Origin of the sequence: Gordonia amarae NBRC 15530 (genome assembly GCF_000241345.1) — a bacterium.
Classification (GTDB): Bacteria; Actinomycetota; Actinomycetes; order Mycobacteriales; family Mycobacteriaceae; genus Gordonia; species Gordonia amarae.
In genome coordinates this window covers 1-115,343 of sequence record NZ_BAED01000020.1, presented here as the reverse complement: position 1 = coordinate 115,343, position 115,343 = coordinate 1, and the positions used below count along the sequence as shown (strand labels likewise).

The 115,343-nt window shown below is 67.1% G+C and carries 92 protein-coding genes and 1 pseudogene (1 of these 93 running past the window's edge); 44 read left to right on the top strand and 49 right to left on the bottom strand.

Annotated elements, in window-relative coordinates:
- The 9 genes from GOAMR_RS05505 to GOAMR_RS05465 form a co-directional block, all read right to left on the bottom strand.
- A protein-coding gene (locus GOAMR_RS05505; protein WP_005183839.1) for a hydroxyquinol 1,2-dioxygenase crosses the window boundary here: on the bottom strand, positions 1-941 show its 5' portion. It extends 4 nt beyond the left edge of the window; 941 of the gene's 945 nt are visible here — the first part of the coding sequence; the start codon lies at positions 939-941; the stop codon falls past the left edge of the window.
- Positions 938-1,999 (bottom strand): maleylacetate reductase, encoded by a 1,062-nt coding sequence (locus tag GOAMR_RS05500; protein ID WP_040514462.1) that lies wholly within the window; start codon positions 1,997-1,999, stop codon positions 938-940. Before GOAMR_RS05500 ends, GOAMR_RS05505 begins: the two co-directional genes overlap by 4 nt.
- Positions 2,000-2,004: 5 nt before the next feature.
- Positions 2,005-2,712 (bottom strand): alpha/beta fold hydrolase, encoded by a 708-nt coding sequence (locus tag GOAMR_RS05495; RefSeq protein ID WP_005183835.1) that lies wholly within the window; start codon positions 2,710-2,712, stop codon positions 2,005-2,007.
- 1 nt (position 2,713) lies between these two features.
- Positions 2,714-3,490: an SDR family NAD(P)-dependent oxidoreductase gene (locus tag GOAMR_RS05490; RefSeq protein WP_005183832.1), complete on the bottom strand. Its 777-nt coding sequence runs from the start codon at positions 3,488-3,490 to the stop codon at positions 2,714-2,716.
- Between the two features lie 23 nt (positions 3,491-3,513).
- Positions 3,514-4,674 carry a CaiB/BaiF CoA transferase family protein gene (locus GOAMR_RS05485; RefSeq protein WP_005183829.1) on the bottom strand — a complete coding sequence of 387 codons (1,161 nt, stop codon included), beginning with the start codon at positions 4,672-4,674 and terminating at the stop codon, positions 3,514-3,516.
- 5 nt (positions 4,675-4,679) lie between these two features.
- A complete protein-coding gene (locus tag GOAMR_RS05480) occupies positions 4,680-5,888 on the bottom strand; it encodes an FAD-dependent oxidoreductase (protein ID WP_005183826.1) in 1,209 nt (402 codons plus the stop codon).
- Between the two features lie 137 nt (positions 5,889-6,025).
- Positions 6,026-6,865, bottom strand: coding sequence for an HTD2 family dehydratase (locus GOAMR_RS05475; protein WP_005183823.1), 840 nt, complete (start codon positions 6,863-6,865; stop codon positions 6,026-6,028).
- A 9-nt stretch (positions 6,866-6,874) separates the two neighbouring features.
- Positions 6,875-8,263, bottom strand: a complete 1,389-nt coding sequence (locus tag GOAMR_RS05470; protein WP_005183820.1) for an MmgE/PrpD family protein — start codon at positions 8,261-8,263, stop codon at positions 6,875-6,877.
- A gap of 6 nt (positions 8,264-8,269) precedes the next feature.
- Positions 8,270-9,445, bottom strand: coding sequence for a cytochrome P450 (locus tag GOAMR_RS05465; RefSeq protein ID WP_005183818.1), 1,176 nt, complete (start codon positions 9,443-9,445; stop codon positions 8,270-8,272).
- Positions 9,446-9,778: 333 nt separating this feature from the next.
- Between GOAMR_RS05465 and GOAMR_RS05460 the strand changes: the two genes are divergently transcribed.
- From GOAMR_RS05460 to GOAMR_RS05390, 16 genes and pseudogenes are all read left to right on the top strand, one after another.
- A complete protein-coding gene (locus GOAMR_RS05460) occupies positions 9,779-10,984 on the top strand; it encodes an acyl-CoA dehydrogenase family protein (RefSeq protein ID WP_005183816.1) in 1,206 nt (401 codons plus the stop codon).
- Positions 10,985-11,033: 49 nt separating this feature from the next.
- Positions 11,034-11,549, top strand: a complete 516-nt coding sequence (locus GOAMR_RS05455) for a flavin reductase family protein (RefSeq protein WP_005183813.1) — start codon at positions 11,034-11,036, stop codon at positions 11,547-11,549.
- Between the two features lie 70 nt (positions 11,550-11,619).
- Positions 11,620-12,828 (top strand): acyl-CoA dehydrogenase family protein, encoded by a 1,209-nt coding sequence (locus tag GOAMR_RS05450; RefSeq protein ID WP_005183811.1) that lies wholly within the window; start codon positions 11,620-11,622, stop codon positions 12,826-12,828.
- A gap of 14 nt (positions 12,829-12,842) precedes the next feature.
- Positions 12,843-13,148 (top strand): antibiotic biosynthesis monooxygenase family protein, encoded by a 306-nt coding sequence (locus GOAMR_RS24450; protein WP_040514513.1) that lies wholly within the window; start codon positions 12,843-12,845, stop codon positions 13,146-13,148.
- 72 nt (positions 13,149-13,220) lie between these two features.
- Complete coding sequence (locus GOAMR_RS23505) at positions 13,221-13,790, top strand: MarR family winged helix-turn-helix transcriptional regulator (RefSeq protein WP_005183801.1); 570 nt, start codon at positions 13,221-13,223, stop codon at positions 13,788-13,790.
- Between the two features lie 138 nt (positions 13,791-13,928).
- Positions 13,929-15,398 (top strand): annotated as a pseudogene (locus GOAMR_RS05435) (aldehyde dehydrogenase); the annotation flags it as partial.
- Positions 15,399-15,431: 33 nt separating this feature from the next.
- Entirely contained in the window at positions 15,432-15,854 is a 423-nt protein-coding gene (locus tag GOAMR_RS25870; RefSeq protein WP_373278770.1) for a nuclear transport factor 2 family protein, read from the top strand.
- 72 nt (positions 15,855-15,926) lie between these two features.
- Positions 15,927-16,937: a fumarylacetoacetate hydrolase family protein gene (locus GOAMR_RS05430; RefSeq protein WP_005183796.1), complete on the top strand. Its 1,011-nt coding sequence runs from the start codon at positions 15,927-15,929 to the stop codon at positions 16,935-16,937.
- Positions 16,937-18,145 carry a VOC family protein gene (locus GOAMR_RS05425; RefSeq protein WP_005183786.1) on the top strand — a complete coding sequence of 403 codons (1,209 nt, stop codon included), beginning with the start codon at positions 16,937-16,939 and terminating at the stop codon, positions 18,143-18,145. Before GOAMR_RS05430 ends, GOAMR_RS05425 begins: the two co-directional genes overlap by 1 nt.
- Before the next feature lie 104 nt (positions 18,146-18,249).
- Positions 18,250-19,182 (top strand): LysR family transcriptional regulator, encoded by a 933-nt coding sequence (locus tag GOAMR_RS05420; protein WP_005183783.1) that lies wholly within the window; start codon positions 18,250-18,252, stop codon positions 19,180-19,182.
- 328 nt (positions 19,183-19,510) lie between these two features.
- The gene (locus GOAMR_RS05415; protein WP_005183778.1) at positions 19,511-20,176 is read left to right on the top strand and encodes a VOC family protein; all 666 of its coding nucleotides are present in this window, start codon (positions 19,511-19,513) and stop codon (positions 20,174-20,176) included.
- A complete protein-coding gene (locus tag GOAMR_RS05410) occupies positions 20,173-20,487 on the top strand; it encodes a YciI family protein (protein ID WP_005183772.1) in 315 nt (104 codons plus the stop codon). Before GOAMR_RS05415 ends, GOAMR_RS05410 begins: the two co-directional genes overlap by 4 nt.
- 43 nt (positions 20,488-20,530) lie before the next feature.
- Complete coding sequence (locus tag GOAMR_RS05405) at positions 20,531-21,769, top strand: acyl-CoA dehydrogenase family protein (RefSeq protein WP_005183762.1); 1,239 nt, start codon at positions 20,531-20,533, stop codon at positions 21,767-21,769.
- A gap of 33 nt (positions 21,770-21,802) precedes the next feature.
- Positions 21,803-22,585, top strand: coding sequence for an SDR family oxidoreductase (locus GOAMR_RS05400; protein WP_005183760.1), 783 nt, complete (start codon positions 21,803-21,805; stop codon positions 22,583-22,585).
- 31 nt (positions 22,586-22,616) lie between these two features.
- Positions 22,617-23,312, top strand: coding sequence for an alpha/beta fold hydrolase (locus tag GOAMR_RS05395; protein WP_005183754.1), 696 nt, complete (start codon positions 22,617-22,619; stop codon positions 23,310-23,312).
- Positions 23,309-23,956 carry a polysaccharide deacetylase family protein gene (locus GOAMR_RS05390; RefSeq protein WP_005183752.1) on the top strand — a complete coding sequence of 216 codons (648 nt, stop codon included), beginning with the start codon at positions 23,309-23,311 and terminating at the stop codon, positions 23,954-23,956. The genes GOAMR_RS05395 and GOAMR_RS05390 overlap by 4 nt, the downstream gene beginning before the upstream one ends.
- A 44-nt stretch (positions 23,957-24,000) precedes the next feature.
- Here GOAMR_RS05390 and GOAMR_RS05385 read toward each other — a convergent pair whose 3' ends face one another.
- On the bottom strand, positions 24,001-24,822 hold the full coding sequence (locus GOAMR_RS05385) for an SGNH/GDSL hydrolase family protein (RefSeq protein WP_005183748.1): 822 nt from the start codon (positions 24,820-24,822) through the stop codon (positions 24,001-24,003).
- 191 nt (positions 24,823-25,013) lie between these two features.
- Here GOAMR_RS05385 and GOAMR_RS05380 point away from each other — a divergent pair, with 191 nt between their 5' ends.
- Entirely contained in the window at positions 25,014-25,892 is an 879-nt protein-coding gene (locus GOAMR_RS05380) for a TIGR03619 family F420-dependent LLM class oxidoreductase (protein WP_005183745.1), read from the top strand.
- On the opposite strand, the gene GOAMR_RS05375 is transcribed toward GOAMR_RS05380, so the two are convergent.
- Both GOAMR_RS05375 and GOAMR_RS05370 read right to left on the bottom strand, forming a co-directional pair.
- The gene (locus tag GOAMR_RS05375; RefSeq protein WP_005183742.1) at positions 25,882-27,339 is read right to left on the bottom strand and encodes a phytoene desaturase family protein; all 1,458 of its coding nucleotides are present in this window, start codon (positions 27,337-27,339) and stop codon (positions 25,882-25,884) included. The two genes, GOAMR_RS05380 and GOAMR_RS05375, sit on opposite strands and share 11 nt — an antisense overlap.
- On the bottom strand, positions 27,336-27,932 hold the full coding sequence (locus GOAMR_RS05370) for a TetR/AcrR family transcriptional regulator (protein ID WP_005183735.1): 597 nt from the start codon (positions 27,930-27,932) through the stop codon (positions 27,336-27,338). The genes GOAMR_RS05375 and GOAMR_RS05370 overlap by 4 nt, the downstream gene beginning before the upstream one ends.
- A 93-nt stretch (positions 27,933-28,025) precedes the next feature.
- On the opposite strand from GOAMR_RS05370, the gene GOAMR_RS05365 reads away from it, so the two are divergent.
- Positions 28,026-29,054, top strand: coding sequence for a hypothetical protein (locus GOAMR_RS05365; RefSeq protein ID WP_244427269.1), 1,029 nt, complete (start codon positions 28,026-28,028; stop codon positions 29,052-29,054).
- A gap of 22 nt (positions 29,055-29,076) precedes the next feature.
- Here GOAMR_RS05365 and GOAMR_RS05360 read toward each other — a convergent pair whose 3' ends face one another.
- Both GOAMR_RS05360 and GOAMR_RS05355 read right to left on the bottom strand, forming a co-directional pair.
- Positions 29,077-29,568: a GtrA family protein gene (locus GOAMR_RS05360; RefSeq protein WP_005183728.1), complete on the bottom strand. Its 492-nt coding sequence runs from the start codon at positions 29,566-29,568 to the stop codon at positions 29,077-29,079.
- A 23-nt stretch (positions 29,569-29,591) separates the two neighbouring features.
- On the bottom strand, positions 29,592-30,422 hold the full coding sequence (locus tag GOAMR_RS05355) for an aldo/keto reductase (protein ID WP_040514459.1): 831 nt from the start codon (positions 30,420-30,422) through the stop codon (positions 29,592-29,594).
- A gap of 63 nt (positions 30,423-30,485) precedes the next feature.
- On the opposite strand from GOAMR_RS05355, the gene GOAMR_RS05350 reads away from it, so the two are divergent.
- From GOAMR_RS05350 to GOAMR_RS05285, 14 genes are all read left to right on the top strand, one after another.
- Entirely contained in the window at positions 30,486-31,730 is a 1,245-nt protein-coding gene (locus GOAMR_RS05350; RefSeq protein WP_083836858.1) for an alpha/beta hydrolase family protein, read from the top strand.
- A 225-nt stretch (positions 31,731-31,955) separates the two neighbouring features.
- Positions 31,956-32,651: a hypothetical protein gene (locus GOAMR_RS05345; protein WP_005183725.1), complete on the top strand. Its 696-nt coding sequence runs from the start codon at positions 31,956-31,958 to the stop codon at positions 32,649-32,651.
- Positions 32,652-32,847: 196 nt separating this feature from the next.
- Positions 32,848-33,549, top strand: coding sequence for a DUF6529 family protein (locus GOAMR_RS05340; RefSeq protein ID WP_005183724.1), 702 nt, complete (start codon positions 32,848-32,850; stop codon positions 33,547-33,549).
- Positions 33,550-33,564: 15 nt separating this feature from the next.
- Positions 33,565-34,077: a QcrA and Rieske domain-containing protein gene (locus tag GOAMR_RS05335; protein WP_005183722.1), complete on the top strand. Its 513-nt coding sequence runs from the start codon at positions 33,565-33,567 to the stop codon at positions 34,075-34,077.
- 159 nt (positions 34,078-34,236) lie between these two features.
- Positions 34,237-35,661: a decaprenylphosphoryl-beta-D-ribose oxidase gene (gene dprE1 / locus GOAMR_RS05330; RefSeq protein ID WP_005183721.1), complete on the top strand. Its 1,425-nt coding sequence runs from the start codon at positions 34,237-34,239 to the stop codon at positions 35,659-35,661.
- A gap of 163 nt (positions 35,662-35,824) precedes the next feature.
- Positions 35,825-36,586 carry a decaprenylphospho-beta-D-erythro-pentofuranosid-2-ulose 2-reductase gene (gene dprE2 / locus GOAMR_RS05325; RefSeq protein ID WP_005183719.1) on the top strand — a complete coding sequence of 254 codons (762 nt, stop codon included), beginning with the start codon at positions 35,825-35,827 and terminating at the stop codon, positions 36,584-36,586.
- A gap of 226 nt (positions 36,587-36,812) precedes the next feature.
- Entirely contained in the window at positions 36,813-38,786 is a 1,974-nt protein-coding gene (locus GOAMR_RS05320; protein ID WP_005183717.1) for a galactan 5-O-arabinofuranosyltransferase, read from the top strand.
- A 191-nt stretch (positions 38,787-38,977) separates the two neighbouring features.
- On the top strand, positions 38,978-39,724 hold the full coding sequence (locus GOAMR_RS05315) for an MBL fold metallo-hydrolase (protein ID WP_050942608.1): 747 nt from the start codon (positions 38,978-38,980) through the stop codon (positions 39,722-39,724).
- A 16-nt stretch (positions 39,725-39,740) separates the two neighbouring features.
- The gene (aroQ, locus tag GOAMR_RS05310) at positions 39,741-40,199 is read left to right on the top strand and encodes a type II 3-dehydroquinate dehydratase (RefSeq protein WP_005183713.1); all 459 of its coding nucleotides are present in this window, start codon (positions 39,741-39,743) and stop codon (positions 40,197-40,199) included.
- 127 nt (positions 40,200-40,326) lie between these two features.
- Positions 40,327-43,842: an arabinosyltransferase domain-containing protein gene (locus GOAMR_RS05305; protein WP_040514456.1), complete on the top strand. Its 3,516-nt coding sequence runs from the start codon at positions 40,327-40,329 to the stop codon at positions 43,840-43,842.
- A gap of 68 nt (positions 43,843-43,910) precedes the next feature.
- Positions 43,911-47,279 (top strand): arabinosyltransferase domain-containing protein, encoded by a 3,369-nt coding sequence (locus GOAMR_RS05300; RefSeq protein WP_005183704.1) that lies wholly within the window; start codon positions 43,911-43,913, stop codon positions 47,277-47,279.
- Positions 47,269-50,640, top strand: coding sequence for an arabinosyltransferase domain-containing protein (locus GOAMR_RS05295; protein WP_005183702.1), 3,372 nt, complete (start codon positions 47,269-47,271; stop codon positions 50,638-50,640). The genes GOAMR_RS05300 and GOAMR_RS05295 overlap by 11 nt, the downstream gene beginning before the upstream one ends.
- A 417-nt stretch (positions 50,641-51,057) precedes the next feature.
- Positions 51,058-54,351: an arabinosyltransferase domain-containing protein gene (locus GOAMR_RS05290; RefSeq protein ID WP_005183700.1), complete on the top strand. Its 3,294-nt coding sequence runs from the start codon at positions 51,058-51,060 to the stop codon at positions 54,349-54,351.
- A 64-nt stretch (positions 54,352-54,415) separates the two neighbouring features.
- Positions 54,416-57,787 carry an arabinosyltransferase domain-containing protein gene (locus GOAMR_RS05285; protein WP_005183696.1) on the top strand — a complete coding sequence of 1,124 codons (3,372 nt, stop codon included), beginning with the start codon at positions 54,416-54,418 and terminating at the stop codon, positions 57,785-57,787.
- A gap of 151 nt (positions 57,788-57,938) precedes the next feature.
- On the opposite strand, the gene GOAMR_RS05280 is transcribed toward GOAMR_RS05285, so the two are convergent.
- The 4 genes from GOAMR_RS05280 to GOAMR_RS05265 form a co-directional block, all read right to left on the bottom strand.
- Positions 57,939-58,430, bottom strand: coding sequence for an SRPBCC family protein (locus GOAMR_RS05280; protein ID WP_005183694.1), 492 nt, complete (start codon positions 58,428-58,430; stop codon positions 57,939-57,941).
- Between the two features lie 2 nt (positions 58,431-58,432).
- On the bottom strand, positions 58,433-58,777 hold the full coding sequence (locus GOAMR_RS05275) for an ArsR/SmtB family transcription factor (protein ID WP_005183691.1): 345 nt from the start codon (positions 58,775-58,777) through the stop codon (positions 58,433-58,435).
- A gap of 444 nt (positions 58,778-59,221) precedes the next feature.
- Positions 59,222-60,292: an alcohol dehydrogenase catalytic domain-containing protein gene (locus tag GOAMR_RS05270; protein WP_005183688.1), complete on the bottom strand. Its 1,071-nt coding sequence runs from the start codon at positions 60,290-60,292 to the stop codon at positions 59,222-59,224.
- The gene (locus GOAMR_RS05265) at positions 60,289-60,816 is read right to left on the bottom strand and encodes a nuclear transport factor 2 family protein (RefSeq protein WP_005183684.1); all 528 of its coding nucleotides are present in this window, start codon (positions 60,814-60,816) and stop codon (positions 60,289-60,291) included. Before GOAMR_RS05265 ends, GOAMR_RS05270 begins: the two co-directional genes overlap by 4 nt.
- A 208-nt stretch (positions 60,817-61,024) precedes the next feature.
- Between GOAMR_RS05265 and GOAMR_RS05260 the strand changes: the two genes are divergently transcribed.
- Positions 61,025-62,050 carry an NAD-dependent epimerase/dehydratase family protein gene (locus GOAMR_RS05260; RefSeq protein WP_040514452.1) on the top strand — a complete coding sequence of 342 codons (1,026 nt, stop codon included), beginning with the start codon at positions 61,025-61,027 and terminating at the stop codon, positions 62,048-62,050.
- Positions 62,051-62,061: 11 nt separating this feature from the next.
- A complete protein-coding gene (locus GOAMR_RS05255) occupies positions 62,062-62,628 on the top strand; it encodes a TetR/AcrR family transcriptional regulator (protein WP_005183680.1) in 567 nt (188 codons plus the stop codon).
- 450 nt (positions 62,629-63,078) lie between these two features.
- Here the strand turns inward: GOAMR_RS05255 and GOAMR_RS05250 are convergent, their stop codons facing one another.
- The 14 genes from GOAMR_RS05250 to GOAMR_RS05185 all read right to left on the bottom strand — a co-directional run bounded on the left by GOAMR_RS05250 (position 63,079) and on the right by GOAMR_RS05185 (position 87,560).
- Positions 63,079-64,626, bottom strand: coding sequence for an acyl-CoA carboxylase subunit beta (locus GOAMR_RS05250; protein WP_005183678.1), 1,548 nt, complete (start codon positions 64,624-64,626; stop codon positions 63,079-63,081).
- Positions 64,627-64,755: 129 nt separating this feature from the next.
- Positions 64,756-70,149, bottom strand: a complete 5,394-nt coding sequence (gene pks13, locus GOAMR_RS05245) for a polyketide synthase Pks13 (protein ID WP_005183676.1) — start codon at positions 70,147-70,149, stop codon at positions 64,756-64,758.
- Between the two features lie 196 nt (positions 70,150-70,345).
- Positions 70,346-72,247, bottom strand: a complete 1,902-nt coding sequence (gene fadD32 / locus GOAMR_RS05240; RefSeq protein WP_005183668.1) for a long-chain-fatty-acid--AMP ligase FadD32 — start codon at positions 72,245-72,247, stop codon at positions 70,346-70,348.
- A gap of 300 nt (positions 72,248-72,547) precedes the next feature.
- On the bottom strand, positions 72,548-73,570 hold the full coding sequence (locus GOAMR_RS05235) for an LLM class F420-dependent oxidoreductase (protein WP_040514451.1): 1,023 nt from the start codon (positions 73,568-73,570) through the stop codon (positions 72,548-72,550).
- A gap of 178 nt (positions 73,571-73,748) precedes the next feature.
- Positions 73,749-74,735 carry a cutinase family protein gene (locus GOAMR_RS05230; RefSeq protein WP_005183661.1) on the bottom strand — a complete coding sequence of 329 codons (987 nt, stop codon included), beginning with the start codon at positions 74,733-74,735 and terminating at the stop codon, positions 73,749-73,751.
- A gap of 11 nt (positions 74,736-74,746) precedes the next feature.
- Positions 74,747-75,382, bottom strand: a complete 636-nt coding sequence (locus GOAMR_RS05225; protein ID WP_005183658.1) for a DUF732 domain-containing protein — start codon at positions 75,380-75,382, stop codon at positions 74,747-74,749.
- A gap of 239 nt (positions 75,383-75,621) precedes the next feature.
- A complete protein-coding gene (locus GOAMR_RS05220) occupies positions 75,622-77,238 on the bottom strand; it encodes an alpha/beta hydrolase-fold protein (protein WP_005183657.1) in 1,617 nt (538 codons plus the stop codon).
- A 470-nt stretch (positions 77,239-77,708) separates the two neighbouring features.
- Positions 77,709-78,749 (bottom strand): alpha/beta hydrolase, encoded by a 1,041-nt coding sequence (locus GOAMR_RS05215; protein ID WP_005183656.1) that lies wholly within the window; start codon positions 78,747-78,749, stop codon positions 77,709-77,711.
- Positions 78,750-79,083: 334 nt separating this feature from the next.
- On the bottom strand, positions 79,084-81,117 hold the full coding sequence (locus tag GOAMR_RS05210; RefSeq protein ID WP_005183655.1) for an arabinofuranosyltransferase AftB family protein: 2,034 nt from the start codon (positions 81,115-81,117) through the stop codon (positions 79,084-79,086).
- Positions 81,107-82,078 carry a decaprenyl-phosphate phosphoribosyltransferase gene (locus GOAMR_RS05205; RefSeq protein ID WP_005183654.1) on the bottom strand — a complete coding sequence of 324 codons (972 nt, stop codon included), beginning with the start codon at positions 82,076-82,078 and terminating at the stop codon, positions 81,107-81,109. The genes GOAMR_RS05210 and GOAMR_RS05205 overlap by 11 nt, the downstream gene beginning before the upstream one ends.
- A 91-nt stretch (positions 82,079-82,169) precedes the next feature.
- The gene (locus GOAMR_RS05200) at positions 82,170-82,766 is read right to left on the bottom strand and encodes a phosphatase PAP2 family protein (RefSeq protein WP_005183653.1); all 597 of its coding nucleotides are present in this window, start codon (positions 82,764-82,766) and stop codon (positions 82,170-82,172) included.
- Positions 82,747-84,639 carry a glycosyltransferase gene (locus tag GOAMR_RS05195; RefSeq protein ID WP_005183652.1) on the bottom strand — a complete coding sequence of 631 codons (1,893 nt, stop codon included), beginning with the start codon at positions 84,637-84,639 and terminating at the stop codon, positions 82,747-82,749. Before GOAMR_RS05195 ends, GOAMR_RS05200 begins: the two co-directional genes overlap by 20 nt.
- Positions 84,636-85,835 carry a UDP-galactopyranose mutase gene (gene glf / locus GOAMR_RS05190; protein WP_005183651.1) on the bottom strand — a complete coding sequence of 400 codons (1,200 nt, stop codon included), beginning with the start codon at positions 85,833-85,835 and terminating at the stop codon, positions 84,636-84,638. The genes GOAMR_RS05195 and glf overlap by 4 nt, the downstream gene beginning before the upstream one ends.
- Before the next feature lie 189 nt (positions 85,836-86,024).
- Positions 86,025-87,560: a SpoIID/LytB domain-containing protein gene (locus tag GOAMR_RS05185; protein WP_005183642.1), complete on the bottom strand. Its 1,536-nt coding sequence runs from the start codon at positions 87,558-87,560 to the stop codon at positions 86,025-86,027.
- Between the two features lie 308 nt (positions 87,561-87,868).
- On the opposite strand from GOAMR_RS05185, the gene GOAMR_RS05180 reads away from it, so the two are divergent.
- Positions 87,869-89,452, top strand: coding sequence for a peptidoglycan recognition protein family protein (locus GOAMR_RS05180; RefSeq protein ID WP_005183640.1), 1,584 nt, complete (start codon positions 87,869-87,871; stop codon positions 89,450-89,452).
- A 99-nt stretch (positions 89,453-89,551) separates the two neighbouring features.
- On the opposite strand, the gene GOAMR_RS05175 is transcribed toward GOAMR_RS05180, so the two are convergent.
- Both GOAMR_RS05175 and GOAMR_RS05170 read right to left on the bottom strand, forming a co-directional pair.
- Positions 89,552-89,920, bottom strand: coding sequence for a hypothetical protein (locus tag GOAMR_RS05175; RefSeq protein WP_138943603.1), 369 nt, complete (start codon positions 89,918-89,920; stop codon positions 89,552-89,554).
- Positions 89,921-90,203: 283 nt separating this feature from the next.
- Positions 90,204-90,566, bottom strand: a complete 363-nt coding sequence (locus GOAMR_RS05170; protein ID WP_005183637.1) for a hypothetical protein — start codon at positions 90,564-90,566, stop codon at positions 90,204-90,206.
- Positions 90,567-90,960: 394 nt separating this feature from the next.
- Here GOAMR_RS05170 and GOAMR_RS05165 point away from each other — a divergent pair, with 394 nt between their 5' ends.
- Positions 90,961-91,482: a hypothetical protein gene (locus GOAMR_RS05165; protein WP_138943602.1), complete on the top strand. Its 522-nt coding sequence runs from the start codon at positions 90,961-90,963 to the stop codon at positions 91,480-91,482.
- A 69-nt stretch (positions 91,483-91,551) separates the two neighbouring features.
- Here the strand turns inward: GOAMR_RS05165 and GOAMR_RS05160 are convergent, their stop codons facing one another.
- From GOAMR_RS05160 to GOAMR_RS05125, 9 genes are all read right to left on the bottom strand, one after another.
- Positions 91,552-94,749: a type I restriction endonuclease subunit R gene (locus GOAMR_RS05160; RefSeq protein WP_005183628.1), complete on the bottom strand. Its 3,198-nt coding sequence runs from the start codon at positions 94,747-94,749 to the stop codon at positions 91,552-91,554.
- 193 nt (positions 94,750-94,942) lie between these two features.
- Positions 94,943-95,944 carry an Rpn family recombination-promoting nuclease/putative transposase gene (locus GOAMR_RS05155; protein WP_005183625.1) on the bottom strand — a complete coding sequence of 334 codons (1,002 nt, stop codon included), beginning with the start codon at positions 95,942-95,944 and terminating at the stop codon, positions 94,943-94,945.
- 82 nt (positions 95,945-96,026) lie between these two features.
- Positions 96,027-96,446, bottom strand: coding sequence for a hypothetical protein (locus GOAMR_RS05150; RefSeq protein WP_005183622.1), 420 nt, complete (start codon positions 96,444-96,446; stop codon positions 96,027-96,029).
- 143 nt (positions 96,447-96,589) lie between these two features.
- Positions 96,590-97,027, bottom strand: coding sequence for a hypothetical protein (locus GOAMR_RS05145; protein WP_005183619.1), 438 nt, complete (start codon positions 97,025-97,027; stop codon positions 96,590-96,592).
- Between the two features lie 560 nt (positions 97,028-97,587).
- Positions 97,588-97,758, bottom strand: coding sequence for a hypothetical protein (locus tag GOAMR_RS25045; protein ID WP_170319113.1), 171 nt, complete (start codon positions 97,756-97,758; stop codon positions 97,588-97,590).
- Between the two features lie 203 nt (positions 97,759-97,961).
- Positions 97,962-99,665, bottom strand: a complete 1,704-nt coding sequence (locus GOAMR_RS05140) for a DUF262 domain-containing protein (RefSeq protein WP_005183617.1) — start codon at positions 99,663-99,665, stop codon at positions 97,962-97,964.
- Positions 99,666-99,911: 246 nt separating this feature from the next.
- Entirely contained in the window at positions 99,912-101,084 is a 1,173-nt protein-coding gene (locus GOAMR_RS05135) for a restriction endonuclease subunit S (RefSeq protein WP_005183614.1), read from the bottom strand.
- Entirely contained in the window at positions 101,077-102,702 is a 1,626-nt protein-coding gene (locus tag GOAMR_RS05130) for a class I SAM-dependent DNA methyltransferase (RefSeq protein ID WP_005183612.1), read from the bottom strand. Before GOAMR_RS05130 ends, GOAMR_RS05135 begins: the two co-directional genes overlap by 8 nt.
- Before the next feature lie 123 nt (positions 102,703-102,825).
- A complete protein-coding gene (locus GOAMR_RS05125; RefSeq protein ID WP_050942596.1) occupies positions 102,826-104,730 on the bottom strand; it encodes a helix-turn-helix domain-containing protein in 1,905 nt (634 codons plus the stop codon).
- A gap of 374 nt (positions 104,731-105,104) precedes the next feature.
- On the opposite strand from GOAMR_RS05125, the gene GOAMR_RS05120 reads away from it, so the two are divergent.
- Both GOAMR_RS05120 and GOAMR_RS05115 read left to right on the top strand, forming a co-directional pair.
- Positions 105,105-105,518, top strand: a complete 414-nt coding sequence (locus tag GOAMR_RS05120; RefSeq protein WP_005183608.1) for a hypothetical protein — start codon at positions 105,105-105,107, stop codon at positions 105,516-105,518.
- 29 nt (positions 105,519-105,547) lie between these two features.
- Entirely contained in the window at positions 105,548-106,036 is a 489-nt protein-coding gene (locus GOAMR_RS05115; RefSeq protein WP_005183605.1) for an MmpS family transport accessory protein, read from the top strand.
- Between the two features lie 133 nt (positions 106,037-106,169).
- Here the strand turns inward: GOAMR_RS05115 and GOAMR_RS05110 are convergent, their stop codons facing one another.
- Complete coding sequence (locus tag GOAMR_RS05110) at positions 106,170-107,240, bottom strand: acyl-CoA dehydrogenase family protein (protein WP_005183603.1); 1,071 nt, start codon at positions 107,238-107,240, stop codon at positions 106,170-106,172.
- Between the two features lie 107 nt (positions 107,241-107,347).
- Here GOAMR_RS05110 and GOAMR_RS05105 point away from each other — a divergent pair, with 107 nt between their 5' ends.
- Positions 107,348-107,767 carry a VOC family protein gene (locus tag GOAMR_RS05105; protein WP_005183601.1) on the top strand — a complete coding sequence of 140 codons (420 nt, stop codon included), beginning with the start codon at positions 107,348-107,350 and terminating at the stop codon, positions 107,765-107,767.
- Here GOAMR_RS05105 and GOAMR_RS05100 read toward each other — a convergent pair.
- The 3 genes from GOAMR_RS05100 to GOAMR_RS05090 all read right to left on the bottom strand — a co-directional run bounded on the left by GOAMR_RS05100 (position 107,749) and on the right by GOAMR_RS05090 (position 109,846).
- The gene (locus GOAMR_RS05100; RefSeq protein WP_005183599.1) at positions 107,749-108,429 is read right to left on the bottom strand and encodes a helix-turn-helix domain-containing protein; all 681 of its coding nucleotides are present in this window, start codon (positions 108,427-108,429) and stop codon (positions 107,749-107,751) included. The genes GOAMR_RS05105 and GOAMR_RS05100 overlap by 19 nt on opposite strands.
- A 2-nt stretch (positions 108,430-108,431) precedes the next feature.
- Positions 108,432-109,313, bottom strand: coding sequence for a siderophore-interacting protein (locus GOAMR_RS05095; RefSeq protein ID WP_040514496.1), 882 nt, complete (start codon positions 109,311-109,313; stop codon positions 108,432-108,434).
- 113 nt (positions 109,314-109,426) lie between these two features.
- Positions 109,427-109,846, bottom strand: coding sequence for a hypothetical protein (locus tag GOAMR_RS05090; protein ID WP_005183593.1), 420 nt, complete (start codon positions 109,844-109,846; stop codon positions 109,427-109,429).
- A gap of 268 nt (positions 109,847-110,114) precedes the next feature.
- Between GOAMR_RS05090 and GOAMR_RS05085 the strand changes: the two genes are divergently transcribed.
- From GOAMR_RS05085 to GOAMR_RS05070, 4 genes are all read left to right on the top strand, one after another.
- Positions 110,115-110,420, top strand: a complete 306-nt coding sequence (locus tag GOAMR_RS05085) for a hypothetical protein (RefSeq protein WP_005183591.1) — start codon at positions 110,115-110,117, stop codon at positions 110,418-110,420.
- Positions 110,421-110,460: 40 nt separating this feature from the next.
- Positions 110,461-110,961 (top strand): MmpS family transport accessory protein, encoded by a 501-nt coding sequence (locus GOAMR_RS05080; protein WP_005183588.1) that lies wholly within the window; start codon positions 110,461-110,463, stop codon positions 110,959-110,961.
- Between the two features lie 95 nt (positions 110,962-111,056).
- Complete coding sequence (locus tag GOAMR_RS05075) at positions 111,057-111,368, top strand: hypothetical protein (protein ID WP_005183585.1); 312 nt, start codon at positions 111,057-111,059, stop codon at positions 111,366-111,368.
- 94 nt (positions 111,369-111,462) lie between these two features.
- Positions 111,463-111,840 (top strand): FliH/SctL family protein, encoded by a 378-nt coding sequence (locus GOAMR_RS05070; RefSeq protein WP_138943601.1) that lies wholly within the window; start codon positions 111,463-111,465, stop codon positions 111,838-111,840.
- A gap of 22 nt (positions 111,841-111,862) precedes the next feature.
- Here GOAMR_RS05070 and GOAMR_RS05065 read toward each other — a convergent pair whose 3' ends face one another.
- Together GOAMR_RS05065 and GOAMR_RS05060 are read right to left on the bottom strand one after the other, a co-directional pair.
- Positions 111,863-112,702 carry an HAD family hydrolase gene (locus GOAMR_RS05065; RefSeq protein WP_005183579.1) on the bottom strand — a complete coding sequence of 280 codons (840 nt, stop codon included), beginning with the start codon at positions 112,700-112,702 and terminating at the stop codon, positions 111,863-111,865.
- Positions 112,699-113,463 carry a lysophospholipid acyltransferase family protein gene (locus GOAMR_RS05060; RefSeq protein WP_005183577.1) on the bottom strand — a complete coding sequence of 255 codons (765 nt, stop codon included), beginning with the start codon at positions 113,461-113,463 and terminating at the stop codon, positions 112,699-112,701. The genes GOAMR_RS05065 and GOAMR_RS05060 overlap by 4 nt, the downstream gene beginning before the upstream one ends.
- A 203-nt stretch (positions 113,464-113,666) precedes the next feature.
- Here GOAMR_RS05060 and GOAMR_RS05055 point away from each other — a divergent pair, with 203 nt between their 5' ends.
- A complete protein-coding gene (locus GOAMR_RS05055; protein ID WP_005183564.1) occupies positions 113,667-115,322 on the top strand; it encodes a Rieske 2Fe-2S domain-containing protein in 1,656 nt (551 codons plus the stop codon).
- Positions 115,323-115,343 lie beyond the last annotated feature (21 nt).

Genomic DNA, 115,343 nt, shown 5'->3' with positions numbered 1-115,343 from the left:
GTGCTCGCCGGGGCCAGGACGATGTCGAAGCGGGTGCGGCTCCACGGGCCGTCGAGGACTCGGCCGTCGGGGGTCGGGGTGCCCGCCGGTTGCGGCCCGAACTCCTTGATGAGAGAGTCCTTGACCCCGAACACGGTGTCCTTCTTGCCGATCGGATCTCCGGTCGGGAAGATGTGGGTCACCAGGGTGCGGGCGCCGGGGTGGCTGACCATGAAGTGCAGGTGGCTCGCGCGCATCGGGCTACGGCCGACGGCGGCGAGCATCTTGCCCACCGGGCCGTCGTCGGGAATGGGGTACGGGGTGGGCGTGAGACCCCAGAACCGGAATTCGCCGTTGCTGTCGGCGATCAGCCGACCGCGCGCGGTGCGGCTCTGGGCGTCGCGCTGCACGTCGTACAGGCCGTCCTCGTCGGCCTCCCACACCTCGATGACCGAGCCGGGCAATGGTTTTCCGTCGGTGTCGGTGACGGAGCCCTCGACCCAGCAGGGTTCGCCGGGCGCCCCGAACGCGATATCGCCGCCGAGTTCGACGTCGGCGGCGTCCTCGACGAAGAAGGGCCCGAAAACCGTTGCCTCGGTGGCGCCTTTGTACGCGACGTTGTTGACGTTGATGGTCTGCATCGACGCCCCGAGGGCATCGCTGAGCAAGACGAACTCCTGCCGCACATCGTCGGTGATGTGTCCTGCGGCGGTGAGGAATTCGATTCCCTTGCCCCACTCCTCCTCGGTGAGCCGCACGTCGCGGATGAACGCGTGCAGATGCTTGGTCAACGAGACCATGATCTCCCGCAGGCGTGGATTCTCGCAGGCACCGAAGCTCGCGACGACGTTGTCGACGAGCCTCTGCTCGATCCGCTCCTGCGCGGGGGTCACGTCACGGTGCCCGCTTGCGGCCGTATCGACCTGCGCCGAACCGGGATTCACGAAGGTTCCGGTACTCATGTCGGGTCCTCTCCTGCCCATGCCTTCCGCAACAGGGCGGTGATGTTCTCTTCCGTGGCCGGTACCGGATTGCTCACCGGTGCGGCCGCGAGGATCGGGGCGACGGCATCGTCGATCCCGGACTCGGGCATGCCGAGCTCGGCGAGGGAACCGACGACACCGAGGTCGCGGCGCAGCTCGAACAGGCCGGTGGCGGGGTCCGGTTTCCCCAGAGCCTGGGAGATCCGTTGCGCGGCATCGGCGGCGGCGGGTGCGTTGAGGGCGGTGACATAGGCCAGGACGATGGCGTGCGTCTCCGAATGGGACAGCCCGTACGCGCCGCCGAGCACATGACAGATCTTGTGGTGCAGGCCCGAACCCGCGGAGGCGAAGGCGACGGCGGCGAGGTAGGCGCCGTACAGCGTCTGTTCCCGCGCCGCGAGGTCGTCGGGGTCGGCGCCGAGGGCGCGCAGCCCCGGTATCAGGGCCCGCAGACCCTCGGTGCCCAGTGCCTTGTTGATCGGGTCGGCCCGCGGCGCCCAGAAACCGTCCACCGCGTGGGCGACGGCGTTGAGCCCGGATGCGACGGCCAGCTGCCCTGGCAGTGACCGGGACAGCGTCGCGTCGTAGACGACGACCTTGGGCAGTACATGTGGGTCGCTACCGGTGACCTTGCGGTTGTTCTCGGTCTGGCCCCACACGTCGGTGGCCTCCGAACCGGCGAAGGTGGTCGGGACCGCGATCACGGGCAGATGAAGGTCGCGGGCGATGATCTTGGCCAGCCCGACGGCCGAGCCGCCGCCGATGCTGACAACCGCGTCCGCACCGGACTCGGTCGCGACACTCACCGCCGCCCGGGCGTTGCCGGCCGGAACGTGCTGGACGATGTCGGAGATCCGGGCCACCACGGCGACCTTGCCGACGACGGCGTCGGCGATCTCGGCTGCGAAGGCGTCGGCGATCAGCAGGATCCGCGACGCCCCGGCCCCAAAGCCCTCGGCGGCGAGCCGAACGTTGTCGGCGGCCTGTCCGGAGCCGAACAGGATCCGCTGGCCGAGCGTGGTGTGATCGAACCGCATGCCGGTCACCGTGCAGCCGAACGGGATTCGGCCCGGTCGAGCCACGCCGTGAGCGCGGCGGCGACCGCGGCGGGATCTTCGAGCGGCGAGAAGTGGCCCGCACCGTCGACGGACACGAGTTCGGCGCCCGCGATCCCAGCGGCGAGTTCGGCGCCGAGTTCGGGTGGGATGATCGTGTCGGCGCTGCCGACGAGTATCACGGTGGGCACATCGATCGTGTCCAGTTCGGCGCGGCGGTCACGACGGTCGAGAACGGCCAGCTGTTGATCCCGCAGCACGTCGGCGCCGAGGGTGCGGACCATGGAGCCGGCGGTCTCGACGACGTCCGGCCGGTGCGGTGCCACGGCGCCGGACACCAGGTCGGCGGCCTGCTCGAACCCACCGGAGCCGATCATGTCGATCAGGCCCAGCGAGTTCTGCCGCTTGTCCTCGGGTGCGGCGATCGCGGAGGTGTTGACCAGTGCGAGTCCCCGCACCCGGCCGGTGCCGCGCAACGCGATATCGAGACTGACGTAGCCGCCCATCGAGATACCGGCCAGATAGAACTCGCGGGGGGCACGGGCCAGGATGTCGTCGGCCATGTCGGCGATCGACGCTCCGTTGCCACGGAGCACGTGCGCCCGCACACCGTCGCCGAGACGGTCGATCACCGGTTGCCACAGCCGTTCGTCCGCGCCGAGGGCGGGAACGAATACCACAGGAATGCTTGACATCTCAGACCTCCGCACCGTCGACAGCGAGAATCGTACCGGTGGTGAAACCGGCATCCTCGGACACCAGATAGGACACGGCCGCCGCCACCTCGGTGCCGGTGCCGGTGCGGCCGGCGGGCAGCGAGTCGAGCGTGGCCTGCCGCGCCTGCGGCGACTGGGCCTCGAAGATGTCGCGCACCCGGCCGACCGTCGGCAGGATCAGGCCCGGCGCAACCGAATTCACGGTGATACCGGTGCGGGCGAGGTCCTTGGCGAGCTGTTTGGTGAACCCGTTCAGCGCGGCCTTCGACGCGGCGTACGGCAGTCGCGCACCGACCGTGCCCGACGGCCCGAACTTGCCGTTGGCCACCGCCGACGAGAAGTTGACGATCCGTCCGTACCCGTTTCGCTGCATCAATGCGACAGCCTCACGGGCACACAGGAATGCGCTGGTGAGATTGTTGTCGAGGACTTTGCGCCAGATGTCGCCTGACAGGTCGGCGAGCGACCGGACCTGATCCGAGCCGCTGCCGCCCGCGACGTTGACGAGAGCGTCGAGACGCCCGAAGCCTTCATCGATCCGTGCGAACGCCGCGATCACGGCGTCCTCGTCGGTGAGGTCGGCGGCGAGGGTGAGCGTCCGCGCGCCCGCCGCCTCCGCGTCGACGCTGGTCTTCTCCAGCCGGTCGGCCTGGATGTCGAGCAGGGCGACATCGAAGCCGTCGGCGGCCAGCCGGATGGCGATCTCGGCGCCCAGGCCCTGGGCAGCGCCGGTGACCGCGGCTACTCGTCGAGTCATCACTGTGTCCTCGTTTCGCGTGTTCACGATGCCGCCGTCGCCGCTTCGGAGCGCAGACCCAGCTCGGCCAGGATAGCCTCGGTGTGCTCACCGACCTCCGGGATCGCGCCCATGAGCGGTTCCGTGCCCGCGAAGGTGACCGGCGGTATCAGACCGCGCAGTTCACCGGCAGGGGAATCGTAGGTGCGCCAACGGTTCCGGGCTTCGAGCTGCGGATGATCGGCAAGCTCCCCCATGTCGCGGAGCATGGCGTTGGCGATGCCGGCGGCCTCCAGTTCATCGGCGACCTGCCCTGAGGTGCGGTCGGCGAACACCCGCTCGATCTCGGCGCGCAGTTCGTCGGCGTTCTCCACCCGTAACGAATTACGCACGAAGCGCGGGTCTGCGGCGAGATCGGGGTTGCCGAGGATCTTGTCGCAGAACGTTGCCCATTCGCGTTCGTTCTGCAGGCCGAGGAACACCAGTCCCTCGCCGCAGGTGAACGGACCGTACGGGTAGATCGAGGCGTGCCGGGCGCCGGTGCGGTCGGGTGCGCTGCCGCCGTACATGGCGTAGTTGAGCGGGTAGCCCATCCACTCGGCGAGCGCCTCCAGCATCGCGACCTCGATGGTGGCGCCGGTGCCGGTCTGCCCGCGTTCGATGATCGCGGTGAGGATGCCGGTGTAGGCGTACATGCCCGAGGCGATGTCGGCGATCGAGATGCCCACCTTGGACGGCTCGTCGGGGGTGCCGGTGATCGAGACCAGGCCGGCCTCGCACTGTACGAGCAGGTCGTACGCCTTCTTCTGGGTGTACGGTCCGCCCGCGCCGTAGCCGGAGATGGACACGTGAATGAGCCCGGGATTGATCTCGCGCAGCGCGTCGGCGCCCAGGCCGAGCCGTTCGGCGGCGCCGGGGGCCAGGTTCTGGATGAACACATCGGCGGTCTCGGCGAGCGCCTTGACCGCGGCAAACCCCTCCTCGGATTTGAGGTCGAGGGCGATGGATTCCTTGCCCCGGTTCAGCCAGACGAAATGGCTGGCCATGCCCTTGACCGTTTCGTCGTAGCCGCGGGCGAAGTCACCGACCCCGGGCCGCTCGACCTTGATGACGCGGGCGCCGAGATCGGCGAGCTGACGGGTGGCGAACGGCGCGGCGACGGCCTGTTCGAGGGCGACGACGGTGATTCCCCGCAATGGTGTCATGGCACTCACCACGCCCCGATAAGGGACGGTGTCTCAAGTGTTTTCGTGAAGGAGAGGACCTCGCGCGCGAGGTCGGGATCGCTGCCCATACGTCGGAAAACCTCCAGGTTCCGGTCACGTTCCGACGGGTCGTCGGAGTGGAAGATCAGTGTCTTGTTGGCCACGGCCCGCGGGCTGGCCTTGTCCAGGAAGGCGGCCCTGCGCAATTCGGCATACTGGTCGAGAATGCTCTCGTCGGCGTCCCCGGCGATGACGGCCCCAATCGCCTCATTGAGCACGTAGCTGTCGAACAGGCCCATCGTGAGGCCCAGTCCCCCAGAGGGATTGGTGATGTGCGCGGCGTCGCCGGCCAGGAGAACCCGGTCGGCGCGGAAGCTGGACGCCGCCCGCTGGTGCATGCGATATGGTGCCGTCGCGACGATCTCACACCTGGCGGCCACATCCTCGCCGAAGACGTGAGCGAGCATGCCGGGAAGGCGCTCGCCGACCGTCTCCTCGGGCAGCGCGGCGTCCTCCATCCAGGTGTACCGCCACAGCCCGTGCTCGCCCGAGTTGTCGATCTTGACAATGATCGCCCCGCGAGGGCCGTCGAGGTAGAAGGTGGTCTGCGACCAGCCCTCCCGGTTGTCCGGGAAGCGGAGGTTGGTGGCGACGAAGCGTTCGGGCCAGGTCATGCCGTCGAACTCGACGGGCAGGGCCTTGCGGACCGCGGACTGCGCGCCGTCGGCACCGATCAGCCACTGCGCGTGCAAGGTATGCTCGCCGGCGTCGGACCACACCGTGACATCGACGCCGCCGTCGTCCTGCGAGACACCGGTGACCTTGTGCCCGAACAGGACCCGGGCGTTGTCGTACCGTTCCAGGTGCTGCAGGGCGATCTCGGCGAGCCGGTGCTGACCGAGATGTAGATTGAACGGGTACTTCACGTGCCCTTCGAGGCATTGCAGGCCGTAGGCGACGATCTCGCCGGTCTCCCGGACGCGATACTCGTAGTCCTGCTTGGTGAATCCGGCCGCCAGAGCGTCCTCGAGCACACCGAGTCGTTCCAGGCCTTCCAGGACGGACCAGTGGTAGAGCGGTGCCCGCGGAGCGCTCGGGATCTCCGGGAATCGCTCCACCACGGTCACCCGGACTCCCTGCCGGGCGAGTCCGAGCGCGTTGAGGAGGCCTGTCGGCCCGGCGCCGGCGACGATGACCTGTTGATCGTCTGCCACGAGTTCACTCTCCTATCAATGTAATACAGGCCACATCGTGGCCACGGATTCACCATCCCGCACTACCGCGCCGGGCGCCAATAACCGTCGTTCGGTGTGGTCATGCTCGGCGCGCATCGACTCGGCGGGCGCGGCGTTCACATCCCGGTCAAGGTACTGACCGCGCAGACCGATCCGGCGGCGCTGCGGGCCTCCGCGCCGGCGTCCAGGCCGTCGGTGCCCGGGACGACGGTGAATGTCTGCGGCCGGGTCATCGGCGACACCAGCCGGTATCCGAAGGTCTTGCCCACCAGGTCGATACCCTCGCGGCGATAGTGCTCGCCCATCATCAGCGCCAGCAACGGGCCGTGGATGACCAGACCGTCGTAGCCCTCGGAGCGGCAGAAGTCGACGTCGTAATGGATGCGGTGGGCGTTGTAGGTGAGCGCCGAGAACCGGAACAGCATCCGCTCGTCGACGGCCAGGTCGAGGGTGGGTCCGCCCGGCGGTGCGGGCGGGGTGGGCGGTGTGGGCAAGGCATTGGAACCGCCTGCCCGGTAGACGATGTCCTGTTCCTCGTGGATGACGAGTTCATCGTCCTGGAAGATCTGCTGGGCAACCGTGGTGAAGGTCAGCAGACCGGTGCGCCCCTGCTTGTCGACGGACTTCTTGACCGAGGTCACCTTGGTGGCGGGGGCGCCGATCTTGAGCAGCCCGTAGGTGGTGACGCGGCCACCGGCGAACATCCGGCGACGGCCCTCCCCGGGCGGCGCCGGGATGCCGACCACGGGATGGCCGTCGTAACCGAGGTCGCGTTCGGGGCTGCGTTCGAGCAGGTACATCCAGTGCCACAGGGGTGCGATGGTGTCACCGGCACCGAACGGCACCTCGATGTCGAGCATCGCGGCGAGGGATTCGGCGGGTTCAGCTGCGATGATCTCGGTCCGCTCGATCTGGTCCGGGGTGGTGCTGGTGGTGGCGTCTTCGGTGGTGGTCATGAGCTTCCTTCAGTTGGTGCCGAGTGCGTGCAGAAGTTCGGTGAGATCGCTTGCGTTGTCGAGATTCTCGACGGCGGTGACGAGCCGCTGCGCCCTGCCGTCACCGAGTGGGCCGAGCAGGGACGTGGCCTTGGCGACGACCTCGGCGTGCGTCATCGGGTTCTTCGCCGAACCCTTGGCGTCGGTGGGGTCGCCGGCCTCCAGGACGATGACCTCACCGTCGGTGAGGGTGAACTCCAGTCGCGGACCGTCGAGCAGACCGATACCGGGTTCGACCTCGAGGGACACCTTGGCCATGGCCCCGCGGATGCGCGGCTCAGCGAGCCGCAGCGGCTCGTACTCGTCGAGACCCAGCCGCCCGCCGCACAGGGCCAGTGCCAGCGCGTACGGGAGGCTGAACTGGGCGTCGAACACCGTCTCGATCCGCTCGACCGACAGCATGTTGTACGCGGTCTCGCCGAGCGCGACCCTGACGGACCGCACATCCTCGGCGGTGAGCGACCGCCGCGTGAGCAGCGCCATCACCACATCGACCGCGGAATGCGAACCACGGCAACAGGCGTACGGCTTGAGGTAGGAGCTGGCGACGTTGAGGTCGGTGCCGAGGTTCTCCACGGCCCGTTCGGGATAACCGGTCCCGCCGTTGTAGGTGGCGATGATACCTCCCCACTCGGCCTCGAAAAGCCTGCTCGGGCCAGTGATTCCGGCGCGGGCGAGGACCGCGGCGTCGACGCCTGTCTCGCAGGCCTTTCCGGGGTGCAGGCGTTTAGTCATCGCCCCGTCATCCTTGAACGCCCAGATGCCACCGGTGAAGGAACCCGCGATGCCGAGGGCGTCGGTGAACCGATCAGCGTCGAGGCCAAGGCATTTCGCGGCGGCAGCAGCGGCGCTCAGGCTGCCCATCGTGCCGGTCGTGTGCCAGCCGCGGTCGGTGTGCGCACCGAACCCGCCGAGTGCGGCGAGGGCACGAAAGCCGATGTCGTAGCCGGCGATGGTGGCGGTGATCAGTTCCCGCCCGGAGGCACCCACCACCTCGGCGGCGGCGATCGCGGCGGGCAGGACGGTCACACCGGCATGCCCGGAACCGCCGCCGTCGTCGAAATCGCGGGCATGTGCCGAGGTTCCGTTCGCCAGTGCCGCCTGCGCGGGGTTGAGCCGGAACCCGGTTCCCCACACCAGACTTCCGCTGGCGGAGTCCTGAATGCCGGTGAGCGCGCGGATGACCCGGCCGGCCTCGGGCGTGGCGGCGCCGTACATCGCGACCGCGAGCGTGTCGAGGATGTGGTCCTTGATACCGGCGACATCCTCGGCCGGCAGATCATCGAAGGTAACCCGCGACCAGTGCGCGGCAAGGGATTGCGTGAGTGTGGGGTTCTCCCGGACGGGACTCTGGGACATGCTGGTTCAGCCCCGCAGGTTGAGCGTGAGCTTGTCGATCAGCCAGCGGCCCCCGGCCTGCCCGACACTCGTCTCGGACTCCACGATCGTCGCCTCCGGGTAGCGGCGGGCCAGCATCCCGACGACCTCCGCGATCTCGGCCGTCGCGAGGGCCTGCCCGAGGCAGTTGTGCGGGCCGGAACTGAACGTCAGCGGCACATTGCGTTCCCGGTCGAGATCGAAGACATCCGGGTTCTCGAAACGTTCGGGGTCGCGATTGGCCGACCACACCGCGATGTGGACATCACTGCCGGCCGGGATCGTCACCTCACCCACCTCGATGTCCTCGGTGGCGATCTTGCTGATCATGCCGGTCCGCGGGTACAGGCGCAGTACCTCGGTGACGGCGTCCGGGATCAGCCCGGGGTCGGCGACGATGCGCTGCCACGCCTCCGGTTCCCGCAACAGCGCCCAGACCACCAGCGACGCCTGGTGGGCGGTATTGACCGAGCTGGCCTCCAGCATCGAGGTCGCCTCAGTGACCACCTCCTCCTCGGTGAGCTTGCCCTCGTCGCCCTGCTGGATCAGGTACGACAGCATGTCCTCGCCGAGACCCGCGGCCCGTTTGCGGGCGATCAGGTCGTCGAGATACTCCCACTGCTCGACGTAGGCGCCCCGGACGGTGTCGGCGACGGTGCGGTCGCGGGTGAGCAGCGACAGCGTGCGCTCGGAGATCGACTGCACCTTGGGCGCGTCCGACATCGGCGCACCGGCCAGATAGCAGTAGACCATCGACGGGATGCGCCGGGCGACGGTGTCGTGGACGTCGATCGGCGCGGTGTCGTCGAGTTCGTCGGCGATCTCGTCGATGATGCCCCGCAGCACATCCTGGATCTTCTTCACCCGCGCCGGCCCCATCCAGCGAGCCAGCGGGGAGCGCAGGTGCAGATGCGGCTTGCCCTCGATCATGATGATGCTGCGCTCACGGAAGTCGTGGACCGGGCCGTCGGTGATGCCGATCTCCTCCATCAGCCTCAGGGCGGAGTTTCGGAACCGTTTGTCGCGCAGTACCTTTCCAGCGGTCTCGTAATCGGTGACAGCGTAGCCGTAGTCGCCGGAGACAATGGATTGTCCGTGGAAGGCGCCGCCGGAATGCTGATCGGTGTCCGGGGCGAACGGATCGAAGATGGTGGGGGCGCTCATCACGGGGAGCTCCTTCGTCGTTGCGATCGGGCGTGGGATGTCCGGCCCGTGGTTCCCGTCCATCGTGAGCCGGGTCACGTCGCGACGACAAACATCGTTTTGTTCATTGCTCCATGCGCGAGGTGAATACCCCGTGCACCCCGCGTTTCCCGCCGCGGAAAAAAGCATTCGATGCAGAAAACGCATCGACCCGGTCACTTTCGCGGCATTGCCGGGACCGAGCCGCGCGCCCATGCTGAATCCATCGCCGATGTGACAGCGGTCACCCGATCCGACCAGGAACTCCCGACCGCACCGGCTCTCCCACCCACGCCGAAAACCCCAGGGGCAGCAATGACCGTCACCACCACCCGCACCGAGAGGCCTGTCGCGGCCGCCGACACGGATCCGGCCGGCACGGACCTCACCGCCCGCGCCACCGAACTGATCCCGCTGATCCGGGAGTACGCCGCGCAGGGCACCGAGGCGCGTCGCGTCGCCCCCGAGGTCATCGCCGCCATCGATGAGATCGGGATGTTCCACGCGATGGTGCCCACCCGCCTCGGCGGCGCCGGCGTCTGTCTGCGCACCGCTGTCGATGCGACCAGCGAGATCGCCCGCGGCGACGGCTCCACCGGCTGGGTTGCCGCCCTCATGATGATGGGCACCGCGTTCTCGGCCACCTGGTCGGCCCCCTGTCAGGACGACATCTTCGGTGTCGGCGCCCGGCCGAAGATCTGCGGCGTGTTCTCCCCCGGCGACAAGCCGGCAAAAGTTCCCGGCGGATACCGGGTCAGCGGCCAATGGCCCTACGCCTCAGGTTCTTTCGCGGCCGACTGGGCGTCGATCACCATCGAGCTGGAGGACGGGGCACTGGCCATGGGCCAGATCCCGCGCGAGGCCTTCACCATCGCGCCCACCTGGTTCGTCGCCGGGATGGAGGGCACCGGCAGCGACACGATCGTGGTGAAAGACCACTTCCTGCCCGAGTACCGGCTGCAGCGGGTCTCCGACATGTTCGAGGCCGAGTTCGCCACGCCGTACACCGACGACGCGATCGCCAACATCCCGTTCAACGCGGCCGCCTCGGTGATCCTGGTGGCCCCGCAGCTCGGACTCGGCAGGCACGCCCTGGAACTCACCCGCGCGCACCTGCCGTCGAAACCCGTCGCGTACAGCATCTACGGTGAGGCCAGGCAATCGCCCACGCACCAGGTGAGCGTGGCGAAGGCGGCCACGAACCTGCACATCGCCGAGCTGCTCGTCGGGCAGATCTGCGACGAGATCGACTCGGCGTCGGTGACCGGGGAGCGCCTGGACCTGGAGACGAAGGCCCGCATCCGCAACGACTGCGGCACCGCTGTCGAACTCGTCAATGACGCGATCGCACAACTGCTGACCGCCAACGGCGCCGGATCGTTCGCCGACGCCAATGTGCTGAACCAGATCTGGCGTGATTCGGAGACCGGTGCCCGCCACGCGCTGGTCACGCCCGACATCGGCCGCGAAACCTACGGGCGCGTCCTGCTCGGCAACCTCCAACCCACCATCGTCCTCTGAAAGCCCCGTCTTTCTGAAAGCCCCGTCCTGCGAAGGAGACGAGCAGCCCATGAGCAGCCCAGCCCCCCAGACCCCCGCGGTGTCCGACCCGGCGCACTATCGCAAGGCGCTCGGCCACGTTCCCACCAGCGTGTCGATCATCACCGCGACGGGCCGCGGCGGCCCGATCGGGATGACGATCGGGTCGTTCACCTCGGTCTCGCTCACGCCGCCGCTCATCGCCTTCTTCATCGACAAGGGCTCTTCCACCTGGCCGCTCATGTACGAATCCGACCGCTTCGGGGTCAACGTGCTCGGGCACCGGCACAGCGAACTGTGCCGCACCTTCTCCCGCCCCGTCGCCGACCGGTTCGAGGGAGTCGACTGGCAGCCATCGCCGCACGGCATCCCCCTGCTCGACGAGGCGATCGTCGCCCTCGAATGCACCCGCGTGAAGGTCGACGTGATCGGAGATCACTACCAGGTCGTCGGCCGGGTCGAATCGCTGGAAGTGCGGGCGGCCGACCCGCCACTAGTGTTCGTGCAGGGCGGATTCCTCGACCTGACCCCGCCCACCGTCCCCTGACCGACCATCCGGCACACAGACATTCCCCCTGAACCTATCCAGAATCCAACCCACGCAAAGGAAGTCGACAATGACCACCACGCTGACCCCGCCCGCAACCACCCTGCCCGGACTGGATCCCGAGATCGTCGCCCGCGCAACCGCACTGGTCCCGCTGATCCGCGAACACGCCACCGAAGGCGCCGAGAACCGGAAGATCTCCCCCGAAGTTGTCGCCGCCCTCGATGAGTCCGAACTCCTCCGGATCTTCCTGCCCGCGCGGCTCGGCGGCCTGGACGTGTCGATGCACACCGCGCTGGAGACCATCGCCGAGGTCGCCCGTGGCGACGGTGCCACCGCCTGGGTGCTGACGCTGTTGTCCTCGGGCACCGCCTTCGGCGCCACCTGGAACGATCAGGCACAGGAGGAGATCTGGGGCGCCGACCCGCGCGCCAAGCTGTCCGGCACCTTCCAGCCCACCCCCGACGTCAAGCGCGTCGACGGCGGCTACGTGATCAGCGGCCGCTGGCCGTACTCGTCGGGTTCCTTCGCCGCCACCTGGGCCTCCCTCGGCATGCTCGTCGAGGTCGACGACCCCACCGAGAACCCCGTCGCCCTCGCCCACATCCCCGCCTCGGACTTCACCATCGAGGACTCGTGGTACGTGACCGGTATGAAGGGCACCGGCAGCGACACCATCGTCGTCGACAACGCCTTCGTCCCCGACCACCGCATCCAGCGCCTGACCGGGATGTTCGCGGGCGACTTCGCCACCTCGCACAAGGAGGACCGGATCGCCCGCGTGCCGTTCGGTTCGGTGGCCGCGCTGATCCTGGCCGCCCCGCAACTGGGTCTGGCCCGGCACGCCCTCGAGATCGTCCGGCAGTCGATCGTGGGCAAGCCGATCCTGTACACCAAGTACACGCAGGGCCGCCTGTCGCCGACGCACCAGCTCGCCGTCGCCGACGCCGCCACCAAAATCAACCTCGCCGGCCTGCTGCTCGCCCAGTCCGCCGACGACGTCGACCGCGTCGTCGAGGCAGGCGTGCCGTTCGACCTGGAGGACAAAGCACGCATCCGCAACAACACCGGCGTCATCGCCGAACTGTGCAAGGACGCGATCAACCTGCTGCTCACGGCTGCCGGTTCGGGTTCGTTCGCCGAGGCCAACGTGCTCAGCCGGATCTGGCGCGACTCGGAGACCGCCGCCCGGCACGCCCTGGTCACCTCCGCCCTCGGCCGCGAGGCCTACGGCGCGGTGCTGCTCGGCGATCCCGAGCCGGCCCTGACCTCGCTGTGAGCCCCGACCTCGCTGTGAGCGCCGTTCAGGAGCTGGCTCAGCTCACCATCGTCCCCGGCTCGGCGGGCGAGTTCGAGGCGGCCTTCGGCAAGGTGCTGCCGGCACTGCGCTCCGCATCGGGTTGTCTGGGCGCCGAACTGCTGCGCAGCGTCGACGTTCCCGACACGTACGTGCTGCGTGTCGACTGGGCACGGCTGGAGGACCACACCGAACACTTCCCCGCCTCCGAGGCCGGGCAGCAGGTGTTCGAGGTGCTGAAGTCCTATTGCGCCGGACCTCCGCACGTCATCCACGTGGCCACCGCCGGCGTCAACGGCTAGGCGGCAACACCCCAGTCAGGGCCCCCGGGTTCATCCAGAACCCGGGGGCCTTGACTGCTAGCGTCAGTCGACATGGCCAACGACGGTGACGTGGCGGGGAGCCCACCGGACGAGGAATACAGCCCGGACGGCCCGGGCTGCACTCAATCGCATCGGGATACCGCACAACAGGACGAGGTGGACCGCGCCGACGAGAATGCACCCGGCGCGGAGCCGCCCCTGGACCGCGAACAGGCGATCGCCTCGATCATCCAGTCGATCTTCTTCCTGGCCCGCAAGATCCAGCGGATCAACCTCGGTGATCGGGCGATGTACCTGAGCAATGTGGAGAGCCTGATACTGCGGCATATCGACGTCAATCCCGGCATCGTTCCCGGCAAGATCAGCGCCGATCTGGATCTGCGCAGCGGAAACACGAGCACAGCGTTGCGGTCGCTGGAGGCCAAAGGCCTGATCACCAAGGATGTCGGTGAAACCGACCGCCGCCGTTCCCATTTCCGGCTCACCGAGGCGGCTCACGCCGAGGTCGCCGAGGTCCGCAGTATCTGGGCGGAAACCCTGGGACCCCTCATCGGACCCGATGCCGACCTCGACGCGGTCCTGCTTGTCCTGGGCCGGCTCGACGCCGGGCTGACGGACTGACCCGGCAGGACGGGTCCAACCATGCCGGTCGATGCAAACGGTGCATCGACCCGGCGAACTTCTGCGCATTGTCGGGAGGGCTGTACACGCCGAATGTAGAAGGTGACCCGAATCACCTTCTACCGCAGGAGCTACACCATGCCTCTCACCACCCGGCAACCCGGCGGCCTGGACCGCAGGCGCTTCTACATCGGTGGCCGGTGGGTGGATTCGGTGAGCGACCGGGTTCACAAGCAGACCGAGGCCGCTACCGGCAAGGTGATCGGCACCGCCTCGCTGGGCGGTGAGGCCGACATCGACGCCGCCGTCCGGGCCGCCCGGTGGGCCTTCGACAACGGCCCCTGGGGCCGCACCACCCCGGCCGAACGGGCAGCGGTCCTGCACCGCTTCGCCGACAGCCTCGAACGCCGCGCCGCGGGCACCTCCACCCTCGTCAGCCGCGAGAACGGCATGCCGATCGGCTTCTCCGAGCAGGTCAACGGCGGGGTGCCCGCCTTCCTGGTCCGGATGTACGCCGATATGGTGGCCGGCCTCGACCTAGAGGTGGCCCAGCCCAGCGGCGCCGGGTCGACCCTGGTGCGCCGCGAACCGCTCGGTGTGGTCGGCGCCATCGTGCCGTGGAACTTCCCGCAGGCACTCGCCGCCTTCAAATTCGCGCCCGCGCTGGCCGCCGGCAACACCGTGGTCCTGAAACCGTCACCCGAAACCGCGCTCGACGCATACATTTTCGCTGATGCCGCCGCCGAGGCCGGACTGCCCGAGGGCGTATTCAACGTCGTCCTGGGTGATCGGGACGCCGGCGCCGCGCTGGTGTCGCATCCGCTGGTGGACAAGATCGCCTTCACCGGTTCGACGGAGGCCGGGCGCGCGATCGGCGCCGAATGCGGCCGCCTGATCCGCCCCGTCACCCTCGAACTCGGCGGCAAGTCGCCGGGCCTGTTCCTCGAGGACGCCGACCTGGACACCTTCCTGGCCGCCCTCGACGGGGCGTCGTTCCTCAACAACAGCCAGACCTGCACCACGCAGTCGCGCATCCTCGTCGACCGGTCCCGCTACGCCGAAGTGGTCGACGCGCTCGCCGACTACGCCGATTCGCACTTCACCATCGGCGATCCGCTCGACCCGGCGGTGACGCTGGGTCCGATGGCGAGCGCCGGACATCACCACCGGGTGCACGGATACATCAAGGCGGCCAAGAAGACCCAAGCGCGTCTGGTGGCCGGTGGGCGCCGGCCCAAAGATCTGCCGGACGGATACTTCCTGGAACCGACCGTGTTCGCCGACGTCGCCCCCGGCGACAGGCTGGCCCGGGAAGAGGTCTTCGGCCCGGTTATCGCGGTGACGCCCTTCGACGACGAGGCCGACGCGATCCGCCTGGCGAACGAGACGAACTTCGGTCTCGCCGCGGTCGTCTACAGCTCCGACGAGGACCACGCCCTGCGGGTGGCCCAGCAAATCCGTTCCGGCACAGTGGGACTCAACTACTACCTGCTCGACCTCGGGGCGCCGTTCGGCGGTTACAAGGAATCGGGTATCGGGCGTGAACTCGGCGGCGAGTTGGGGCTGGAGCCTTACCTGCAGTACAAGTCGATCTACGCCTCGGCCAAGTACCTCACCCCCGCTGCGGCGGAATCGGCTCCGGTGCAACAGGACAGCGCGGCGGTGCCCAGCCCCGCCGACACCGCCCCGAGCAATGCGGCCGACGTCGTCGAGGCGTACTTCGCGTGCGTCACCGCCGGCAACTCGGAGGCGCTGGCCGACCTGTTCGCCGACGACGCGGTGCTGCAGAACGCCGCCGGCACCCTGTACGGCGCCGCGGCGATCGCGCGGATGTACCGCACGGGCGTCACACCCGGAGCGATGCGGCCGAGTCCGCGCCGCATGGTCGTCGACGGCAACCACGTCAGCGTCGAAATCGACCTGGACGCGGGCGGCTCCACGGTGACGCTGGCCGACTTCTTCACCGTCGTCGACGGCAAGATCAGCCGGTTGGCCATCTACAGCCTGACCCTGACCGACGGCAAGCTCTTCGACAAGGTCGGTAAGGATCCGGGCAATCAGTAGCCCTCGCGCACAACATCTTCCGCGCATCTGAGCAATCGGCACAGATACCCTTCCAGCACAGAGGAGAAATCCATGAAGATCGCAGTATTCGGACCTGACCGCCGTGTCGGCATCATCGAGAACGACTCGGTGATCGACGCCAACGGCGCCTACGCCAAGTACCTCGCCGACACCGGCGCCGTCCGTGCGCAGGAGCACGCCGACGCCTTCGTCCCGGCCGGCCTCAACAGCTTCATCGAGGAGGGCGCCGCAGCCCTGGCCGCGTCCCGCACCGCCGTCGAGCACGTCACCGGTGAGTCCACCGGCAGCACTACCGGCGTGCACGGCCGGCAGATCGTCTTCGCTCTCGGCCAGACCCGGCTGCATCCACCGATCGAGGGTCCGTCACGGATCTTCGCGGCGCTGGCGAACTTCTCGGCGCACATGCAGGCCGCGGCCAAGAACACCACCGACGCCGCCACCGTGGAGACCATCAACAAACTGCAGGCCGGCGGCCCGAAGTACTTCATGAAGGATGCTCGCGCCGCGTCCACCGACGGTGATCCGGTCCGCTACCCGGCCCGCACCACCCTGATGGATTACGAGGCCGAGGTGGCCGTGGTGATCGGCAAGCAGGTCCGCGACGTCGCCGCCGGGGACTTCACCCCGGTCATCTACGGCTACACCCTGGCCAACGACTGGTCGATCCGCAGCAACGTCTCCTTCGGCCCGGACTTCCAGTACTCCAAGAACTTCGACACCGGCACCGGCCTGGGCCCGTGGATCGTCGTCGACGAATCCATCGACCCCCTCGATATCCCGGTGGGCCTCAAGGTCAACGGCGAGGTCCGCCAGGACGGCAACACCGACCAGATGGTGCACGATTGGGGCGCGTTCGGTGCCCACCTGTCCCGGGATCTGACTCTGTACCCGGGCGACATGATCCTCTCGGGTACCCCGAAAGGCACCGCCGTCGACTCGTCCAAGCGCGAACCCGACGGGACCTTCCTCGATGATTCGGCCTTCCTGAAGCCGGGTGACGTCGTCGAGGTGTTCTCCCCTCTGCTGGGCACCCTGACCAACGAGATCGTGAAGGCCGACTGATGACCGCGCAGACGCTGCACGACGTCGGCGGCATCCTGTACGAGCGGCCCTTCAAGATCCGCCGGCTCAACCACTTCGGTATCTCGGTGCACGACACCGGTGCTGCCCTGACGTTCTACCGGGATCTGCTCGGTTTCAAACTCGCCGACGTGATCGACACCGCCGTCACCGATCCCGGCCCTTGGCACGAGGGCCTGCCCGACACCAATGTGTACTTCCTGCGGCACAATTCCGACCATCACACGTTCGTGCTGATGCCGCGTCCGTGGATCGAGCACATGGAACCCCCGGCCCGGCCCGACATCACCGTCAACCAGGTCACCTGGCAGGTGTCCACGCTCCGGGAGGTCGTGCAGGCCCGGTTGTGGCTGCAGGAGCAGGGACGCAAGATCGACCGGTACGGCCGCGACCCCGGGTCCAACTGGCACACCTATTTCCCCGATCCGACCGGGCACACCAACGAGTTGGAGTACGGCATCGAGCAGGTGGGCTGGGACGGGCGCAGCAAGCCACAGGCGATGTGGCCGTGGGTGCAAGAGCATCCCGAATTGCCCGCCGGTTCGGAGGGTACCGAGCTGGCCGCGGCGATCGCCGACGGCATCGATCTCGCCTCCGGGTTCCGCTGGCTCGACAAGTCAGAGAAGAAGTACGACGTCGGCGGGGTGCTGCTGGGCCGCCCCTTCGTCCCGGTACGACTCGGGCCGGTGAGCCTGTTCGTGGACGACCTCGACGCCGCCGAACGCTTCTACACCCAGACCCTCGGCATGACCAAGTCCGAGGAGACCGTCGTCGCAGGCCACCGCGCGCTTTTTCTGCGGGTGAACACCGAGCATCACAGCCTGGCGCTGCTGCCGCTCGAGGCCCGCGAGACACTCGGCCTGTCTGACGAGAGCACCCTGTGCAGCTTCGGTATTCAGCTCGGCTCGTACGCCCAGTTGCGCGATTCGCGGGCGTTCCTGGAGTCGCACGGGGTCAAGCTCATCGACCTGCCGCAGGAACTGCATCCCGGCATCGACTATGTGGTGCACGCCGTCGACCCGGCCGGGCATGTCATGGCGCTGTACTACTCGATGGAGCAGGTGGGCTGGGACGGCCGGGTGCGCCCCGCCGACCAGCGCCGGAAGGTGCAGACCGGCACCTGGCCGGAGGCCCTCGAACCGATGTCCGACACCTACGCCGGCGAGACGTTCTGGGGGCCGATCGGCTGACGATCGCCGTACCGGTCACGGGTCTGACAATTTTTCTCTGAAAACAGAGATTTCTTGCCTCAGACCCGTGACACGGGTCACTACGGCCTCTATCGTGGACAGGCATGGAGGTACGTGAACTTCAGTGGTTCCTAGCCCTCGCGAAGAGTCAGAGCATGACCAACACCGCGACGGAACTGCACATCAGCCAGCCCACCCTGTCGCGAGCCCTCGGCCGGGTCGAGCGCAAGCTCGGCGTCAAGCTCTTCGACCGCAACCAGAACCGCCTCCGGCTCAACAAGTACGGCGAGATCTTCCAGTCCCACGTCATCAAGGCGATCAAGGAACTCGAGGACTGCGAGGAGGAGATCCGCACCCTTGTCGACCCGGAGAGCGGGGTGGTCTCCCTCGGCTTCCTGCATTCGTTCGGCGGCTGGCTGATCCCCACCCTCATGGACCGCTACCGCGCGAAGGCACCCAACACCACGTTCGAGCTCGAGGGCGGACCCGCCAACACCATCGTGGAGGCCGTCCGCTCCGGACGTATCGACATCGGCTTCGTCGCCCCCGAACCCACCACCGACGATCTGGTGTGGGTTCCGCTCGGCAAGGAACGGCTCTGCCTGGAGGTGCCCGAGACCGACGAGTGGGCCGACCGCACCGAGGTGTCGATCGCCGAGATCGCCGAACGCCCGATGGTGGCCCTCGGCACCGAGTACGGCCTGCGGCAGACGGTGGACCGGCTGTTCGAGGCGGCCGGCCTCAAACCCCAGATCACCATGGAGGCAACCGAACTATCGACGCTGCGCGCGCTGGTCAGGCACAGCGCGGGTATCGCCATCGTTCCCGTCGCCCCCGACGAGCATCTGATCCCCACCAGACGCATCGTGATCAGTGATCCGGGCGCGTTCCGCCCCTACGGCGCCGTGGTGCGTCGTTCGGGACCGCACGGCAATGCCGCCCGCCAGGTTCTCCGATTTGTCGCCGAGACATCGGATTTCGGGGCCGGACGGGACCCCGGCACTGCCACCCCACGCACCCTGAGCAAGGCCGTCTGAAGTCCGGTCCGTCGTTTGGGCGCGGGATTCTCCTGCACCGTAATGTTTTTCATCGCCGGCCGGTACGTGTGCCACACGTACCGGCCGGCTCTTTCCGTGCGGCTCGCGCGGATGCCCGCGCGCCGGGAAGATCATGCACGCCACGCATCACCGGGCATACATTCCCGATATCGACTCGGCCTCACACCGGAAGCATGATGGTGTGGTGGGTCACACCAGACCCCACCCGCCCGCCGGAAATGACAGGATGCGCCGCCCGGCGCCCCCACCACCGCGCACTCACCTCACCCCGATTCCTCACAGCACCCTGCGATCTGGAGATGATCCGATGACAATCACCGACTCCGAGACCGGCCGCCCCGTCTCCCGGCTGCGCCGCCTGCACCACAGCGCCTTCCCCATCGCCGACTCCGAGGCGACCCGGCAGTTCATGGAAGATCTGCTCGGCATCCCGCTGGTGGCCACCTGGAGTGAGCAGGTCGGCGGCCTCGACCTGCCCGAGGACGCCGAGCCCATCCCGATGCCGACGGAATGGCTGATCACCAAGCCGGGCACCACGATGACGCACACGTTCTACGAACTCGCCGACAAGTCCGCGGTCGCGTTCTTCCAGATCGACACACCCGACTTTCTCATCGGGCACACCAACATCTTCCAGCACATCGCCCTGGAGACCGATCAGGCCGGCCAGGACGCCGTACATCAGCGACTGCTCGACGCCGGTGTCGAGCACGTGATCATCGATCACGGCTACGTCAAGTCGCTGTACGTGCTCTCGCCCGACGGCCTGCAGTTCGAGGTCTGCGTCGACCCCGAGGACGTCGAGGAGATCGCGGAGAAAGCCCGCGTCAACGCCCGCCCGGACCTGGACCGGTGGGTGGCCGGCGATCACTCCCCCAACCACGACTGGGAGGTGCGGACCGGACCCCAGGTGTTCCCCGGCAAGGCCCTCTACAAGGTCACTCCGCGCCCGGTCCCCGGTGATCAGGCATGACCTTCCTCCTCGTCAACACACTGCGCGCCGATGCCTCCGGCGACGCCCGCACCGAGTTCCGTGACGCCCACATCGCACACGTCCAGCGCAACGTCGAATCCGGGCTGGTCACCTCGCTGAGTCGGCTGTTCGATACCGACGGCACCACCCTCATCGGCGGACACTTCCTTCTCGACACCGATTCGGCCGCTGCGGCCCAGGCCTTCTATGAGCAGGATCCCTATGTTCGAGAAGGGATCTGGGAATCCACCCTGATGGCCAAGGCCGAGATCGTCACCCCCGGAGCCCCTCCACCGCCCGCGGTCTCGTAGCACCGCGCCAGCAGCCACCTCCGCTTTCCCCGACAGGACCACCATGACCACCATTTCGGAGTCGGCACCGGCCGTCGCAACCGACGAGCCCACCGCCGGCGAACTGATCCAGCGCGCAAAAGACCTGATTCCCTTGCTGATCGAGAATCAGGACCGCACCGAGCAGGCCACCCGCTGCTCACCCGAGGTGCACGAGGCCATCCGCGCGGCCGGCCTGTACCGCACCCTCATCCCCCGCCGCTACGGCGGCTACGAGCAGGACATCACGACGTTCACCGAGATCGTCAAGCAGCTCGCCCGCGGTTGCCCGTCGACGGCCTGGGGATTCTGCCTGGCCGCCCGGCACGTGGTGCAGGCCGCCACCATCTTTCCCGAACACGTGCAGGACCAGGTCCTGTCCGCCGAGTTCCGCGCCGCCGAGGTGGCCGCCCCGACCTTGCGTATCCGCAAGGTGGAGGGTGGCTGGAGCCTCACCGGCACCGCCCAGTTCGCCTCCGGAATACCGTATTCCACCTATTACATGGGGCAGGCGCTGCCCGTCGAGAGCGAGGACGGTCCGCCTGTCGGGCCACCCTCCCTGTTCATCGCACCTCCCGGCACCTGGGAGATGGTGGACGACTGGGGCTGGACCCTCGGCCTGCGCGGAAGTGGTTCCAACAGCATCAAATTCGACGGTGCGGTGATCCCCGACGACTACGTCGTTCCCAACACCCTCGCCATTGATTTCCCTGTGGGCCAGGGGATGCCGGGCCTCCGGCTGCACGACAACCCGATCTACACCGGACGCACCGTCGGCCCGATCACCCTCGACATGGCGGCGTTGATGACCGGCATGGCCCTCGGCGCCCTCGACGAGTACGAGACGCTGCTGGCCACCAAACGCACCATGCGGCCGCCGCAGATCATCCGTGCCGAAGACCCCGACTATCAGCGACTGTACGGGCGGGCATTCTCGAAACTGTTCGCGGCCGAAGCCCTGATCCGCCAAGGCGGGGAGCACCACCAGCAGGCGTGCCGCGACCAGGCCGACGGCAGCCAGGAGTTCACCGCCCTGATCGACCTGGAGACATCGGCGTTGGCGGGTGAGGCGTTCACCCTGGCCTGGGATGCGGTGCAGGAGATCATCCTTCCCGGCGCCGGTACCGGTGCCATCGGCGACGGCTCGCGGATCCAGCGGATCTGGCGGGACATGTCGACGGCGCGCACCCACGTGTACGTCGTGCAGATCGACCTGTACCACCGGGACATCGGGCAACTGAGGCTGCTACCGCAGGCCGACTGAATGCCTGAATCAGACGACACGATAGGTAGCTGAATGGATCTCGGTATCAGTGGGCGCTGGGCGATCGTCTGCGCGTCCAGCTCGGGACTGGGCCTGGCCTGCGCGGAGGCGCTGGCGGCGGAGGGCGTGAACGTCGTTCTCAACGGGCGGGACGGCGACCGGCTCGCCGCCGCCGCCGATCGCATCCGGCAGACGGGGGCGTCGGGGACGGTGATCCAGGTGCAGGCAGACCTCCTCTCCCCCGCCGCCACCGACGCGCTGCTCGCGGCGTGCCCGGAACCGGACATCGTGGTCACCAACAATGCCGGCCCACGCCCAGCCCGGCTGCGGGACGTGACGGCGCAGGACTGGCAGCGCGGTATCGAAGGAAATCTGCTCAACCATCTGCGGCTGATCGACCGGGTCACCGACGACATGTGTGAGCGGAAGTTCGGCCGGATCGTCAACATCACCTCGGCGATGGTCACGGCACCGAAACCGATCATGGCGGTGTCGTCGGCGGTCCGGACCGGACTGACCTCGGTGGTGAAGGCCCTGTCGATGGAGTTGGCGCCGTACAACGTCACCATCAACAATGTGCTCCCCGAACGTGTCGACACCGGCCGGATGAAACAGATCTCCGAACTGGAGGCCGAACGGCAGGGCATCAGCTACGAGGAGGCCCGCGCGTTCGTCGCCTCCGACATCGCAGCCCGGCGGTTCGGCCGCCCGGAGGAGGTCGGTGCGGCCTGTGCCTTCCTGTGCGGCAGCCTGTCCGGGTACATCTCCGGACAGAATCTGCACGTCGACGGCGGCACTCATCCATCGTTGTTCTGAGAATAATTGAAAGACAAGGATTTTCGTTGTCATGGCGGTATTCGGGCTGCTACACGGCGCCTTTGAAGGGGCCTGGTGCTGGGACCTTCTCATCCCCGAACTGAACAAGCTGGGGCACTGGGCAATCGCCGTCGATCTGCCCATCGATGACGTGACTGCGTCGTGGGACGATCACGTCGACTCCGCGCTCGGCACGTTCGGTGATCCGGGGACGGTCGTCGTCGCGCATTCGAGGTCGGGCCGGATGGTCCCGCGGCTCCTGGAACGCGGTGGGTACCGGAACCTGATCCTGCTGGCGGCGGCGATTCCCGGCGGCCTGCTGCCCCCGCCGTATGTGAGCACACCGCGCCCGCGATCGGGCGGGCCGACCGCCGGAGGTCCACCGGCCGACGAGTTGGGACGATCGGTGCTGACCCGGGCGGGTGCAGAGCAAGTATTCGCCGGATGTTCACCGGAGATCGTCGACAGGGCCGTCGGATTGCTTCGGCCCCAGCACGAATTGCCCAGTCCGTCCGACACGATCTGGCCACCGGTCAACGTGTCGTACGTGTTCGGCGAGGACGACGCGGTGGTGGACCCGGCGTGGATGCGCGCCGCGGCTGCCGAACGGCTCGGTGTCACCGCGATTGAACTGCCCGGCGGCCATTCGCTGTTCCTGTCGCATCAGCGCGAGCTGGCGCAGTGTTTCGATGCGATCGTCGCCACCATCCCTGAGGAGACCGCATGACCGGCAGACTCACGCTGACCTTCGACAACGGCCCCACACCCGGTGTCACCGAGGGCGTTCTGGACGCCTTGCGCGAGCGTGACCTGCCGGCCACGTTCTTTGTGGTCGGCTCGTGGCTCGACTCACCCGGCATCCGAGAACTCGCCGAAAGGGTTCATGCCGAAGGCCATTGGCTGGGCAACCACACTTACACCCATGGGGTGCCGCTCGGGAGACGCGGCGATCGCGCCGTGGAAGTCGGCGAGATTGCGCTCACCCAGGAATCGCTCGGCGACCTCGCCCATCCCGACAAATTCTTCCGCCCCAACGGTGCGGGCAGCGTCGGGCACCACCTGCTGAGCCAGGACGCGGCGGACTATCTGGCCGAGAACGGTTTCACCGTCGTGATGTGGGACCTGTATGTCCGCGATCCACACGAACCCGACCTCTGGGCTGACCGGGCGCTGGCGCGGCTCGACGAGCGCGAATGGAATGTGCTGGTCACCCACGACGTGCCGACCGGCGCTATGGATCACCTGCCGCGCTTCCTCGACACCGTGCTCGACGCCGGGATCGAGATCGTCCAGGAGCTACCCGAACACGCAACACCACTGCTCCGCGGTCAACCCACAGCAGCCCTCAACGACATCGTCACCACCGCCTAGCGCACCAGGCCCATGCCAAGGCAACAACCTGTTTGGCCGCGAAACTACCGCGTGCCGGCGATGTACAGGGAGCGGACCACGTAGTCGGCGAAGACGGTGCGGCCGAGGCGCAGGTGGACGCCGTCTCGGGCCCAGAAGCCGGGGTAGAAGGTGAAGGCGCGGTCCCAGTGGTTGATGTCGAGGTTGGCGTACTGGACGTCGGCGATGATCAGTTCGCGGCGCATGACGGCCATGTATTTGTCGAGGAACGCGTGGTTCATGTAGCGCGGCGATGAGGACTGGACGATGGTGCGCGGGGTGATCCAGTCGACGCGGGAGCGGGAGCCCACGGCGTTCATGACCTGGTCGATGCGGCTACGGAGCTGGGTGGCGTCGCCTTTGGTGGCGGCGGCGTCGTTGGTGCCGATCTGCACGATGTAGCAGTTGACGCCCTGGCCGCGCATCCAGCGGATCACCTGGATCGCGTTACCGCGGTAGCCGACGGTGTAGTTGCCGGGTTGGGTGACCGAGCGACCGGAGGCGGCGCTGAACAGGAACGGCTTGCCGGTCTTGCGGAGGTTGTCCTTGAGGCGCTGCATGCTGCCACCGCCACCGCGCCACGATCCGGCGCTCAGGCTGGCGCCGACGAGCCCGACCTTGCGGCAGTCGTTGAGGGTGCGAGGTGCACCGAAACCGGTGGAGCCGAGCGAGCCGGTGCTCGAGCCAGCATTGGAGGAGCCGAGTTCGCTGGAGCCGGTGACGAGGGCGTCGCTGGAGCCGGAGGAGACGACGTCGCTGGAGCCGGTGGGTGCGGCGGCGGCGATTCCCGGGGCGGGCACGGCGAGGGCGGCCAGCATGGACACGGCGACGATCGACTTCTTCAACACAACCTGGACCCTTTCACGGTGAGCCATAGGACGCCGATCGGCGCGCATGAAGTGAGGTTCGACTGGCTAATCTATCCGTCGATACCTGAGCGTTACCAACGGGAACCCCAAGCGTGACGCACGCCACACCAAGTTTCCCGCCAAACTTCTCAACCCTGGCGGGAAAACTAGAACGTGTTCTAGTATCGGGTATGCGATTCACCTTCGCCGAAGCGATGACCGATCCCGCCTATTACGCCCCGCTCGCCCAGGCCGCCGAGCAGGCCGGATTCGCCGGGTTCACCATCCCCGACTCCCTCGCCTACCCCGAGGAGTCCGACGCCAAGTATCCGTACACCGAGGACGGCAACCGCGAGTTCCTCGAGGACAAGGCCTTCATCGAGACGTTCATCATCGCCGCGTCGCTCGGGGCGGTCACCTCCACGATCCGCTTCACCCCGTTCGTGCTGAAGCTGCCCGTACGCCCGCCGGCCCTGGTCGCCAAGCAGGCGGCGTCGGTGGCGTACCTGACCGGCAACCGGCTCGCCCTCGGCGTGGGCACCAGCCCGTGGCCGGAGGACTACGACATCATGGGCGTCGACTTCCGCCGCCGCGGCAAGCGGATGGACGAATGCATGGACATCATCCGCGGCCTCACCACCGGCGACTACTTCGAGTTCCACGGCGAGTTCTACGACATCCCCAAGATCAAGATGACACCCGCACCCACACAGCCGATCCCGCTGCTCGTCGGCGGGCACGCCGACGCCGCGCTGCGCCGGGCGGTGGTCCGCGGCGACGGCTGGATGCACGGCGGTGGTCCGGGCGAGGAACTCGACGCGCTGCTGGAGAAGATCGCCGACATCCGCAAGGCGGAGGGAAAACTCAACGACCCGTTCGAGATTCACGTCATCTCCCTCGACGCCTACACCGTCGACGGGGTGAAACGCCTGGAGGACAAGGGCATCACCGACGTCATCGTCGGTTTCCGCGTCCCCTACATCAAGGGCCCCGACACCGAGCCGCTGCAGAAGAAGATCGACCACCTGAACTGGTACGCCGACAACGTCATCGCCAAGGTCAACGGATAGCCGCAAGCGCCATGTGGGCGGCACGGTAGCCGCACATGCCGTGCACTCCCCCACCCGGCGGCGTCGAGGACGAGCACAGATAGACACCGGGGACGCCCGTCGCGTACGGGTTCGGGGACAGCCGGGGGCGGGCCAGAAGCTGCCGCAGATCGTTGGCCCCGCCGCCGATGTCGCCGCCGGCGTTGTTGGGGTTGAAGCGTTCGAAGGCGGCCGGGCCGACGGACTCGACGTCAACGATGCGGTCGCGGAAGCCGGGGGCGAAGCGTTCGATCCGGCCGAGTACAACGTCGGTGACATCGCCCGGATAGCCGTGCGGCACATGGCAGTAGGCCATGATGTTCCTCCCCGAACCGCAGGATCCACCATTCGTTGACGGAGGATCCTTCGATTCGGGGTGGATCCGCAGGCGGGTCGGGTCGGCGACGTACTGCTGGGTGAGGAGGGTGAAGGGGCGCGCCGGCAGGCGGCCGGCGGCGCAGGCCGATTCGGCGGCGGCTATCTCCTCGGCGGCGCCGCCCAGATGGACCGTGCCCGCCCGTCCGCATTCGGCTGCCCGCCACGGGATGTCGCCGTCGACGACGACGCGTACGGCGAAGGCGGCGGGGCCGCGACGGAACCGCAGCCAGGAGCGGCGGATCCGGGACGGCACCCGGTCTCCGAGAATGCCGAGCGCGGCACGCGGCGCGACATCGAGCAGCACGATGTCGGCGTCGAGCCGGCTGAAATCAGTGACCGTGACCCCGGTTTCGACGCGGCCACCGTGCGCGGTCAGCTCCGCGACGAGGGCGTCGGCGATGGCCCGCGAACCGCCGACCGCGACCGGCCAGCCGTTGCGGTGGCCCGCGGCGATGAGCGCCAGCCCGGGCGCCGACGAACCGGGCCGGTCGAGGCGGGTGGTGGCGTGCGCCGCGATCCCCGCGAACAGGCCGCGGGTGCGGTCCTCGCGAAAGGCCCGGGCCAGCACTGTCGCCGGGACGAGGGCACGAATACCGAAGCGGGCCAGCGTGATCGGATGACCGGGGATGCGCAGCATCGGGCCGAGCACGTCGTCGTAGAGCACACCGCCGTCTCCGAATGGACCGGACAGCGCGCGCCAGCGATCACCGTCGGTGCCCAATCCTGCTGCCGTGCTGTCGATATCGCGCCTCAGCACGGCGGCGGTGCCGTCGTCGAAGGGGTGGGCGCAGTCGATCTCGGGCCACGCCCAGCGCAGACCGTGGCGCTCCAGCCCGGCGAACGCGGGCGATCCGGCGCCGAGCGGATGTACCGACGAGCAGTGGTCATGGACCATGCCGTTGCGTACGAAACTTCTGGTGCCGCCGCCGATCTCGTCGGCCGCCTCCAGCACCGTCACGTCGAGACCGGCGCGGGCCAGCACCACCGCCCCGGCCAGACCGTTCGGGCCGGAGCCCACGACGACGGCCGTCGACGGCGCGCCGGCCGTCACCGCGCCCCGGAGCTGAGGTGCGAGTGCCGCGTCCAGAGCGGGATCGTGATGTCGTCGATGATCGCCGCGACCCGCAGATCGCCGATCGTCCCGCGGACCACGATGTCGTTGCGCGCCAGATCCAACGGCACGGTGAGAACGTCGGCGGTCAGGTCGCCGGGGCCGAGTTCACCGCGCGTGCGGGCGCGGGCCGCGATGTCGGCGACAAGTCCGGACGCCCGGGTGAGCAGAAGCCTGTCGATGGGGTCGGCGTTGTCGGCGTCAGCGGCGGCGAGCAGGCCGAGCATTGTGCGCCGCTTGTCGGGGGCGAAGATCGTGGTGACCCCGTTCAGCAGGACAAACAGGTCGGCGCGGAGGTTCCCGGCATCGGCGGCCAGCGCCGCGACCGACTCCACCGACGCCGCGGCGATCGCGGCCAGCACCATCTCGAACTTCGTCGGCCAGCGGCGGTAGAGCACCGGTTTGCTGGTGCCCGCCCGAGCTGCAAACCCTTCGACGGTCGCGGCGTCGTAGCCGACGGCGGCCGTCTCGTCGAGTATCGCCTGGTGCAGTGCGCGTTCCAGATCGGCACCGCGCCTTCGCGTCGGGGGCATCACGCCTCACTTTCGGTCGTCGGCTTGTGCTTTACATCCTTACTCACTAACCTCCCGAAAATAAGATACGTTCCGTACCCAAAGGGGAATCAGATGTCTACCGCGACCGAACCACCGGCCACCACGTCGACTGACAGCGCACCGGCCGACACGCCACCTCCGGCGAAAACCGTTCCTGAGAGGAAGAAGGTCGTGGGCGTCGTCGTCGGCCTGACCCTGCTGCTCGGGATCATGCTCTGCGCCTTCGCGCTGCCCGCCATCCACACCGGCGCACACGGCATCACGCTCGGCGTGGCCGGACCGCAGGACGCCGTCGACAAGGTCCGCGCGCTCGACGGTTTCGACGTCCGCGAGTACTCGAGCGCCGACGAAGCCCGCACGGCCATCGAACAGCGAAAGATCTACGGCGCGCTCATCGTCGGTGACGACAACATCGAGATCATGACCGCGAGCGCCGCAAGTGCGCAGGCCGCGCAAGTCATCGGGCAGGCCGGCCCGCCGCTGGCCCTCAGGATGAAGAAGGGATGGACGATCACCGACGTCCGGCCCTTCCCCGCCGACGACCCGCGCGGCGCAGGCCTGTCCGGCGGCGCACTACCACTTGCCCTCGGCGGCTGGATCGCGGCGATCCTCATCATGCAGCTCATCGCCACCACCCGGAACCGGCTGCTCGCGGTGTTCGCGTTCGCCGTGGTCGGCGGGCTGGCCCTCACCGCGATCATCCAGTTCGGTTTCGGCACCCTCGACGGCAACTACCTGCTGACCTCGCTGGCCGCCATGCTCGGCATCTCCGCCACCGCGATGGGTGTGCTCGGCCTGCGCGAACTCCTCGGCGGCGTCGGCATCGGCATCGCCGCGGTCCTGCTGATCCTGCTCGGCAACCCGCTGTCGGGACTGTCCAGCGCCCCCGAGATGCTGCCCAGCCCGTGGGGACAGATCGGGCAGTTGCTGCCGCCCGGTGCGACCGGGGCGCTGCTGCGCGGCGTCGGGCTGTTCGACGGCCACGGCACCACCCACGCGCTGGTCGTGCTGATCTGCTGGCTTGTCGTCGGGCTCGGGTTCTACTTCCTCGGCCTGCGCCGGGCCGCCGCGAAGGCAGGCTCCCCGGCACCCGCGGCCTGAACCGGCGGTGCCAGCGCGGCGGTCAGCGGATCTTGAAGATCACCGCCCGCTGCACCACGAAGTTGATGACCGTCGCGGTGCCCTGCGCGATGCCGTAGGCGAGCAGCGAATAGATGAACGTGTGCGACCACAGATGCATCAGCAGTGCGTACAGGCCGACCTGCACCAGGAACGTCACCAGGTACAGGGACATCACCGCGATGAACCGGGCGGTGCTCGGCTCGGCCCGGAAGGTCCAGCGCCGGTTGATCAGGTAGGCGGTGGTGGTGCCGAGGATGAAGCCGAAGGCCTTGGCCAGCCACGGCGGGAACCCCACCGCCCCCTGCAGCAGATAGGTGAGACCGAAGTCGAGTACGCCCGACCCGGCTCCGGTGACGACGAACCGGACGAGCTGCGTTTTCAGGTCGACATCGGTTGAGGCTTCCTCGTCGTCGATCGGGAGTTCGATCGGCATCGGCGCGTGGCGCGTCGAGAAGTCCTCGTGGTGGCGCTCGCCGGGCTCGGGGTGTGACACGACGACAACCCTAGCGCCTGGAGTCAGAACTCTTCGTCGATGTCGGAGTCGCGGGCGGCCTGCTCACCGCGGTCGAGTGCGGCGAGGGTGGCCAGGTCGTCGGAGTCGAGTTCGAAATCGAACAGGTCGGCGTTCTCGATCTGCCTGCCCTCGTGCGACGACTTGGGGACCACGCCGATGCCGTGTGTGACAGCCCATTTGAGAGCGATCTGGGTGGGCGACTTTCCGTACTTGCGTGCCAGCGTGATGATCGACGGGTCGCTGAGCAAGCCTTCCTTGCTTCCCGTCGGATGCCACGCCTGCGTATGAATGCCCTTGTCGGTCATGAACTCCCGCAGCTCTTTACGCTGCACGGCGGGCGAACACTGGATCTGATTGAGGGCGGGCCAGCGGCCCGTCTCGTCATAGAGCATCTGCAGGTGATGCCGTTTGAAATTGGAGACACCCGCAACCCGCACATAACCCTCGTCGACCAGTGTCAGCAGCGCCTTCCACGATTCGACCGTTTTGCCGAGCGACGGGCACGGCCAATGGATCAGATAGATGTCGAGATGGTCGACGCCGAGCCTGCGGCCGCTCTCCTTGGCCGCGTTGATGGCCTCGTCGAAACCCTGATCACCACCGGCGAGTTTGGTTTGGATCACAATGTCGTTGCGGGACACCGCCGACGCGGTGATACCCATTCCGACGCTGAGTTCGTTGCTATATCTCGTGGCCGTGTCGACGAGGCGATAACCGCTGCGCAGCGCCGTCGACACCGCCCGGATACAGGGGCGCCCCAACATGGGAGAGGTCCCGAGCCCGACCAATGGGATCGAATACCCGTTGTTGAGTGCAACTGTCGGTATGTCCACTTTGGTAACGATACGGTGCACTCGCTGTATACGCGGTGCAACTCGCGCTATAGGGTCGATCAGATGAATGGCACGCGCGTTTTGCCCCGGCGACCACGACCGATCGGCCGCCGCCGGCGAACCGGACTGGCCACCGGAGCGTGCACAGTGATCGCCGCGCTGACACTGGGTCTCGGCGGTGGCATGGCCACCGCCGACGCCCCCCGGTACCGCAGCTGGTCGGGCATGGACACCCGCGGCTACGCGGGAGCGATCCCCGCCACGGCGGGCACCGTCATCCGTTCCGTCGATCTCGACAAACGTCTTTGGGTTCCTGATACCGCACGCGCGCAACGCTTCCTGTACTCGACGCGGGACGTGCACGGGACAATGGCCACCAGCACCGCCGCCGTGTTCCTCCCGGGCGGTACCGCCCCGAAGGGCGGCTGGCCGGTGATCGCGTGGGCACACGGCACCACCGGACTCGGTGACGACTGCTCGCCGTCGACGCATTCGCGCAGCCCGCGCGACTCGGCGTACCTGGCGCACTGGCTGAAGCAGGGTTACGCGATCGTCTCCACCGACTACGTCGGCCTGGGCACACCCGGACTGATGAGCTACCTCAACGGCACCACCGAGGCCCACTCCATTGTCGACTCCGTCAAAGCCGTTCGGCAGCTCGGCCTGCCGCTGGCGCGGAAGTGGGCGATCGTCGGGCAGTCCCAGGGCGCGGGTGCGGCACTGTCCGGCGCCCGGTACGCGACGGCGTTCTCGGCGGGCAGCGGCCTCGACTACCGCGGCGTGGTGGCCACCGGCACCCCCGCCAACATCGAGCTGATCATCGGAATGGGCGGGCCGAGCTTCCCGCCGGTCACGCTGCCCGCCGCACTCAACGCCTACGCCGCATACATCTTCGCCGGATTCGCCGACGCCCGACCCGACCTCGACGTCAAAGGGCTGTTCACGGCACAGGGCCGGAAGGTCCTCGAGCAGGCCACCCGGCTCTGCTACGACGACATGGCCGCCGTGGTCGACGGCGTCAACCTGAGCACCATGTTCCGTAAACCGGTGTCGAGCCTGCCGAACGCCCGGGTCGCGCTCAACAAGTACATGGGCACCCCGTACTCCGGCTACGACCGGCCGATCTTCCTCGGGCAGGGCCTGCTCGACGAAGACGTGCCCGCGCCGTCGGCGCTGTCGCTGTACGCACAGATGAAGGCGAACAACCAGCCCGTCGAACTGCACGTCTACCCGGACAAGGACCACTCGGGAACCGTGCTCACCTCGCTGAAGGACTCCACCCCGTTCGTGGCGCGCATTCTGCGGTGAGCCGCGTCCCGGGCCACGAGTAGCCGGCCACACGAATCGGGTAGTACGGCCGGGTAGGTCGAGTAGTCGACTACGCTGCCGGGCCGCATCGCACAAACCTACGCTGACCAGATCGGGGCAAAACCCAGCCCACGCCACCGATCGGAGTCCGTCATGGCATCATCGTCCCTCGTGCGGCGCCCCTGTGGTTGCCATGAGCACGCGCTGTCGTGAGCAGGCGTCGCTATGAGTAAGCGCGGACCTCTGTTCACCATCGCCGCCGTCGCGCTCCTCGGTCTCATCCTGATCGCAGTCAACGTGTTCAACGGCAACGACGACAACTCCACGCCCACCGCGTCGACGAAGAGCACGAGCGCCGATCGGTCGGGTACGGCGCCGTCCGGTGACAAGACCGGAGCCGGCGCGACCGGAAACGATGACACCCGAAACGACGGCGGTCCGGCCGGGGATCTTTTCCCGTCCAAGGGGAAGTACGTGGGAACGCTGCCGCCCGAGCCGAGCGGCACCATGACCCTGTCGGTCACCGTCGACGGCGACAAGGCACTCGCGTATGCATGCGACGGCGACACCGTCGAATCGTGGCTGAGCGGGTCGGCGAAAGACGGAAAACTCGACCTCACAGGAAAGAACAACGCGCGGATGACCGGAACCCTCGACGGTACCGACGTCGTAGGAGTGCTCAACCTCGGCCAGAAGCGGTGGAATTACACCGTCGGCCAGGTGCGCTCCCCCGCCGGCCTGTACGTGGAGAAGAGCAACGGCGAGGTCACCGCCTGGATCGTCGACGCCGCCGGTTCGGTCACCGGTGTGAAACTCCTGGCCGACGGAAGTACCACCGCCGCACCCGACATCCCGCTGCGCGACGGCAAGCTCACCGACCCGTCGGTGATCCAGGTGACAAGTCCCGACGATGTATCCTGACCAGCCCCCGCGTCGCGGCATGCCCCCCGTTCCACGCCCCGGCATGCCCTCCGCCCCACGCCCCGACATGCCCTCCGCCCCACCCGCACAGCGGGCCGGTCAGCGGCCGCCACCCGGGTACCCGCCCACCCAGCACGCCGCGCCCCCTCCGCAGGCACGCCCTCCGCAGGGACCGGCTCAGCGGACCGACCGGATCATGCGACCGCAGCAGCCCCCGGCCGCACCGCCCTACCCGCCCACCCAGTACGCCGGCCAGGGCGCGTTCGGCGGTCCGACCCGGCAGGCCGTGTTTCCCAATCATCCGGGGTCACAAGCAGATCCGGGGTCACAAGCAGATCCGGGTGGACACCCGGCTCCGCCCCCCGCCGACACCCCGTCGGCCGCCGCTGTGTTCGTTCCGCTACTGGTGGGCGCCGCGGTCAGCACCGGCCTCGGCGTGTTCGCGAAAGTTCATGACCCGCAGTTCTTTTCGGTGAACGTGGCCGGGTTCTCCAGCCCGGTGTCGGTGAAGGCGTGGATAGCCACCCTGGCCGCGGCCCTCGCGCTGACACAGCTCCTGTCGGCCGCCGCGATGTACGGCAAACTCGGAGCCCCCAAACCCGCCCTGGGCATCGTCCATGTGTGGACCGGACGGCTCGCCGTACTGGTGTCGGTGCCGGTGGCGGTGCACTGCCTATACGCACTCGGCTACGCCGACCACGAAACCCGGGTGATGGTGCATTCGATCCTCGGCTGCTTCCTGTACGGCGTGTTCGTCGCCAAAATGCTGCTCCTCACCCGGAAATCCACGCCGTCGTGGGCGGTTCCGCTCTTCGGCGGCGTGCTGCTCGCGGCGTTCGTCGGCATCTGGTCCACCTCGTCGCTGTGGTTCTTCCAGAACGCCGGCTTCGTCCTCTGACCGGAAAGGACTCCAATGATCCCCAGCCCGGATCCATGTCAGGACTGCGCTCGCAGGCCGGGCACCACCCGCCGCGCCGTCCTGATCGGCGGCGTCGCACTGACCGCCGCGGCATGCGCCACCTACGGCGACAAACCCTCCGACCCGGCACCCGCACCGCGGGCCCCGCAGGACACCGGAGCCGACGAGACCACCGGCAACGTCGATGACGGGGGCGGGGGCGGCAGCGACGATGGGGGCGGGGCCGCGGCGAACGCCGTCGCCAAGACCTCCGACGTGCCCGTCGGCGGCGGCATCATCGTCGGCGACACCGTGCTGACCCAGCCCACCTCGGGAAGGTTCGTCGCCCTGTCCACCACCTGCACCCACGCCGGCTGCAAGGTGTCCCAGGTGAGCGGCGGGACCATCAATTGCCCCTGCCACGGCAGCAAATTCGGCCTGGACGGCTCAGTGAAGCAGGGCCCGGCGTCGAGCCCCCTGGAATCGAAGTCGGTGCGCGCCGAGGGCGACTCCCTGGTCCTGGGCTGATCCCGTGCACACTGTCGGTCGATATAGCGGTTCGCAAGGACATATGGCCGTCGGAGTCCCCGTATCGCCCGTTTTCGGGTGAGACGGGCGCCACCATCGCCGCAGGTCACACCGTCAAGATGCCAAATCCTCAGGATGGCAGGAGTAGTCTGTGCCCCGATGTCTACAGAAGAGCTACTGCCGATCGAGACCCGGAAACTGGTGGGGTGGTCGCGCACCACCCCGATCACCGGGCACGTTTTGTCCACGCCGTACCCCGAGGTCATCGCCGAGGCCGTCGCCCGAGTCGCCGACGACAACGCCGACAAACCCGACTACCTCAAGCGTGGAGTCATCGCCCGAGGCCTGGGCCGCTCGTACAACGAGTCCGGCCAGAACAGTGGCGGCCTGACCATCGACATGACACCGCTGCAGCGGATCTACGCCATCGACCCGGACACCGCGACCGTCGAGGTCGACGCCGGAGTCAGCCTCGACACCCTCATGCAGGCGGCCCTGCCGTACGGACTGTGGGTCCCGGTGCTCCCCGGCACCCGGCAGGTCACCGTCGGCGGCGCCATCGCCCACGACATCCACGGCAAGAACCACCACAGCCAGGGCAGCTTCGGCAACCACATCGTCGAACTGCAGCTGCTGGTGGCCGACGGCCGCATCCTCACCCTCACCCCCGACGGCTCCGGCGACGACCCCGATGCGTCGCTGTTCTGGGCCACCATCGGCGGGATCGGGCTCACCGGCATCGTGCTGCGGGCCACGATCGCGATGAAGCGCACCGAAAGCGCGTACTTCATCGCCGACACCGCGCAGACGGGTTCGCTGCAGGAGACGCTCGACCTGCACCTGTCGGACGGATTCGAGGACGGCTACGAATACGCATCCGGCTGGTTCGACACGATCAGCGCACCGCCGAAGCTCGGTCGCGGCACGTTCAGCCGCGGCAACCTCGCCCGTGTCGACGAGCTGCCGGCGAAGTATCAGAAGGATCCGCTGAGCTTCAACAACAAGCCGCTGGTGACCTTCCCCGACATCTTCCCGCGCGGCCTGGCCAACAAACTGAGCTTCTCCGCGGTCGGCGAGGTGTACTACCGGATCGGGCCGCCGAGCGAGGGCAAGGTCAAAAATCTCGCGCAGTTCTATCACATGCTCGACGTGTTCGGGGACTGGAACAACGCGTACGGACGTGGCGGCGGCTTCTGCCAGTACCAGTTCATCGTGCCCACGGGCAACGAGGACGAATTCACCCGGACCATCGAGCACATCCAGGCGTCGGGACATGTCAGCTTCCTCAACGTGATCAAGCTGTTCGGCGACGGCAACAAGGCGCCGCTGAGCTTCCCGTTCAAGGGCTGGAACGTGTGCCTGGACTTCCCCGTCAAGCGGGGCCTGGCCGAATTCCTCACTGACCTCGACCAGCGCGTCATGGCGATGGGCGGACGGCTGTACACGGCGAAGGATTCGCGGACCTCGGCGGAGAGCTTCCACAAGATGTACCCGCGGATCGACGAGTGGATCTCGGTGCGCCGGCGCATCGACCCCAACCGTGTGTTCATGTCCGACATGGGCCGGCGCCTCGAACTGGCCTGACACCATGACAACCCCGCCCCTCCGCCGGTTGAGGTGCGACGAGCCGCTAGGCGAGGAGCCTCGAAACCTCGTGAGATGACATTGTCGTCTCACCGGGTTTCGAGGCTCGTCGCTAGCGCTCCTCACACCTCAACCGGCAACGGACTGAAAGAGAGCAAGTCACATGTTCAACGCCGTCGGCGTTCCCCAATCGATCCTGGTCCTGGGCGGCAGCTCGGAGATCGGGCTGGCCATCACCGAGGAGTACCTGAAGAAAGGGCCGATGCGGGTGGTGCTGGCCACCGTCCCCGGCGACCCGACCGGTGACGCGGCCGTCGAGCAGATGAAGTCCGCCGGCGCGTCGTCGGTCGAGCGCATCGACTTCGACGCCCGCGCCCCCGAAACGCATCCCGAGGTCATCGACAAGGCGTTCGCCGGTGGCGACGTCGATGTGTCGATCGTCGCGTTCGGCATCCAGGGCGACGACGAGCAGGCGTGGCAGGACCACAAGCTGGCCGTCGCCGAGGCCGACATCAACTACACCGCCGCGGTGTCGGTGGGTGTGCTGCTGGGCCAGAAGCTGCGCGCGCAGGGGTTCGGGCAGATCATCGCGATGAGCTCGGTGGCCGGTGAGCGGGTGCGCCGTTCCAACTTCGTGTACGGCTCCACCAAGGCCGGCCTCGACGGCTTCTACCTGGGCCTGGGCGAGGCGCTGCGCGAGTTCGGCATCCGGGTTCTCGTAGTGCGTCCGGGCATGGTCCGCACCCGGCTGTCGGCGCACGTCGCCGAGGCCCCGCTCACCATGAACAAGGACGAGGTGGGCAAGCTGGTGGTGGCCGCCGCCGACAAGGGCAAGGAAATCGTGTGGGCGCCCGCCCCGTTCCGGCTCATCATGTCGGTGTTGCGGCACGTGCCGCGGCCGATCTTCCGCAAGCTGCCGGTGTAGCACTCCTCCGCCGGTCGAGCCCCTCCACCGGTCGAGCCCCTCCGCCGGTTGAACCCTCCGCCGAGTGAGCCCTCCGCCGAGTGAGCCCTCCGCCGGTTGAGGTGCGAGCCCCGCGAGCCTCGAAACCTGGTGAGATGACAATGTCGTCTCACCAGGCTTCGAGGCTCGTCGCTTGCGCTCCTCGCACCTCAACCAGCGTAGGGGGGCGCCTGCTACAAAGAAGGACGTGACCGCTACAGCCACCGATGCCCCCGCACCCACCGACGCCCGCCGACCGTCGCCCGTGTCGGCGCCGGTGGCGCTGGTGGTGGCCGTCGTGGTCGGCGGGCTGGTGTCCTTTGCCGGCCTCGAGGTGATCGGCGCCGTCGACTGGCCCGCCTACAACTCGTCCAATGTGGCGCGGTCGCTGACGACGCTCGGGCAGGTCCTCTCGATCGCGTTCCTGGTGGTGGCGGCCCTGCTGTACCGGTACGGGCGGTCGGCGATCGGGCAGCTGCTGGCGTCGACGATCGGGGTCGCGGGCCTGGTCACCGTCACGCTGGGGATGCCGCTGGGCGCCACCAAGCTGTACCTGTTCGGGCTGAGCGTCGACCAGCAGTTCCGCACCGAGTATCTGACGCGGCTCACCGATTCGCCGCGGCTGTCGGACATGACGTACGCCGACCTGCCGCCCTACTATCCGGCGGGCTGGTTCTGGTGGGGGGGCCGCTTCGCCGCCGCCCGTGGCCTCGACGGCTGGGAGGCCTACAAGCCGTGGGCGATCATCTCGATGGCCGTCGCCGCGGCGATCGCGGTGGTGCTGTGGAACCGGATGGTGGGCACCGACAAGGGTTCGGCGGTCGCGCTGGCGGTGACGGTGGCAACGCTGATGTACGCCTCGCCCGAGCCGTACTCGGCGGTGCTGATCCTGCTGGGCACTCCGCTGCTGGTGACGATGCTGTACGCGCTGCGCGGCCGGTCCCGGCTGGCCGGCGGAGTGGTGGGCGAGCTGCGCGCCGGGACCAGTTGGGCGGCCGTGCTGGCCTCCGGGCTGTTCCTGGGTGTGTGCGCGATGTTCTACACGCTGTACGCCGGACTGTTCGCATTCGTCGCCTGCCTGATGGCGCTGTATCTGGCGGTGTCGGCCTGGTTTGCCGCCAGCAACAGCTCCCGGCCCGACGCCGAGGTGCGGGCCGCGCGCATGCGGGTCGTCGGTGCCGTCGGGGTGCGGCTGGTGGCGATGGCCGCGGTGTCAGGGATCGTGGCGCTGACGGTGTGGGCGCCGTACCTGCTCGACCGGGTGTCGGGCGAGGCCGCCGGCACCGGAACGGCGACCCACTACCTGCCCGAACGCGGGTCGTGGCTGCCGATGCCGATGTTCCACTGGTCGCTGGTGGGCGCTCTGACCATGGCCGGTTTCCTGTGGCTGGTGCTGCGGTTCTCCCAGCGCACCCTGGCGATGGCGCTGGGTATCGCCGTGGTGGCGGTGTACCTGTTCTGCCTGCTGTCGATGGCGGCGACCGCCGCCGGCACCACCCTGCTGGCGTTCCGCCTCGAACCGGTGCTGATCGCGATCCTTTCCGCCGCAGGTATTTTCGCGGCGGCCGAGCTCGGGTCGTGGGCGGTGCGGCAGTTCGGTGATGTGCGCACCGTCGTCGGTGTGCTCGGCGTGGCCGCGGCCATCACTGTGGCGCAAGGTATCCCGGGACATCTGTCGACCGATATCACCGTCGCCTACACCGACACCGACGGCAACGGGGTACGCGCCGACAAACGCCCCGCCGGCGCCGAATCGTACTTCCCGCAGCTCAACACGCTCATCGCCGAACAGACCGGGATGCCCGCCCGCGACACGATCGTGCTGACCGCCGACTACGGATTCCTGTCGGTGTACCCGTACCGCGGTTTCCAGGGCCTCACCTCGCACTACGCGAATCCGTTGGCGGACTTCGACAAACGCGCCGCCACCATCGCCGACTGGGCGACCGCGGCCACCTCGGCCGAGCTGATCGCCAAGCTCGACAAGTCGCCGTGGCCGGCACCGCGGGTGTTCCTGTTCCGGCACGGCGACGACGGACCCACGCTGCGGCTGGCCAAGGACGTCTACCCGAACGACCCGAATGTCGAGCGGTATACGGTCACCTTCAACCAGGCGGCCTTCGCCGACAAGAGTTTCCGCACCACCACCGTCGGACCGTTTGTGCTCGTCGTCCGGAAGTGATCACCGTGTCGCCCACCCCGTCGGTTGAGGCGCGAGGTCGCCCAGCGACCGAGCCTCGAAACCCCGTGAGACGACAATGTCAGCTTGCGAGGTTTCGAGGCTCATCGCCTAGCGGCTCTTCGCACCTCAACCGGCGGAGGGGGCGTTTTGGAGCAACAATCAGTGAGGAGATAACCGTGGAAGAGCTGACCATGTCCCGGGTCGACGCGGGGTCGTCGACCGCCTACCTCGTCGACGCCGGAGTGGTGAATTGGGTTCTGCTGCAAGAGGGTACCGACCTGACCCTCATCGACGGCGGGTATCCGGGCCAGGCCGACAAGGTGGTCGAGTCGATCGAGCGGATCGGGCGGCGGCCCGAGGATATTCGCGGCGCGCTGCTCACCCACGCCCACGTCGACCACCTCGGCGGGCTGGTGAAACTGCAGCAGCGCTACGGATTCGACGTGTACATGGATCCGGTCGAGGTGGCCCACGCCCGCCGCGACTACCTGCAGCAGGCCAACGCGGCCACCCTGGCGAGCATCCCGCTGCGCAACCTGCCGCTGGTGCTGCGGTGGATGAGCAAGGTGCTGCCGCTGGGCGTGCTCAGCCGCAAGGGCCTGCAGGGGCTGGCATTCGGCGAGACCGGTCCGCTCGACCTCCCTGGCCGTCCGGAACCCGTTGCCGCGCACGGACATACCGACGGCCACAGCGCCTACCTGGTGGCCTCCGGTCAGGCGCTGGTCTCCGGCGACGCCCTCGTCAGCGGCCACGACGTCTCCCGTATCACCGGACCGCAGTGCCTGCACGGCGCATTCCAGCACGACGCCGCCGCCAACCGGCGCGCCGTCGAACACTTCACCACCCTCGACGCCGACACCCTGCTCCCCGGCCACGGCCCGTTCTATCAGGGCAGCGTCGCCGAAGCAGCGGAGCGGGCGCTCACCCTCAAGAACTGATGGTTATCTAGTCACCATGACTGAGACCCCTGATTCGCCTCGCCTGCCGATCCTGCTGCTCAACGGGCCCAACCTGAACACGCTGGGGATGCGGCAGCCGGAGGTGTACGGCACCGACACCCTCGCCGACGTCGTCGAGCTCGCCGAACGCGCCGCCGCCGAACTGGGCTTCGGGGTGCGGGCGCTGCAGACCAACCACGAGGGCGAGATGATCGACGCGATCCACGAGGCGGTCGGCAAGATCAGCGGCATCGTCATCAACCCGGCCGGCTGGACGCACACCTCGGTGGCGCTGGCCGACGCCCTGGTGATCCCCGATGTGCCGATCATGGAGGTGCACATCAGCAATGTGCACAAGCGGGAGAAGTTCCGGCAACACTCCTATGTGTCGCCGATCGCGTCGGGCGTCGTCGCCGGATACGGCATCCGCGGCTACGAGTTCGCGGTGAGGAGACTGGCCGAGCTGGTGAGCTGACGGTGACACTGTCATCTCGCCGGGTTTCGAGACTAATCGGCCAGCGCCTCTTCGCACCTCAACCAGCGGGGGCCAGGTCAGCGGGGCTGACCGGGGAGTAGGGAGCCAGCGACTACGATCACTGTTTGTGCCAGCGCCGACAGTTCGACGAGCAAAGCTCCTCGCCATCGTCACCGGACTCCTCGGCTTCGTGCTCGCACTCGCCACCCCGCTGATGCCGGTGAAGCAGACCAGCGCGGAGATCCACTGGCCGTCGGCGACCGGTCCGGTGACGTCGGTGTCGGCGCCGCTGACCGCCTATGTGCCGATCACGATGTCGGCGACCATCCCGTGTGCGGTGATCGATCACCTCGGGCCCGACGGCACCGTGTTGCTGTCGACGACCCCGAAGGATGCGGAGAAGTCGGCACAGCGCGGCCTGACGGTGCGTAAGACGGGCAGCAGCAACGGGACGTCGATCGAGGTCGTGATCCGCAACGTGCCGATCGTCGCGGCCGCCGTGGCCGATATGCGCGCCCAGGACTGCCGCGCCATCACCGTGCGGGCCACCGCCGACGAGGTGAGCGCCGAGTTCGTCGGCATGAACGGCCCCGACGGCAAACCGCTGGCCGGCACCACCGCCACCCGCGTCTCCCCCACCTATCCGGCCGACGAGCGCCCGCAGGTGACCGGCCTGTTCACCGATCTGACCGGCAGTGTCGCCGACCTGGCCTATGCTCCGCTCAACGGGGTCACGATGACCCGCGCCCTGGATCAGGCCGCCCCCACCGCCGACGACGCCGACGACCTGACCCGGCTCGACGCGCACGTCGTCATCGACTCCCGCTACTCCACCTCGCCCACCCTGCTGAAGCTGCTGGTGCTGCTCATCGGCATCGTCCTCACGCTTGTCTCCCTCGGCGCGCTGGCCACCCTCGACGCCACCGACGGCCGCGGGCACCGGCGGATCTTCCCCGCCCGCTGGTGGCGGCTGCATCCGCGCGACTATGTGGTGATCGGGGCGCTGCTGGTGTGGCACATGATCGGCCCCAACACCTCCGACGACGGTTATCTGCTCACCATGTCGCGGGTGGCGCAGGACAGCGACTACACGGCCAACTATTTCCGCTGGTACGGGGCGCCCGAGGCACCGTTCGGCTGGTACTACGAGGTGTTCGGCTGGCTCAGCAAGATCTCGGTGGCCAGCCCGTGGATGCGGCTGCCCGCACTGGCCTGCGGGATCATCGTGTGGCTGATCGTCAGCCACGAGATCCTGCCGCGCCTGGGCCGGGCCGCGCTGACCCGCCCGGTGGTCGGGTGGACGGCCGCGTTCGTGTTCCTGGCCTCGTGGTTCCCGTTCAACAACGGTCTGCGGCCCGAACCGATCATCTGCCTGGGCGCGCTGCTCACCTGGTGTTCGGTGGAGCGGGCCATCGCCACCGGGCGATTGCTGCCCGCGGCGCTGGCCTGCCTGTTCGGGGCGTTCAGCCTGGCCGCCGGGCCGACCGGTCTGCTGGCGGTGGCGGCGATGATCGCCGGGGCGCGGCCGATCATCACCGCGCTCGTCAAACGGGCCCGTGTCATCACCGGCAGCCCGCAGCCCGACGGCACCGCGGCGGCCGACGCGGACGGCCCGGACACCGAACCCGACGGCAAGGCGACCGGCCGGACGAGCCTGCCCGCCTTCCCCAAACCGGCCGACCTGTGGTCGTACGCGTCGCTGCTCGCACCGATCCTGGCCGCCGGCACGTTCGTGCTGTTCGTGGTGTTCTCCGACCTGACGCTGCGCTCGTTCACCGACTCGTCCACGATGAAGACCGCGCTCGGCCCGTCGATGCACTGGTACGACGAGATCAGCCGCTACACCGCCTTGTTCTCGTATTCGGCCGACGGTTCGCTGGCCCGCCGGTTCGCGGTGCTGGCGATGATCCTGGGGCTGATCGTGTCGGCGGGGGTGCTGATCCGTAAGAACCGGATCCCCGGCACGGCGCTGGGACCGTCGCGGCGCATCGTCGGGATCACCTTCGCGTCGCTGGTGTTCCTGATGTTCACCCCCACCAAGTGGACGCATCACTTCGGGGTGTTCGCCGGGCTGGGCGCGGCGCTGGCGGCGATCGCGGCGATCGCGGCGAGCCATTCGGCGATGCATTCGCGCCGCAACCGCACCCTGTTCGCGGCGTTGGTGCTGTTCGTCGGCGGTTTCTCGTTCGCCTCCCCCAACTCGTACTACTACTACTCGTCGTGGGGTATGCCGTGGGGCTGGGCGCAGACCAAACTCGGCCCGGTGATGCTGCACGAGGCGTTCCTGTACGCGGCGCTGGTGCTGCTGCTGGTCGCGCTGTGGTTCCACTTCCGCGAACCGTTCGTCGGCGTCGACACCCCGCGGCGCCCGCACACCGACGCACCCGAACCCGGCCGGGCCGCGCTGGCCGTGCGGCGGGTGTGGCGTTCGGTGGCAGGCGCCCCGCTTGCCTATCTGGCGCTGGCGATCGTCGTGTTCGAGCTGCTCACCGCTGTGTTCACCGGCATCAACCAGAGCCGGTCATTCTCGGTGCCGCAGTCCAACCTGGCCGCGCTCACCGGCAAGCAGTGCGCGATGGCCGACAAGATCTGGGTGGAAACCGACCCCAACCGGGACATGCTCAAGCCTGTCGACACCACGCTGGAGAACCCCCTCGCGGGCGGTCCCGCGCGCCCGGGTACCGACGCGAGTTACGGGTTCACCCCCGACGGGGTGCCCGAGGAACTGTATTCGGTGGCCTCGTCGGGTTCGCTCGGCGTGCTGGCCGGCAACGCGCAGGCATCCCCCGACGTGCTGCGGTCCAATCCGGGCGGCACCGGCGGCGGGCTCCTCGACACCCCCGGTGTCAACGGCAGCCATACCGCGCTGCCGTTCGGGCTCGACCCTGCCACCACCCCGGTACTGGGCAGCTACTCGGAGACCGATCAGGTTCCGGCCCGCCTCACCACCGGCTGGTACAAGCTTCCCGACGGCTGGCGGGACCGGCCGCTGCTGACGATGTCGGTGGCCGGTGCGTTCGACACACCCGAGGTGATGCTCGAATACTCGACCACCCCGATCACCCCCGGCATCCGCGATGACACCCTCGTCAAGGCCGGCGAGACCACCCTGATCGATCCGGGGCCGCGGCCGTCGTGGCGCAACCTGCGCTACGAGACCGACGACCTGCCCGCCGGCATCACCGCGGTGCGCGTGCACGTCGTCGACGACAACCTGTCCGACGGCCGGTTCGTGGCGCTCACGCCGCCGCGGGTGCCGCAGATGTCGACGCTGCAGCAGATCGTCGGCGACAAGGATCCGGTGCATCTGGACTGGACGTCGGGGCTGGCGTTCCCGTGCCAGCGGCCGTTCACCCATCACGCGGGGGTCGCGGAGATCCCGCAGTGGCGGATCAAGCCGGGCGCCGACCTGGCGGCCGCGGTGTCGGCGTGGCAGAACGCGTTCGGCGGCGGTCCGCTCGGCTGGCTGGAGGTGTCGCAGGAGGCGACGGCGCTGGCCACCTACCTGCCGGGCGACATCGGCCGCGACTGGGGCGCGCTGGAGCGGTACACCCCGTACGACGGGGTGACGCAGCAGGCGGAGATCACCAAGCGGACCGTCACCCGCAGCGGGCTGTGGAGCCCGGCGCCCATGCGGTACTGACGACCCGATCACAGCGGTGCACACCATGCGGCATTGAGCATCGTTGATGTGGCATACGATCAGTCATCGTGTCCACCAGCGTTACGTCCGCCGACCCGGCAGTGTCCCGGCTGCGGCTGATCGCCCTGGTGGCCGGTCTGATCGGCATCGTGGCGTGCGCCCTGACGCCGCTGCTGCCGGTCACCACCACAGAGGCGGCGGTCACCTGGCCGCACGGGCAGAAGCTCGGCCAGAATCCCTCGGTGTCGGCGCCGCTGATCGCGCAGACCCCGCGCACGCTGGACGCCCGCATCCCGTGTGCGCTGCTGGCCGCCGCGCCCGCCACCACGCAGGCGCCGGGCATCCGGGAGACCGCCGGGACCACCGTCACCCGGCCCACGATCGTGCTGTCGACGATGCCCGCCGACGCCCCGAACGCCAAGGGTTCCGGGCTGTTCGTGGTGGCCGCCAAAGACACGGTCACCGTCACCTTCCGCAACAACGTCGCAGCCCGCGCCTCGCGCGCCGACCTGGCACGTTGCAAGGTGTTGCGGATCTGGTCGGCACCCACCGGGCCGGGCGCGCAGTTCGTCGGCGCCGGCCCCGCGACCACCCTCGAACCCGACAAACGGCCCAAGGTCAACGGCATCTACAGCGACCTGGGCACCCGGCAGGTACTCGGGGCCACAGGCCTGCGGGTGAGTGTGGCGGTCGACAACCGGTACGAGAACTCGCCGTCGGTCCTCAAACTGCTGGTGATGGTCGTCGCCGTGCTCGCGGTGCTCGTCGCGTTGTGGGCGTTGTGGGCGCTCGACCGGCACGAACTCGGCGCCCTCGGGTCACGGCCGTCGCTGCGTCGGCTGGTGGCGATGCGGCCCACCGATGCGCTGGTCACCGCGACGCTGCTGGTGTGGACGTTCCTGGGCGCCGGATCGCCGGACGACGGCTACATCCTCAACATGGGCCGCACCGCCGGCAACTTCGGCTACCTGGCCGACTACTACCGCTTCTACGGCATCCCCGAGGCGCCGTTCGACTGGTACTACGCCTTCCTCGGGCACTGGTCGTCGGTGTCGACGTCGCTGCTGTGGATGCATGTGCCGCAGCTCGTCGCCGGTCTGGTGTCGTGGTTCGTGCTGTCGCGGGTGCTGCTGCCCCGGCTGGGATCGGCGATCACCGGCTGGGCGCTGTGGGCGGCGGCGCTGACGTTCACCGCGTTCTGGCTGCCGTTCGCGTCGGGGCTGCGCAGCGAAACCGTCATCGTGCTGGGTTCGCTGCTCACCTGGTGGGCGGCCGAGTCGGCGATCACCACCAGGCGGATGCTGCCCGCCGCACTGGCCGCGCTGACGGCCGGGCTGACGCTGGGTGTGGCGCCGCACGGGGTGATCGGGGTGGCGATCCTGCTGGTGGCCGCGCGCCCGATGCTGCACGTGCTGCTCGCCCGGCGCGACCGGAGCTCCCGGTGGCTGTCGGCGGTGAGCCTGGCCGCACCGCTCGCCGCGGCGGGTGCGCTCGTGGTGGTGGTGATGTTCCGGCAGCAGACCCTGGCCACGATCTACGAGACGGTCAAGGTCCGGTGGAGCGTCGGCCCGGTCATCCCCTGGTACCAGGACTTCATGCGGTACTACTTCGTGACGGTGGCCACCGACGACGCCGCGCTCGCCCGCCGCGTACCGCTGTTGCTGTTACTGGCATGCGTCGTGGTGACTGTCGCGGTGCTGTTGCGCCGCAGCCGGATTCAGGGGCTGGAGAGCGGCCCGGTGTGGCGGCTGATCGGCGGCGTGGGTGTGACGCTGGTGCTGCTGACGTTCACCCCCACCAAATGGACCATCCAGTTCGGGGTGCTTGCCGGGCTCGGCACGGCGCTCGCGGCCACCGCCACCGTCGCAGTGGTGACGGCGGCGCGCAGTTCCACCCGCAACTTGACGGTGTTCATCTCCGGGCTGCTGTTCGCGATGGCGGCCGCGCTCGCCGGCTACAACGCGTGGACCTACGTCTACGACTTCGACATCGCGTGGTTCGACCGGGCACCCCGGATCCTCGGCGTCGACCTGTCGGTGATCGCGCTGGTGCTGGCGGTACTCACCGCCGCGCTGGCCGCGTGGCAGCATCTGCGCCAGGACTATGTGGCGCACAAGGGCATCGCGCACGCCGACGACCAGCCCGGCAGCGGACCCGAACACGCCGATGCGTCCGGTGACCGGCGGCGGCTGCTCGCGGCGTCGTCGCCGATCGCGGTGGTCGCCGCGCTCATCGTGCTCGCCGACGTGGTGGTGTTCGCCAAGGCCGCCATCACCCGCGCCCCCGCGCCGACCGTGCTGTCGGAGCATCTGAACGCGCTGGGCGGCAACAGTTGTGGGCTCGCCGACAAGGTCCTCGTCGAGACCGACCCGAACGAGGGCATGCTGACGCCGGCCGGCGGACTGTCGGCGACGGCGGCGCTGTCGGGTGCGCGGCCGGTCGGATTCACCCCCGACGGGATCCCCGACGACCTGTATCCCGACGGCGAGGTGCGGCGCCCGGGACGGATGAACGTGGACTACACCGTCGCCAAGGCGTTCATCGTCAGCGGCGGTCTGGGCGCGGGCACCACCGGCGGTACCGGACCGAAGACCGTCAACGGATCGACTGCCGCGCTGCCGTTCGGGCTCGACCCGGCGCGCACCCCGGTGCTGGGCAGTTCCGGTTATCGCGGCGAGGCGCGGCTGACCACCGGCTGGTACGAGCTGCCGGCACAGCGCTCGGTGTCGCCGCTGCTCGTGTTCGCCACCGCCGGTGCGGTGTCCACCGTCGACGCCTACGGGGTGCGCAATTTCGGGCAGAAACTGGTGGTGCAGTTCGGCAAGGCTGTATCAGGTGGACACTTCGAGAAGTCGGGTGAGGAGGTGACGCCGATCGATCCGGGTCCGCAGATCATGAACCGGCCGTGGCGCAACCTCCGGATCCCGATGTCGGCGGTGCCCGCCGACGCGACGGTGATGCGATTGTCGTTGCTGGACAACAACCTCGGGCCGAAACAGTTCATCGCGATCACCCCACCGCGGGCCCCGCACCTGCGGACCCTGCAGCAGGTGGTCGGCGAGGACACCCCCACCCTCATCGATTTCAGTGCGGCGGCGCACTTCCCGTGCCAGCGGCCGATGCAGGTGCGGCACGGGGTGGCCGACGTGCCGCGCTGGCGGATCCTGCCCGACTACATCGTCGCCAACTCGCAGTCCAAGACGTGGGAGCGCGGTACCGACGGCGGCCTGCTCGGCATCTCGCAGGCCACCACACAGGCGCAGGCCGTACCCACCTATCTCAAAGACGACTGGGTGCGCGATTGGGGTGCGCTGGAACGGCTGATCCCGTTCGCGCCCGCACCGGGCGCGGCCCGGGTCCGCGCCACCGACATCACACAGTGGGGCTGGTCGCGGACCAGTTCAATCAGGCTGGAGCCGCACACCGATGACGACTGACGCCGCCCCCGAGACCGCTTCCACAGCGCCCGACCGCACCCGCCTATGGCGGATCATCGCTGTGGTCGCCGGCCTGATCGGCGCGCTCCTGGCGATCGCGATGCCGCTGCTGCCGGTGAAACAGACCACCGCCGAACTGAACTGGCCGCAGCGCGATACCGTCGGCAATGTGACGGCGCCGCTGGCGTCGTTCGTGCCGATCGACATGAACCTGACGGTGCCGTGTGCGCTGGCCGCGCGACTGCCCCGCGAGGGTGGCGTGCTGGTGTCGACGATGCCGTCGAAAGGTCAATCCGCCTCGGCGCGTGGACTGTTCGTCCGGGCCACGGCCGACGCGATCACCGTGACCGACCGCGACCTGGTGTTGCTCAGTGCCGATCGTCGTGCCGCGCAGTCGAATCCGGACTGCCGTATCGAGTTCTCCGCCGACGGCACCCGCACCACGGCGAAGTTCGCCGGCCTCACCTCGACGGGTACCGCCGACGACGACGATCCGCGCACCGAGTTCACCCTCGACGACCAGCAGATGCGCCCGCAGATCGTCGGCGTGTACACCGCGCTGCCCGCCGGAACCCCGCGCGACGGGCTGTCGCTGCACGCCACCGTCGACACCCGCTACGTCTCCTCCCCGACCACGCTCAAGTTTGTCGCCATCGTCCTCGGGGTGCTGCTGACACTGTTGTCGCTGGTGGCGCTGCACATGCTCGACAAACAGGACGGCCGCCGCCACCGGCGCTTCCTCCCGGCGGGCTGGTTCACCATCCGCCCGCCCGACGTGGTGGTGGCCGCGATCCTGGCCTTCTGGTGGATCGCGGGCGCCAATACCTCCGACGACGGCTACAACTTCGTCGTCGGCCGCATCACCGCCGACGCCGGGTACGCCGACAACTACTTCCGCTACTTCGGGGTGCCGCAGGACCCGTTCGGGTGGCATTTCCAGGTGATCTCCTGGATGTCGCAGCTCTCGGTGGCCGGGCCGTGGATGCGGCTGCCCGCGTTCGCGCTCGGGCTGCTCGGCTGGTGGCTGATCAGCCGTGAGGTGATCCCACGGCTTGGCCGCACGGTGCGGCATTCGTCGCCGGCGGTGTGGTCGGCGGCATTCGTGTTCCTGGCGATGTGGCTTCCGTACAACAACGGTCTGCGGCCCGAGCCGGCCGAGGCCGTCGGTGCGCTGCTCACCTGGTGCTGTGTGGAACGGGCCATCGCCACCCGCAGGCTGCTGCCGTACGCGGTGGGTGTGGTCACCGCCGCGTTCACCCTGGCGCTGGCCCCGGGCGGGCTGATGGCGGTGGCGGCGCTGCTGGCCGGTATCCGCCCGGTCGTGAAGACCATCGTGGTGCGGCTCGACCCGCGCGAGCGGTGGCTGTCGCCGGCCGCGATGCTCGCCCCCGTCCTCGCCGCGGGCACCGCGGTGCTGTTCCAGGTCTTCGCCGACCAGCCGCTCGGGGTGCTGCTGGAGGGCAACAAGGTGGCCACCGACGTCGGTCCGACGATGGAATGGTGGCAGGAACCGGTCCGCTACTACTGGCTCGACCTGCCCACCGCCGACGGCACCCTCGCCCGCCGGTTCGGGGTGCTCGCGATGATCCTGTGCCTGGTCGTCGTCCTGCTGCGGCTGCTGCGCCGCGAACACCCCAACGGTATCGCCCGCGCCCCCATCTGGCGGCTGGTGGCGGTCACCCTCGGCACCATGTTCCTGATCTCGTTCACCCCCACCAAGTGGACGCACCACTTCGGTGTGTACGCCGGGATCGCCGGGGCGCTCGCCGCGGTGGCCGGTGCGATGATGTCGCCGGCGATCCTGCGGTCGCGGCGCAACCGGACGTTCTTCGCCTCGGCGGTGCTGGTGATCACCGGGATCTCGTTCGCCGGTCCGAACGGCTACTGGTTTGTCGGCAGTTACGGTGTGCCGTGGTGGGATCGGGCGCCGCGGCTGGCCGGTATCGACCTGTACTGGTTCATCCTGGCCGCGGCCATCGCCTGCGCCCTGGCCGGACTGTGGTTCCACTTCCGCGACGACTTCGTCGACGAGCGGACCCGCGCCCGGGGCGGCGACCGCTGGTACTCGAAGCTGAAATTCTCTCCGCTGCCGGTGATCTCGCTCCTGATGGTGTTGTTCATGGTGGCCTCACTCGCCAAGGGCGCCTACGGACAGCGCGAGTCGTGGTCCTGGGCCAAGTCGAATCTCAGTGCGTTCCAAGGCAATCCGTGCGCCCTCGCCGAGGACGTGATGGTGGAGGCCGATCCGAACGCGGCCACGCTCAGCCCCGCCGCCGTCGACGGCAAACCCGCGCCGGGCGCGGCCGCCGCGCTGGCCGGGCGGTCCACCGGGTTCACCCCGAACGGCATCCCCGCAGCGGTGATGATCGATGCCACCGAGAAGGACGAACCCGAGGACGACACCGACGAAACCGGCGGCGCCGGGGACGCGGGCGGCGCCGGCACCGACTCGGTCAGCCCCGACTCCGAGAGCGGCGAAGCCCCGGATCCGGGGTCCGGGGACGCCACGACCACTCCCGCAACGTCCACCGCCGGCCGGGCGCCGGGCATCAACGGTTCGACGGCGCGCCTGCCGTTCGGTCTCGACCCGGCCCGCACCCCCGTCCTGGGCAACGCCACCACGCCGGGCACGTCGTCGCTGACCACCGGCTGGTACCGGCTGCCGGCCCGCTCCGGCGACCGGCCGCTGCTCACCCTCGCCGTCGCCGGTTTCGTCGCCGCCACCGATCCCGTCGGCGCGGCGGTCCCCGGCCGCAAGGTGGTCGCCGAGTTCGGCCGCGTCGGCACGAACGGCGCGGTGGTCCCCATCGCCCGGCTCGCCCCGCTCGACGTCATCGACCCGCCGACGTGGCGCAACCTGCGGTTCCCGCTGGCCGACGCCCCGCCGCGCGCCACCGTCGTGCGCATCGTCGTCGACGAGAAGGCCGCCCCCGGACAGTGGGTGGCGCTCACCCCGCCGCGCGTGCCGAAGCTGGCGACGCTCAACGAGGTGGTCGGCGACACCGATCCGGTGTTCATCGACTGGGTGGTCGGGCTGGTGTTCCCGTGCCAGCGGCCGATGCGCGTCCAGAACGGCATCCTCGAGGTGCCCAAGTGGCGCATCATGCCCGACGCCGAGGCCACCAAGAAGAACAGCCAGACCTGGATGTCGGGCAAGTCGGGCGGACCGCTCGGCATCAGCACCGGCATGCTCACCCCGACCCTCGTGCCCACGTATCTGCGCAACGACTGGGGACGCGACTGGGGCGGCCTGCAACGCTTCACCGAGATCGTGCCCGCCCAACCTGCCGAGCTGCACCTGGGCACCGCCCGCCGCTCCGGCCTGTGGAACCCGGCCCCGATGCGCTCGGTCGGCTACTGAACCAGGACCGCGGCGGTGCCGCTGACGTCTGCGCGGCTCGCACACGTTCGGAAAGTCGCCCCCTCGCCGACCGAGCCTCGAAGCCTCGTGAGATGACATTGTCGTCTTACCGGGTTTCGAGGCTCCTCGCCTAGCGGCTCGTCGCACCTCAACCAGCAAAAGGTCGCCGGTTGAGGTGCGAGGTCGCCCAGCGACCGAGCCTCGAAGCCCCGTGAGATGACATTGTCGTCTCACCAGGTTTCGAGAGATGAACATTGTCGTCTCACCAGGTTTCGAGGCTCCTCGCCTAGCGGCTCGTCGCACCTCGACCGGCCGGGGCTACGTTTCAGTTGGGTACCAGCTGTCCGCGGGACCCGACGTGATTGCGTGTCACTCAGCTGGGCTGACTACGATGCGCGTGTGCCAAGAACGCCGGAAGTGACACCATCGGACGACGTTTCCGCAGGAAAACCCGAGTCCCAATCCCGGTTGTATGCGCTGATCGCGACGATCGCCGGGCTCGTGGCGGTGGCTGCGGGGGTGTTGACGCCGCTGCTGCCGGTGTCGACGGTGACCGCGACCATCACCTGGCCGCAGGGGCAGCAACTCTCGGGGGCGACACCGTCGGTGACCTCGCCGCTGGTCGCTCAGACCGCCCGTGACCTCGACATTCGCATCCCCTGCTCGTTGCTGGCGCAGACCCCGGCCGATGCGTCGACGGTGGTGCTGGCGACGATGCCGCCGACCGCGCCGCGGGCCAAACCGCTCGGACTGGTGGTGACGGCGGGCGCCGAGCGGGTCGATGTGTCGATCCGCAACCAGGTCCCGGCCCGCGCCCCGCGCGCCGACCTGGACAAGTGCCGCGAACTGCACATCTGGGCGAACTCGACCGACACCGGTGCACGGTTCGTGGGCCTCGGCCCGGCCGGGACCACCGATCCGGCGTCGCAGCCGCAGGTCGCGGGGCTGTTCACCGCGCTGTCCACCGCACAGGTCACCGGTGCGCAGGGGCTGGCCGCGCGGATCGTCGTCGACAACCGGTTCGACTCCTCACCGTCGCTCATCAAGTGGCTGGTGATGGTCGTCGGGATCCTCGCCGCGATCGCCGCACTGGTGGCGGTGTGGATGCTCGACCGGATCCACGGCTACCACCGCCGGTTCGCCCGATCGGTCAGCCGGGTGCGGGCGCTGATCCCCACCCCGGTCGACGGGGCAGTCGGGTTCGTGCTGGTGGCGTGGCATTTCCTCGGTGGTGGCACCGCCGACGACGGCTACATCCTCAATATGGGCCGCGACGCCCAGCACACCGGTGTGCTGGCCAACTACTACCGCTACTACGGCAGCCCCGAGGCACCGTTCGACTGGTATTTCAGCTTCCTGTCGCACTGGTCGGAGGTCTCGACGGCCGGTGTCTGGATGCGGCTGCCCGCGCTGGCGGCCGGTCTGCTGAGCTGGCTGCTGCTGAGCCGGGTGCTGTTGCCCCGGCTGGGCCGCACCGTCCGGCATTCGCGGTGGGCGATGCTCACCGGTGCGGCCGTGTTCCTGGCGTTCTGGCTGCCGATGTGTTCGGGGCTGCGCCCGGAACCGATCATCGTCGCCGGCACCCTGCTGACCTGGTGGGCCGTCGAGGTGAGCGTGGTGAGCAGGCGGGTGCTGCCGGCGGCGCTGGCCGGCCTGACCGCGCTGGCGACGCTGGCCGCCGCCCCGCAGGGCATCATCGCGCTCGCGCTGCTGTTCACCGGTGCCCGGCCGATGATCCGCACCCTGGTCCGCCGCCGTGGCGAGGCCGGGCTGCTGCCGCTGCTCGCGCCGATGGCCGCAGGGCTCGCCGCCATCGTCATCGTCGTGTTCCGCGACCAGACCCTGGCCACCGTCGCCGAGGCCGTACGCATCCGGTACGCCGTCGGCCCCACATTGGCCTGGTATCAGGAGTTCCTGCGCTACTACTTCCTGCTGGTGCCCTCGCCCGACGGTTCGCTGGTCCGGCGCACCCCGGTGCTGCTGCTGATCGCGGCGCTGCTGGTGATCCTGGCGATCATGCTGCGGCGCAAACGCATCACCGGCGTCGACTCGGCCGTCGTGTGGCGGCTGGTCGGGGCCACCCTGATCACGATCCTGCTGCTCTCGTTCGTGCCCGCCAAGTGGACCATCCAGTTCGGCGTGTTCGCGGGCTTCGGCACCGCGCTGGCGGCACTGGCGTGCGTGGCCGTCGAACAGGCCGCGCGGCGGACGGTCCGTAACTTCTCGCTGTTCGCGGCGGCGCTGCTGTTCGTGTGTGCGATCGTCGCCGCCGGCCGCAACGCGTGGGCGTGGCCGTACTACTTCGGCATCCCCTGGTTCGACAAGGCCCCGGTGCTGGCCGGCAAGCAGATCTCCACCGCCGTGCTGGTGCTGGCGGTGGCCGCGCTGCTGATCGCGCTGTGGCAGCATCTGCGGATCGACTACGTCGCCGACGCCGGATTCACCCACGACAAGGGGGCGCAACCGGCCCGCTGGAAGGTGGCGGTCGCGTCGTCGCCGATCGCGGTGATCGCCGTCGTCGTGGTGCTGGCCCAGTTGGCGGTGTTCGCGAAGGCCGCGGCGGCGCGGCAGGACACGTTCAGCATCTTCGGCACCAACACGTCGGCGCTGGCCGGCAACACGTGCGGCATGGCCGACGACGTGCTCGTCGAACCCGACCCCAACAAGGGCATGCTCACCCCGGTCGGCACCCGCGACGTGTCCAAGGCGCTGCTCGGCACCGGATCGGTCGGTTTCGAACCCAACGGTGTCGCCGACGAACTCAACGCGAAGGGCGAGATCCAGCGACAGGGCGCCATGCACGCCTCCGGCGACCTGACCACCGGCCTCGTCTCGTACGCGGTCAACCCGGGCACCACCGGCGGCACCGGACCGGTCGGCATCAACGGCAGCACCGCCAAGCTGCCGTTCGGCCTCGACCCGTCGACCACCCCCGTCCTCGGTTCGGCCAACGCGACCGGTGCGGCCAAGCTGACGACCGGCATGTATCAGTTGCCGACGAAACGCTCCGCCGCCAACCCGCTGATCGTGATCTCCGCCGCCGGCGCCATCGCCACCCCCGACCGCGACGGTGTGGTCAGCAACGGCCAGTCGCTGACCGTCGAGTTCGGCAAGAACGAGAACGGGCAGTTCGTGCAGGTCGGGCGTCCCGCCCCGCTGATCGACGTGACCAAGACCAAGGGTCCGTGGCGCAATCTGCGGTTGCCGATGGACCGGGTACCGCCCGCCGCGACGGTGCTGCGCCTCGTCGCCAAGGACAACAACCTGGACTCCACCCAGTGGCTGGCGGTGACCCCGCCCCGGCTGGCCCAGCTGGAGACGCTCGACAAGGTGGTCGGATCGTCGGATCCGACGCTCATCGACTTCCCGGTCGGTGCGGTGTTCGGCTGCCAGCGGCCCATGTCCTCGCACGACGGCGTCAGCGAAACCCCCAAGTGGCGGATCCTGCCCGACACCGTCACCGCCGGTCTGCAGTCGCGGACCTGGATGTCGGTCAACGGTGGCGGCCCGCTCGCCGTGGTGGAGGCGCTGACCACCCCGACGTCGATGGCCACCTACCTGCGCAACGACTGGTATCAGGACTGGGGCGACCTGCAACGGCTCGATCCGCTCGACGACGGTGCGGTGCCCGCCACGGTGAACACCGGCACCGAGTCGACATGGGGCTGGTCGCGTCCGGGAGCTATCCGGGTGGTGGCAGACGATGAATAGGCCCGATGCCCAGCACAATCCAGGCGCAGAGCGTGATTCAGCGAATGACGAGAGGACTTCGCCGGTGAGCGAGGAAACCCCGGAAACCACGGCTGCGGGCGACCGCTGGGAACGGCTCGCGCCCAAGGCGCGCATCGTCGCGGTGATCGCCGGGATCGTCGGTGTGCTGGCCGCGGTGCTCAGCCCGATCTTGCCCGTCGACTACACCAAGGCCGAATTGTCGTGGCCGCAAAACGGTTCCGTTGCCAACGTGGCCGCGCCGACGGTGTCGTTCGTGCCGGTGTCGATGGAACTGTCGGTGCCGTGCTCGCTCGGTGCCAAGCTGCCCAGGTCTGGCGGGGTGCTGTTGTCGACGGTGCCCGAGAAGGGCGAAGAGGCCGCCAAGGTCGGCCTGTTCGTGCGGGTCACCGAGGACTCTCTGCAGGTCACCTCCCGCAACGTGGTGCTGCTCGATGCGCCACGCGCACAGGCACAGTCGACGGCCGGGTGCGTCGTGAAGATCCGTGGCGGCGACGACGGCGTGCACGGTGTCGTCGAGAACATCCCGCCCGCGGAGGACGGTTCGCCGTACACCTTCGACATCGCCGACCCGAACAAGCGGCCGCAGCTGGTCGGTGTGTACACCTCGCTGCCCGCGAACTCGGCTCCCGCAGAGGGTCTGTCGTTCCACGCCGTCCTTGACACCCGGTTCATCTCCACCCCCACCTCACTCAAGTTCTGGGTGCTGGTATTCGGCATCGCCGCCACCGTGCTGTCGATCCTGGCGCTGGCCGTGCTCGACGCCCGTGATGGCCGTGGCCACCGCATCCGGCTGTCCGCAGCCACGTGGCGGCCCCGCTGGGTCGACGGCTTCGTCGGGGCGATCCTGCTGGTGTGGCTGTTCGTCGGCGCCAACACCGCCGACGACGGCTATCAGGTGACGGTGGGCCGGATCGCCAAGGACGCCGGCTACCTGGACAACTACTACCGGTACTTCGGTGCGCCGCAGGATCCGTTCGGCTGGCACTACCACTATCTGTCGCTGTGGATGCAGATCAGCACCGCCACCCCGTGGCTGCGGCTGCTGCCGTTCATTTTCGCGCTCGCCTCGTGGTGGCTGATCTCGAGGTTCGCGATCCCGCGTCTGGGCCGGGCGGTGCGGCAGTCGACGCCCGCGCTGTGGGCGGCGGCTCTGGTGTTCCTGGCGGTGTGGATGCCGTACAACAACGGCCTGCGCGTGGAACCGCTGATCGCACTCGGCGCCCTGTTCACCTGGGTGTGTGTGGAACGGTCCATCGCCACCGGCCGGTTCCTGCCGCTGACCATCGGCATCATGGCCGCCGCGCTGACCCTGACCGCCCACCCCACCGGTGTGATGGCCGCGGTGGCCCTGCTGGCCGGGCTGCGGCCGCTGCTGCGCCGGTTCATGGCGCGCCGCAAGCGAGACGGGATCCTGCCGCTGCTGCTGCCGATCCTCGCCTCCGGTCTGGCGATCCTGTACCTGATCTTCGCCGACCAAGCGCTCGCCCCGATCCTCGAAGGCGTCGGCGTCAACGGCGAAGTCGGGCCCACCAACAAGTGGTGGGAAGAGCCGCTGCGCTACTACATGCTGATGAACCCCACCGCCGACGGGTCGATCGCCCGCCGGTTCGGGATGCTGATCACCTTCGTGTGCGTGATCCTGGTGGTGATCATGCTGCTGAACCGCAAGCGGCTCACCGGCATTGCCACCGCCCCGACGTGGCGGCTGGTGGCGATGGCCCTCGGCTGCACCGCACTGCTGGCGTTCCAGCCCACCAAGTGGACCCACCAGATGGGTATCTACGCCTCCGTCGCCGGTGCACTCGCCGCCGTGGCCACCGCCTGCGCCGACCGCGCCATCATGCGCCGCCGCCGCAACCGCACGCTGTTCGCCGCCGCATGTATGTACGTTCTGGCGGTGGCGTTTTCGGGCCGCAACCAGTGGTGGTACGTCGGCAACTACGGTATGCCGTGGCGCGACAGCACCCCCGAGCTCAAGGGCATCACCTTCGCGACGGTGTTCCTGGCCATCGCGGCAGCGCTGACGATTCTCGGTGTGTGGCAGCACTTCCGGGACGACTACGTAGCCGCAGACCAGCGACGCGGAGCATCGACCGGCGTCTTCTCCCGGCTGCGCAGCCCGTCGTTGATCGCGGTATCTACCGTGATGCTCGCGTTCACCCTGGTCAGTTTCGCCAAGGCCGATATGACACAGCGTCATTCCTGGTCGTGGGGCAAGTCGAATGTCGACGCGCTGCGCGGCAAACCGTGCGCGCTGGCCGAGGCTGTGCTGGTGGAGGACAAACCGAACGACGGGCTGCTGGTCGCGGCGAACGTTGCCGGACAACGCGACCTGACACCCGGCGCGGCGCTGGCCGGCAAGGAGATGACCGGCTTCGATCCGAACGGTGTCGGGGAGGACCTGGCCGCCGACGAGTCCGCGGAAGCCAAGAACGAGGTCGACCGGTCCTCGTCGGATCCGTCGACCGACGCCAACTCGACCGGCACCGGCACCGACACCGGCTCGACGGAAACCGATGGAACCGACGACTCGGCGAGTGGGAACGGGAGTTCGTCCGATACCGCGGGCGGCACCGGGGAACAGGTGGGCGTCAACGGATCCCGGCAGAAGCTGCCGTTCGGACTGTCGCCCCGCAAGACACCGGTCCTCGGTACCTACGGAAGCCCCGGCGGCGCGGGCCATCTCGTGTCGGCGTGGTACCAGATGCCGCAGCGCACCGCCGATCGTCCGCTGATCACCATGTCGGTGGCCGGTCAGGTCGAGTACATCGACGACCTGTCGGTCACGCACAAGGGGCAGACGGTGCGCGTGGAGTACGGCCGGGTCGAGGCCGACGGTTCGGTGACCCCGGTGGGTCAGCGGGTACCGATGGACACCGACTACGCCCCCGAGTGGCGCAACCTGCGGTTCCCGCTCGACCAGGCACCGCCGCGGGCCACCGTGGTGCGGGTCGTCGCCGACGACACCTCCGCCGTGCCCGACCAGTGGCTGGCGATCACCCCTCCGCGCATGTCGACGACGGTGGGACTCACCGAACTCGTCGGCAAGACCGATCCGGTGCTGCTGGACTGGTCTGTGGCACTGGCCTTCCCGTGCCAGCGACCGGCCCGCGCCCGCCACGGCGTGCTGGAGACCCCCGTGTGGCGCATCGCGCCCGACCGGATCGGCGAGGAGATCAACTCGCAGCGCTGGATGGCCGGCGACTACGGCGGCCCGCTCGGCATCATCGAGAACGAACTGTCGCCGACGGTGCTGCCGTCGTACCTGCGTAACGACTGGGCCCGCGACTGGGGTTCGTTGATGCGCCTGGAACCGCTTGTGCCGCAACGCACCGCCGACCTGACCATCAGCACCGACACCCACCACGGCCTGTGGTCACCGGGTCCGATGCGGGCGTCCCGCAACAGCAACTGACACGAGCCGTCACCCTGTCACCCGGCGCTGGTTGAGGTGCGACGAGCCGCTAGGCGAGGAGCCTCGAAACCCGGTAAGACGACATTGTCATCTCACGTGGTTTCGAGGCTCGTCGCTCGCGCTCCTCACACCTCAACCAGCGGAGCCGGTGTCAGCTTGCAAGGAGTTCGTCGATCTGGTTGATCGCGGACGACGCACCTTCGATGACACCCATGTCGAGGACCTGCTGAAGGGCTTCGGCGGTCTCGTACACGCTGGTGAACAGGGCGGTGGTGGTGCCGTCGTTGTCGGTGAACCGGTAGTCGTTGAACGACACCGGCATCGACTCGACTGGTTGCAGATCGTTGGCGGCATCGGCGAAGCCGTCCTTGAATGTGAAACCGTTGGGCTTGTCGATGGAGACCATCTCCCACCAGCCGCCGAACTTCTCCCCTTCCGGGCTGGTCATGTAGTAGGTGACCTTGCCACCGGGGACGAAATTGTGCTCGATGAAGGTCGCCGGGAAAGTGGGTGGGCCCCAGATCTTTTCGAGCTGACGCGGATTGGCGTACACCTCCCAGACCCGGTCGCGCGGGGCGGCGAACTCGGCGGTGATGACGATGGTGCGGGTGTCGATGTCATGGGTGACATTGGTGACGGGCATGGCTACTCCTGAATTGGTGGCGTGTCTGCGAGCAAGAGGTCATCGATGCGTGCGATCCTGCCGCGCCAGACCTGTTCGAGGTCGGCGAGCATGCTCGATACCGCACGTACCGCTTCGACGTCGCCGGATGCGAGTTGCTCACGGCCACTGCGTCTTTTGGTGATCAGACCAGCCCGTTCAAGCACGGCAACGTGTTTTTGTACCGCGGCGAAGCTCATGTCGTAGTTCGCCGCGAGCGCCGACACCGAATGCTCCCCGGTCAGCACCCTGCGCAGTATGTCTCTGCGGGTGCGATCGGACAACGCGTGGAACAGGGCATCCACTCTGTCCTCATCGGTCTCGGTCACGACTCCAATATACAACCATATGGTTGTACGTTGTCAAGGGCTGGTCGCAGAATCTTTCATTCGACCCGGATTACCCTGCACCACAAACGAATCAGAACCCTGATGCCACTTGGCGACATCTGGGTTCCGATGACATGATGCGGACCGGTTCCGAGCGTTACTGAGTGGCCGATGGACCGAGAGGCGTCGGAGGGCCGTCGTTCTCATCGAAACGCCACTTCGCGATTCGGCCGGTGATCTCGCCGAACGGGACCTCCACAAGGGAGACCACCATGCGCATTCTGCGGTAAGCGGGGACCGTTTCATCCCCCGGCGAATCGGTTAAGGCGCCACTGTTCTCCACCTGCTCGACGCTACCGCCACACCATCCAGTACTAACGGGTATTGATGCGAGTGTCGGCAGGAGCCCGAACCTCCGAGAACCTTCGGCTTCCGGTTCAGGCCCTACCGACGGTCAGGACGAAAGACAATGCGGGGTGGGGCGGTCGAGGATCGGGCCCGTTCGAAGGCGTCGACGAGGCCGTCGAAACCGACGATCTCACCAACGAGCGGGCCGGTGTCGACGGTGCCGTCGGTGACCAGATCACACATCTCGAACCAGTCCGCCGGGTCGGGACCACCACCGAACTGCAGGTTGATTCCCTTGAGATGGGCGGTATTCGAGGGAATCGTGTCGCTGGCCGCGCCGCCCGCGCTGAACACACGGGTACCTATCGGGCATTGTTCGATGATGTCGGCCAGGATGCCTTCCCTACCGACACACTCGTAGACCGCGCAGGTGGACAGACCAAACAGGCGCACCCGGTCGACTACGTCCTCCTCGGTGCCCCATGCTGTCCGCCGCCACGCCGTAAATGGTTGTTCGACAGCTGAATCCACCGCAACGTCGGCACCCAGACGCTGCGCCAGCGCACGTCTGTCGGCGCTGAAGTCCGCGACCACCACGTGCGGCACGCCGCGCTGTTTGAGAGCGATGACCACCGATAGACCGATGGCGCCCAGCCCGATGACCAGTGGCACCGCGTTCTCGTCGGCGACCCCGATCCGCGTGTAGTACCAGCCGACGGCCATCGCGTCGATGAGAGCAAGATTTTCCGGCGGAACGGATTCCGGCACCGGGCGGGCGAAACCCTCGGACACGAGGAAGTACTCGCCGAAGCCGCCGGGGGCGTCGGGTGCCATGCCGATGATCCGCAGACCGTCGGGGGTGAACAGCGCCGGGGTGGCGGTTATCCGGGTGCCGACCGGCCATGCACGGGCCGTGTCGGGTCCGTATTCGACTATCTCCCCGCAGTATTCGTGGCCCATCACGACATCGTCGTGGGGTGCGTGGATCTGCATCCGGGACCGGTCGGCGCGGACCACCTCGGGGTGGTCCATGTAGTGATGATCGGAGGCACATATCGCGCAGGCCAGCGTGCGGACCAGGATCTGGCCCGATCCCGGTGCCGGGCGGGCGACCTCGCGAATGGCCAGCGTGCCCTCTTTCAGGCTCATCGCCTTCATCGTCGTCATGATCGGGCCTTCCCTGGTCGCAGGATGTCGTAACTGGGATCGCTGCCGTCACGGGTACCGGATGGTTCCATCATCGGACGCTCCACGACACGGGTCTCGTCGAGGGTGTGCAGGTAGCGGCGGTGCGAGATCCGCCAGATACCGTCGATGCGCTGCCACTCATCAAGGTAGCGACCCTGGGTGACGGTGTCGGTCGCCAACGCGTCGGCACCGGTGAATCGCAGTCGCGCAAGGACATACGACTCGCTGCCGGCGATGTCACCTGAGACCGTGATGGAGATCGAACCGATCAGGTGACTGTGCGCGGACATCGGCGGATGCACCTGCCCGATGAAGTCGGCGAACTCGTGCCCGGTTCCGGTGAACATGGTTCCGTAGTCGGCGATCGCGCCGGGATGGAATACCGACCGGATCAGGTCGAGGTCGATGCGGTCGACGCCGCGGCAGTAGGCCGACAACTGTTCGGTGATCGCCTGTTTGTCGAGGAGTTCACGGATCTGGCCCGAGGGAATGTCACCGGTCACGACGCCACCGCCGGAGCCGTATTCAGCACAGGCATTCCGGTTGGCATCTGGAACACGCAGAGCGTGTCCGCTGTCGTGCGGTTGGTCATGTGCTCTTCCTCGCATACGGCCGGTGGGCATCGGTGTGTGCGGCACCACAATCCGATGCCACCGACAAAAATAGACATGTGTCTTGTCATGCGTCAAGTAATTGGCCTATCGTCCTCGCATGCGAGCAAAGAAGCTGGTGATCGGAGCTAGCGGATTCCTCGGCGGACACGTCGTGCGACTCCTCGCCGACGACGGCCATGACGTGCGAGCCCTGCTGCGGCCGTCGAGCTCGACCCGATCCGTTGACGGTCTGCCGGTCGAGGTGGTGCACGGCGACATCTTCGACGACGAGTCGATCCGCCGGGCGATGACCGGCTGCGACGAGGTGTACTACTGTGTGGTCGACGCCCGGCCATGGCTGCGCGATCCGGCACCCCTGTGGCGCACCAATGTGGACGGTCTCCGGCAGGTGCTCGACGTCGCGATCACCTTTCCGCAGGTGGGCAAGTTCGTGTTCACCAGTTCGATGGCGACGATCGGTATCGCCGAATCCGGTCTCGCAACCGAAGTGGTGCACCATAATTGGTCCGACAAAGGTGGCGAGTACGTCGCCGCCCGGGTGGCCGCCGAGAATCTGGTGCTGGACTACCATCGCGAGCACGGACTGCCCGCGGTCGCGATGTGCGTGGCCAATACCTACGGACCCGGCGACTGGCTGCCCACTCCACATGGCCGGCTGCTGTCGGACACACTGACCGGTGCGATGCCGTTCTATATCCGGGGTGTGGCATCGGAGGTCGTCGGGGTGCGGGATGCGGCTCGCGCGCTGATACTGGCCGGTGAGCGGGGACGGCCCGGTGAACGGTACATCGTTGCCGAACGATTCCTGAGTGCCCGCGAGATCAACGACATCGCCTGCACGGCGATCGGCAGGAGGCCGCCGGCGCTGGGCGTGCCACGACAGGTGATGTCGGCGGCCGGTGCGGTCGGTGAGGTGTTCGCGCGGCTGCGGCGGCGCGACAACGGCCGGCTCACCAGACAGACCGCCCGGCTCATGCACGTGATCCCGAGACTGGACCATGGGAAGGCCGTTCGTGAACTCGGCTGGCAGCCCACCCCGGCACCGGAGGTTCTGCGGGAGGCCGCCATCTGGTTCGACGAGCAGGCCCGGCTCCGACGAGAGGCGAAACGCCGTGCCGAGTAGTGTCCATACACATGTCAACTTCTCATCCGACGCCGGGAACCCGGCGCCGGCTGACCGGAAAGCGTGCCGACACCGTGCGTCGTCTGGGCACCGCCACCGTGGAGGCGCTGCGTGAGTCCCGTTACGGGGACCTCACGGTTCAGGACGTGGCACGCCGGGCCGGTGTCACGCGGGCGACGGCCTACATCTACTTCTCGTCGAAGGAACACCTGATCGCCGAGGAGTACCTGCGACGCCTGTCCGAGGTGACGATCGACCTACCCGAAGACGGTCTTGAGGATCGGGTCATCGCCACGCTGCGTGGTCTGGCGCTGGCTGTCGGCGACGAACCGGACTTCGGCCGCGCGGCCTCCCGTGCACTGCAGAGCGACGACCCTGAAGTCGATGAACTGAGGTTACAGCTGTACACCGAGATCCGTGATCGGCTGACCGAGGCCACCGGCCCCGATACCGATCCCGGTCTCATCGATCTGCTCGAGCTCATCTACACCGGCGCCATCGTCCGCGCCGGGACCGGGCATGTCTCGTACGAGTCCGTCGCCGACACCATCGCAGAGGCCGCCCGACGGGTATTGTGACCGCGATTTCGAGCGTGTGAAAACACTGTCGGCGCACCAGGTTTCGAGGCTCGTCGCTAACGCTCCTCACACCTCAACCGGCGAGGGGCACCTAAAACTCAGGCCCGCCGCATCACACACCGCAACAGGCCGATGCCAAGACGACCACATGTTCGGCCGCCCAGGCGGGTTGAGTTATTGGGCCCGCCCCTGTCTGGACGACTAAGCGAGTAAGGGAGCTTGCGACCGTCGAGCGCAGGAGGAAGACAGGGGTCCGAGGACCCAAAAACTCAGGCCCGCCGCATCACACACCGCAACAGGCCGATGCCAAGAAGACCACATGTTTGGCCGCGGGAGGGTTGGTTTTTGGCCCCGACCCCGTTCTGGACGATTGAGCGAGTAAGGGAGCTTGCGACCGTCGAGCGATTGAGGAAGAACGGGGAACAAGGGACCAAAAATCAACCCGACCAATCAGATCGGCATCAGCAGGTGCTTGCGTTCGATGATGTGGTGCTGTTTGTCGCGGATCTGGGCGAGGGCCTTGCGGATCTCGAGGCGGGTGGTGGCGGGTTCGATGACGGCGTCGATGTAGCCGCGTTCGGCTGCCTGGTAGGGGGTGGCCATTGTCAGGTTGTAGAAGTCGATGAAGTCGCGGCGGACGCGGTCGGCGTCGGCGGCGGACATGTTCTCGGTCTGGCGGCGGGTGAGGATGGCGGCGGCCGATTCGGCACCCATGACGGCGATCTTGGCGGTGGGCCAGGCGAAGTTGATGTCGGCGCCGAGGTGCTTGGAGCCCATGACGGCGTAGGCGCCGCCGTAGGCCTTGCGCAGGACGACGGTGACCTTGGGGACGCAGGCCTCGACGTAGGCGAAGCCGAGGCGGCCGGAGCGGCGGATGGTGCCTTTTTGTTCTTCGGCGAGGCCGGGCAGAACGCCGGGGGTGTCGACGAGGAAGACGAGCGGGATGCTGTAGGCATCGCAGAGCCGGATGAAACGGGTGGCTTTCTCGGAGCTGTCGGTGTCGAGGACGCCGCCCATGACGGCGGGCTGGTTGGCGACGACGCCGACGGAGCGGCCGTCGACGCGGGAGAAGCCGGTGATGATGCTGGGCGCGTACAGTTCACCGATCTCGTGGAACGAGCCGTCGTCGAAGACGCGCATGATGATCTCGTGTATGTCGTAGGGCGCGTTGTCGCTGTCGGGCATGTACTCGTTGAGCGTCAGATCCGATTCGGTGATCTCCGGTTCGAGGCCGGGGTTGATGATCGGCGGCTCTTCGTGGGCGCTCGACGGCATGTATTCGAGGTAGTCGCGGACCCATTCGAAGACGGACTTCTCGTCGGGGGCGACGTGGTGCAGGTTGCCCCAGCGGGCCTGGTTGTGGGCGCTGCCGAGGTCTTCGGGTGAGACGTCTTCGCCGGAGACCTGTTTGATGACCTCGGGGCCGGTGAGGAACATGTAGCTGTTGTCCTCAACGCCGACGAGGACGTCGGTGTTGGCCGGGCAGTACACGGCGCCGCCGGCGCATTTGCCGAGGATGACCGAGATCTGCGGGGTGAGGCCGGACAGCAGTTCGCCGTGTTTGGCCATTTCGCCGTACCAGGCGAGGGAGACGACGGCGTCCTGGATGCGGGCGCCGCCGGAGTCGTTGATGCCGACGATAGGGCAGCCGAGTTTGCCGGCCCACTCCATCAGGTAGCAGACCTTGCGGCCGAACATCTCGCCGACGGAGCCGCCGTACACGGTCTGGTCGTGGGAGAAGGCGGCGACGGGGCGGCCGTGGACGCGGCCGTGGCCGGTGACGACGCCGTCACCGTAGCCGGATTCGGCGGCGCCGGGCGTTTTGACGAGCGCACCGAATTCGACGAAGGTGCCGGGGTCGAAGAGCATCTCAAGACGTTCGCGCGGGGACGGGATGCCTTTCTTGGCACGTTTGGCGACAGCCTTGGCGCCGCCGGGCTCCCGTGACGCTTCGAGCTTGGCCCGCAGGTCGGCCAGCTTCTCGGCTGTCGTGTTCATTCGCGCTCCACTTCCCTTCGGCCCACCGGTTTCGCTGTCGGTGGCTCGGTGGCCGGGGGACGCCTGAAGGGGACGTCCCCCGCTCTGCTCAGTTTTACCAAGCCCGTGAGCTTGTTTTTACCAAGCCTGTCAGTTCTTACCAAGGCCGCGCAGGCGCGCGGTGAGGTCGGCCCCGATCGTCGAGATGTACGGTTCGTCGACCATCGACAGGTGATCGCCGCCGATCTGCACGATCTCCAGGTCGGACACGATGGGGCCCCAGCCGCCGTCGGCGTCGATCTTGGCCCACTGCGGGTCGAGTTCGATGGCGCCGTCGTGCATGCGGTCGGCCCGGTACAGCACCACCTTGCCGTCGTAGGCGGACGGTTCGATGTTGGCCAGGGCGCGGTTGTCGATGAACGAGGTGCGCTGATGTTCGATGATGCCGCCGGGGATCTTGGCGCCCGACATCGACACCATCTCCATGATGATGCGGAACTGGCCCTCGTCGTCGGCCTCGACGAGCCGGTCCATGGGGATCGGGACGTCGGGATCGAGGTCGTAGGTCTTGACCGCGAAGTCTTTCCACCGTTCGAGGCGGGCCCGTTTGGTCTCGGGGGTCTCGATCTCGCGTTCGGCCGGCATCACGGTGTCGATGAGGCCGATGAACGCGACCTCCTCTCCCTCTTCCCGCATGAGTTGCGCGGCGCCGTAGGCGAGGCCGCCGCCGAGGGACCAGCCGACGAACACGTACGGTCCGTGCGGCTGCACCTCCCGGATCCGCGGCAGGTACTGGCGGACCCGCTCTTCCATCGACCCCTCGACGCGGTCGAAGCCGATGACCGGCTGGTCGGCGGGCAGCCGCTTGAGCAGGGTCTCGTAGGCGGAGGTGTTGCCGCCCGCGGGATGGAACAGCAGCACCGGCACCGGGTCGCCTGCGGTGGTGTCGTAGGACTTCTTGCCTTCGGGCACCAGCCGCAGGTAGCGCACGAATCCGTCGACATCGGCTGCGGCGTCGAGGTATTCGCGGACGTAGTTCGACATCTCCTCGATGGTCTCGGAGTCGAGGATGTCCTCGATGTCGATGTCGCCGCCGGTGCGTTCGTTGAGGCGGTCGGTGAGGGCCTGCGCGGTGTCCTCGTCGAGGACGGGCAACTTGTTGAAGATGCCGCCCGCCGACTTCTTGGTGATCACCGCGTAGACGCCGAAGGTGAGGCGTTCGGCGGCGTCGCGGGGCGGGACGTCGGATCCGGCCGCGGCGGCCGCCGCCTCCTGGGAGGAGATGGAGTCCGCGACGGGGATTGCCGGGACATTGTCGGCCTGCGGGGTTTCGAGGCTCGTCGCTTGCGCTCCTCGCACCTCAACCGGCGACGACGAGGTCGCCTCGCCAGACGAAGCAGTGACCTCAACCGGCGACGACGAGGTCGCCTCGTCAGACGAAGCAGTGACCTCAACCGGCGACGACGAGGTCGCCTCGTCAGACGAAGCAGTGACCTCAACCGGCGACGAAGAGGAGGCGGCATCCTTGGCCAGCTGCTCGTCGATGTAGGCGTTGATGGCCTCGGTGTTGAGTTCGCCACCGGCGGCGGCGTTCTCGGCGAGGTTGTCGAGCTGGTCACGGTGGGTGACCGCGAACGCCGTGAACTTCTCGACGTCGGCCAGGCAGGCCGAGCGCATCGCCTGCAGCTGCAGCTGCGGGATGTCGAACTCATACTCGACACGGTTCTTGATGCGCACCGCCATCAGCGAGTCGAGACCAAGGTCGATCAGCGGCACCTCGAACGGCAGGTCCTGCGGGTCGTAGCCCATCGACTCGCCGACGATGGTGGCGAGCCGATCATGCACGGACTCACCGGATTCGGGCGTCCACCTGTCGCCGGCGTTCTCGACGATCTCGTCTTCGACGACGAGGGTGTTGTCGGCGAAGACCGCGGCGGGCGAGGTCTCGGCGTCGGCGGCGGTCTGTGGCGGCACCGATCCGGCGGTCACCGCGGCCTCGAACAGGAGCCGGAAGTTCTTGCCGTCCTGGGCGTACATCGCCACCGACGCGCCACCCGGGTGCGGGCTGAGCGTGGTGGTGACGGTGCCCGACGCGGGGATAGGCGCGTGGGTTTCGACGGCCCCGACGGTGACGCCGGACAGGACCTGACCGGCGGCCGCGGCGACCAGCGCTCGCGGGTCGGTGACGGCCGAGGCGTTGACCTCCCAGGCGTGCCGGCCGTCGGGCAGGGCGACGTGCGCGCCCGGCGCGGTTCCGGTGCCACCCGCCGAATAGCTTGCGGTGAGCCAGAATTCCTTGCGCTCGAAGCGGGTGCGCGGCACGGCGGCGTAACCACCGCTGCGGTCGGCGTCATCGACACCGAACAGCGCGGCGACATCGACCGGGTGACCGTGGACGTACAGCTTCATCAGCGCGTTGATGACGCCGAAGCTCTCGTCCTCCTTGCGCCGCAGCGTCTCGATGAGTTCGGCGTTGTGCACGCCGGCGCCGAAGGTGGTGCCGGCCACGGAGATCAGCACCGCCGGGTTGGGCGAGAGCTCCAGGAACGTACGGTGGCCTGCCTCAACGGTTTTCGCGACAGCCTGGGCGAACCACACCGAGTGGCGCAGGCCCTTGAGGAAGTACTCCACCTCATGGATCGGCTTGCCGCCGGGACGGTAGAACTCCTCGCAGTCGATGGAGCTGTAGATGCCGTATTCCAGTGGCCGCGGTCCGATTCCGGCGATCTCGTAGGCGAGTTCACCCAGGATCGGCTCGACCTGCTCGGTATGGCTGGCGCCCTTGGTGAGCAGCTTGCGGCCCAGCTTGCCCTCGGCCTCGGCGCGGGCCAGGATGGCGTCGACCTGATCCGGGGGCCCGCCGATCACGGTGTGCGTGGGCGCGGCGTACACGCAGATCTCCAGATCCGGGTAGTCCACGAGCACGCCGGTGATGTCGTCGGCCGAGTACTCGACCAGCGCCATGTTGCGGATCTCGTCCTCGGACAGACCGGCCTCGCCCTCGGCCATCAGCCGCGAACGCTGGCAGATCACCCGGGTGGCGTCCTCCAGCGACAGACCGCCGGAGATGTAGGCGGCCGACGCCTCACCCATCGAATGCGGCACCAGCACACCGGGTTTGGCACCGAAGTGCTGCAGCGTGTCCGACAGCGACACCTGGATGGCGTAGATCGCGACCTGCGCCGATTCGCTGTTATAGGTCTCCTCGTCGTCGAGGACGAGGTCGGCGATCTTGTAGCCGAGCTCGTTGTCGATGAACTCGTCGACGCGGTCGAGATACTTGGCGAACACCGGGTTCTCGGTGTACAGCTGCTTGGCCATCTTGCGGTGCTGCGAGCCGTACCCGGACAGCAGCCACACCGCCGACGCCGCGTCGGGCGCGTCGGCCGAGTACACGATCGGGTTGGACTTGCCGTCGGCGATCGCGCGCAGACCCTTGATCGCGTCTTCGTGCGAGCGGGCCATGACCACCGCGCGGGAACGGCCGTGGTTGCGGGAGGCCAGGGTGCGGCCCACGCTGACCAGCGAAGCCGTCTGTCCCGCTTCGGTTTCGAGCCAGTCGGCGATGTCGGCGGCGCTCTTGCGGCGGCGCGACGGCAGGAAGCCCGAGACCACCAGCGGGACAACAGATCCTTCGGCGGCGCAGGGGGCGAAGCCTTCGGCCTGGTCCTTTTCGGTTGCGGTGGTGTCGGTTTCGGACTTTCGGGCCTGGGCGGCGAGGATCGCGCGTTCGGCCTCGGTCAGGTACTCGTCGTCATCGGCGTCGGCGTCGGCGTTGTCGGCTTGCGTGGTTTCGAGGTTCGTCGCTTGCGCTCCTCGCGCCTCAACCGGCGAGGTAGGCGAAGCGGGTGTGTCGGCGAGGTCGGTGGGGAGGGTTTCGCGGACGACGATGTGGGCGTTGGTGCCGCCGAAACCGAAACCGGAGATACCGGCGACCGCGTGACCGCTGTAGCGCGGCCATTCCGTGGCCTCGGTGGTGACTGCGAGGCTGTTGGCCGCGAACTGGATGTACGGGTTGGGCTCGGTGAAGTTGAGGGAGGCCGGAATCTGGTTGTGCTGCAACGACAGCACCACCTTGGCGAGCGCACCGGCCCCGGCCGCGGACTCCATGTGGCCGTAATTGGTCTTGACCGAACCCATCAGCAGCGGCTTGCCGGGCAGGCGGCCGCGGCCCACGACGCGGCCGAGAGCGTCGGCCTCGATCGGGTCGCCGAGCACCGTGCCGGTGCCGTGCGCCTCGACGTAGTCCACCGACGACGGATCGAGCGCGGCGTCGGCGTAGGCCGAACGCAGCACGTCGACCTGCGCCTCCGGGTTGGGGGCCGGCAGACCGTTGGAGCGGCCGTCGGAGTTGACCGCCGAACCGGCGATCACCGCGAGGATCGGGTCGCCGTCGCGGCGGGCGTCGGCGACACGCTTGAGGACGAACACGCCGCCGCCCTCGGCGCGGCCGATGCCGTCGGCGTCGGCGGAGAAGGTCTTGATCTTGCCGTCGGCGGCGATCATGCCGATGCTGTCGAAGCCCAGGCTCGCGGCCGGGGTGAGGATCATATTGACGCCACCGGCCAGGGCGATCGTCGACTCACCGTTGCGCAGGCTGCGCACCGCCTGATGCACCGCCACCAGCGACGACGAGCAGGCGGTGTCGAGTGCGACCGACGGCCCGCGGAAGTCGAAGTAGTAGGAGACGCGGTTGGCGACGATCGAGGTGGAGGTGCCGGTCAGCGCGTAGGCGGCGGTGTCGGAGGCGCCGTCGCCCAGGCCCATCGTGGCCAGCATCTGATAGTCGTTGGTGGAGGTGCCCAGGAACACGCCCACGTCGGCGCCCTTGAGGTCGCTGGCGGGGATGTGCGCGTGTTCGAGCGCCTCCCAGGTCAGCTCCAGCGCCAGGCGCTGCTGCGGGTCGACCATCTCGACCTCGCGCGGGCTCATCTGGAAGAAGTCGGCGTCGAACGACTTCACGTCGTCGAGGTAGCCGCCCTGCACATTGGCGTCGGCGATGATCTTGGCGAGCTTGGGGTCCTGCTTGAACTCCGACCAGCGGTCCTCGGGCAGGTCGCTGATGCCCGACTTGCCGGCGACGAGCGCCTCCCACGTCGACTCCGGGGTGTGGCCCGCGCCCGGGAAGCGGGTGGCGAAACCGACGATCGCGATGTCGTCGGCGGCGGCGCGCTCACGCTCCCAGAAGCGGTCGTCGTCGCCCCTGCCCTCATCCGGGTCGCCCTCGATGATGCGCTTGGCCAGCAACGCGATGGTCGGATGGTTGTAGGCGACCGTGGCGGTGAGCACCACCCCGGTGCGGTCCTCGATGTCGGCGGCCAGTGACACCGCATCGCGCGAGGCCAGGCCGAACTCGTCCATCGGCCGGTCGTCGGCGATCTGGTCGACGGGCAGGCCGGCGGCCTTGGAGACCCAGTTGCGCAGCCAGGCGCGCAACTCCTCGACCGTCATACCGCCGGCGGTCTCGGTGTCGTGAGTGCCCGCATCGGCCTGCTCGGCCTCGTCGGCGAGGGTTACCTGCTGGTCGGTATTCAGTTCAGACATTGCTTCCAGACTACTGTTCGGGGCCCCCGCGACAGCCTGTAAGGCGCGATCGCCTCACGTACCGGCACATCGGGCGACGATGGTCCGGCAGCGGGTGAAGGACAAGATGGGATCGGCGCGGGTGCGAGGATCCGTCCCGGCGCTGTCCGGCCGATCGGGAACCGATCGGCCGGTGCGGGCGGAAGCACCCGTCGCGTCATTCGCGGGTGTCGGGGAAGGCGGTCTGCTGGTAGCCGCCGCGCAGCGTGCCGTCAATGTACGCCGCGCGTCCGGCCCGGCGGGCGATCTTGCCGCTGGAGGTGCGCGGGATCGATCCGGCCGGCACCAGCAGCACGTCGCGGACCATCACGCCGTGACGCGAGGCCACCGCGGCGCGCACCGTGTCGGCGACCTCCTGCGGATCGGTGCGCTTGCCCGGGCCGCGCTCGGCGACGATCACCAGCTGCTCGGAGGCGTCGTCGGGATCGTAGGTGAGGCCGCCGGCCGCGAACTCGAACACCACGGACGGGAGCTGGTTGACAGGCACCGCGAACGCCGCGACGTAGCCGGGCCGCAGCGCGGAGCTGGCCTCCTGCGCGGTGTACTCCAGGTCCTGCGGGTAGTGGTTGCGGCCGTCGACGATCACCAGGTCCTTGACGCGACCGGTGATGTACAGCTCGCCGTCGACCCAGACGCCGTAGTCGCCGGTGCTCATCCACTTGGCGTCGTCGGCGACACCGGTGGCGTGGCTGTTCTCGGCGAGACGGGTGACCAGTCGGTTGTTGAAGGTCTCCTCGGTCTCGTCGTCCTTCTCCCAGTAGCCCGCGCCGATGTTGGCGCCGTGCAGCCAGATCTCGCCGACCTCACCGTCGGCGAGCTCGCGGGCGGTGTCGGGGTCGACGATGGTGGCCCACTGGTCGCGGGCGACCTGACCGCACGAGACCTGGGTGACCGCGCCGGGGGCGTCGGCGTCGACGAAGACGAAGTGGCCGGCATTGAGCTGGTCGCGGTCGACGTGGACGACCTTGGCCTCGTTGTCGCGCTTGGTGGCCGACACGAACAGGGTGGCCTCGGCCATGCCGTAGCACGGCTTGATGGCGGTCTTGGACAGTCCGTACGGCGCGAACGCGTCATTGAACTTCTTCATCGAGCTGACGGTGACCGGCTCGGAGCCGTTGATCAGGCCGATGACATTGGACAGGTCGAGCTCTTCCCCGTCGCGCGGCAGGCCGCGCAGGGCGGCGTGCTCGAACGCGAAGTTGGGGGCCGCGGCGTAGGTTTCGGCGCCGTCGGTGGAGGCGAGCTCATTGATCCAGCGGCCGGGGCGGCGGATGAACGCCTGCGGGCTCATGATGGTGATGTAGCTGCCGCCGAGCGCCGGCAGGATGACCGTGAGCAGGCCCATGTCGTGGAACAGCGGCAGCCAGGTGACGCCGCGCGCGGTCTTGTTGATCTCGATGGTGTCGCAGATCTGCAGCACGTTGGTGGCCACGGCGCGGTGGGTGATCTCCACACCGGCCGGGGTCCGGGTGGAACCGGACGTGTACTGCAGGTAGGCGATGCTGTCGAGGTTGTGGTCGGGGCCGACGACCGGCGCGGTCCAGCCCGAGCCGACCGAATCGGGCACCGCGTCGACCGCGATGACGCGGGGCCGCTGCTTGGCCGGCAGGTGGGCGAAGTAGTCGCGCACCGCCTCGGCCGCCTTGGTGGAGGTCAGGATCGCGGCCGGCTTGCAGTCGGCGAGCACCGCGTCGAGCCGGTCGGTGTGCCCGGGCTCGTCGGGCGAGAACAGCGGCACGGCCACATTGCCCGCGTAGAGGGAGGCGAAGAAGCCGATCACGTACTCGAGCCCCTGCGGGGCGAGGATGGCGACGCGGTCGCCGCGTGAGGTCACCTGCTGCAGGCGGGCGGCCACGGCCCGAAGTCGCTTTCCGAACTGGGCCCAGGTCAGGTCCTGCGGTTCGCCGTCACGTTCCCGGCTGTAGTCAATGAACCGGTACGCCAGCGTGTCCGCTTGCTCGTGTACGTTGCGTTCGACATAGTCGACGAGCGTTACGTTCTCCTGAAGCCGGATATGTCCGTCCTCGTCGACGAACTCCGCAAGTTCGGTGTTCAGCATCACTTCTCCTGTGGTCCTGGTGGACCTGTTGTCTCCACCCCGTTTGCCATGCCACCGGTCCCCACCGGCGCCGGCGCAACCTTGCTTTCCTGCGTCCCCCCAGCAATTGTGGCCAGGCAGTGACGCAACCGTAGCGCAATCGTTATCTCAGTGGAAACGGACTCCGTATCATAAATTGCCAGTTCAACGGCCTGTATGGGTGTTTTCGCTGTGACCAGGTCGTACTTCGTCGAAGATGTCCCAGAGGTTACTCGCGACAGTCCGCAATCGTACTTGAGTCCGTTCAATATCTGAGAACGCTCACTCGCCCTTCAGCAGGTCGAGCACCGGCGCGAACGCGTCCATCTGTGTGGGGAACACACCGACGTACGACATCGTCGTGCGGCGGCGCACCTCACGGATCTGATCGGCGATCTCCTCGAACGTGCCGAACGCCAGGTACGGCGACTGCAGCACATCCTCGACCGTGAGCTCGACGTCCTTGGCGATGTTGGGCGGGTAGCCCTGGTCGATGGCCTGCAGCGCCATCTCCGCCGTCGCCTCACGGTCGTCGGTGATCACGATCGTCGCGATCGTCCAGTTCAGTTCGATCTCGCTGAACCGGTCGCCGGCCGCCTCGCGGATCCGGTCGATCCGCTGCAGCGTCTTCTCCATCGTCATGTCCGACAGGCGCAGCTTGCCCTCGGCGGTGGTGCCGGTGGCCACCGAGATGATGTCGGCGTGCTTGGCCGCCAGCGCCAGCATCTTGGGACCGCCGCCGCCGACGGCGATCGGTGGACGCGGACCCTGCCGCGGCCTCGGGGTGCCCTGCAGACCGTTGATCGTGTAGAACTCGCCCTCGAAATCGACCGTCTCGCCGCGCATCAGACCGTCGAGAATGGTCAGCGCCTCGTCGAGCCTGCGGATGCGCGCGCCCGGCTTCTCGAACTCGATGCCGGCCTTGTCGAATTCCTCTTTCATCCAGCCCGCGCCGATACCCAGCTCAAGCCGGCCCTTCGACAGGACGTCGATGGTGTTGGCCTCCTTGGCCAGCAGCGCGGGGTGGCGCCAGCCGTTGGCGAGCACCGAGGTGCCGAGCCGGATCCGCTCGGTGGCCTGCGACAGCGCGCCGAGCGCGGCCAGCGGCCCGACCTGGTTGCCCAGGTGGTCGGGCACGGCGAAGGTGTCGTACCCGTACTCTTCTGCGGTCTGGGCGAGTTTGACGAACTTGCGCGCGCCACCCTCCTCTTTGTTGCCCTCGCCGCCCGCGCCGAAGCGGAACTTGCGCAGGCCGTCAGGCGTGGTGACCTCGCTCAAGAAAACTCCTCCGTTGTCTTTCGTCATGCGGGCAGCGGCCACGGAGGTGGTCTCTTCCCGGTGTGCACGACGTGGCTATTTTTGCACGCGCCCTCACAGGCCCCCACCGGTAGTCACCCGATCGGGGACGTTCCGGCATCGCGTGGATCTCAGCCATTGTCACACGTGATCTTACTCACGAGTAAGGGAGGGTGGGAACCGTTTCTCAGTAGTGCTCCGGTGTGGGCGCCTCGTCGATGCGTTTGACGGCCCAGCCGTACAGCCAGCGGGTGGCACTCGCGCCACCGGACGACCAGTACCGGGTGGTGCCGTACATCGCGTGCACCGGGCTGTTCAGCGCGCCCGAAAGCTGCGAGATCGCCTTGAGCGGATTGGTGACCGTCGGTGCGTCGCAGATCATGTCACCCGAGGCGCAGATCGAAAACACGCGGTCTTCGAGCACCCCGAAACCGCCGCGGCCACCGGTCATCGTGATCCCCGGGACGAGGCTGCCGAAACCACCGAGCGACACCTCGGCACCCACGCCCTTCGGGCTCGGACCCACGTCGTGCTGATTGCCGGACTGGCGCCGGCCGTCGGCGATGAGGCCGACACCGAGGACCAGATCCTGGTCGGAGCCGGCGATCGGGCCGCGACCCGCGGCGATGCTGTACGCCAGATCGCCGACGATGACCGCGCCCTGTGAAAAGCCCATCAGCACGTACCGGGTCAGCGGGCATTCGCGGTTGAGCTTGGCCATCTTGGCCGCGGCCCGCTGATAGCCCTGCTTACGCGAGGAGTTGTAGTCCAGCTGCCGGTCGGCCAGGTTGGTCGGGTTCCGGAACTGCGCGGTGTAGGGAACCGTGTACACGTCGGTACGCGACTCGGCGAACTGCTTCTGCAGCGGCTTGGACACCTTCAGCATCAGCGACCTGGGGTTGGCCTTCGGGGTGTGCGGGTCGTCGTCGGCGGACGACTCCCAGGTGCCCGGTACCACCAGGGTGAGCACGTCGGGACAGCTCGCCGGCTGCGCCGTCGGCCGGGAGGTCGAGGGTGGCGTGGTCGGCGGTCCGGGCGGGCGTACCGGCCCGGGTTTGAGGAGCACGAATACCAGGATCACGACGAGGGCGACCGCGATCGCCGCGAGGAACCCCAGGAACAGCAGAAACTTGGGCAGGCGCCGCTTCGGGCGGGCCGCCTTGGCGCGGGCCATCTACGCCCCGCTCAGCAGTATTCGGCGCGCGCGGCCCGAATCACCTTGTCGGCCTTGGAACTCGCCTCGGCGACGGACTTGGTGCCCGGCCCGACGGACGCGGTCACGTAGGCCTTGACGGTCACCGGGTCGGTGCCCTTCTTCTTCTCACTGCAGATGTAGGCACCCATGGTGAGGGCGACATTGTTGTCGGTGTCGCCCATGAATGTGACGTTCTGCTGCTTGAGGGCGCGCAGGTAGTTCTGCTGCTTCTCGGTCAGCTTGACGTTCTGCGGGGCGACGACGCTCTGCGGGGTGTCGTTGTCCTGGCCCCCGCTGTTCTGGTCGCCGCTGTTCTGGTCGCCGCTGTTGTTCTTGGTGGCGGTCGTCTCGCGCTCGGCGGCCGACGGCGCGTCCGCGGCCGAGGTGTCGTCGGCCGCGGATTCGCCGGCCGGGGAGCTTTCCGCGGACGGCTCCTGCTCGCGCGACTCGGAGGCGGAGACCTTGTCGGCCGTGGCGCTCGACGTCATCGACGTCGTGGTGATCTGGTTGCTGGTGAGCGGTGCCGAAGCCGTCGAGTCGTCCGAGCAGGCGGTCATCGCTCCGACCACCAGTGCCAGACCGGTCGCCAGCATCGCCGACCGAATGATCGAACTCGTCGTCGTCATCGTCACTTCCTCTTGTTCACCGTGTGCACCCCGCCAGAGGCCAGGCTACAACCGTGTGACGGCGATTCTTGCCGTCAGAAGGCCCCACCAGCCGAAACACCGCAATTCCTCAGCGAAGATTCAGTCTTTTCGACGCCCCACTCCCAGGGACGGCGGACCCACTGTGGTCCGGCGCACCGCGCGGTACACCCGACCCACTGCGCGATCGGGTGTTTCCGGTCGGGCTGTCCGAGGACCACTCAGCCCAGAACCTTGGTCCCGTTCTTCGCATCCCAGGTGATCTTGCCGTGCTGGAAGGTGTTGAAGCGGCCCTTGCCGTCGCGGGTGGCGAGTTCGTCGCTGGTGGGCAGGCCGAGCTTGCCGCCGGGGCCGCCGGCACCGGTGTAGGCGCCGCCGATGGCTCCGGTCACCACCTTCGGGCCCTTGGGTCCGGAGATGATGCGCCCGCCCGCGAAGTCCTGCGCCCGGCCGCCGGGCACCGCGTAGTCGGGGGTGAGGCACTCGCCGAGCACCTTCTTGTTTTTCTCGGCGACCTTCTTGAACTTGCTGTACACACCGCAGCTCACCTTGTCACCGCTCAGGCCGAGCGCCGACGCCGCCTGCGGCCACGCCTGCTGCATCTCGAACTGCCAGTAGGGCCAGGTGTGGGTGCCTGACGGCCGGTACGCCGACCGGGCCGGGACGCCCACCTCGTTGAGCTTGATGGCGAACTGCTGCGTGGTGACGCGGGAGAGCACCTCTAGGCCGACGCCGGAGTAGTTGGTGGCCAGCAGCGGGATGTCCGAGGGCTGGTCGTGCGGGCCGATGACGCCGTTGCCCGACGAGATGTACAGGCTGGTGCCCTGCAGTTTGTCGGCGAGGACGTACGGGTCGTGTTCGGCCCAGGCCGGGTCGCTGGGCTTGCCGAACATCTTCTCCGAGTCGTAGCCGCCGCCGTCGCGCTGGGCGAACTGGATGGCCTGCGCCATACCGGGCGAGGTGAGCTGCAGGATGCCGGAGAACGACGCCGCGAACTTGTAGAAGCCGGGGTTGCGCGCGGCGAGCATCATCGCGGCCGAGCCGCCCATCGACAGGCCCTCGATGCCGCGCACCGTCGATGAACGCCAGTCCTTCTCCAGGATCGGCGGCAGTTCCTTCATCAGGAAGGTCTCCCACATGTAGTGCTTGCCACGGTCGGGCTGCTGCCAGTCGGTGTAGAAGCTCGACTCCCCGCCGATCGGCAGGACGACGTTGACGTTCTTGTCCTTGTAGAAGTCGATGATGTTGGTGTTGATGATCCAGCCGCTCTGGTTCTCCTGGGCGCGCAGGCCGTCGAGCATGGTGAGCTGCGGGAACTTGGCCTTGGGCTTGGAGTACCAGTCGCGCGCCAGCAGCAGCTGCACCTGGATGTTGGTCTTCATCGCGGGCGAGTACACCCACAGCGCCACGCGGCGGCTGGTGTACCAGTAGATGTTGGTGACCTTGGCGCGGTCGTTGGCCGCCGCCGGCGGCGCCGGCTTCGGCGTCTCGGGGGCGGGCTTACGGTTGGCCTCGGGTGCCGGTTTCGGCGCAGGCTTGGGCTGCTGGGTGGTCGCCGGCGCCGGCTTCGCGGTGGTCTTGGCCGGAGTGGGGGCCGGCTTCGCCGGGGTGGGGGTCTGCTTGGCCGGGTCGGCGGGCGCGGGGGCCGGAGCCGGAGCGGCGGGGTCGGCGATCGCGGGGGCACCGCCTGCGACGAGGCTCAGCGCGATCGCTCCCGCACCGATCGCGGTAGCGGCCGCGACCCTGGAGCGTCCCGATCGTGCGGCACCCAATCGTGCGGTGCTACGCCGGGCCGCCCGATTGCCGCCGCTCTCCCCGCTTCGCGTTGTCTGCCACATAGCCTGAACTCCTCCGCCGGGTACGAACGCATCTGTCACATTCGCACCACAAACCACAAATGTCTCAGGTGTTTCATACACTGCCGGAGCCGACAACACACGCACGCCACGCTGTGTCGCGTGTGATCTGTGTGATTTGTGATGAACGAGTGATGGCCGAGCGTGGACGGATCGGGGATTCGGTACAACGTCGGCTCACCGGGTTTCGAGGCTCGTCGCTTGCGCTCCTCACGCCTCAACCAGCGAGAATGGGCACCTCAACCAACACAGGCCGGAAACGACAAAACTCCGGCACCGAAACGATGCCGGAGTTCGTCAGAGGCCATTGCCAGGGCGACCACCTGTTTGGCCGCCCAGCCGGGTTGATTTTGCCCCGACCCCGTTCTGGACGACGGAGTGAGCGGGGAGCTTGCGACCCCGAACGACGGAGGAAGAACGGGGAGCAAGGGGCAAAATCAGGCCCGGCGAATTTAACGGAAGAAGCCTCGGTTCTTCGCGTCCCAGACCATGTCCTGCCAGTAGCCCCACGAGTGGGTGCCCATGGAGTAGCTGCTCATCACGGGGATTCCGTTGATGGCGGCGAACACTTCGAAGGCCTTGGTCTGTGTGAACGAGAGCAGTTCGAGCGGTGAACCCTTGAACACGTCGTTGAACAGGCTCACCGCGGAGCTGCCGGTGTCGAAGCTGTGCTGGCCGACGATGCCGTTGCCGGAGCCGACGTAGATCTTCATGCCGCGCATGCCCTGGAGGTTGTTGACGGCGTCGTTGGTGGACCAGCGGGGGCTCCACGGCGGGCCGTACATGGCGTCGACGTTGAACGGGGCGGGCGCGATGTCGAGCATCGACAGGCGGATCGCGGTGCGCATGCCGGGCGCGGTCATCCAGTTGTAGCCGGACAGCGAGGCGGCGCGGTCGAAGTTCTGCCGGTTCTGCGCGGCGATGGTGAGTGCGGCACCACCGCCGGACGAGAGGCCCATGATGGCGTACTTGCCGTTGCCGACGCGGAAGCCGTTGGCGTCGAGCGTGCGGATGAGGCTCTTGGTGATGACGCAGCGCCACTTGTAGGTGAACGGCTGGCCGTTGAAGTTGGACGGGCCGTCCCAGTCGGCGTAGAAGCTGGCGGGGCCGCCGATGGGTTCGACGACGTTGACGCCGGCGTTCACGAGCTTCTGGACGTTGGTGTTGATCTCCCAGCCGCTGTAGCCGTACTCGGCGCGCATGCCGTCGAGGAGGATCACGGTCTTGTAGTTGCCGGCCTTCTTCCAGGTCCGGACCTTCACGCCGTCGGCCTCACCCTTGGACTTGTTCTTCCAGGGGCCACTGGTGTAGCTGGGCATCCCGCAGCTGTTGACGCGGTATTCCTTGAACAGAGGGGTGTCGTTGACCTTGGCACTCGCCTCGCCGGCGGTGACCCCCACCATGCCTATCGCAGTGGCCAGCGACAGCATGCCCACAAGAAACCGGGAGCGCCCTTTACGGCGCCCCGTGTGCTTAACTGCACCTTCGCGCATCGACTACCTAACTCCTCGTTTCGGGGCAGAGCACCGGTGATCACCGGTGGTCCGCCGCCCTGCTTATGCGACAGTTGCCCGCATCGCATCCGGGCCCGACCACGCCGACAGCTGCGTGTGTGACGCACATATCGTTTGGCGAGCCTATTGCAAGCCGGGCAGGCTGACAAACGCTGTGATCCGTATCTCTATCTAATCGAGATCACATATGCCGATCAGCTGACTCACAGTCTCTCTGTCGTCGATGTCTTCGCGAACGTTACCGATTCGAGATGCGCGGACACAACTGTTCCAGAGTCACAATCCCCTTCGGTTCCCTGAACTCCGGCCATATCTACCGGTGCGTGCTGGGCGGGGTCAGCCCGCAGCGCAGGATCTCGTACTCCGGCTCACGCTGAATCCGGTAGCTGTTGAACGTGACCGCGTTCTTGAGATTGTCGACGAATCTGTCCCACGACCACGTGCCCTCGTACGAGCGGTACCGCTTCTTGGTCTCGGGGCAGGTCAGCGCTACTTTCGCGGCAGCGACCGCGTCCTCATCGAGGTAGCTGGGCAGCTCCGGTTTATGTGAGACGGCCTTGGCCTCGGCGACCACCCATTCCGCCCGCAGATTCTTGTCGTGCCCGATGCGGCCGTCGACGAGGCGTTCGGTGTGTGCCGCGAGCGGATAGGCCAGCCCCATCTGGTCGACGACGCGCACATCGAGCGGTGCGTTCATGCTCGTCATACCCAGGTTGAGGAAGTACACCGTCACCTTGCGCTTGTTCTGCGGGGTGGATTCGGGCAGCGGTGCGACGTACCACTCGTCGTAGTTGGCCGACGGCAGGATCACGCCGCCCTGCCCGCGGTACTCCTCGATCCGCTGGACCATCGCCCGCATGCGCGGGTAGTCGAGGTAGTCCTCGGCGGTCACCGGGTTCTGGATGCCCATGTTGGTGACATAGAAGCGCCGCTCGTCGACGATGCCGCTGCGGCCGATGCTGGTGCCGGCGTTCGGCAGGACCGTCGACTGGTACAGACAGCCCCATACGAGCGTGGTGATCCAGATGGCGGCCAGCACGACCGCGGAGCCGAGCCGGATCCGGGCGCGCCGGGCGGGGACGGCGCCGGCGGCACCGCGCAGTTGCGCCCAGCTCGACGGAATCGTCACCGGGACGGTCATCAGCGGGAGCAGCAGCGTGAACATCGGGTTGAGCAGCACCCGGCCGTGCATGAAGTCGCCGCCCTGCCGCATCCAGTAGACGGCACCGATGGCACCCGCCACGGCGACGGTGACAGTCACCGCGGTGGGGGACTGCAGCCACGCCGACCAGCCCGCCAACCGGTCCCGCACTCCCGGGCGCGCCGCGTCGAGGACGGACTCCTCGGCGCCGGCGGTGCCGCGCGACAGCCGGCCGTCGACGCCGAGGAGCGCGGCGACGACGATCAGCAGGATCAGCGGCAGCACCAGCAGGTACGGCGAGAACAGGTTGCCGACGTAGTCGAAGCCCTGCGCCCACTTGGAGCCGCTGGCGTCCTTGGCGACGGCCGGGTTGGGCACGAGCAACGCGTAGTAGCCCATGCGGAAGATCTGGTAGCCCACCGGCAGCACACCGGCGACGACGACGATCCCGGCGCGCAGCTTCCACGACGCGGGTGCGAGGACCATGGCCAGCAGCACCAGCCCGCCGAGCACGGCGAGTTCGGGCCGGATCAGCGGGGCGAGGCCGGCGGTGAACGCCAGCGCGAGCGTCGCGGGACTGTTGCCACGCCCGCGGGTGCCACGTCTCCCCCACGCCACGAACTGACACCACAGGACCGCGATCCAGAAGATGCACAGCCCGTTCTCCAGGCCGCTGGTGGCGAAGTCGCGGGCCGGGGGCACCGCGATGTAGACGATCGCGCCGAGCGGCAGCAGCAGCGTCCAGCCGGAGGTGCGGGAGAGCCTGTCGGCGTACAGCCGGGCGGTGCCGTACATGGCCAGCGGGATCGCCGTCACCGACAGCACCAGCGCCACCCACAGCGCCACGTATTCGAGTTTCCCGTCGGTGACCCACGCCCAGAACCACAGCAGATAGGTCCACGCCGTCGAGGTGTTGGCCTCGACCCGCTCCCCCGCGTTGAACACCGGACCGTTGCCCGCGAACAGGTTGCGCAGGGTGCGCAGCACGATGAGGCCGTCGTCGGCGATCCACCGACGCTGCCAGGCACCGATGGTGAAGAAGACCGTGACCGCGACGGCGCCGATCGCGAAGCTGCCCGCGGTCACCCACTGCCGGGCGTCGAGGCCACGGATCCGGCCCGACAGCCCCGCGCGCCGCTTCTCGTCCGTCCCGAACAGGTCGGCCAGGCTCGACTCGGTACCGACGGGCTGTTCGTCAGAAGGCATAGACGGCCACACCCACGCAGGCGATCCAGGCGACCGCCAGGAACTGCAGGATGCGGTCGCCCAGGGCGATCTCCTCGGGTTCGCCCGCTTGACCGCCGTCGACGTCGACCGCGTACCGCAGGATCGCGACGGTGAACGGGACGATCGAGATCGAGTAGAAGACGTTGTCGTCGTGGCCGCCGACTGTTGCGGTGTCCAGCGCGAGGCCTGCGTCCAACGCAGGAGCGGTGTCCAGGGCCCAGAGACCGTAGGACAGCACCACCGCCGTCGCCGACAGCGTCCACACGAACCGCAGGTAGGTGGCGGTGTAGTACTGCAGCGACTTGCGGATCTTGGCGCCGGTGCGCTCGGCGTACACCAGTTCGGCGTAGCGTTTGCCGGCCGCCATGAACAGCGAACCGAACGCCATGACCAGCAGGAACCAGCGCGACAGGCCCTCGGGCAGCTGGGCGGCGACACCGCCGGCGATGGCCCGGATCAAGAAGCCCGACGACACGATGCAGATGTCGATGACGGCCTGGTGTTTGAGGCCGAAGCAGTAGCCGAGCTGGATGGCGAAGTACACGGCGATGGTGACCGCGGTCTGCCAGTTCGCCAGGAACGACACACCGATCGCCGCGACGGCCAGCACCGCCGCCAGACCGAACGCCAGGTTCTGCGGCACCACCCCGGCCGCGATGGGCCGGAACCGTTTGGTCGGGTGGTTGCGGTCGGCCTCGACGTCGAGGGCGTCGTTGATCAGGTAGGTGGCCGAGGCGATCAGGCAGAACGCGACGAACGCCACCAGCACGCGCAGCATGGTGGCGCCGTCGGTGAGCACGTCGGTGCCCGCGGCCATCGGTGCGGCGAGGACCAGGACGTTCTTGACCCACTGCCGGGGTCGCAGCGCCTTGACCAGTCCGCTCGCCAGGTTCTTCGGCGGGCCGAGCTGGGGGCCGTGCTCGATCGGTTCCTCACTCATCGCGGTCCTCGGCTCATGTCACTCCTTGCCCGCACCGGTGCGGGTGTCACTTCTTTGTCGTCTGTGCCCGTTTTGTCGTCTGGGCGCGGGCTCAGCTGTCCGCGGCGCCCGAATGATTCTGCAACAGTCTGTCACCCGCGACGACGGCCGCGGCGCTGACCGCTCCGATTCCCGCGCCGGCAAGCACATCGGTGGGATAGTGCACGCCCAGGACCAGCCGCGACAGCAGCATCGGCGGCACCAGCACCGCGGGCAGCGCGGCCGGGGGCAGACCGGCGGCGCGGCCGATCAGGATGGCGGCCGCCGTTGTCGATGTGGCGTGCGAGGACGGGAAGCTCAGCTTGGACGGGGTGCCCACCCCGATCTCGATGTCGGGATGGTTGGGGCGGGGCCTGCGCACGACCCGCTTGATGATGACCGACGCCGCGTGTGCGCCGAACGCTCCGACGCCGGCCTCGACCCAGCGGCGGCGGGCGGCCCGGTCGCCCTTCAGGTGGGCGATGCCCGCCCCGGTGCCGGCGATCGCCAGCCAGCCGAGGGAGTGCTCACCGAAGTGCGACAGTCCGCGGGCGGCCTCCCGGACCCCGGGCCGATGCCCGATCGCCGACTGGATGCCGACCAGAACGGCCGCCTCACCGGTCGCCGGAGCGACGCCGGCCACCGGCTGTTCAGTCGATTCCGAAGACATCAGCCCAGCTCTCCTTGCTCGTCAGGTCCGCGTGCGCGGCGCGGTAGGCCGCACGCATCTCGGGGAAGCGGTCCTTGACCTCTTTCACCAGCGCCGCCGACTCGCGGGCCAGCGCGATCATCTTGTCACGGTCACGCTGCCGGTAAACCACCCCACGGCCGTCGGCAGTGGTCACGGTCACGCCGTCGACGCGGCCGAGGCTGAACCAGCGCGCCTCGATCGGCGGGTAGTTGGCCTGCGGCACCTCGTGGTGACGCGGGTCGGCGGGCCGCAGGTTGTTGCGCACGGCACCGGCGAGCGCCTTGATCTTGGCGACCGGGTTCTTCGGTTCGTTGACACCGAGTCCGGTGGCCTCGCCGCTGGTGCGCGGCAAGTCCTGCGCCGACGGCAGCACGACGGCGTCGGGGAATCCCTTGCGCATCTCGGCGATCTTGGGCAGTGCGGTGGGCAGCAGGCTGCGGATGTGGTCGGGCCCGGCCAGGAAGTCGCGGATCGCCTCGTTCTGGATGGCGACCGTCGAATACTCCAGGCACAGCAGATGTTTGGCGGTGGCCTTGGCCATCGACTGAAGGATGCCACCGATCGGTCCGTCATGATGGATCGACGCGACGACCAGCCGGTTGCGCAGGTGGAAGTAGGCCTGCCAGTCAATGGCGTCGTCCTTGTCACTCCACGCCATGTGCCAGATCGCGATACCCGGCACGGTCGCCGTCGGGTATCCGGCCTTGGCCGCGCGCAGGGCGAACTCCCAGTCGTCCCATTTGATGAACAGCGGCATCGGCAGGCCGATCTTCTCCGCGCATTCGCGCGGGATCATGCACATCCACCAGCCGTTGCCCTCGACGTCGATGCGCCGGTGCAGGTTCTTGGAGTTGTCGCGGTCCCGCAGCGGGTATTTCGCGAAGTCGTGGTCGTATTCGACGAACGGCGCCGCCGTCCACATGAAGGTGTGCCGGTCGATGGCCTCACCCATGCAGTGCAGGTGGCTGCGGTCCTGCAGGTTGAGCATCTGACCGCCGACCAGCACGGGGGACTTGGCGAACCGGGACAGCGCCAGGGCCCGCAGGATCGAGTCGGGTTCGATGGCGATGTCGTCGTCCATGTACAGCACGTACGGGCTGTCGGTCAGGCGCAGCGCCTCGTACATGATGCGCGCGTAACCGCCTGAGCCACCGAGGTTTCCCTGGTCGAAGATGCGCAGCCGGTCGCCGAGCGCCGAGGCGGCCTCGGTGTAGCCGGGTTCGTCGACAACCTTGCGGGTGCCCTGGTCGGGCATCAGCACCGCGTCGACGACGGCGTCGACGAGCGGGTCGGAGGTGAGCGCGGCCAGCGCGGCGACGGCGTCGGTGGGCCGGTTGAAGGTGGGGATGCCGACGGTGACGCGCTTGGTCTCGTCGTCGGGAGTGGGTGCCTCGATCGCCGAATACCAACCGGCGGAGACGATCTCGGTATCGGTGTCGGTGGTGAGGTCGAACCAGATCCAGCCGCCGTCCTCGAACGGGCCCAGATCGACCTCGAGTTCGATGCTGCCGCGGCCGGATTCGTCGACGGAGATGAGTTCGCCACCGATGCCGATGCGGGCGCCGTCGAACTTGGAGCGGTACAGGTCGATCCGGCAGGTGCCGATCACCTCCACGCGCAGCACGACCGAGTTCAGGATCGACCAGCGCCGCCAGTACGCGGCGGCGAAGGCGTTGAAATACGCCTCGAAGCTGACCTGCGAATCCGGCCCCAGCACAACCGAAGTGCGGCTCGGTGAGTGGGCGCGCCGCGAGTTCCGGTCGTCCTCGACGAGATACAGCGACCGGACGTCGACGGGTTCGCCCGGACGCGGGAAGATCACCCGCTGCAGAAGCGACTGTGCCTTGCTCATTCTTCTCCCCCGGTCAGTGCCGCGCCGTCGCGCAGGTGCGGGGCGAGCGTGTTGTCAAACATGGTGAGCGCGCTGGCGATCGCCATGTGCATGTCCAGGTACTGGTAGGTGCCGAGCCGTCCACCGAAAAGCACCTTGGCCGAAGCGGTTTCGTCCTTGGCCAGCTCGCGGTAGGCGGCGAGCATCGAGCGGTCGTCGGGGGTGTTGATCGGGTAGTACGGCTCGTCGGCCTCATCGGCGAAGCGGCTGTACTCGCGCATGATCACCGTCTTGTCGGCCGGGTAGTTGTCGCGTTCGGGATGGAAGTGCCGGAACTCGTGGATGCGGGTGTACGGGACGTCGGCGTCGTTGTAGTTCATCACCGGGGTGCCCTGGAAGTCGCCCGTGTTCAGCACCTCGGTCTCGAAATCCAGTGTGCGCCAGCCGAGCCGGCCCGCCGAGTAGTCGAAGTAGCGGTCGAGCGGCCCGGTGTACACCACGGGCGCATCGGGATTGGCCGCGCGCAGCTCGTCGCGGACGTCGAACCAATCGGTGTCAGTGCGCACCTCGATACGCTCGTCGGCGGCCATCTTCTCCAGCCACGCCGTGTACCCGTCGACGGGCAGACCCTCGTAGGTGTCGTTGAAGTAGCGGTTGTCGAAGGTGTACCGCACCGGCAGCCGGGTGATGTTGCTCGCCGGCAACTCGGTGGGGTCGGTCTGCCACTGCTTGGCGGTGTAGTGCTTGAAGAACGCCTCGTACAGCGGCCGCCCGATCAGGCTGATCGCCTTCTCCTCGAAGTTCTTGGCGTCCTTGGAGTCGATCTCCCCGGCCTGCTCGGCGATCAGCGCGCGCGCCTCGTCGGGGCTGTAGTACTTGTCGAAGAACTGGCTGATGAGGCCCAGGCCCACCGGCAGCGGATAGGCCTGCCCCTGGTACAGCCCGAACACCCGGTGCTGGTAGCCGGTGAAGTCGGTGAACTGCCGCACGTAGTCCCACACCCGCTTGTTGGAGGTGTGGAACAGGTGGGCGCCGTACTTGTGGATCTCGATGCCGGTTTCCGGTTCGGCCTCGGAGTAGGCGTTGCCGCCGAGGTGGTGCCGCCGTTCGATGACGAGGACCCGTTTGCCGAGCTCGGTTGCCGCCCGTTCCGCGATCGTCAGTCCGAAAAACCCTGAACCCACCACGAACAGGTCGTACTCATTACTCGATGCCACGAGTGCTCAGCCTATCGGACCCAACCTGAGGGTTCCGGTAGGACCGGCCCGTCTGGACGACCGAGCGAGTGGGGAGCCTGCGACCGGCGAGAGAGGGAGGAAGACGGGCCATAGGGGCCTACCGGAACCCGACCGTCCGATCCTGAGGGTTCCGGTAGGACCGGCCCGGCTGGCGGTGCCCCAGTCCGGTTATCTGAGGGCGTCCCGTTTGGGGAAGCCGAGGACCGGCTGGCCGCCCTTGCTCTGGTAGTCGGCCAGTGCCCGCCCGGCCAGCGCGTGCACGCCGGTGTCGGCGGAGAAGAACATCATGCCGCGCTGGAACAGCTGGACGACGCCCTGGCCGTCGGGGGTGAGACCGGGAACGCCGATCGCCTGGCCGAGGAGGCCGGTGATGCCTCCGAGGTCGTCGAACTTGCCGCTCATCAGCTGGGTACCCACCGAGAGCAGCTGCGACGCGCCCGGCAGGATCTCATCGAAGATGGTCTCCAGGCTGCCGAAATTCGATCCGGTGCCGCGCGGCGGTGTGACGATCTTGGGCTTGCTCGTCTGCCCCTTGATGGCGAAGAACGACGACTTGAGGCCGAGCGTGGTGCGGGCGTCCTCGCCGCTCACGTCGACGGAGCGGGCGGACCCGACCACGCGGACCTTGGCGGCGCGGCCCCAGTTCGGGCCGAGACCGTTGGCCTCGACAACCTCGAACGACCGCAGCGCACCCACGCCGAAGGCGCTGCCGATGGTGTCGGGGCTCAGCGTCATCGACCAGTTGTGTGACGGCGAGATGCTGTCGCCGTCGTCTTGAACCGCCGGGAACTGGCCGCCCGCGGTGTAGCCGCCCGTCGACGCCGAGAACTCGGTGAACGCGGGTTTGCCGCCGACGAGCCGGACCTGACCGGCGGTGGCGTCGGCCGCGGTGTTGGTGCGCGGGTCCTCGACGGACGCACCGCCGTAGACCTGCGAGTTCTGGGTGTCGTCGATCTGTTTACCGCCGGCGAGCGCGGCGAGCGCGTAGGTGCGGGCGGCCACGGCCTGCGCCTTGATGGCCTCCATGCCGCCGCCGTCGGCCCAGCCGGGGGAGATCTCCTTGGGCAGGACACCCTTGACGTAGTCGTCGATGTGGATGCGGTTGACCACCCGGCCCCCGGCGTAGCCGAGCTTGCCGCGGTACTTGGCGCCCGATCCGCAGAAGGTGAGGATCTCACCGGCGGGCCTGCTGGGCCCGGCGTTCAGCGGTTCGACGAAGGTCGCGGGCACGGACCGCACGACAGGCCCCCCGCAGCCGGAGGTGATGTTTGCTGTTCCCCCGGACAAGCTCACAGCCTGTCCGGGGGCGACGGTCTGCCCGCCGACCCTCATCCCGGCGCCCGCGCGCACAGATACCGAGCTCTGATTCGTCAAGACGACGTCGATCTCGGACCTGCCCGCCTTCCCCGCGGTGGTGCCGCCGTAATAGTGGCTGAGGATCCGGTTGGCAGACCAGCCCTTCTTCGCATACCCGTAGGCACCCCACTGGCCCAGGCCACGACCGTGACCGTGGCCGTGACCGGTGAGGGTCACGGACCCGCCGACGGTCAGGGCGACATCGTCGTCGCCCTGACCGAGCTGGGTTCCGAGCGCCAGACCGCCGGCGATGAGCACGGGCGTCACGCCCAGTGCCGTCAACGACAGTCGGCGTGTGCGCGCATCCCTTGGCCGGGTGCCGGTCGTGAACATTCTCAGACGTGGCATGACCGCTGGACTCCCCTCGGGTTACCCCCGCATCGGCTTGTACGCAGTGGGTGCACGGGAGGCCGCCCCGCTGCGAAGCCGTTGCAGGGGGTGGCCGACCGTGACTCGTGTGACTAGTGTTGCGATTGAGACTGTAGTGACCATAGTGAATATCTCGCAGCAACGGCAACCCCACGAGATAACAACAGCATCACGAGTTTCATCGAAAGTGCGCGTCGGTCACCCCGCAACGCGGTCCCGACGCACAGGATGACAACGGTCCGGCCCCGAAGCTGCTGCCGCCACGATCTGCCAGGAGACCTGCACCCGTGCGATACCCCAGAACCAAGCCACCGATCGTCCTCGCGATCGTCGCCGCGCTGGCCGTCGCGAGCCCGTTCGCGGTCACCCTGTTCGGCGTCGACCCCGTCCCCGTCGACCGCAAGAAGGACAGGACGAAGACCGCGATCGAGCAGATCTCCCTGGCCAAGCTGCCGACATACGCCCTCGACATCGCGACGGCGGGCCTCGCCGACCTCGGGATCACGCTGCCCGAGATCACTCCGACGCTGTTCCCCGACCCGGACAAGGGGCACACCGCCCCGGCGTTGCCGCAGGTCGAGATCCCCGGCAACGAGGCCGTGCGGACCCCGGCGCCCCGCACGGTCACGCCGGTTCCACCCACCACCTCGAAACCAGGAGCCCCGACACCAGGAGCCCCGAAACCGGACGCCCCGACGTCCCGCACCCCGGCGAAGAAGCGCGTGGTGTCGCCGCGGATGGCCGACGGCAGGCCCGTCGGCGCGGCCGTGCAGCGCATCACCAACAAGGGCAAGGCCCTCAAGATGGTGGCGCTGACCTGGGACAAACCCGTCGAGGCCACCCCCTTTCTGCGGGTCCAGGACAAGAACGGCAAGTGGGGTAAGTGGACCGCGCTCGAGACCGTCGACACCGCCGGCAACCCGGGACCGGGTGAACGGGGCCGCCGCAAGTACGTCAGCGGCACCGAACCGATCTGGGTGGGCGGGGCGAAGGTCGCCGAGATCCTGCTGACCCAGGGCGGCAAGGCCATCCCGGCCGCCGTCACCCAGAGCGGACTGCTCACCCAGCTGGGCATCGGATCGTCGGATTCGATCATCTCGACGCTGCTCAACACGGCGCTGTCGGCGGTGCAGGCAACCGTGATCTCGCCGCAGAGCCTGCTGTCGCTCGGGTCATCGATGCTGACCTCGCTCGCGGGCGGCCCGTCGGTGATCTCGCGGGCCCAATGGGGTGCCGACGAGAGTATTCGCTGTTCACAGCCGGTCTACATCCCGCGGGTCAAGGGTGCGGTGGTCCATCACACCGCCGGATCCAACGACTACACACCGCAGCAGTCGGCCGAGATCGTGCGCGGCATCTACGCCTACCATGCCCGCGCTCTCAACTGGTGCGACATCGGTTACAACGCGCTCGTCGACAAGTACGGGCAGATCTTCGAGGGCGCGTTCGGCGGTCTCGACCGCAACGTGGAGGCCACCCACACCGGCGGCTTCAACCAGTCGACGGTCGGGGTGTCGCTGATGGGCAATCTCGACCAGGTCGGGCCGACCGCGCAGATGGTGTCGGCCGCGGGCCGCTTCCTGCGCTGGCGCCTCGGTAAGGCAGGCCTGTCGCCCGTCGGTAAATCCCGGCTCGACGCCCAGTACTTCTCGGAGAGCAAGTTCTCGGCGGGCAGCGTCGCCGACGTGCCGACGATCTCCGGTCACCGCGACCTCAACCACACCGACTGCCCCGGCCGGAACGGGTATGCGGCGCTGAGCACCATCCGCGCCATCGCCTCGGGTGGCACCCCGATGGGCACCGCAGAGCCGCCGACGCCGTCGGCCGCGCCTACCGGTGCGCCCGCACCGGCTCCCGCAACCATCGGCTGAGCCGGCGTGCCCACCTGCCGGCTCCGGGCACAGGCGTCGGAGTCCCGCGAGAGACGTGGTCGTCTCGCGGGACTCCGAGGTCACCGGCCGCACCGACAGTCATTCGGCGGGATCGGGATACTGATACAGCCGCACCGACGCGTGTCCGGGGAAGGTCTGCCCTCCAGAGGTGAACTGCCGGATGGTGAACGCGTCGTCGCCACGGAACCGCCAGACGTCCTGGCCGACGACCAGCACCTCCAGTCTCTTGTCCGCCGGCAACCTCTGGGCGGTGTACTTCATCTGATATGTCCGCCCGTCGCGCTTATGGAACGACCGCCGAACATACGCGGCCCGCGCCAGCTCCGTGTACTCCTTGGGATACCCCTTCGGAAGGCGCATACGCACACTCACGATCGGGCGATAGCCCGGATGGTCATCGACCCACTCCTTTCGGAGAATCAGGGTGATGGTCACCGAATTGGTCATCGTGCACGCCTCACAGACCGGCGTCACCGGTCCCTTGACATCCAGAGGCGTCGCACTACCCTGTCCGGCCACAATGCCGGCGACACCGAGACTCAGCATGACCGCAATAAAAGCGGTGATGATTCTTCTAGGCATTAATAATCTTCCTTCGACATCGAAATGATGTGGGCGATCGGTAATAGTATTGCGGCGGTGCGGATGACCGGCACGAGTAGTCGACTACCCGATTCGCCGGCCATCCGCCACGACTATGTAAGTACTCGGACGGACAGATGCCGTGCGATCAGTGGCGCTTGATCTTCACCAGCCCGATGGAGCCTCGCACCTCATCAGGTCCGGCAAGGGTGTTCTTTCCGCAGTGCAGCCAGACTTCGTGGTAGCCGGGGGTACCTCGCAGGGTCCTGGCCTCCACCTCCTGCGAATCGACGGTGAACCGTTTTCCGATAGCGCCCTTCTCGACGACCCAGGTCTCGCATTCGATCGGGTAGGCATTCGGATTGCTCACCACGACCACCACCTTGCCCCGGTGACCGGACTCCAAGTGCGTGGTCGGCGCGACGGCCGCTGCCGTGCCCGCGCCGGCGCCCAGAATTCCGGCGATTGCGGCAATACCGGCGAATCCTGCGAGTGCGTGTTTCTTGGACATTAGATCACTCCTAAAAAGTGGGAAAGTGAGTTCCCTGACTGATGCGATGTGCCATTCCGAAAAATCAGTAACCCTTTACTTGAAGCCTTTGAATCTATCGGTCCGGCATGACATAGATTCGCACCTCGGTACCCTCCGGTCAATATCGCCACATGGGGACTTCTCCCCTGATTCGCACCCGCACCCGCAGAACTAATTCGTTCCGCAAAACAATGGCAGAACTGTTTACCAGTCGATTACCAAGCCGCGCCACCGGCCTGACGTATTTCGGTAGATTCGCGGCGAATCGGTCATTCCACACCACCGCCGCTCCAGACGGCCGCCACATCCGCCGCCGGCGTACGTCCCCTGCCCGCACGAGCGTTCTGCTGCGATCTACGGCACAATGCGCGGTATGCGCGTGAACAACACCTTGCTACCGGCCACTTCATCAGCCGCCCGCCGTCGCGGGAGTCCGGCACGGCGCATCGTCGCCGCGGTCGCCGTCGCCGCCGGTCTCGGCGGTCTGCTCGGCGGCGCACTGACCAGTCCCGACGCGGTGGCCGCGCCCAAGACGACCCCAACGCAGCCGACCACGAAACCCACCACCAAGCCAGTGGCCAAGAAGAAGTCCAAGCCGATCGTGCGGGCCTGGGCGTCGCACGGCCGCATCTACATGAGCGCCATCAACCTGCCCGAGGGCCGCAAGCTGTGCGGAATCACGATGCAGGTGGCCCGGCAGTACATCGGCAGCTACGAGCCGATCAAACAGCTCGGCGACAAGACCACCACCCGCCGGATACTCACCCTATCGACCCCGCCGCTGCCGCCCGGCACCCACACGGTGAGCCTGCGCTGCTACAACGCCGACGACGGCGCCACCATCGTCGCCTCCACCCGCCACGTGGAGATCGGCTTCATCGAGTGGGCCTCCTGATCCTGGGCTGAACCCCACCAAAGCGCCTGGCACCACAATTATGTTGATGCCAGGCGATATTGGTGTGGTTTACGACGAGAGCGCCGCATGCCTCTCGGCATAGGCAGGCGCCAGTGCCTCCATCTGTTCGATAACGATCTTGATGGCCTCTGGCTGCTTGTCGGGCGGGTACTTGAATTTGACGAGTACCCGTTTCACCGATGAGCGCAGTTTGGCGCGCACATCATCGCGGATGGTCCAGTCATACTTGGTGTCCCGCTGCATGATGCGCACCAATTCGCGGGCGATGTCGGCGAGCACGTCGTCGCCCTGCAGGTCGACAGCCGACTTGTTGGCAGCGACGGCGTCGAAGAAGGCCAGTTCGTCGTCGGACAGCGGTGGGTTGAAGTTCTGACCCCGGTTGCCTTCGGTGGCGATGTCGCGGGCCATCGCGATGAGCTCGGCGATCACCTCGGCGGAGGTGATCTGCTGGTTGGTGTAGCGGCGCATCAGCTCGGTGATCCGGTCGGAGAATTCCCGTTGCCGCACGACACTGTTGCGGGTGGCCTTGCGGGATTCCTCGGTGAGGGTGGCGCGCAGTGCCTCGATCGCCAGGTGCGGATTGGCGGCCGCCCGCGCTTTGGCCTCGAAGTCGGGGGTCAGATCGTTCAGTGACGGTTTGGGCAGACCGGCGGCCTCGTAAATGTCGACGATGTCACCGGATGCGGTGGAGTCGGCGACCAGCCGCGACAGCAGGCGCCTGATGTCGTCGGGGATGGGTTTGCCCTCGGCCTGGCGCCGGTTGGCTTCGATCTTGCCCATCCACACGCGCACTTCTTCGTAGAACTTGATGTCGGGGCGCAGTTCGGCGAGTGCTTGATCGCCGCCTGCCAGCGCCCAGGCACGGGCGAGACCGCCGGCCAGCTCGCGGTAGCGCGCCGCGGCCGATTTCGTCTCCCCGTCGATCTCAACACCGGGCGTGTCGGGGGCGAGCAGGTGATCGGAAAGGCCCCGAGCGGCCCGCATCCACGGGTTTGCACCGCCGCCGCGAACCACTTTCCGCCAGTCGTATCCGGCGCACAGTGCATCGATGCGTGCGAGTGTCTCGCGGGCCAGTTCGGCCGCTTCGTCGATGCGTTTGCCGACGGGTTTGGTCTTCTGGTCAGTGTCGGTGTACTCGGCCAGCGCCGCGTTCAGATTCTCCGCGAGCGGTGCGTAAGCAACGAGCAGACCCGCCGGTTTGCCACGGAAAGTACGGTTCACTCGCGCCAGGGTCTGCATGAGCAGCGCACCTTTGAGGGGGCGGTCGAGGTACAGGGTGTGCAGCGGCGGTGCGTCGAATCCGGTGAGCAGCATGTCCTTGACGATGACGATCTGCAACGGGTCGTCGGGGTCCTTGAGGCGTTTCTGGATGGCCTTGTTCTGTGCGTCTCGCCGCACGTGCCGGCTGATCGGTTCCTGATCTTTCGCCGATCCCGAATAGACCACCTTGATGGCCCCGGCGGATTCGGAATCGTTGTGCCACTCCGGCTTCAGTGCGACGATTTCGTCGTAGAGGCGGGCACAGATGTCTCGGGTGGCACCGACGATAAGCGCTTTGCCGGGGGTTTCGATGAACGGCAGCATCGACGTCGAACGCGTTTCCCAGTGGGCGACGATATCGGCAGCGAGTGCGGTGAGTCTTTGCGGCGCACCGTATACCGCGTTGATGACGGCGACGGACTTCTCAATCTGGGCGCGTTCGACATCATCGAGTCCCCGGGTGGCCTCGTCGGCGGCCCGGTCGAGATCGTCCTCGGTGATCTGTTCCGCCAGTGACACTTTGATCAACCTTGGCTCGAAATACACCGGCACGGTGGCACCGTCGTCGACGGCGCGGGTCAGGTCGTAGATATCGATGTACGGCCCGAACACATCACGGGTATTGCGTTCGGCCAGGGAGATCGGTGTACCGGTGAATGCGATGAGCGTCGCATTGGGGACGGCGTCGGCGAGATGCCGGGCGTAGCCGTCGAGGTCGTCGTAGTGGCTACGGTGCGCCTCGTCGACGATGACAATCACGTTGCGGCGGTCGGTGAGCAGCGGATGGTCGGCGCCGGCTGCGCGTTCTTCTTTAGTGCGGCCGAACTTTTGCAGCGTGGTGAAATAGATACCGCCAGTGGTGCGGTCGGCCAGTTCGTGCCGCAGCTCGTCGCGGCTGCCGATCTTGACCGGCGACTCACCGAGCAGCCGGGACCGATTGAAAGTGTCGAACAGCTGCCCGTCGAGGTCGCGGCGGTCGGTGACGACGATGATGGTGGGGTTCTTCAGTTTTGGCTGTTTGGCCACGAGATGGGCATACAGCTCCATCTCCATCGACTTGCCCGACCCCTGGGTGTGCCACACCACCCCCGCCTTGCCGTTGCTCTCGGCTGCGACCACGGTATTGCCAACAGCCTTGGTGACCGCGAAATACTGGTGCGGCTTGGCAACTCGCTTCACATATCCGTCGGCACCGGCATCGTAGGCGACGAAGTTGTGCTGCAACTGCACGAACCGTTCGGGGTTGAACACGCCATCGATGAGGGGTTCGAGTTCGATACCCAGATCGTCATCACCGATGGGCTTTCCGATCTCGACGGGCTTGCCGTCGTCATCGACGTTCCACGGTGCGAAGTGTTCGAGCGGGGTGAACGGAGTCCCGTAACCCGCGTTGATACCGTCACTGATCACGGTGATGACGGCGAACCGGAACGCCATCGGGAACTCCCGCAGATAAGTCTGCAACTGCGCGTGCGCCGCGGCCACCGTCGCGCCGGCCGACCCGGCCTGTTTGAGTTCGAAGATCACCACCGGTAATCCGTTGAGGTACAGCACCACATCGAAACGACGCTCGTGCTCCCGGCTGCGGATGGTGACCTGCTGCACGGCGAGAAATTCGTTGTCGTCGGGCCGCGTACTGGCCACCCGGATGGTCGGGGTCTGTTCGATCCCGGCATGGTCGTTGTAAGTGATGCCCCGGTATCCGCGGGTCACGATCTGGTGCAGCCGGTAGTTCTCGGCCATCGGATCCTGCGACTGCGGCGCCAGGATCGCCGCCCGCGCCTGCACCAGATACTCGTGCGGCACTCCGGGATTGAGTTCCCGCATCACCGCCAGCAACCGATCCGGCAACACCAGATCGTCCCACGATGCCCGCCCGAGTTCCGTCCCGGGCGCGATCTCCGGCCCCTTGAGCGGCTGCCAGTTGTGTTCGGCGAGCCGATCGACGGTGAAATGCTCCCACTCGGATTCAGGAATGATGCCCATCCGTTAGTCCGTCCTCTCACCTGGCGTACGGGGCCGCCGGTGCCCTCCGTCAACTCTGCCCACACTATGGCAGAGGACTACGACGCCCGGCGGAAACGCCGACCGTGTTCAGGATCCCGATATGGTCGACTGCGGCAACCTCAGCCGCTGGTCGCGGGGATACCGTCCCGCTCATCGCGGTGCGCCCCGGGTATTACTGCGGGCCGACAATCTCCTCGATGGACACGGCTCCTTGAACCAACCGATCACTCCACACGCCGATCTCTTCGGCAGTCGCGTGCGCCACGCGGGCCCGCACATCAGGGTCGAGTTCGCCGAACTTGCTGGTCAGCATCCGCATCAGCAATCGGGCCTGCCCTCTCGCTTCACCCCTGGCTTCACCCTCGGCGCGGCCCTGAGCGATGAGCTGGTCTGCGGTCGTCATGGCGGCCTCCCTTGCCTCGGCTCCGACTGTCCCGGCGAATCGGACGACATTCTCGACCGGTGTCACACTGACCCTTACAAGATAGTTGAAAATCGCGACCAACCGCTCGTAGTCGATCGCAGCCAAGTCATCGGCCCAGTCCGACAACCAACGGGTCACATCGGAGTCATCGGGTGCATGAACGAATGACACGAACGTGATCCGCGCCGTCGCCGTGAGCGGCCGAGCACGCAGAGCCTCATCGTCGACGACGGTCAGATCGTCGAGCAGGTAAGTGAAACGCGGCACCAGGTCAGATGCCGCGCCGACCAGGTCCTGGTCGACGTCGATCAGATCAGCCAGGTCCGTGGGCGCAATCCACTGGCGACGACCCTGATAGATGACGACCGGGATGATCAGCGGCAGCGGACGGGTACGCGAGCGCTGTTCGGGCTGGGCGAGATGCCGCTCCCAGATACGAAGCTGGTAGCCCAGCATCCGCAATGCCATCAACCGGTCCGGAGTACTTTGATGTTCGATCAGCACATACAGATACGCGTCGCGGCCGTGGACAGTGGTCGCGAACAGAACATCAGTCTGGCTGTGCCGCAAGGCATCATCAATGAATGTGCCTTCCTGCAACACCAACCCGTCCAGGTCGATGTGCGCAATCAGATCCGGCGGCAACACCGATCGCAGTTCCGACCCCGCGTTATCCGGATCACCGAACACCAACCGGAACAACGCATCATGCGGCTGTCCCCCAGCCGACGACTCCCCCTCGGTCACCATGGGCACACCCTAGATGCGGCCTACGACATCGCCGCCGAAAACACACCTCACGGCGAACGCGTCGGTTCACGGGGCCGCGCTGCTAACTGCTGCCCCAGCTACTGCTGCCGCTGCTGGAGGTGTCGTCGCTGCCGCGCTGCTTCGTACTGCCCTTGGCGCGGTACATGCAGTTCGCGGTCGATCCGGGACCGGCGGAATCCTCGCCGATGATCCGGTTGGATTCGACGTCACGTACCCGGCAAGCGACGCTACCTCCGGTATGCGAAGTGATCTTCGCGCCGAACCTGTTGCCGGGCTGGATGTTGTGCTGATATGTGCCGTCGGAGTCGCAGGTCGTGGTCGTCGTGTCCTTCGGCCAGGTGACGGTGGCGCAGCCACCCGACACCGCGACCGTGACCAGGACGTCACCCCCACGGGTGTAGGTGCCGGCGGCATCGGCCGATCCGGTGCCAGCGACCAACAATCCCAGGGCGAGTCCGCCCACAATCAAAGTCTTACGCATTGCTTTCCTTCTTCGAGAATCTGCCGGATCGTTCCGGCGAGAGGTGTGGGAAGCAGGCCCTGCGAAACCTGCTCGATCAACATAGCGGCGAGCTACGACATTTCGTCTCTGTCACCGAAACCAGCAGGCCACGCTGCCGAATGTCATTCCTCGGTGACCTTGATGACGTTCGCGGTGATCTCACTGTCGCTCGAATCGGTCTGTGCGCGGAGGCTGTCGTCAATGCTCAGATCCGTGCCGGACAGCGTGAAGTAGTCGGTCATCTCGTCGTCGGTGCCGAGGATCTCGTAGACGACCCGGAAGCGGCGTCCTTCGACGTACTTGGATGACGTCAGGAGCGTGGGCCGCACCGAGAACTCAACGACGCACCCCGCCGATCCGAAGCACTTCTTCTCCAGCACTTCGATATTCATCCGGAAGTCGTCGGGCGTGATCGGTATGTCGTAGACCGTCGGGGTGGCGGACGTCGTCGCGCTGGAGGTGGCCGCAGCGGAATCCGTGTCCGCAGCACTGCTCCCCTTCCCGATCAGGAACCCGCCGGCACCACCGACGACCACCAACAGGATCGCACCGAGCGCCACTAGCAACCCCTTGCGCCGACGACGCGACTCCGGCTGCGGCCGCTCGAATGAGCCAGAATCATCTACTGATCCGCCGACGAAAACTCTTGTGAATTCATACTTTTCTCACTCCTACTGAAGGAACGACTGATGCAGCCATTCGATGATGAGGACTACCTCACGAGTGTCTGACAAACCGATTCGAGAACAAAGCGGAATATTGGTGCCAGCATGTGGACACAGGATTCCGAATAGATTGTCTATCCGACATGCATAAGAATTGGGTTTCGATCGCTCAGTTCGGCATGCCTGTCGTGACACACGCGTCCTCTACTGCACCCTTAGAGACGGGCAGCCGGACCGAAACTCCCAGCACATCGCTTGCGTGACCGCAGCGTGCCACCTCACCGATAAAACAGCCACTAAGAGTGGCACCGCATCGTGACCGAGTTGGGCGAGTAGCGAATAATCCTGGCCAGCAAACGGTATCAATTAGAAATCTGCACGGCGGCTTGGCCCAGGTAGCATAAAACTACACACCCGCCGCACGGTTCCCGGCGATCAACGGACCGAACTCCAGATCAGGCCTGAACACCCGACAAGTCCTCACGCTCACGATCGCGGTAGTCCTTGACGATGTAGTCATCGGCATGCCGCAGCGCGCAGGTCCGCGACCCGGTACCGCAACCCACGCACCACCGGCCTGCCGTGGCAGATGACCGGATCGCCATCACGCGGTGAAGATTGGACATTTACCCAGGTCCGCGGCCGACAGCTCGGGAGCTATCCTCACAGATTGCGTCCAAGCGTGCGTCCGGTGCCCGCAACGTTACGTCAACGACACTGAACCTGCGTCTCTCCTGGATGAAGCTGACCGCTACGGCGGCGAGAATCCGGGGACGTCGACGCCGCTTAGAGTTCGATGCCGCTTCATGCGTTCTTCGGATCCGCCTGTCTATATTCTCCATATGTCATCATACGCGACCTTCGCCATATGGTCAGTTCGACTCCTTACAATCTCAGCGGTCCAATCCTCCTCGCCAAGTATCGACTTCGGAAGCTTGTAGCCCTCAGAGAGCAACATCTTCTTCTTCTCGGGGAAGGGCTTTCTATCGAGACGACCATTCATTGGAGAGTCAATCAACAACAGGTTTCCGAGCTGCCCGATCTCAGAATCCGACCAATCGTGACCATAAGTTGCTTGAGGCTGGATATGCTCAATTGTCATCTCTTCAAAATCTGCGGCAGAGAGCAGATTCTCGTGTTCGAAGAATCTACGCAGTACGTACCTTACAAGAGACCTCTGCTTAGATCCGGCGTTCGTGTATGTGACTTGGCCAAAATTGACTCGGAACTCCTCGAATGAGGGTTTACGTTCACGAAGCTTCGAAACGAGCGCAGAAATTTCCTTCGCTGCCAAATTGGAGTCATTTCCCGCTTCGTATAGCTTACGCGCAAAAGCCGCGTACATCCCCGAGATGCCGCCAGATGACCTCGAGGATGTTACAGCCGTGAACAAGAAGTGGAAGTTCTCAATTGCGCCGAGCGCTTCTTGAAGCTTTCTAGTCTTGATTGCCCCATCTCTATGTGCACGGGCCAGTGAGAGCAGCGCAGGCATGGGCTGCGACAATTTGAAAAGCTGGATTGCGGTCAGTGAGGCAACTACTTTACGCTCGTTCCTCGGCCAGTATACAACGGGTTCATAAATTGCTCGATATAACTTGGCGTCTGCAACCATATCATTCAAGTGAATTTCAGCATTACTCTCTACGATCTGATCCTTCATTGCTTGAAATAGCCGTTTTAAAGGGATGTAGTCCGACCAAGACGCCCAGTAGTGGTACAGAAATGAATCAGGCGAGATCTCAGCATTCGATCCGTAAATTGTCTCTATTAGCTCGGTCCACCTGATCTTAACGGAGTCCACGTCTCCGTCCGACTTCAGCAGTTTGGTGAAGTGGTTCTTCAACAGGTCGGAGACAGCCAAGTCCTTACCCCTGGTATTGAGTGTCTCGAAGATGACATAAGCATCGTCCTCATCATCCAGAACTACGAGTATTATCTTCAAGTTCAGCAGCGAGTCTCGTAGGCGTCGAATCTGATCGACCTTCGCACGCACCCTTGACGGCTCGTCAGCAAAATCTGCACTGCTCTCAATCGAGGATAACGCCGTTTCAACCTTCTTCTGAAGGAGGTTTCTTGCGCGTTCAATTGACTTCTCTTCGTCGCGAGCTTTACTTGTAAACCTCGGACCGCCCGACCTCTGGATTCTCTCTTGAAAATACGGGTATGATGTCTCTGGCTTGAGAACAAATTCTTTCTTGTTGTCTCTGTTGTTACGTTCTATTAGTAGATGAACCCCAGCCGCGAGGTCCGGCTCTTTCAGAGAAAGAAATACATCCCGGAGTACCGAAAGCATAATTGTTATGGTGGTTAACCTTTGCTGGCCATCCACAACACCGACCGCTTGCTTGTCCATCTTGTACACAACCATCGAGCCGATAAAGTAGTCGCCTGAAATGCTAGCATTCAGATCATCCCAGAAGTCCTGAATATTCTCATCGTCCCACGAGTACGGACGCTGAAATCGAGGAATGTGGAAGTATCTACCTGTAAGTAGACTCTCCAGATCGGTGTCGCTTGATTCAATCTTCAACATTAATCCTTTACGGGACACAAAAGCATAATTCGCCAGTAGGCATCTACGATACACACATACCCTCTGGAACGGAACTATCTTGTTGACATTTGGAAGGGCAAACAGAGTTCACTATAATAGATATCCAGTGGTCCGGCTGCCACTCGTAAGCGACAACCTGATACTGACCTGCCACCCACCGGTACGCACACTGAGCGCCGCCCGCTACCTTTGCCGGATCTAGGCAATCGCCATTATTCACGGACCTCACGATCTGATCGAGCTTGCTGCCACATTTTCCAAGTCACCGATTGAGACCCTGCCCGACAACAGGAGTGGCAGTAGCTCATCACGGGCGTCTGCGAGGGCACGGGACTGTCTGCGGGTGGCGTCGACCTGCGATCCGGCAGAGTCCAGGAGGCTACGCGAGGACGAAGGAAGATCACGGACGTCCCGGATCGCGAGCTCGAGCAGTTCTGCTGGCCTGATCCGCTGGTGACTGCCTGATGTGCCGACTGCATAGCTGACCAGCGTCGTTGACACCTCGGGCTGCGCCAGCGCCGCCCACAAAGCCGACCTCGAAACGGACCTGGGCACAAGAACAATGAATTCCGTGCTCGCTACAGGTGGAAGATCAGGAAGATTCCCCACATCCCAGATCCTCGGGAAACGCGGATTGAGCTTCGAGAAGAGAACGCAGGGCTGCTCGATCAGAAACTTGTTACTCTTGATCGCGGCACCCGGTTCGATCACGGGATCTTGCTCGGAGTCGTATGCGGGAAGACTGAAGTGGACAACCTTGTCGAAGTCAGTGGGGTCCACCGACTTCGTAACATGCGTCGCAAGCTCGCGAACCGGCACAGAGGTTGCAACCACCGCAACAAGCGAGCGCATCAAGTCCTCGCCGGCAATCACCACCTGCTCGTTTGCTGCGATCTTGTCGTCGAAGGCGCCGAGGACTTCGGCGATGGCGTGTTGGGTGGGGAGCGGGGGCAATGCCGGCAGACGCAACGATTTCACATCCGCCACCCGCAAATGAGGCACCGTCGATCCCATCGCCCCGGCCTGGATCCTCAGCTGCACAGCTGGGCTGATGAGGAGGTAGTAGAGGTAGCGAGGGTGCACCACATTCGGATTCGCTCGCAGGTGAGTTGTACGTTGGCCCGCAGCGTAACGTCCACCTTCCGGAATCCGAATGACCGGGCCAACAGGGGCCTCACGCGCGAGAAGAAGATCGCCTGGCTCTGGAACCAGACGTCGCGTCCACTTTACGAAAGTCTCTTTGGTGATAGTGCGCGCCTCCGACAGGTTGACAACGTTCCCACGCATCGCGGGTGTCCCAACTGCGAAGTACTCACCGTCCAGGTCTTCTGGGGCGGTCCTGTTCACGCAATCGACAATCTCGTCGCACACCTCGGCGAGTGTGAGTTCGTTACCCATGCATCCGTCCAATCTGCTCACGCACCACGGCATCCAGCCGTGCCGACTCGTCGAGTGCCGCGAACAGCTCTGTCTTGAGCCGGGTGATCTTTTCGTCGATGGGTTCGCCGTCGTCTTCTACTTCGGGGGCTCCGACGTAGCGGCCGGGGGTCAGTGCGTAGCCGGCGGCGGCGATTTCGTCGAGGGTGGCTGATTTGCAGAAGCCGGGGATGTCTTCGTATGAGATGCCTTTGGCGGCGGCGGAGGAGGAGCCGCGCCAGGAGTGGTAGGTGTCGCCGATGCGGACGATGTCGTCGTCGGAGAGGGCTCGTTCGGCGCGGTCGACCATGTAGCCGAGGTCGCGGGCGTCGATGAACAGGACCTCGCCGGAGCGGTCGACCGTGCCCTGTTTGCCGGCGGTCTTGTCTTTGGCGAAGAACCACAGGCAGACCGGGATTCCGGTGGAGCGGAACAGCTGCGTGGGGAGGGCGATCATGCAGGAGACGAGGTCGGCGTCGACGATTTCGCGGCGGATGTCGCCTTCGCCATTCGAGTTGGACGACATGGAGCCGTTGGCAAGGACCACGCCGGCTTTGCCGCCGGGGGCCAACTTGTACAGGATGTGTTGTAGCCAGGCGTAGTTGGCGTTTCGGGCCGGGGGTACACCGTAGCGCCAGCGGGGGTCGTCCTCGTTTCTCGACCAGTCCTTGATGTTGAACGGCGGGTTGGCCATGACGTAGTCCATGTGGACGTCGGCGTGCTGGTCGCGGGAGAACGTGTCGCCCCAACGGGAACCCACGCCGTTGTTGTCGATGCCGTGGATGGCCAGGTTCATCTTGGCCATCCGCCACGTTTCCTCGATGGCTTCCTGGCCGTAGATGGCAACGTCTTTCGGGTCGCCGTCGTGTTCGTAGATGAACTGTTCGGTCTGCACGAACATGCCACCCGAACCGCAGCACGGGTCGTAGACGCGGCCCTTCTTGGGTTCCAGAACCTCGACGATCACGCGGACCACGCTGCGGGGGGTGAAGAACTCGCCACCCCGTTTGCCCTCGGCCCTCGCGAAGTTGCCGAGGAAGTACTCGTACACCTCGCCCATCAGGTCGCGGGCCTTGTGCTCGCCCTGACGGGAGAAGCGGGCGCTGTTGAACAGGTCGATCAGCTCGCCCAGGCGGCGTTGATCGATGTTGTCGCGGTTGTAGATTCGCGGGAGGGTGCCCTGAAGCGACTTGTTGACGGCCATCACCGCGTCCATCGCCTCGTCGATCAGTTCGCCGATGTTCTTGGCGGGCTGGTCGTCGGAGGCGGGTTTGCCTTTCGCGTTCTCCGCCAGATACGTCCAGCGGGCGATCGGGGGGACCACGAACACCCCGTAACCCTGGTACTCCTCCGGGTCGTCGATCAGTTCGACGATCTGGTCGTCGTCCATGCCGTCGGCGACCAGTTCCGCGCGGATCGCCTCGCGGCGTTCGTCGTAGGCGTCGGAAACGTACTTGAGGAACACCAGGCCCAGGATGACGTCCTTGTACTGGTTCGCCGACAGCGAGCCGCGGAGCTTGTCGGCGGCCTTCCACAGGGTGTCCTTGAGTTCCTTCATCGTTGAAGGGGTTGCAGGGGGCTGTTTTTGGCGGGGGGGCATGGGTGGTTAGTTCCTCTGAGTTTCTGGGTGGGTTGGTGGGTATCTCACTGGGTTTCGAGGCTCGTCGCCGGCGCTCCTCGCACCTCAACCTGCGGGGAACTGATTCGAGGCTCGGCCGGCGGGTCAGGCGGTGTGGGTGGTGACCTCGATTCCGCTGGTGGTGTCGGCGGTGTCCAGAGTGACAGCTCCGGCGGCGACGCCGTCGATCAGGGCGGTGGCCAGGTTGTGGGCGGCGCGGACCTTGGCCTCGGCTTCGCGTCGGTAGGCGTCGACCTGCGCCAAGACAGTTTCGAGGTGGTGGGCGTCGTCGTCGTTCAGGTTGGGGATGCTCCACGTCTGCCATTCGGAACCCGGTTCGGCGAGCGTGTTGACGGCGGTGGCCAGTAGGTGCGGGCCGAACGCGGCGTCGGGGCCGATGCGCAGGAGTTTCGCCGGGGAGGCGACGAGGGAGCCGCCGTGGGTGTCGATCCAGGCCTGCGGCGTCGGCTTCTCCAAGAACACGATGTCGCCCGGGTCGGTGCGGCGGGCCTTCGGGTACAGCTGGGCGGCGTCGAATGGGTCGAAGGTGAGGGTGCGGTCCGGGAGCACCGGGACCGTTCCGGCGGGATCGTGGTGGTCGGTGTTGAACCGGCTGCCCGAATACACCCTGATGAGGCCGCGTTCGCACAGTTCGTGGAAGGAGTACCGCTGCAACCGGAATCGGCCCGGTGACAGCCCGACAGGTACGTCGAACGGTGGGAGCGATGCGGAGGTCACCAGCGTCGCGGCGTGCACGCGGTCGGTGTGGTGCGACGGGTCGTCGGTGAGCAGACGCGGGGCACTCGTTCCGCGGGGTACGAGGGTGGCCGAGGTGCGGATCCGTTGCAGTTCACGCGATCGCACATAGCGGTACGCGCGGCGCGACCCGGACAGACCGTCGTATCCGGAACAATCCTCCAGCGCCGCCGCGATATCGGCGGCGAGATCCTCGGACTGCCCGTCAGCGGCGAGGTCGACCGTCGCCACCTCCGCCGCATTCGCCCCGCCCAGGCACACCCACGCGCCGAGGCACTGACGGTGCGCCTCCCGCCACAGGCCACGCGGAAGCCGGAGCGCGGCAACCAGATTGCCGACGCCCAAGGTCTGTAAGCGGCGGGTGTGCAGCGGGCCGGCAAGATGGTCGGTCAACTCCCTTGCCGGACCCAGCACCACCGCGACACTGCCCGGCGCGAGGTCGAGCATCACGTCGTCGAGGCCGTCGAGCGCTTCCCGCCCCGAAAGCCCGACCAGCGACGACACTGTCACCGTCGGCCCGTACGCCACCGAATCGACATCGACACCCAGGACCAGTGCGCGTCGTTTCAGGTCCCGGGCCGCCGCGTCGCCGGCGTGCACCACCAGTGAGGTGTCCGGTTCGGCCACCGACAGCGCCAGCAGCGGGTCACCGGCCGGGACCAGCGGCACCCCGTCGCCGCCGACATGGGTGCGGGCGGCGCCGACCACGGTACGCATCACGTCGATCGCGTCGCCGGTGAGATCGCGCAGGCCGAGTGTCCGGCCGACCCGGCTCGACTCCAGCCGGGCGAGGGCGTCGGCGGGACCGAACGACGCACCGACCAGATCGTCGATGTAGCCGAGTACACCCGCCGACACCGTGAGCCGGCGCACCTCACGTAGCAGCACCTCGTCGTCGGGGTCGGCGGCGCGGGCGGTCTCGACCAGCTCGCCGTGCGACATCGACACGAAATCGGCCCCCGACAGCGCGTACAGCGCCAGCAGGGTGACCACATCGTCGAAATGGGTTTCGTCGGGGGCGGTGAACGCGGCGGCGTCCAACGCCTGTTCGGCCTGGTTGTTGCCGCGGCCGGTGCGCCGCAACCAGTCGACGACATCGGCCTGGTCGAAACGTTCGACGCCGTCGACACGCTCGACGACCGCGGGGAACGGCATGGCCTCGCCGCGCACCGTGGTGCGTTTGCGCCACTGACTGACCGCGGGTCGCGATACCCTCGCAAGGGTCGCGATGTCCTGCATCGTCAACGTGCTCACCGGCGCTTCACCTCCCCGGGGTCGTGGTCTCGTCGTACCTTTCGAATGACACTAGCCGCACGCCGCGACATTTCGATGCACAATTGCCGTTAAGCCCCCTTAACACTAGTTTCATTCGGCAATTGGATCTGCATCGGTCATCGTTGTTCCCAGGTCGCCGGTCCGCCGGGGATCGAGGAGCGAGACGCTCCGCCGTCTGTTCCGATGACCTGACGGCGGCTGGGTTGTTGTCGCTTACCTGGTCGGGTCACGAGGTTTCGAGGCTAGTTCGCTAACGCTCCTCGCACCTCAACCGGCGGAATAGCGAATAGGCACGGTTACAAGGCGACTCGTCGCTGTATGACACAGCAGCATTCCAATTACAGGAGAAACCCATGCACAAGAAGCAGTTTGTCGCGGCTACCGCGATCACCGCCGCCGCAACAGCCAACATCGCCATCGGCGTCGGCACCGTCGCGGCGAGCACCGACAATCCCACCGCCGGCGACCGGGTCACCTACGTCTTCATCAGCGATGTCGCCGACAATATGTCGTCCAACTGGTTCAATGCCGACAACGATCAATCATCGCTCACCACAACGTATCTGCCGAAGTACGGGAAGTACTCGCGCAGCTCGGGCGCCAAGCTCTACTCGGGCACGAAGTCGTTCACCTCGCGCTCGACCTACCAGCTCGCCGCAGGCGCCATCCAGACCGGCGGTTACTACGCCGAATGCCGCGTACTCATCAACGGCGTTCAGGTGTCGGCGGATTCGGCGACCGGCCGATACGCCCTTGCCGTCTGCTGACCATCCCACCTCTCACCCCAAGGAGCATCATGAACAACGGTCAACCGCCCCAGTACCCGCAGAGCGGGCACCCCCAGCAGCCGTATGGCGGTCAGTACCCGCCGCAGCTGCCGCCGAAGAAGCGCAAGAAGTGGCCGTGGATCGTCGGCGGGATCATTCTGCTGTTCGTCGCCATGGTCGGCGGCTGTATGGCCCTCATCGGCGGCGCCGCCAACGAGATCGACAAGGAGGTGAACCGGGAGGTGGCCGTCACCTACCGGGTCACCGGCACCGGAAGCGGCTCCATCACCTGGACCGACAAGGACTTCAACATGGCGCAGGAGACCGACGCCTCCCTGCCTTGGGAAAAGCGGGTCACCATCTCCGGTTTCGGTAAAACCGCATCGCTGAGCGTCACCAACGGCACCGACGACGGCGCCGAATCAACCTGCGAGATCGTCGTCGACGGCGAGGTCAAATACACCCAGACGGCCAAGGGTGCGTTCGCCAGTGCTCACTGCTCCGGCAGCGTGGGCTGATCGACAACAGCCTCGTACGTCTGAGCGGGCGACGTCAGAACCGCAGGCAGGCCCTGTTCCCGCGACCGTTCGCGGGAGCAGGGCCGTCCTGACTCTGCGGGACCGCCGGATCGGTGGGGCACCGATGCCGCGATCACGAGATACCATCCACACCACTGAAACTGCCGACAAGGCGTTCCTTCAGCGGGGGACGGCTGGCTGCCACCAGTGTGAATGCGGCCTCACGGACCAATCGTTCGGCGGGGTTGCCACGGACGAGGGCCGGGCCTCCAGTAGCCACGACCAGCGTCGATGCAGCTTCGACGGCGAGTCTCGCACCGTCGGCGCGAGCCTGCATAAGGGCATCCTCGTCACCGAGGCCCTGGTCGAGGCGGGTGCGAATCTCGGCGGCGCGGTCGCGCAGGGCCTGGGCCGGTTCGGGCCGGCCGGCGTCGCCGAGCAGGCGGATGACCCGGCGGACCACTCCGAACGGCTGGGTGCCGTTGATCCGCGTGCCGACGTTCTGGGTCGCGAAGAAGACGTCCAGCGGGGTCCGGCTGACGACGGCCGCGTCGGGGACCACCAGGGCTTCCACCTCCAGCGCCACCGTGCGGGAGCCGTTGCCGGCGCTCAGGTCGACCGGTTCCACCCGAACCGCCGAGTCCGGCAGCGTGTCCGTCTCGACGATCGCCGCGATCACGTCGTCGGTCTCGATGTCGCGGGCGCTGATCTGCAGCAGTTCGGTGATGCCCCAGCCGCTGACGAACGGCGCGTGCCCGTCGAGCCGCCAGCCGCCGTCGACGCGGGTGACGCGCATCCGCGGCGGAGTCGGGACGGCGCCCGCGTAGGCGACCCCGGCGCGCAGTTCCCCGGACGCCGCTCCCGACAGAAAGCGTTCCCGCAGTTCGGCATTCGTGGACACAGCCAGTGCGATGACGACGCCGTGATGCTGCAGCCAGGTGAAGGCGGTGGTCAGGCAGCCGCTCATCATCGCCTCGAGGATGTCGATGAGCTGGGGGAACTCCAGGCCCGGACCGCCGAGTTCGGCCGGGAGCGCGATGCCGTAGAAACCGGCGTCGGCGAGGGTCTTCCAGTGTGAGTCCGGGATCGTCGACGTCCGGTCGACCTCGCCCGCGGCCGGGAACAGGACCTCGTCGGCCAGCCGGAACGCCTCGGTCACGAGTGCGGCGCCCCGGGCGGTGTTCTGCTGGTTGTCGGCGCTCATGCCGCCACCCTACGTGCCCGGGAAACGTCGTTCGAGAGGCTTGGCGCAGGCCGGGATGTCCGAAACGTTCATGCGCGGTATGTCCGTGGCCGGTTAGCGTCGGTGTCATGAGCACTCCCGTACCCGGTACTCCCGTCCCGAACGCACTGTCCATCGTCGTCGAAGACATGGCGGCCGCGCTGACGTTCTATTCGCGGTGCGGACTGAGCTTCCCTGACCTCGACGCCGAGAGTGCCCGGTCGGCACCGCATGCGGAGGCCCAGGCCGGGGACTGGCGGATCATGTTCGACACCCGGGCGGTGATGGCATCGCTGGATCCGGCGTGGACACCACCCTCGGGTGGACATGCGATGGCTCTGGCGTTCGCGTGCGCGACACCGGCGGACGTCGACGCGGTATACGACTCGCTGGTCGGGGCGGGTGCGCCGGCGGTCCACGCGCCGTTCGACGCGCCGTGGGGTCAGCGGTATGCGACGGTCCGCGATCCGGATGGAAATACCGTCGACTTCTATTGTGCGCTTTCCTGATTCGCGGTGAAGGTGACCGGTGATCGGCCGGTCAGTTCGGTGAGGTCGCGGAACATGTGCGCGTAGTCGGCATAGCCCGCGGCGTAGGCGACGGTCGTGGGATCGTCGCCCGGCAGGAGGTCGAGAGCCCGCCGCATCCGCAGGATACGGGCGAGGGTCTTGGGTCCGTATCCGAAGTGCCGCAAGGACAGTCGATGGAGAGTGCGGGTGGTGACTCCGAGCCGGTCGGCGACGTCGGCGATCGGGCGACCGGTGCCGAGCAGTGTCGCGGCGGCGGCGACCCGGGGTGGACGCCCGGCGCGTTCCGTGCAGAGCGCGGTCAGCGTTGCCGCGGGATCCGTGCTGCCCCAGAGCCGTTCAGTCCATTCGGCCACCCTTGCCGACGGCCAGAGGTCGGCGGCGGGAATCCTGCTGTCGGTGAGGGCCTGGGCGTCGTGCCCGATCACCGACGGTGCGACACCCGGGTGGAACCGGAATCCGATGGGCGACCAGCCGTTGTCGCTGTGACCCACGTACGGAGCGGTGTCGGCGCCGACGATGAGCAGGTGCTCGCCCGTCCAGATGATGTCCATGCAGCCGTCGGGCAGCACCGTGTACTCAGCGGCGAGGTGACCGGCGCGCCACAGCGCTCCGGCAGTCCGATCATCTGTTGCTGCGGCCATCTCTACAAACCGGCTTCTTCCAGGGCCTGCTCGTAGGTGTCCAGCGCCTCGTCGGCCGACTGCCCCGCTGCCACCGCCTCGTCGTACACCGTCATGAACTCGTCGGCGCGTTCGTTGAACCGCGTGAGCCACGCCTCCGAATCCTGCCGCCAGTAGCCGACGATGTCGTAGCTTTCGCGGCGGAATCCCGCCGCGCGCAAAGACTTCTTGGCCGCCCTGATGTCGGCCGACTCGCTCGAGTACCAGACATAGGCATCGGGTTCCGGGGCGAGTTCGGCCAGTGCCGCCGACAGCCGCGACGGCGACGCGCCATTCCCGGAACCGACAAGCTCGACGACGGTGGCGCCCTCACGAGTCGGCAGATACGAAAGCTCCTCGGCATCAAGCACTTCGGCGAGAACCGTGACCTTGATGTGGTCGGGGGTGTTCTCCAGGATCCGCGCCAACGCCGGCAGTGCGGCGAGATCCGCACCCAGCACGTGGTGCGCGGCGTCGGCGGGCGGGTCGTACCACGACCGCGGACCGGCCATCAGCAGTTGCCAGCCCGGCTCGGCCCTGCGGAACCAGTCGATGGCCAGACCGTGCGCATGCTCGGCGATGTCGATGACCAGTTCGCGAGTGGTGCTGTCGTAGTCACGGATCGTGTAGTTGCGGTTGCCCGCGCTGCGCTCGGTGTCGGCGACCTCCCAGCCGCCGTACGAGTCGGGGCCGTCGCTCTGCTTGGTCCGCAGCGCGACCCCGTCGCCGGAGAAGTACAGCGCCACCGACTCATCCGCCGGTTCGATGGGTACGTACCCGTCGTCGACGACGAACGTCGAACGGATCATGTTCGGCGTGACGTGCCTGATCCCGGTGAGCGTGCCGACGAAGCTGTCCCATCTCATGGTTGCCATTGTCGGCCACTCAGGCCGCTGACCGAAACCCCCCGAATAGCGGCCGGCATCGCAATTATTGTGATGCCGGACCGTATCGGTGTGGTTTGCGCCCAGCCCGCCCGCTAACTACTGCCGAAGGCGCTGCTGCCGTTGCTGCTGGAGTTGTCGTTGCCGCGGCTGCGCTTCTTGGTCTTCGCGTGGTAGATGCAGTCCGCGGTGTAGCCGGGGCCCGCGGAATCCTTACCGATCAGACCACCCGACTCGACGTCAGTGACCCGGCAGGCCACGCCGCCACCGGTGTACGAGACGATCTTCGCACCGAAGGTATCGCCCGGCTGGATGTCGTGCTGATACGTCTGATACGCGTCGCAGATGGTCCGCGTGGTGCCTTTCGGCCAGGTCACCGTTGCACAGCCGCCCGACACCGCGACGGTGACCAGCACGTCTCCGCCGCGGGTGTAGGTGCCGGCGGCGTCTGCCACCCCGGCTCCGGCCGCCAGCATCCCCAGGACGACGCCGCCCGCGATCAAAGTCTTTCGCATTGCTTTCCTCCTGATTCGCCGGGCCTCGCCGGCGACGCATATGGCAGGTATCCGAACCAGCCGCACATCAACATAGAACCCACCTACGACATTCGTCTTCGGCCACCGCAACTATTCGGAATCGAGGTGTCACGTGGTGGCACCTGGATGCCAAATAGAGTGCGCGCCAATGATCTACCGAGGTTAGACCGAACGGTTGACAGTGTTCAGGGACCCTCGGCGGGCCGGGCGAAACCATTTTGTCGTACCCGGGAGGAATACTTCTCAAGTGTCACCGGCCGAACGGTCATCGGAGCTCCCGAAAGACCGACGTGCCGGCACTCCGGACCTTCCCTCCGGGTATTCACGTCTCTCAGGAGAACCCCATGAACAACAAGCAGTTCATCGCGGCCGCCGCGATCACCGCAGCCGCAGCCGCTCCGGCACACAGTCGTTCACCTCGCGCTCGACCTACCAGCTCACCGGTGCCGCCATCCAGACCGACGGCTACTACGCCGAATGCCGCGTGTTCGTCAACAACGTTGAGGTATCCCGGGATTCGGCCACCGGCCGGTATGCCGTCGCCGTCTGCTGACGGCCCTCACTGACCATCCGCTCACTCGCAAAGGAAGAACATGAGCACCAATAATCCCGGATACCCCCAGGGGCAGTATCCTCAGCAGCCGTACCCCCAGGCGCCCTATGGGGGTCAGTACCCGCCGCAGGCCCCGCCGCGTAAGCGCAAGAAGTGGCCGTGGATCCTCGGCGGCATCATCCTGCTGTTCGTCGCCATGGCCGGCGGCTGCATGGCCATCCTCGGCGGCGCCGCCAACGAGATCGACAAGGAGATCAACCGGGAGGTGACCGTCACCTACCGGGTCACCGGCAACGGCACCGGCTCGATCACCTGGACCGACAAGGACTTCAACATGGCGCAGGAAACCGACGCCACGCTGCCGTGGGAGAAGCAGGTGGTGGTCTCCGGCCTCGGCAAGACGGCGTCGCTGACCGTCACCAACAGCAGCGACGACGGCACCGAGTCGACCTGCGAGATCATCGTCGACGGCCAGGTCAAGTTCACCCAGACCGCCAAAGGCCCGTTTGCGAGCGCGCACTGCTCCGGCAGTGTCGGCTGACGGTTGTCTGTGCACAACTGAACATCTATCCACAGATGTGGCGGTGCGCCCTGCTCTCGTGACCGATCGCGAGAACAGGGCCTTACCGTTCTCTCATGCCGTCGCCCGAGCACGAAGCGCCGCTGGAACTCATCCGGAACCGCGCGGAGTTCGGCGTCGAACTGCTCTCCGAATTCGGCGGGGTTCCGGTGCCGGACCACCACAGCGTCATCATCGACGACAGTGACCTGTCCGATGCCCTCCCCAAACAGCTCCTCGCCGACGCCGTACTGGTCCTGCGCGACGCCGACGGCACGCTGGGCCTCGGGGCCCTTCGAAACGGGATACGGGTCGTTCATCCCAGTGGTTCTGGGTCCGTCACGGATACCGCCGGTCACCGACATGGAGGAGGCGCGAGCAGATCCTGATCTGGCGATGCTCTCGGCGATGACTCATCCCCGTAACTGGGCTGTCCTCCGTGCCCTGCCTGCGGTTTTCGACCCTGACATCCCAAACCATCGGATGTACGCTGCGATCACGCAGACCATCTTTCCCGCCCATGTCCTATCCCAACTGGAGGTCGTCTTGAAGACTCAAGCCCACGCATGGGTCGCCGAAACCGACTGGGGCCGCGAACTTATCGAGAAGCTCAAGGCCGATGCCCAGAAGGAGGGCCTACAGAAGGGGCTCCGGAAAGGCATCGAGCAAGGCATCGCCCAAGGTCACGACCGCGAACTGGTAAACCAGGCCCGAACGCTGCTGACGGTGCTCGAGACAAAGGGCATCACGGTCGATGAGGCGGCACGCCGGCAGATCAATGCGTGCGCAGACACCGATCAGCTCAGTGCATGGACGATCCGCGCCGTCACCGCCTCGTCGATCGAGGAGATCCTGTCCTAGACCCACCGACAGTGGGTGGAGTTCAGAACCAGCGTTCGAGGACCACGGCGACGCCGTCGTCGTCGTTGCCGACGGTGACCTCGTCGGCGGCGGCCAGAGCGGCCGGGTCGCCGTGCCCCATGGCGACACCGTGGTCGGCCCAGGTGAGCATCTCGATGTCGTTGGGCATGTCGCCGAACGCCATCGATGTCACGTCGCCGAGGCCGGTCAGGTCGATCAGCGAACGCAGGCCGGACGCCTTGTGGGTGCCGGGCACCGACAGTTCCACCAGCCCGTGCGACGTCGAGTAGGTGATCTGGGCGAGGTCGCCGACCTCGTCGGCGAGGATCGCGGCCATGTCGATGCTCTGCATCTCCGGGGCCCGGATCAGGAGTTTCACCGCGGGTTCGGCGAAGATCTCGTCGTCGGACACCTCGACGTGGTCGGGGTTGAGCCAAGCGTGCTGATAGCCGGGGGTGGCGACAAAGGGCGGGGTGGCGGCATCGTGTGCCGACTTCCCGGCCCGTTCGGACGCGACGCCCGCGGTGGGCAGCAGCCGGGCGACGATATCGCCGAGGTGACGCTGCACGTCGGGGGCGAGTTCGGCCGAATGCAGGATCCGGTCGTTCTCCAGGTCGTAGACGATGGCGCCGTTGGCGCACACGCAGTACCGCACCCGGGCGCGGGTGCCGGCGAGCTGGTCGGTGATCTCGGGGATCCAGCGCGGCGGGCGGCCGGTGGCCAGGACGAACTCGGCTCCCGCGTCGCGGGCGGCGCCGAGCACGTCGATGGTGCGCTGCGACACCCGGTTGCGGCTGTCGATGAGGGTGCCGTCGACGTCGCTGGCGATGAGCGTCGGCGGACCCGGGAGGTTGGTCGTCACTCCGCCGGGCCCTCGGAGTCGGGTGTGGGCCGGGCACGTTTGGCCTGGTCGGCGGCGTCGAGCTTGTTGGCCTCCGCCAGCGTGGGAGCCGAACCGCCGAGCCGGGCCGGCACCCAGAACTCGCCCGCCGGGTGCGTGCCGTAGGCGTCCTGCAATTCGAGCAGCTTCTCGCTCATCACCTTGTGCAGCTTGGCGGTGATGGCATCCGGGTCGCCGACAGGCTCGATGGGTTCGCACACGCTGATCAGGATCTTCACGCCGGTACGGCCGAGGCGCTTGGGGTGACCCTTGGTCCAGATGCGCTGCGAACCCCACATGACGGTCGGGATGATCGGGGCGTTCGCGTCGAGGGCCATGCGTGCGGCACCCGACTTGAACTCCTTGATCTCGAAGCTGCGGGAGATCGTCGCCTCCGGGAACACGCCGACGAGTTCGCCGCGCCTGAGGTAGTCGACGGCCTGCGCGTAGCTGTCGGCACCGGCGCCGCGGTCGACGGGGATGTGCTTCATCCCGCGCATCAGCGGCCCGGCGATCTTGTTGTCGAAGACCTCTTTCTTGGCCATGAACCGCACCTTGCGGCGTCCCTGCAGGAACGCGGGGATGCCGGCGTAGGTGAAGTCCATGTAGCCGGTGTGGTTGACCGCCACCACGCCGGGACCGGTCTTGGGCACGTTCCCGACGCCGGACACGGTGAATTTGAGGCCTTCGGCCAGCCACAACAGACGGGCAGCGGTGATCACGGTGCCGTAGACGGGTTCCATGGCGACGAGCTTAGTCAGCTACCCCCCACATCGGCGCACCGATTTGCCGGGGTACCCCGATCACACCACTCGGGTGTACCGCTCGTCACATCCGTCCCTGGTGTGACCGATGGCCCAGTCCCGGCGCCCGCGGGAGTCGATACCCTGGACAATTGACGTACGGAGCGTGCCAGCCCGCGCGCGACACCTGAAAGGCCCAGATCGTGAAGATCACCAGCATCGGACATGCCGGTTTCCACATCGAGACCGCCGCCGGATCGATCCTCTGCGACCCGTGGGTCAATCCCGCGTACTTCGCCTCCTGGATCCCCTTCCCGGACAACTCCGAGCTGGACTGGAAGGCCCTCGGCCAGTGCGACTACCTGTATGTCTCGCACCTGCACCGCGACCACTTCGACGAGGCCAACCTGCGCGACAACGTCAGCAAGGACGCGACCGTCCTGCTGCCCGACTATCCGGTGCCCGACCTCAAGCGTGAACTCGAGCGGCTCGGTTTCCACAAGTTCGTCGAGACCACCGATTCGGTGAAGACCACCGTCACCGGCCCCAAGGGCTCGCTCGACATCATGATCATCGCGCTGCGCGCGCCCGCCGACGGACCGATCGGCGACTCCGGCCTCATCGTCTCCGACGGCGAGACCGTCTGTTTCAACATGAACGACGCCCGGCCCGTCGACCTCGACGTCATCGATGAGGCGTTCGGGCATGTCGACGTGCATCTGCTGCAGTATTCGGGCGCCATCTGGTACCCGATGGTCTACGACATCCCGCGTAAGTCGAAGGCCAACTTCGCGGCGCAGAAACGCCAGCGCGGCATGGACCGGGCCCGTTCCTACATCGAGCAGGTCGGGGCGACGTGGGTGGTGCCGTCGGCGGGGCCGCCGATGTTCCTCGACGAGGACCTGTACGGCGTCAACGACCTCGGTTCGGGTATCGCCGACGACGCGATCGGCGACCTCGACGTCGCGCCGGGAACCAATCCGGTGCCCGGCGATGTGACGTCGATCTTCCCCGACCAAGTGACCTTCCTGGAGCAGATGCGTATCCACGGCACCGACGACGGCGTGAAGCATCGCGGGCTGATGATGGTGTCCGGGTCGGCGGCCGATTTCACCGGGCCGACGCTCGACGGTATCGAGCATCCGTATCCGCCGGAGGAGGTGTTCGGCCCCAACAAGAAGGCGTACCTGGAGCGGATGCGGGCCAAGTTCGCGCCGATCATCGCCGCCGAGAAGGCATCGTGGGCACCGGCCGAGGGCGACAAGCTGCTGCCGGCGCTGCGGGAACTGTTCGAGCCGATCATGGCGCAGTCCGACCTCATCTGCGACGGTATCGGCTACCCGGTCGGGCTGGTGATGTCCCCGCACAGTTCGTCGAAGGAGGTCACCGACGAGACCGAGATCGTCGTCCTGGACTTCCCGAATCGTATTGTGCGCGAACCGAAGGAGGGTGAGGGCAAGTACCGCTACGGGTTCCGTATCGCCACCGAGATCGTGCGGACGGTGTTGCGTGACAACGAACCCGACTGGGTCAACACCATCTTCCTGTCCACCCGGTTCACCACCTGGCGCATCGGTGGCTACAACGAGTACCTGTACACGTTCTTCAAATGCCTCACCGACGAACGCATCGCTTACGCCGACGGCTGGTTCGCCGAGGCCCACGACGACGACGCGTCGATCCGTAAGGACGGCTGGGAGATTCAACGCCGTTGCCCGCACCTGAAGGCCGACCTCGACAAGTTCGGCGTCGTCGACGGCGACAAGCTGACCTGCAACCTGCACGGTTGGGAATGGAACCTGCCCACCGGTCGCTGCCTCACCTCCAAGGGCCACGAACTCCGCGCCGAAAAACTGTAGCCCGGATCGATTCATCGCGCC

What these genes read in the sequence shown, in the direction of transcription:
- GOAMR_RS05400 (WP_005183760.1), top strand. Translation starts at nt 21,803, where the DNA reads ATGGATCTCGGTATCAGTGGGCGCTGGGCGATCGTCTGCGCGTCCAGC.
- GOAMR_RS05060 (WP_005183577.1), bottom strand. Translation starts at nt 113,463, where the DNA reads ATGGAACCCGTCTACGGCACCGTGATCACCGCTGCCCGTCTGTTGTGG.
- GOAMR_RS05210 (WP_005183655.1), bottom strand. Translation starts at nt 81,117, where the DNA reads ATGCCTTCTGACGAACAGCCCGTCGGTACCGAGTCGAGCCTGGCCGAC.
- GOAMR_RS05220 (WP_005183657.1), bottom strand. Translation starts at nt 77,238, where the DNA reads ATGTGGCAGACAACGCGAAGCGGGGAGAGCGGCGGCAATCGGGCGGCC.
- dprE2 (WP_005183719.1), top strand. Translation starts at nt 35,825, where the DNA reads ATGTTCAACGCCGTCGGCGTTCCCCAATCGATCCTGGTCCTGGGCGGC.
- GOAMR_RS05380 (WP_005183745.1), top strand. Translation starts at nt 25,014, where the DNA reads ATGCGATTCACCTTCGCCGAAGCGATGACCGATCCCGCCTATTACGCC.
- GOAMR_RS05160 (WP_005183628.1), bottom strand. Translation starts at nt 94,749, where the DNA reads ATGGGCATCATTCCTGAATCCGAGTGGGAGCATTTCACCGTCGATCGG.
- GOAMR_RS05170 (WP_005183637.1), bottom strand. Translation starts at nt 90,566, where the DNA reads ATGTCCAAGAAACACGCACTCGCAGGATTCGCCGGTATTGCCGCAATC.
- GOAMR_RS05390 (WP_005183752.1), top strand. Translation starts at nt 23,309, where the DNA reads ATGACCGGCAGACTCACGCTGACCTTCGACAACGGCCCCACACCCGGT.
- GOAMR_RS25045 (WP_170319113.1), bottom strand. Translation starts at nt 97,758, where the DNA reads ATGTCCAATCTTCACCGCGTGATGGCGATCCGGTCATCTGCCACGGCA.
- GOAMR_RS05420 (WP_005183783.1), top strand. Translation starts at nt 18,250, where the DNA reads ATGGAGGTACGTGAACTTCAGTGGTTCCTAGCCCTCGCGAAGAGTCAG.
- GOAMR_RS05260 (WP_040514452.1), top strand. Translation starts at nt 61,025, where the DNA reads ATGCGAGCAAAGAAGCTGGTGATCGGAGCTAGCGGATTCCTCGGCGGA.
- fadD32 (WP_005183668.1), bottom strand. Translation starts at nt 72,247, where the DNA reads ATGCTGAACACCGAACTTGCGGAGTTCGTCGACGAGGACGGACATATC.
- GOAMR_RS05195 (WP_005183652.1), bottom strand. Translation starts at nt 84,639, where the DNA reads ATGAGCAAGGCACAGTCGCTTCTGCAGCGGGTGATCTTCCCGCGTCCG.
- GOAMR_RS05350 (WP_083836858.1), top strand. Translation starts at nt 30,486, where the DNA reads ATGAATGGCACGCGCGTTTTGCCCCGGCGACCACGACCGATCGGCCGC.
- GOAMR_RS05140 (WP_005183617.1), bottom strand. Translation starts at nt 99,665, where the DNA reads ATGTTGAAGATTGAATCAAGCGACACCGATCTGGAGAGTCTACTTACA.
- GOAMR_RS05280 (WP_005183694.1), bottom strand. Translation starts at nt 58,430, where the DNA reads ATGCCCGTCACCAATGTCACCCATGACATCGACACCCGCACCATCGTC.
- GOAMR_RS05150 (WP_005183622.1), bottom strand. Translation starts at nt 96,446, where the DNA reads ATGCGTAAGACTTTGATTGTGGGCGGACTCGCCCTGGGATTGTTGGTC.
- GOAMR_RS05120 (WP_005183608.1), top strand. Translation starts at nt 105,105, where the DNA reads ATGCACAAGAAGCAGTTTGTCGCGGCTACCGCGATCACCGCCGCCGCA.
- GOAMR_RS05430 (WP_005183796.1), top strand. Translation starts at nt 15,927, where the DNA reads ATGAAGATCGCAGTATTCGGACCTGACCGCCGTGTCGGCATCATCGAG.
- GOAMR_RS05270 (WP_005183688.1), bottom strand. Translation starts at nt 60,292, where the DNA reads ATGACGACGATGAAGGCGATGAGCCTGAAAGAGGGCACGCTGGCCATT.
- dprE1 (WP_005183721.1), top strand. Translation starts at nt 34,237, where the DNA reads ATGTCTACAGAAGAGCTACTGCCGATCGAGACCCGGAAACTGGTGGGG.
- GOAMR_RS05365 (WP_244427269.1), top strand. Translation starts at nt 28,026, where the DNA reads ATGTCTACCGCGACCGAACCACCGGCCACCACGTCGACTGACAGCGCA.
- pks13 (WP_005183676.1), bottom strand. Translation starts at nt 70,149, where the DNA reads ATGTCTGAACTGAATACCGACCAGCAGGTAACCCTCGCCGACGAGGCC.
- GOAMR_RS05340 (WP_005183724.1), top strand. Translation starts at nt 32,848, where the DNA reads ATGCGACCGCAGCAGCCCCCGGCCGCACCGCCCTACCCGCCCACCCAG.
- GOAMR_RS05080 (WP_005183588.1), top strand. Translation starts at nt 110,461, where the DNA reads ATGAGCACCAATAATCCCGGATACCCCCAGGGGCAGTATCCTCAGCAG.
- GOAMR_RS05175 (WP_138943603.1), bottom strand. Translation starts at nt 89,920, where the DNA reads ATGACCAATTCGGTGACCATCACCCTGATTCTCCGAAAGGAGTGGGTC.
- GOAMR_RS05235 (WP_040514451.1), bottom strand. Translation starts at nt 73,570, where the DNA reads ATGACGAAAGACAACGGAGGAGTTTTCTTGAGCGAGGTCACCACGCCT.
- GOAMR_RS05090 (WP_005183593.1), bottom strand. Translation starts at nt 109,846, where the DNA reads ATGCGAAAGACTTTGATCGCGGGCGGCGTCGTCCTGGGGATGCTGGCG.
- aroQ (WP_005183713.1), top strand. Translation starts at nt 39,741, where the DNA reads ATGACTGAGACCCCTGATTCGCCTCGCCTGCCGATCCTGCTGCTCAAC.
- GOAMR_RS05485 (WP_005183829.1), bottom strand. Translation starts at nt 4,674, where the DNA reads ATGACACCATTGCGGGGAATCACCGTCGTCGCCCTCGAACAGGCCGTC.
- GOAMR_RS05455 (WP_005183813.1), top strand. Translation starts at nt 11,034, where the DNA reads ATGAGCAGCCCAGCCCCCCAGACCCCCGCGGTGTCCGACCCGGCGCAC.
- GOAMR_RS05415 (WP_005183778.1), top strand. Translation starts at nt 19,511, where the DNA reads ATGACAATCACCGACTCCGAGACCGGCCGCCCCGTCTCCCGGCTGCGC.
- GOAMR_RS05405 (WP_005183762.1), top strand. Translation starts at nt 20,531, where the DNA reads ATGACCACCATTTCGGAGTCGGCACCGGCCGTCGCAACCGACGAGCCC.
- GOAMR_RS05070 (WP_138943601.1), top strand. Translation starts at nt 111,463, where the DNA reads ATGTACGCTGCGATCACGCAGACCATCTTTCCCGCCCATGTCCTATCC.
- GOAMR_RS05450 (WP_005183811.1), top strand. Translation starts at nt 11,620, where the DNA reads ATGACCACCACGCTGACCCCGCCCGCAACCACCCTGCCCGGACTGGAT.
- GOAMR_RS05135 (WP_005183614.1), bottom strand. Translation starts at nt 101,084, where the DNA reads ATGGGTAACGAACTCACACTCGCCGAGGTGTGCGACGAGATTGTCGAT.
- GOAMR_RS05500 (WP_040514462.1), bottom strand. Translation starts at nt 1,999, where the DNA reads ATGCGGTTCGATCACACCACGCTCGGCCAGCGGATCCTGTTCGGCTCC.
- GOAMR_RS05230 (WP_005183661.1), bottom strand. Translation starts at nt 74,735, where the DNA reads ATGGCCCGCGCCAAGGCGGCCCGCCCGAAGCGGCGCCTGCCCAAGTTT.
- GOAMR_RS05100 (WP_005183599.1), bottom strand. Translation starts at nt 108,429, where the DNA reads ATGGCCGCAGCAACAGATGATCGGACTGCCGGAGCGCTGTGGCGCGCC.
- GOAMR_RS05295 (WP_005183702.1), top strand. Translation starts at nt 47,269, where the DNA reads ATGACGACTGACGCCGCCCCCGAGACCGCTTCCACAGCGCCCGACCGC.
- GOAMR_RS05205 (WP_005183654.1), bottom strand. Translation starts at nt 82,078, where the DNA reads ATGAGTGAGGAACCGATCGAGCACGGCCCCCAGCTCGGCCCGCCGAAG.
- GOAMR_RS05215 (WP_005183656.1), bottom strand. Translation starts at nt 78,749, where the DNA reads ATGCGCGAAGGTGCAGTTAAGCACACGGGGCGCCGTAAAGGGCGCTCC.
- GOAMR_RS05410 (WP_005183772.1), top strand. Translation starts at nt 20,173, where the DNA reads ATGACCTTCCTCCTCGTCAACACACTGCGCGCCGATGCCTCCGGCGAC.
- GOAMR_RS05460 (WP_005183816.1), top strand. Translation starts at nt 9,779, where the DNA reads ATGACCGTCACCACCACCCGCACCGAGAGGCCTGTCGCGGCCGCCGAC.
- GOAMR_RS05155 (WP_005183625.1), bottom strand. Translation starts at nt 95,944, where the DNA reads ATGGTGACCGAGGGGGAGTCGTCGGCTGGGGGACAGCCGCATGATGCG.
- GOAMR_RS05255 (WP_005183680.1), top strand. Translation starts at nt 62,062, where the DNA reads ATGTCAACTTCTCATCCGACGCCGGGAACCCGGCGCCGGCTGACCGGA.
- GOAMR_RS05225 (WP_005183658.1), bottom strand. Translation starts at nt 75,382, where the DNA reads ATGACGACGACGAGTTCGATCATTCGGTCGGCGATGCTGGCGACCGGT.
- GOAMR_RS05490 (WP_005183832.1), bottom strand. Translation starts at nt 3,490, where the DNA reads ATGACTCGACGAGTAGCCGCGGTCACCGGCGCTGCCCAGGGCCTGGGC.
- GOAMR_RS05130 (WP_005183612.1), bottom strand. Translation starts at nt 102,702, where the DNA reads ATGCCCCCCCGCCAAAAACAGCCCCCTGCAACCCCTTCAACGATGAAG.
- GOAMR_RS05165 (WP_138943602.1), top strand. Translation starts at nt 90,961, where the DNA reads ATGCGCGTGAACAACACCTTGCTACCGGCCACTTCATCAGCCGCCCGC.
- GOAMR_RS23505 (WP_005183801.1), top strand. Translation starts at nt 13,221, where the DNA reads ATGGCCAACGACGGTGACGTGGCGGGGAGCCCACCGGACGAGGAATAC.
- GOAMR_RS05465 (WP_005183818.1), bottom strand. Translation starts at nt 9,445, where the DNA reads ATGAGCGCCCCCACCATCTTCGATCCGTTCGCCCCGGACACCGATCAG.
- GOAMR_RS05335 (WP_005183722.1), top strand. Translation starts at nt 33,565, where the DNA reads ATGATCCCCAGCCCGGATCCATGTCAGGACTGCGCTCGCAGGCCGGGC.
- GOAMR_RS05185 (WP_005183642.1), bottom strand. Translation starts at nt 87,560, where the DNA reads ATGCCACGTCTGAGAATGTTCACGACCGGCACCCGGCCAAGGGATGCG.
- GOAMR_RS05370 (WP_005183735.1), bottom strand. Translation starts at nt 27,932, where the DNA reads ATGCCCCCGACGCGAAGGCGCGGTGCCGATCTGGAACGCGCACTGCAC.
- GOAMR_RS05110 (WP_005183603.1), bottom strand. Translation starts at nt 107,240, where the DNA reads ATGAGCGCCGACAACCAGCAGAACACCGCCCGGGGCGCCGCACTCGTG.
- GOAMR_RS05470 (WP_005183820.1), bottom strand. Translation starts at nt 8,263, where the DNA reads ATGTCCCAGAGTCCCGTCCGGGAGAACCCCACACTCACGCAATCCCTT.
- GOAMR_RS05075 (WP_005183585.1), top strand. Translation starts at nt 111,057, where the DNA reads ATGCCGTCGCCCGAGCACGAAGCGCCGCTGGAACTCATCCGGAACCGC.
- GOAMR_RS05250 (WP_005183678.1), bottom strand. Translation starts at nt 64,626, where the DNA reads ATGAACACGACAGCCGAGAAGCTGGCCGACCTGCGGGCCAAGCTCGAA.
- GOAMR_RS05345 (WP_005183725.1), top strand. Translation starts at nt 31,956, where the DNA reads ATGAGTAAGCGCGGACCTCTGTTCACCATCGCCGCCGTCGCGCTCCTC.
- GOAMR_RS05315 (WP_050942608.1), top strand. Translation starts at nt 38,978, where the DNA reads ATGTCCCGGGTCGACGCGGGGTCGTCGACCGCCTACCTCGTCGACGCC.
- GOAMR_RS05115 (WP_005183605.1), top strand. Translation starts at nt 105,548, where the DNA reads ATGAACAACGGTCAACCGCCCCAGTACCCGCAGAGCGGGCACCCCCAG.
- GOAMR_RS05200 (WP_005183653.1), bottom strand. Translation starts at nt 82,766, where the DNA reads ATGTCTTCGGAATCGACTGAACAGCCGGTGGCCGGCGTCGCTCCGGCG.
- GOAMR_RS05395 (WP_005183754.1), top strand. Translation starts at nt 22,617, where the DNA reads ATGGCGGTATTCGGGCTGCTACACGGCGCCTTTGAAGGGGCCTGGTGC.
- GOAMR_RS05475 (WP_005183823.1), bottom strand. Translation starts at nt 6,865, where the DNA reads ATGACCACCACCGAAGACGCCACCACCAGCACCACCCCGGACCAGATC.
- GOAMR_RS05425 (WP_005183786.1), top strand. Translation starts at nt 16,937, where the DNA reads ATGACCGCGCAGACGCTGCACGACGTCGGCGGCATCCTGTACGAGCGG.
- GOAMR_RS05495 (WP_005183835.1), bottom strand. Translation starts at nt 2,712, where the DNA reads ATGTCAAGCATTCCTGTGGTATTCGTTCCCGCCCTCGGCGCGGACGAA.
- GOAMR_RS05095 (WP_040514496.1), bottom strand. Translation starts at nt 109,313, where the DNA reads ATGAGATGGGACAGCTTCGTCGGCACGCTCACCGGGATCAGGCACGTC.
- GOAMR_RS05105 (WP_005183601.1), top strand. Translation starts at nt 107,348, where the DNA reads ATGAGCACTCCCGTACCCGGTACTCCCGTCCCGAACGCACTGTCCATC.